Source organism: Enterocloster sp., from assembly GCF_057861365.1.
In genome coordinates this window covers 1-115,343 of the sequence record NZ_DBMACH010000010.1, presented here as the reverse complement: position 1 = coordinate 115,343, position 115,343 = coordinate 1, and the positions used below count along the sequence as shown (strand labels likewise).

The window sequence follows — 115,343 nt, the reverse complement described above, 5'->3', positions numbered from 1 at the left end:
TATTTTGTCATATTTTGCTTTAATCTGCGACAGGGATTGGAGGATGATCGTACAGGAAATTTCGTATTTCCTCATGGTTGATAACATTTTGTCAAAATCGGGAATTTCTCCGAATAGAGATAGGTAAGCCTCTGGTGTTACCACCTCGGGCTTTTCCACCGCTCCACACCGTGCGTGATAGTTTCCCATCACACGGCGTTCCACCGACTAAGATTACTTTTTAGTGCCTATATAGTCCTCGAATTGTATTTCTTCCAACTCCCGATGTTTTCGGAGTTTATTGATTTTCTCTTTCATTTCTTCGGTCAAGTCTAAGTCTGTAAGCAACTTTCTGATTTTTTCCGGATTTGTTGCTCTGACCACTTCTGATACCGCTTTTGACAGGATAATTAGATTCCTGTAGGTGTCGTTTCGCTCTCCCTTACAGGGTTTGATGTGCACACAGACCATATCTGATATTGACAGAGCATTATGCGTTACCGCACATTTACCTTTTTGTACGATATACCTCGAAAGAGCGTTTTTCACCATATACTTCATAACATCGTAACTAATACAATTTTCGATGTCGGAATATTTCCTCACATATTTATTGACTTCATGCCTTTTATATTTAGGATATTCGTATGACACATATCCTACAGGTATAATCATTTTTCCATTTATCCACCGAAACTGCTTGGATTTTCCATACTTTTCTTGAATAATTATGATTCATTCCATTGCTTTTCCCTGTTATTTCTCCCGTTGTTTCCGCTTGCGCTTTGCGGCGTTGATCCGCTTCATGCGTGCGGCACATTCCGAGCAGTATTTGGCCCGGTTGGAACGGGGGGTAAACAGCGCCGTTTCCAGTTCCCTATCCTGCGGCAATACCGCTGTCCGAAACCACCTGCACAACAGGGAGTAGGAAATAGACTGGATACAGACACATTCCTCCCCATCGTCCAGGGCGATACAGTTTTCGTCGATGTAGTTACAGCACTCATGCACCAGTTTCCGCGCTCTGTGGTACTGGCGGTAATCCATGACAGGGATAGGTTCAGTCTTGTTGTTCTTCATAGCGACAGTTCCCACACCCACCGCAGCCGTGGCAGTGTTGAGCCTCCGGGCGGCTGTCCGTATCTGCCGGTTCCGGCTGCACCAGCGGAAGGAGCAGATGGATATTTAGGTGGATCGTGACAGGTAAAGTGATTTCTTTCATAAAACAGGTAACCTCCTTGAATGAATTTATTGTTAAATATTCGTGCAAAGTATTGTTTTCTTCGTGCAAATGGCATATACTATAATTGCCAGCAGAAAGGGGTTGATCGTATGGCTGGAAATACCACAAACATCAGTATCCGCATGGACGCAGATTTGAAAGCGCAGGCGGACGCACTGTTTACTGAACTTGGCATGAACCTGACTACGGCATTTAACATCTTTGTGCGCCAGTCGCTTCGTGAAGGCGGCATTCCCTTTGAGGTAAGGCTGGAACAGCCGAACAAAGAAACGGTTGCTGCCATGCTGGAAGCGGAAAGAATTGCAAAAGACCCGTCTGTAAAGGGCTACAATGACCTTGACGAGTTGTTTGCTGACCTGAAAAGATGAAAGAAACCAAATATACTGTCAAGTACACGACCAGTTTCAAAAAGGACTACAAACGAGCCATAAAGCGTGGCTTGAAGATCGAGCTGTTGGAGCAGGTCGTAGCATTGCTGGCAATGGGCGAACCGCTGCCGGATAAGAACCGTGACCATGACCTGTCCGGCGATTGGGCAGGTCATCGGGAATGTCATATTCTCCCGGACTGGCTGCTTGTCTATCGCATAGAGGATGATGTTCTGGTGCTGACGCTGGCCCGCACCGGCACACACAGTGACTTGTTCGGCAAATAAACCGTCTGCCGCCGTATGGGGAAACCTGTACGGCGGTTTTTTCTGTATACAAAAGTATGTTGTGAAACGCGACGCACTTGGCAGGGGTACACCAAAACGCGGCAGCCTTTATCGCTCCGGCCCACGGTCGTGAGACTTGTCCATTTCCTGTCGGGACAGCTGCCCGGCGGTTTTGCGGAGCCGTTCCACTGCTTTCAAATTCTCCCTCATGGATTTCATGGCAAGCGTGTCCGTCTGCTTTCCGGCGGCCAGCTGGTCGATCTCCCGCTGCCATGCCTTCGGGGTTATCCCCTCGCCACTGTCTTTCAAGTCTTTCAGATACCGGACTGCTGCGTCATACAGGATCAGTTCCCGGCTGTGGCGCTGCTCAAACTGTTCCCGCTTTTCCGGCTTTACTTTGGCAAACTGTTTGTGGATGGACTTATACTGTTCCCACATCTCCCCGCGTTCGGTAAGAGTGGCGATCCGGCGCTCAGCCTTGGCGATCTTTCCCCGCAGGTCATAGTAACATGTAAAGGGTGGTTTCTGCCATCTAATACATATGACTGCGGCTCATTTGTGGTAAACTGAAAAGCAGTTGTAAGAATGGAGTCAAAAAGCCTTATAACCGCTGGAAATCAACACAAAAGGAGCTGAATTTTATGAAAACTATCTTTGAAGAAATGGGCGGTACATACCGTCAAGTGGGCGATTATTTCATTCCCAGCATTACTTTGCCGGATGACGGCGAATATCAGATAGGCAAATACGGGCGTATGCGCCGCAGCTACCTGAAAGAGTACCGTAAAATCCTCTACAACAACTATGTGTTGGAGGGAATACTGTTCAAGCATTTAGCTGAAATCGATCAAATCGGCAACGAGCGCATTGAAAACATCGTTTCCGCTATGGCAAAGCAGGAAGGCGTCTGTCCCGCCATGCAATCACATTTTCAAACTCCCGTTGTGTTCTGGTGGAATCCTCCAATCGTGCAAGGGCTTCTGCCCGCAGTTCTCGTTTGAGCTTCTTACGATCCGGTTCTTCCTCGTCAGTACCATCCTCAAAGGGATGTTCCTCGGCGTCGGCTTCCAGTTCTTCGATGAGCTGTTCTTCTTTTGCAATCTGGCACATGGCTTGTTCGGATAATTCGGTTTCTTCGGTATCCGTATCATTGTCAGCAAGAACAACTTGGTTCTTCCGCTTCTTTTCGGGAAGATCGTCAGCAGCTTCTTCCTCATCGTCCCAAAGGGATTTTCATCTTCTTCGTCATCGACTATGTAATCGGAATCGTCCGTTTCATATTCATCTTCATAGTCAGTATTTTCTTCATAAAAACCGTCATGTTCATATCGTTCGGGATCGTCGAACACCGCAGACCCCTCCCTTCGAAAATATTTTCAAAAAAAGCTGGTTACTTCTCTCTGCGCCAACTACGACAACGAGTACGGCTGCCTGCCATTGGACTGTGACTGTCCAGTGTTGGGGATCTGTTTTACCAACAGCGCACTATGCAGATATTTCCGCAAGTCTGTCCTGCCGGAAGATGCAGGGTTGGAAGCCGTATTCACGCAAACACCGACCACTCATTGCAAACAATGCGGCAAGCCGTTCCCAACTGACGGAAAACGGGTGTACTGCCCACAGCGCTGTGCCAAAGGCTTTTTGAGGGCATTTTTGCATTGGCAGGGTGTTAATACCTTTTCTATTAGACGAAAAAATAATGAATATTTCAACACGGAGGTAACTGCCTATGGCAAAAAACGAGAACAGTAATTTTTCTTATATGACTCGCTGCATTGACGGCACCACCTATAAAGTTAAAGTAATATTCAGCGATACAGAGAAAGAAATAATGGAGGATAAAGTTTTACGGATGATTCGCAATGAAACGGTTACAACTGGCGGAACTTGTCGTATAATAGATTCACCACAAATGAGCTGACAGTCTGAAAGGAGCGCATCATGAGCATAAAACAGACTGAAGGAAAAATCATGGAACGGGGAAAAGATAGTTATCGTTAGCCATCTTTTTCTCTTTTTTATAAAAAAATTTCAGGGCCGGTTGTGACTCGCATAAGTCACAACCGGCCCTGTTTTAGGCTATCTATTTCCCGACAACCCCTTTTCATAGAGTGATTTACATATTAAAATAATTCTTCTTCTTTTACACAGTGGTTTTTAAGTTCGCCTACCAGAGACTGAAGCGCATCAACCACATGGGGACGGATATCTCCGCCGACTAACACCAGCATGATATCGTCTCCTACCTCCAGCTGTCCTTCATTCAGCCATACACGGACATAACCGATTCCCGGCATATTCTGTGTATTCTCTACTGCCTCTTCCACCTTCTCTTTGTCATAAGAGAATACCATTCCTTTCACATCGGATGCAGAAATGTCTCCCTGTCTTACCTTTGCCCTCGCACTCTGGCGGACGATTCCATTGTGGAACAGATACATTCCACATTCAGGTGCGCTTTTATCTTCTTTTGCCTCTTTAATCCATGCATCCATGGAAGGTACTGTGGTTTTTGTATGCTCCATACGATCCATTTATTTTATCCTCTTTTCTTTATTGTATTAAACCGACATTTTAATATATTATTTTCTGTAAATGAGCAAGTTCGTGATTTTGCACAAAAGAAAGACACTGCGAAGTCAAGTAATGATTTTGATTCATTTATGAAGCTGGCAATATAATTTTGTGCAATTTTTCAAATTTGCTCATTTATAGTTATTTTTATATTATAAACGGTTTTTAAATGAATGACAACCATCTCATTGAAGCCAGAAAATCTTCATACACCATAGGCCGTCAACTCCTGCGTTTCTGTTTTTCCATGTCGATCACCGGCGAGATAAACATGATCTATCATACATATTTTTAATGCTGTTATCATCCTTCCTTTTCTGTATAATGGTGGAATGGATTTCAATGAAAGGAAGTGAAAATACGATGATTCTATATTTTACAGGAACAGGAAACAGTGAGTATACTGCCCGGAGGATAGCGAAAGAACCCGGGGGGAAAATCTGTAATCTTTTTACAAAAATGCTTGTAAACGGCAAACCCCATTGGGGAAATAAATGTACCCACTGTATGACCTGTATCTGCCGCTGTTCCCAAAAAGTGATTGAGTATGGAAAACACAGTCAGGAGCTTAACCGATACACCTGCCCGAAATAAAAAGAACCGCCCGTCTCCTTTTGAAAAGAGATCAGGCGGTTTTCGGGCTGCAGAACATGTTGGTCTGTTTGATCAGGAAAGGCCAGCGTAAACCTTCGCTGCATTCTGATACAGGATCTGTTCCCGCTCTGCATCATTTAGCCCTTCCATCTCCCGAATCCAGCGCACATAGTCGCCATACGGAGCCTCTTTCAGGGCTGAAGGCATATCTGTGCCGAACAGCAGCTTATCTGCGCCCACCAGGTCTCTTGCCAGCCGTACATAGGCTCCGGCTCTCTTCCAGGGCTCGGAAGCATCCATACAATTATGGGGTACGCTTGCCAGGTCAAACCATACATTGGGGAGGGCCAGCCCTTCCAGAGCCCGTTTCAGTTCCTCCTCCTGCTTTCCGTTGGGAGCCAGAAGGTGGCAGATCACAAAGTTTACGCCCGGATGGCGGGTAACTGCGTTTTTAAGTCCCTCTGCCTGCCAGCTTTTACTGCCGCACTTTCCGATGTCAATAACCATCACATGGCCCATACGCTCCCCATAGGAAAAGGCCTCCTCCATGCGTTCTCCGTCGATGAGGAAATCAGGATGGATTGCCATCACGCCGGAGCCGGTGCTGACCTCGAACTTTTCAATCTTAAATCCCAGTTCTTCAAACAGAAAGCGCCGGATTCCATCCCGGTCAAAGGAATAGGGATCATAGCTGGCGGCGCCGATAAAACGGTTCGGATACTTTTTTACAGCCTCCCAGGTATAATAATTCTGAAAACCGTAGAAGTTTCCCTGAAGGAGCACGGATTTTTCCACTCCGTTCTCATCCATGATTTCAAGAAGCTGTTCCGGGCTTACGCCGTCTGTATGAAACTGCTCCGGTATCATCCGGACTACCTGTCCGTTGGCATAGCGGGCCATTCCGCCGCCGATGCTGCGCAGCTCTCCGCCGGAGCCGATCCCTGCGATGTACTGGACAATATGGGCGTGGCTGTCGATTATCTTCATAGTTCCTTTTAACCTGCCTTTTCTCTGTTATTTAAAAACGGCATCCATGTTTTCTGCCGGCTTTTTCCTGTCTGTGATGGCCGCCGCAATGTTCCCTTTGCGGTCTGTGGAAGGCTTCCCGCTGTCCTGCTTCACCATAACGGTCGCAGACGCCGTCCTGATCCGCGTCCTCATAATACCTGCCGCATCCCGGCTCGGCTGCAAAGGTGCTTACTGAACCCATTGCAAACACAGCTGCCGCTGCAAAAAACGCTACAGCCGTCTTTTTTATGTTCCGTTTCATAGAGGTTCCTCCCTTCTTTTTATACCATAAATATAACACAGTCCGACGGCTAAATCCAGTGGGAGCCGGTATGTCTGCTGTGCAGTTTTGCAGTTCAATCTGAAGTTTGTTTTCCAAAAAAAATAAACAGATATGGGCATAGTGATGCTAAAAAATAGGATAAAACTCCACCAGAACCTATTCTGACAAGCAGACGTATTATGATTCTGTACCAGCCTATAGGATACAAAAATAGAACTATCCCAAGAGCGCCTAACAGGTCAGGCATTACCAGTTCCAATGCTGTTATGATTATCTGAAATATTACAGTTATACTGGCTGAATAAAACAGGATTTTTCGAGAAAAAAAAACGAAAAATAAATCTTCCAAGCAAAAGAGCGATTGCAAAGATTGCTGCTTCCAGTATGTAGTTTTCCTGTTCTGTATGAACGCTGTATGTGATATCCGCATAAAAACCAATCGTTCCTGTGATCAAACAATAGGCAGGGACAATCCAAAGACCGTGCATTTTATATTTTATATTCAATTACAGCTCTCCTTTTCATGTTATTTTAGGATATACCATATCTTAAATATACCACAAACCTGTGTTTTGCTGTCTTACTATTTTTTTACATTTTTACATGGATATAAAACAAAAAAGCGCCCCATCCGGCTTTCAGCCTCCGGACAGGACACTTTTATTTTACTTACCTATGAAACAAAACTTTCTTCCCATACCTGCCATGCCTCCCTGGCCTGGCGGTATTTTTTATTGTGCCATTTCAGCGCTTCGCTGTTTCCGGCACATTTGGCAAGGCTTTTTTCAAAGCGTTCGTCGATGGATACTTCTTTATCTCCCTGGATCATCTTATCTGCTAAATATACAACCAGGGTTTCGTCTGCCTTTGAGGGCATCCTGTCCAGCCAGTGGTGCTGCCGTACAATCTCCGCTGCCCGGCTGTAGCCGCTTTCCTTTAAAAGCGCTGCTCCTGCTGCTGCATGATCTGCGCTCCCCTTGCGGATGTCATGAAGAAGGGAAGCAGACCGAACCAGATTCAGATCCAGGAGTATCCCTTTTTCCTGCAGCTTTACAGCCATGGAAAGAGCCTTACGGCTCACTGCCTCGCTGTGGCGGCGGAGGTGATCCGGCATCTGAGAGGTTTCCAAGAGCCATTTTAAGGCTTCCCCATCAGGATATCCCTGTCCTCTGCTGCCCTCCAACTGTAACAGACGGCGGTATTCCTCTTTTGTATCTGCATCTACAAAACTGCCCTCATCAGCGACTTCTACATCCAGAATCAAATCTGAGCAGCTTTTTAAAAAGCCCTTCAGTCCCTGCTCTCCCTGATACGATAATACAGCTTCCATCATTACTGAGCTGAGTTTTACCGGATGTCCACGCCGTCCGGCACATTTTGTCCGGACAATAGGGCTGTCTGCGTCTATGATCTTTTTTACAGTTTCTTCGGTTACGGCAGGCACGTCCACGGGCATGACAAGCACCTCGCTGCATTGTCCTTTAATTGCTTCGAACCCCAGCTTTAACGAATCGAGCATTTCCGTAGAAGCATACTGCCGATTTTGGATAAATATAATATCCGTATCCTTTAACTGCTGTTTTAGCTCTTCTCCCCGGTATCCTGTAACCATTACAACAGGGGATACGCCGGTTCGCGCAAGCATCTGCGTCAGATGCCTGGCAACACATTCTTTTCCAAAGGGAAGCAGGGGTTTAAAATCTCCCATCCTGGAGGAAAGACCCGCTGCTGCAATTACAGCGCCTGTTTGCTTCATATGTTTACCTCTTTTATGCCTGTTTGCTGATCCGTTCTGCACGCTTTACAGCGTAATCCTGAAGAGTCCGTTTAAGGCCGATTTCCGCCATCTGAGCGCAGTGGATGCTCTCCTTTTCAAGTCCGCCGAAAAACTCAGACAGCTGGGCGGCATTGATCAGATATGCTTCCATTACAGGTTTGCCCAGTGCACATTCTGCGACTCTTGCGGCACATGCTTTTAACGGAGGGCAGGCGGTATCGGTAACTGTATAATGAAATTCTGTAATAACTTCCCTTTTTGTATCAATAAACATTTCCAGACAGTCGCCGCATCCCGGCTCTTTAACCTCTCCCGCTCCCAGAAAGTGCTCCGGCTTTCCCAGATTTTCTTTTTTTTCACTGTATAACAGAATTTTCTCCCTGTCCATTTTACAATATCCTTTCTTTGATGCCGGAGAGGTCTTTTGTCCTCCCGCTTTTTATTTTATCCAACTGGATGGCTTAAATCAGAATCCAAGGAATCTCCGGATCATAACCTTTGCCATTTCAATCTTATAACCGTTCATCTCCAAAGGAATTGCCTTCTTAAGGGCAATCTCTGCTGCTTCTTTTGCGGTTTCCTCTGTAAGTTCCTTACCAAGCAGATACTGCTCTGCCTCCTGTAATTTCATAGGAATCGGTGCAGCTGCTCCCAATACAAGGCTGATTTCCTTTACAATGCCTTCTTCCAGACGAAGGGTACCTGCTACTGCAAGAATAGCGAAATCAATTGATTTTCTCGTTCTGTACTTATCATAAACAGCAGTTGTGCCTTCAGAAGGCATTGGAACTACGATTTCCAGAACAATTTCTCCCGGCTTTAAGGTATCCTTTACGCGGGTAGAGCCTGCAAAGAAGGTTTCTGCGTCCAGCTCTCTCATATTTGTACGGATTTTTGCACCGTAAGCATACAGCATATTTGCCATGTCGCTTGGGTTTACAGCCAGACATCCGCAGTTGAAGCAGCGGGATGCCTCATGCTTTACAGCACTTTCATCCAGTCCGCTTAAATCCTCCTTATCCATGGCTCTGTCTTCTACAGAAAGGAGGGATGCCTTTGCTGCCTCGTGATTATGACGGCACTCATTTGTAAAGGATGCCAGTTTTTCTTTCAGGCGGGCAGCAGCTGCCTTCTCAACCTCAAGGGCGTCTGTCTGGCAGTATTTGCGGATAGCGATCGCAGTGTCCTTTCCTGCCGCAATTGCCTTGATAACGGTTGCAGGTCCGGTTGTTACATCGCCTCCGGCAAAAATGCCTTCCACGCTGGTCTTGTTTCCTTCTAATGCCTTGATGCGTCCGCGTTCAGTTTCAACCTCATAAGCGCCTTCCAGGAAGTCCAGATCAGCCTTCTGTCCGATTGCCATCATGATAACATCTGCATCTACTGTAAGCAGATTGTTTTCATCATATACAGGATTGAAACGTCCTGTTTCATCCAGAACCTGAGGACAGTTCTTGAATACGATTCCGCTGACTTTTCCGTCTGTTCTCAGAACTTCCTTGGGTCCCCAGCCGTTGACGATCTTTACGCCCTCTTCCAGTGCCCTTGTAACCTCTTCTTCATTTGCCGGCATGGAATCTCTCTGCTCAAGACAGACCATGGTTACATTGTGGGCGCCCAGACGTTTGGCAGTGATGGCAACGTCCATGGCAACGTTTCCGCCGCCGACTACAACAACATCAGAACCGGGTCTGTCAAGAATATAATTATTTACGTCAATCAGGAATTCCAGGCCGAACCGTGTGAGTTCTTCGCCTGCAAGCCCGATCAGAGGACGTTTCCATGTGCCTGTATCCAACATTACGCTGTCGCTGATTTTATAAATTTCATCCAGAGTAATGTCTGTGCCTACATTACAGCTGCAGCAGAATGTGACACCCATATTCTCAAGAACAGAAACAAATTTTCTTACGATATCCTTTGGAAGCCGGTATGCCGGAATTGCATAGGAAAGGCAGCCGCCGGGTTCCTTCTGTTTCTCATATACGGTAACTGCAAAGCCGCTCTGGCGGAGATAGAAAGCGGCGGTCAGGCCCGCAGGACCGGAACCTACGATGGAAATTTTCTTTCCGTTTTCTTCCTTCGGTCCCTGCATAAAGTCCTCGGAATGCTCCAGAACCATATCTCCAAGGTAACGCTCAATGCCGCCTACATTCAGGCTCTCATCATATGTATTGCGGTTGCAGCCTTCCATACAGAAGTGAGCGCATACGCGGCTGGTAATAGCCGGCATCGGATTTACCTCCAGGATTACGCGGGCCGCATCCTCATATCTTCCTGCACGTACCATTTCCATATATGCGGAAATGTCTGTATGAGCAGGGCAGTTTCCGGTACATGGAGTCTCACATACCTTTGCTGCGCCGAAAATGGAATGATAACGGTTTTCACCCATCATAGCGGAGCAGAGATGGCCACTCTTACGTGCACAGTCAATCTTTCCGCCCAGAATATCCGGATAGCGGTAATACCAGCAGCGAATGTCCTGACACAGGTTTCCGGCTACGGTAGCAGTATTGCGGATGTTAGGGGTGGCAACACTTGTAGCGGCAGTGCTTAAAGCGCCCCAGTGCTCTTTTACTGTTTCAGAATCAGCTACCTGACGCAGAGTTGCCTCCGCGCCAATGTGAAGTCCGTCCTCCTTTACTTCAATCTGGGACAGGCCGGGAAGCTTCTTTAAATTAACCACCTGCTCCGGATATTCCGGAAGCAGTCCGTCCTTTAATACGCCAATCAGATCCGTGCCTCCGCCCATGACAACTGTGCCGGACTGTTTCAGCAGCTCAGACGCATCCTCCACAGAAGATGGATTTATGTATGTAAAATTTTTCATTTATTTGCCTCCTTTTCCTTCAGCGCTTTCAGGACTTTTGCAGGTGAGAATGGATAAGAATCCAGCTTAATGCCGCAGGCATTGTAGATTGCCATACGGATGGCAGGACCGCCGGGAGCCAGTAAGGGCTCTCCTACTCCCACTGCGCCAAATGGATAATCATTCTCTGTATTCTTCATAGACTCCAGGACAATGTGGTCATGGGGAACTACATCATTAAAGGTTCTTGTCTTATAATCAATATTGCTTGCGTTTAATACCCGGTAATCATTGGGGTCCCATACGGTTTCTTCCATACATGCGATATCAATTCCCGCAAAGAAGGACTGCATCTGATTGCGCAGCGGAAGCGGGTTTACAATTACGCCTGCATCAGATCCGCCAAAGTGGTCTACAATCTTAAAGGTACCCATTTCCAGATCTACCTCTACTTCTACAAACTGAAGATGGAAAATGGTACTGTCATGAACACCGTCAAAATGGCCGCAGCCGGTAACGCCGTCTACTTTTCCCATCAGGTGAGGGAACAGAGAGTATTTTTCTTCCGGATTGGACAGACGGCACACATATCCGCCCTTAAATTCCAGATCATCCTCAGGAAGGCCGAGCTTTTCATGAGCCAGCTGATAAAGCTTCTTTTTCACATCCTCACAGGCGCGCTTTGCTACGATGCCTCCGCAGTAGGTAGAACGGGAACCGGTGGAACCGAAATCAGGCGGCGTCATTCCTGTATCAGAATCGGACACACGGATGGACTCCAACGGCATATCCAGCTCTTCTGCCACAACCTTGAGCATAACGTCTCTGGTACCTGCGCCAAACTCAGACATACAGGTTGACAGATAGACTGCGCCCAGTCCGGTAAGGGTAACATTGGCATTGGATGGCTTTCCGCCGGTATCTGAATGGCCTGCAGCGCCTACTCCCACGCCTCTTACCTTCTTTCCGTCAGCAGATACCCAGGTAGGAACGCCCCAGCCCTTGAATCGGTCAGACCAATGGAATGCATCTGCTGTCTTGACAACCAGATCGCTCCAGTCGGCCGTCTTGTTATACTGCCATGGATGAGGCTCTGCATTTGCATTGTGATACCGGTCGCCCTTCTTCATCGCATTTTTAACCAGATAAGTTACAGGATCAATATCCAGCTTTATACATGCCTCCATAATTGCCTGACTTACCAGAGCCGTAGACTCCATGTAGCCGTATCCGCGGAAGGAACCGGAAGGCATATGGTTGGTAACAACTACCTCTGCATCGTATTTCTTATTGTCTGTTTTACAGAGGATGGGAAGAGTATTAGTTCCCACCGCCAGCATGAATTCCTGAGTGGAAGCGCAGACGCCTGCATCTGCAACCTGATTCATAACAACCGCGCTTGCCAGACCGTCTTTCTTCATACCAAATTTAAGATGAGCCTTGGTAACCATACGGTTCTGATGGATTGCAAAATGCTCTTCTTTGCTGTAATTAAACATAACCGGACATCCGGCAGCCTTCGCCATTACTGCTGTAAATACAAGAGGCTGCACATTGCCGCTGTATAACTTGGAACCAAAGCTTCCTCCTACTGCCGGAGCGGTAAGGCGTACCTGCTCATAAGGCACATTTAAGGATGAAGCCACATTCTGATGGCAGTATGCAGGAGCGGCAGCGGATGCGATAAAGTTATATGTATCGTTTTCATACCAGCAGATGGTAACAGGAGGCTCTACCGGAAGCGGGTTCTGTCCGTTTTCGATAGAAGAATCAACCTCAACGATTACATCTGACTCCTCAAAGCCCTTTTCCACATCTCCCACCTCAAAGTTTATGTTATTTTTGTGAGGGGCAATATTTCCCGGAAATTCTGGATAAAGCTGTGGTGCATCGGGAGCCAGCGCTTCCTCGATGGTGAATACAGGCTTAAGCACCGTGTAGGTTACGTCAATCAGCTTCATTGCTTCCAGAGCAATATCCTCTGTCTCGGCAACTACCAGGGCAACTGCATCTCCGATGAAGCGGACATACTGATCCATAATATGATGATGCTTAGGAGGGGTAAAACCGTTTGTGATGTAAATATTCGGGTCCACATCCTTCCAGGTCACAACGGCAGTAACTCCGGGATAAGCCTTGGCCTTTTCAACGTCAATGGCTTCGATTTTGGCATAGGGATGGGGGCTTCTTAAAATTTTTCCATACTGCATACCAGGCACCTTAAAATCACCGGTATACTTTGCTTTTCCCGTTACAATCTGAGGACCTAACAGGCGAACCTTTTCCTTGCCTACATACTTTAATTCTTTCATTCCTGCTCCTCCTTTTTGCTTTTATTGCTTTCTACATAGGCCATAATGGATTCTACTGCCGTATAGTGGGTTCCGCAGCGGCAGTAATTTCCAGCCAGTGCTTCTCTGACCTCTTCCTCTGTGGGTTCCGGATTTTCATTTAAAAGCGCTTTTGCTGTCATGATTACACCGGGGATACAGAAACCGCACTGATATCCGCAGTTGTCCAAAAATGCCTGCTGCAGGCCGTCCAGTTCTCCTGTGGCCCGGTCAGCCAGACCTTCAATTGTGGTAATCTCTGAGCCGTCACAATCCATAGTCAATGTCATGCATGACGTAACTGCCTTTCCGTCCATAATCACGGTACAGCAGCCGCAGGCTCCCTGATCGCATCCGATCTTTAAGCCTGTAAGGCCCAGACGGTCCCTGAGGGTATGAGCCAGAGTCTCGCTTTCGGGCATATCATTTCTGCCCGTTCCCACGGTGATGTCGTAATCCTTTCCGTTTACCTTCAAGGTAATGATTTTTTGAACAAGTTCTTTCATATTGCTTTTTTCCTTTCTATAAAAGTGATCTTTGAATCAAAAGCTACCTTTTTATGGACGTTCGTCATTTTTTACCAGAAAGCTGAAGAATACCGCAACCACTGCGCATCCAACAAAGATGTACCATACAAAGGAATAACTTCCTGTTGCATCAATTACCCGTCCTACAATGATAGGCATAATCAGGCTTGCCATCTGGAATAACAGATTCTGTGTGGAGGCGGCAGTTGCTGTAAAGCGCTCTCCTGCCAGCATCATGGCAGAGGTGGTGTAATGGGTGGAAGGCAGATAGGAAACCGCACCATAGATAATTCCTACCAGAATCAGTCCGGTGTAGCTTCTCTGCATAGAGAAGATAATGGTCATCACACCCATGCCTGCAAGGGTCATCATAAGGAAATTCCGGTGGCTCATGTGAAGCTTCTGGGCAATACTTCCGGACAGGCAGGAGGCAATGATGCCCGCAATGCTGTAGCAGGTAATAATCATGCCGCCCTGGACAGGGCTGAAACCGATGCTCTGGACATATTTATTGGTCCAGGTAGCAAAGCCTACGCTGATAAACATGAACATAAATCCGCTGGCGCCCAGAAGAAGCTGCTGTTTATTGGTAAAGAAACCAACCAGTCCCTCCAGCATTCCGGCCTGTCCGGCTCCGGGAGCTTTGGCTGCCGCGGTCTGTGCTGCTGCCCTGGGAGCGGAAGCTTCCGGCGCTTTCTTTTCAACGGGCTGTACAAATACAGCTAATAAAACCACGATAACGGCTGCCACTGCGCCTACAATCATAAAGGTAGTCCGCCATCCAAAGGCCTGATTGAGAGGAGCGCCTAAAGACTGAGCCAGTGTGATGCCGAAAGGCGGGGAAGCCAGCACTACGCCCATAGCAGAAGCTCTCTCTTTTGGTGCAAATGTAAGGGCAACTACTTTTGAACACTGGGCCATAACGCAGCCGCTGCTCACACCTGTAATCACACGGATTGCCAGTCCCATTTCATAGCTGTTTATGGCTGACATAAGGGCTGTCATAGCGCCGCCTAAAACGGTACAGGCAATCAGAATATACTTGGGCTGATATTTGTCCGCCATAATTCCGCCCGGAATCTGTGTTACCAGATATCCTGCAAAAAAAGCAGACATATAAAGTCCTGCCTGTGTGGCGTTAATACCAAATTCCCCGGATACGTCTGCCATCAGAGGGCTCCAGATGTACCGGCTCAAAAAGGTAAATGAAAACGCCAGTGTGACTGCCGCCAATGACATATACTTGTTTGTTTTTTTCGTTTGAGTTCCCATGACTTCTCCTTTTTGTCATTTTTTTAACATTTGTGTTTAAAAAAAAGAATTCAGCTGACCTTTTTGTGCTATACAAACACATTTTGTATACTGTTGATTTTAACCTTTTTTATCCATATAGTCAATATAGTTTTGTAATTTAATTCAAAATTTACGTTATTAATTTATATAAATAACGCTTTTTTCGATTTTTTTCACACAATACAAAATGTTATTTGTATAGCACTATTTTTCTTGATTTTGTCAGATAATATAACAATCTTCTTTGTTCATATTTACTTGGCAAAGATTTGTCATTGAGTTATAATGGTTTGGGAAGGCCAGAGTATTTTCCTTCTGACCATCCATATCAATCTAAAGGGAGTCCAATATTTGAAAGAAACAGAATCCAGAAATTTAAAAGAAGAAATTCTGACGGTAACCGGCCGTATGTTCCTTGAATACGGATACAGCGGCACTACATTTCAGAAAATTGCAGATGAATTAAATATTACAAAAGGCGCCATCACTTATCATTTTAAGAACAAATTTATGATCATGGAAACGTTTATAGATGATCTGTTCAGTCAGATCAAAGGATATGTAGACTCGTTTCCGGAAGAATATAAAAACCGATACTGGCGTCACTGCATAATCTATATCTACGCCTACAGAAAGATAATGAGCACGCCTAAAAACATGGAATTATTTTATCATAAGGATCAGCAGCTGATCTGGCAGAATCATAAGCTGGCCATGATCGCCGGAATCTATGAAGAGATTGAAAAGGACTTCCACAAATCCTATGACCGAAAAGATCTGCAGATGAAGGCATACATGGATATGGGGGTTCGATCCAGACTGTTTGAGACCTACCAGAATCATCCCGGCGTATTTACCCTGGATCAATACTGCTACTATCATATCTATCTGTTGGGCATTTTATGCAAGCTGGATGAAATGACCATCCAGGAAAACATAAAAGACGCCTTTGCCTTTGCCGATTCCCATCCTCTCGATATACGGTCATGTATTTTTGAATAAAGCGCCCCATTCCGAAGATCCGGAAGGGACGCATTTGTTTTTATCGATCCATTTCCCCGAATCGCTTTGCAATCCGGATCAGAAGCTCTGTAATGGTTTCCATAGATTCTGCACAGATATACTCATACTTCCCATGGAAATTGTGGCCTCCGGTACACAGGTTGGGGCAGGGAAGGCCCATATAGGAAAGCCTTGCTCCGTCTGTGCCGCCGCGGATGGGTACGATCACCGGAGTGATACCCAGCTCTTCCATAGCTGCCTTTGCCTCGTCGATCAGGTACATATAGGGCTCGATCTTCTCTTTCATGTTGTAGTAGGAATCTTTTACCTGTACCTCTATAGAACCAGAGCCGTATTTTTTGTTCAGATAGGCAGCTGCTTCCTTAAACAGTTCCTTTTTATCCTCAAATTTCTGCTTATTGTGGTCACGGATAATGTATTCCAGAGAAGCCTCCTCTACACTGCCCTCCATCCGGTCCAGATGGAAGAAGCCTTCATACTCCTCTGTATACATGGGATTTTCAAAGACCGGCAGCAGGGACTGAAATTCCATTCCCATTAAAAGGGCGTTTTTCATCTTTCCCTTAGCGCTGCCGGGATGGATGCTGGCTCCATGGATCTTTACCCGCCCGGATGCCGCATTAAAATTCTCATATTCCAGTTCTCCGATCGCTCCGCCGTCTACGGTGTAGGCCACATCTGCTCCAAAGCCATTTACATCAAAGCGGTCAGCGCCCCGTCCAACCTCTTCATCCGGGGTAAAGGCGATACAGATCTTGCCATGCTTTTCCTCCGGATGGGATAAAAACCAGGCTGCCATGGTCATGATCTCTGCCACACCCGCCTTATCATCTGCCCCTAAAAGGGTGGTGCCGTCAGTGGTGATAAGCGTCTTTCCCTTATAATTTTTCATTTCCGGAAAGTCATTTGCGGAAAGCCAGATGGAGGCGTCCTTATTTAAACAGATATCCTCTCCATCGTAATTTTCAATAATCTGAGGCTTTACGTTTGTGCCTGAAAATGCAGGCGCTGTATCCATATGGGAAATAAAACCCAGAGCAGGTGCCTGATGGCCTTCCTCCAGATTTGAGGGGATCACGCCGTATACATAGCCATTTTCGTCCTCCCGCACATCCGATACGCCCAGCTCTTTCAGTTCCTCTGCCAGCATATGGCCTAAAACCCTTTGCTTTTCTGTACTTGGCATCTGCTCCATATCATCCGCAGACTGGGTGTCTACGGCTGCATAGCGCAGAAAGCGCTCTGTTACCTGTGATCGATTCTGTACCATTGTGTTTCCTCCTTAAATGTACCATTTTCACAAAGTTCAGTTTCTAAAACTGTAAATAAGTATATCACAGGAACCCTATCCTGTCCAATCCGCTTTAGCTTACGTCTCTGCATCCTCCAAACCCTCTCTCAGCTCCAGATCCCTTGCGATCATTTCCAGATAATGCACCAGCATATCCCTGTGAGCTCGGATCCGCCAGGAATGGTCAATTTCATCATAGGTAAAGCTCTTGCGCCCTCCGGCTTCCATCCGGTCCCAAAAGTGCTTTATGGTACGGAAAGGCACATAATATATCTCATCCATCCCCGTATAGTACAGAACAATAAAGGCAATCCCCCCCTGAGCCTCAAACTCCTCCATAAAACGGATCTGGTGAGCATGGATGTTCTGCAGAGGAAAAGTAGATGCACTGCATTCCTTGGCATCAAAGCATACGGGAATCCCCTGAACCGCTCCGATATAGTCCACGGTACTCTTCTGGTCAAAATAAGCCAGAGTGATGTGCCGGCTGGACTTATCAATCTGGATCGGTGTGATGGGCGTGGGTATTTTCTGTATCAGGGCAAGCTTTTTCTCCCTGTAGCTGTCATTGGTGCGGTTAATCAAATCCTCAAGGGTAGAGCCCCGAAGGCCTCTGGTGTTCCAGGTTCCCATCTTATATCATCTCCTTTATTTCCATAAGTATTGTATCATGAAACCATAAGAAACTCAACGAACCACAAAATCCCATCATTGCCATTTTCCCCCCTTTGTTTTATAATAAAAAAGGAACTGTAAACCCTTACATAAAAAGCAAATGATTACGAGGTGAACCAATGAATCCGTCAAACGTTTATTTCACAGATTTTCACACAATTGCCTTTGGCGACAGTCTTCCTACCAAGTTAAAAAAGCTGATCAAAAAGGCTGGGATTGAAAACCTGGATCTGGATGGAAAATTTGTTGCGATCAAGATGCATTTCGGAGAGCTGGGAAATATCAGCTACCTGCGTCCCAATTATGCCAGGGCCGTTGTTGATGTAGTAAAAGAGCTGGGTGGAAAGCCCTTCCTTACAGACTGTAATACCATGTATCCAGGCAGCAGAAAAAATGCCCTGGAGCATATGGAGTGCGCATGGGAAAACGGCTTTACTCCTTTGACCGTGGGATGTCCCATCATTATCGGAGACGGCCTTAAGGGAACCGATGATGTAGATGTGCCGGTAGAAGGCGGCGAATATGTAAAAGCTGCAAAGATCGGACGGGCAGTGATGGATGCGGACGTATTTATCAGCCTGACCCATTTTAAAGGCCACGAATCTACAGGATTTGGAGGCGCTATCAAAAATATCGGTATGGGCTGCGGCTCCAGAGCCGGAAAGACCGAACAGCACAGCAGCGGAAAACCCCATATTACCCCTGAGCTTTGCAGAGGCTGCCGCAAATGCCAGAAGGAATGTGCCAACAATGGCCTTATCTTCAATGAAGACACCCGCAAGATGGAGGTCAATCTGGACGGCTGCGTAGGCTGCGGACGCTGTCTGGGAGCCTGCAACTTTGACGCCATTGCCTTTAATGACAACGCGGCCAATGCCCTTCTCAACTGCCGCATGGCTGAATACACCAAAGCTGTAATCGACGGACGGCCAAACTTCCATATTTCCCTGATCGTGGATGTATCCCCCAACTGTGACTGCCATGGTGAAAATGATATCCCGATCCTTCCAAATATCGGCATGTTCGCATCCTTTGATCCTCTGGCCTTAGACCAGGCCTGCGTGGACGCCTGTCTGGCAGCCGCTCCCATGCCCGGAAGCCAGCTGGCAAGAAATATGGCAAAGAAGGATTTTGTGGATCACCATGACCATTTCCGCAATTCCACTCCTGAATCCGAGTGGAAAAGCTGCTTAGAGCATGCGGAAAAGATCGGACTGGGAAGCAGGGAATACACCTTGATCAAAATGTAATATGTGATCCGCAAGAAACAACAAAACAGGAGCATATCAGGCTTTTTGCAGCCGGATGTGCTCCTGTTTGACTGTGGTGCGCCTGACGGCACACGTTTCATTTATGCTTCTGACTCGCTCTTAAATCTGGCTGCCTGCTCTGCGATCAGTTCCTTGTCCTCAAAGTAATTGATCTTCATGGCGCGCTTCATCTCTGCCAGTGTTTCTGCTGCCTTTTTCTCAGCTTTGATGCTTCCCTCTTCCAGGATCCTGTATACAGCGGGAATATCCTTTGCAAACTCTTTTCTGCGCTCACGGATGGGGCGAAGCTCATCCTGGATCACATTGTTTAAAAATTTCTTAACTTTTACGTCTCCCAGTCCGCCTCTCATGTAATGAGCCTTTAACTCATCCAGATTTTTGTACTCCGGCAGATACTTTTCAAAGTGAGCGTCCGTACAGAAAGCATCCAGATAGATAAATACAGGATTCCCTTCCACCTGTCCCGGATCCTGAACTCTTAAGTGGTTGGGATCGGTATACATGGACATGATCTTCTTTTTAATCTCCTCCTCAGAATCAGACAGGTAAATGCAGTTTCCAAGGGACTTGCTCATTTTTGCCTTTCCGTCGATTCCCGGCAGACGCAGACATGCCTTATTGTCTGGAAGAAGAATCTCAGGCTCTACCAGACTTCCGTCATAGACGGAGTTGAATTTATGGACGATCTCTCTGGTCTGCTCGATCATGGGCGCCTGGTCCTCTCCTACCGGCACGGTCGTCGCCTTAAAGGCAGTAATGTCCGCAGCCTGGCTGATGGGATAGGTGAAAAAGCCAACCGGAATGCTTGTTTCAAAGTTGCGCATCTGAATCTCAGATTTTACCGTAGGATTTCTCTGGAGACGGGAAACCGTCACAAGATCCATATAGTAGAAGGTCATCTCACAGAGCTCAGGGATCTGGGACTGGATAAACAGAGTAGACTTCTCAGGATCCAGACCGCAGGCCAGGTAATCAAGGGCTACTTCGATGATATTCTGGCGTACTTTTTCCGGATTATCTGCATTGTCTGTCAATGCCTGAGCGTCTGCGATCATAATATATATTTCATCAAACTGACCGGAATTCTGCAGTTCCACTCTGCGTTTTAATGAGCCTACATAATGTCCAACATGAAGGCGGCCTGTAGGACGGTCGCCGGTTAATATGATTTTTCCCATTGTATTTTATCCTCTCATCTCCAGTTAAAAACCGGAGTTTATAATAAATAAGCATACCCCAAAGGTGATATTCTGTCAAGCACGGAAGAGGCTGTTTCCAGCCTTGCTTATGCCAGTCCTTCGCCTTTCATAACTCTTAAAAATGACTCGGGAAGAGGCGCTGAAAACTCCTTTTTGCCAAGATAATGAAGAGGCGCAGGAAGATCTTCAGGCATAACCAGACGGAAGGAATGAAGCATCTGGGAGGTGATTTTGTAGTTTGACCGCACACGTTCATTGACCCTTCTGTCACCATACTTAAAATCACCTAAAATAGGATGGCCGATGGAGGCTAAATGGGCCCGGATCTGATGGCTGCGCCCGGTAATCAGCGTTACCTGCAAAAGGGTCACTTTTCCGTTTGATTTAAGGGGAACATACTCCGTCATAATGGGTACGCTGTCTGCTGTCTGCTTTGAATGGATCTCTACTTTGTTGGAAGCTTCATCCTTCTTTAAAAAGCCTGTGATCAGCTGTTTTTCTTTCACCTCTCCTTTAACCAGGCACTGATAATATTTGTGGATGCTCCTGTCTTTGAATATGCGGTTCATCCCCTGGAGTCCTGCCAGTGATACGCCTGCCGCCACAAGTCCGCTGGTATTCCGGTCCAGACGGTTGCAGATAGAGGGCTTAAAGGTACGCAGCTGCTCAACCGGCAGATGGCCGGACTGGATGAGGTAGTTTAAGATATGTTCATTTAGGGAAATATCACTCTCTTTTGCTTTCTGAGAAAGCATGCCGGAGGGCTTGTTGACGATCAAAATATGACTGTCCTCATAGATGATATCCAGCTTTACTGCCTGGGCGCTGTTTTCCTTTCCCGTCTTTTTGCAGCAGACCGTGCTGCTTTCTGATACCGGCCGACCGTTCAACGTCTGCGGGGTTGTTAAAGCCTGAGGGACTTTTGATGCAGACGGGGCGAAGGATAGATCGGCTGTGATCTGGGAAAATTTAGCAATCGTCTCATCCGCCAGAAACAGGCGGATCACATCTCCTTCCTCCAGTCTCTCGACTCCCTCACACTTCTTTCCGTTCAGCGTAATGTTTTTTTTACGCATCATTTTATATAAAAAGCCTTTTCCTGCCTGATTCAGATATTTGGTTAAAAGCTTATCTAACCGCTGTCCGGCCTCATTTGCCGTGACCTTCAATTCCTGCATGGTCTTTTTCTCCTTATATCCTGATTTAGGATTCCCACCGGCTGCCCTTTGGCGCGTATTCGATCCGTTCCATTACATCCAGGATCAGGCGGTGGGGCAATAGCTTTGTAAGCAGATAGAAAGCCTTCATGGTCCAGCCATAAACAGAAAGCTCACGTCTGGATACACTATCCCGGATGGCTTTTTTTACCACCCGGTCCGGCTTTGCCATCACAAACTGCTTATAAAGGGGGATTTCACCTGTTGTCTGGGCAATATCAAAAAATTCCGTTTTCACAGGTCCGGGGCAGATGGCTGTTACAGAAATCCCCCGATCTTTTAATTCCCGGTTTAAGGCTCTGCTATAGCTTAGTACGTAGGCTTTTGTCGCCGCATAGACCGCAAAGCCCGGCTGTGGCAGAAAGGCGGCGCTGGAGGCAAACTGGAGGATCCGGCTGTTATTTGGCATAAAGGGAAGAACCATAGACGTAACTGCCGTAAGGGCCGTGCAGTTAAGCTCTGCCATTCCTGTCTGGTCTGATACAGAAAGTTCCCTTACACCGCCAATCTTTCCAAAACCGGCGGCATTTACAAGAAATTTTACCTGAGGCCCGGCCTGCGTAAGAGCTGCCTTTAATCGTTCAAGGTCTTTTTCTTCTGTAAGATCCAGCTCAAAGGTGCGTACAGGAATACCGATGAAATCCTTTAACTGCTCCAGACGCTCCTTTCTGCGTCCTATGGCCCAAATCTCATCCAGGCCTTTAAACTGCTCCCACAGTTGAATGGCGCATTCTCTCCCCATTCCTGAGGTGGCTCCTGTCACTACAGCAATCATCATAATAAGCCCTACCTTCCCTTCTTTTTATGGATATTGCGAATGGCTTTCTTCTTTCCTGACGGCTGGCCTTTGTCTGTTTTCTGGACAGGCCGGCTGTTTGTTCCCTTTCCTCCCTTTGATCCGCCGGAACTGTTTTTGCTCCTGTAGTCCTTCGTTCCACCCGGACGCACCAGACACTTCTTATCATAGCCGATCAGATCCGTCCTTCCGGCAATCCGCAGCGCCTCTGTCACAAGATCGTAGTTTTTCGGGTCGCGGTACTGGATCAGCGCCCTCTGCATGGCTTTTTCATGTGGATTGACCGGCACATAGACTTTTTCCATGGTACGGCAGTCATAGCCGGTATAGTACATACAGGTGGAAATAGTAGAGGGCGTGGGGTAAAAGTCCTGTACCTGCTCCGGCATATAGCCCAGATCCCGCAGATATTCTGCCAGCTCCACCGCTTCCTTCATGGTAGAACCGGGGTGGGAGGACATCAGATAGGGAACCAGATACTGATCCTTTCCCAGACGCTCATTCATCTCCTTATATTCCTTGACAAACCTGCGGTAGACCGCATTTTTCGGCTTTCCCATACGGTTTAACACAGCATCAGAAACGTGCTCCGGAGCTACTTTTAACTGTCCGCTTACGTGGTATTCGCACAGCTCCTTTAAAAATTTTCTGCTGGTGTCCGCTAGCAGGTAGTCAAAACGGATCCCGGAACGGATAAATACCTTTTTCACCTTCGGAATAGCCCGCAGCTTCCTCAAAAGGGCCACATAATCGGAATGATCTGCTTTCAGATTTTTACATGGCTCAGGAAACAGGCACTGCTTTGAGGGACAGGCTCCCTTCGTAAGCTGCTTTTCACAGGCCGGGAAACGGAAATTAGCCGTAGGCCCGCCTACATCATGGATATAGCCCTTAAAATCAGGCTCTTCTGTCAAACGCTTTGCCTCTTCCACTAAGGATTCATGGCTTCTGGCCTGAATGATCCGTCCCTGATGGAAGGTAAGGGCGCAGAAACTGCAGGCGCCAAAGCAGCCCCGGTTGCTGATGAGGCTGAACTTGATCTCACGGATAGCCGGAACACCGCCAAGAGCCTCATAAGAGGGGTGATAGCTTCTCATATACGGCAGAGCATAGACGTCATCCATCTCCTGCTTCGTAAGGGGCTTTGAAGGCGGATTCTGCACCACAAAAAGTTTCCCGTCATAGGGCTCCACCAGACGTTTTCCAGAAAATGGATCTGTATTGCTGTACTGGATAAAAAAGCTTTCCGCATACCTTTTTTTATCACGGACAAGCTCCTCATAATCCGGCAGAAGCTTGTAGTCATAGACATTTTCCAGCTGCTTTGTCTTATAAACCGTACCGTCAATAAAGGTAATATCCTTCACATCCAGACCGCTGTCTAAGGCATCTGCTATCTCTATGATGGAGTGCTCTCCCATTCCATAGGAAATAAGATCCGCCTGGGCGTCTAAAAGGATCGAGCGCTTTAACCGGTTGGACCAGTAGTCATAGTGGGCCAGACGGCGCAGGCTGGCTTCAATGCCTCCGGCGATAATAGGAACATCCTTGTAGACGGAGCGGATCAGGTTGCAGTAAACCACAACCGCATAATCCGGCCGTTTTCCCATGACGCCTCCCGGAGTATAGGCATCCTCTTTCCGGCGCTTTTTCGATACGGAATAATGGTTCACCATGGAGTCCATATTTCCCGCAGAAACTAAAAAGCCCAGCCTGGGGCGTCCGAATGTCTGTATACTTTCCTTTGTTTTCCAGTCCGGCTGGGAAATGATCCCCACACGGTAGCCGTGGGCCTCCAAAAGCCTTGAAATAATGGCGGTTCCAAAGGAAGGGTGATCTACATAGGCGTCACCTGTCACATAGACAAAATCACACTGATCCCAGCCTCTTGTTTCCATATCCTGCCGGGTAACCGGCAAATAATCATGTATCATACGCTCTGCTCCTTATAAAAGCTCTCTAAAATCACAGATAAAGCCGTCTGCCAGAGCTTCCTTTTCTTTCCGCATGGCTTTGGAAAATGTATCTTCCACTGCGTACACCGTCATCCCGGCTCTCTTTCCAGCCATGATTCCAGCCGGAACATCCTCAAACACCAGACAGTCCTCCTGCTTTGCTCCCAGCCGTTTCGCTACCTCCAGATAGATATCTGGAGCCGGTTTTCCAAAGGGTACCTCACAGGCCGTTACCACCTCACGGAAATATTTTTCCATATCAAGGGATTTTAATACAGCGGATACCATTTCTCTGCCGTTGCTGGTGGCAATGCCTGCGGGAATCCCTCTGGCTGCAAGCTCCTCCAGAAATTCCCGTGCTCCCGGTTTTAGAGGAACTTCCTTTTCATATTTTTCCAGAGACATGGCAATCCAGGCTTCCTTGATTTCTTCTATAGAGTCAGGAAGTCCGAAGCGCTCCTTAAAATAAACAGCCGTCTCTGTAAAGCTCATGCCTTCAATGGCTTTCTGCAGATCCTCCGGGCAGGACAGGCCGTACCGTCCCAGATATTCGATGTCAATATCCTCCCACATCCACATGGAGTCTACCAGTGTTCCATCCAGGTCGAAAATGACTGCTTTTATGTGATCCAGTATCATATTTCTGATATTTCTCCTTTCAGACCGGCCAGTTCCTTTTGGGTAAGCGGCCTGTATTCTCCCGGCAAAAGCGCCGGATCCAGACAAAGCGTTCCCATGGACAGCCGCTTTAAAAATACGACCCTGCAGCCCAGAGCTTCAAACATCCGCTTTACCTGATGGAATTTCCCCTCATGGATGGTCAGGGTCACAGGAGCCGCTTCTGCAAAGGCTGTCTCCGGCGCACGTCCCAAACGCTGTTCCCCCTCTTCTCTGCTTAAACAGATAAGCTCTGCCGGTCGGGTCTTTACTCCATCCTCTAAAATCACGCCATTCTTCATCTGTTCTGCGGCATCTTTAGGGAGAGTTCCCTCGATATAAGCCAGATAGACCTTATCCACATGTTTTTTCGGGGAAAGCAGTCCATGGGCCAATGCTCCGTCATTGGTAATCAAGAGCAGGCCTTCTGTATCCAGATCCAACCGTCCAACCGGAAAGAGATCTCCCCTGAGGGCATCCCCGATCAGGCTTACTACAGTAGGATAACGGACATCCTCTGTGGCAGATACGGTCCCCTGAGGCTTATTTAACATAAAATACTCCATCCGGGCATAGCTTACCGGCACACCGTCAAGGAAAATCTCATCCTTTTCCGGATTTACCTTTATATCTGCTGCCTTTACGGTCTGTCCATTGACCTGGATCCGGCCCTTTCTCGCAAACTCCTTTACCTGGCTGCGGCTTCCCTTTCCCATTTCTGTGAGAAATTTATCCAGACGCATCTGTCCGGTATTCTGTTTTTTCTTCTCTGCCATATGGATTTTACTCCTGTTTTTCTTATCCGCCGCTGGCAGCTTCACAGTTACTGTAAACGCCAGCCGGGATAGTATTTATTTTTCAGTGTCATATTGTTTCCCTTGGCCCAGCCTAGTGGGAAACCTCTATAGGCCACCAGGCACCAGCCTTTTATGGGGCCTTCCTCCGGCAGCAGGCTGATCGTTTCCCCTTTCAGGTAGCGCGCCACACGCTCATCTTCCTCAGAAAGATTTAAAACCACTGGATATTCCTCTATGCGCAGCGCCATTGCCAGTGCCTGTGAGGGCTCAAAACGGCCCTTCTTCAGTTCTCCGATCAGCAGGCCGGTGCGCAGAAAACGTAAAGGCAAGCCCGTTTCCAGTCCGCAGGGCAGATAGTATACATGTTCCTGATGGATGAACATACGTTCCTTTTCCCAGGAAATCCTGCATGAACGTAAAAATGCTTCCAGCTCCCGAAGGCCTGTATCCTCAGAAGCCGAAGACTTTTTGCCCTGGATCTTTCTGCTTTCGGCTCTGTTGGGATGACGTTCTCCTGGTTTGGCAGGATGACCGACCGGGGTTGGTATCTTTTTTGATCCTTCACTCTTTTTTCTTAAAAGCGCCAGAAAATGGCCTTCCCCCTTCATCCGGTGGGGAAAAAGGCGCATACAGCCGTTCAGTCCTATGCCGTCTGCGGATCCGGGTACAGAGGCAAGATTGAAAGGCACCAGCTCCATTTCCGGGTGCGATTCTAAAAGAAAGTTTACATTATCCTCATCCTCCAGCCTTGAAAAGGTGCAGGTAGAGTAAAGAAGCATACCGCCCGGTTTCAGCATAGCCACGGCCTGCTCTAAGATCCGGCGCTGGATGGGGCTGTAATATTCAGGACCTCTGCTGGTCCAGTCTTTTACCATGTCATCATCCCGCCGGAACATCCCCTCGCCGGAACAGGGAGCATCTACTAAAATTTTATCAAAAAATTCCGGCCAGACCTCTGCCAGCTTTTCCGGGTCCTCGCTGACCACTGCAATATTGGCAGCTCCTGTTAATTCCAGATTTTTAAGCAGGGCTCTTGCCCTGGAATAGCTGATATCATTTGATACCAGAAGGCCCTCTCCCTTAAGCTTTGCCGCCAGCTCCGTACTCTTTCCTCCCGGAGCCGCACATACATCCAATACCTTATCTCCCGGCTCCACTGGAAGCATGGCCGCCGGCGTCATGGCGCTGGGTTCCTGAAGGTAGTACAGCCCTGCAAAATAGGCAGGATGTCTGGATGGCCGATCCTGGCTGTCATAATAAAACCCATTTTTCGTCCAAGGGACTGGAGAAAGTTTCCAGGGAGAAAATTCTAAAAATTCCTCAGGAGAAAGCTTAAGCGTGTTCACTCTCAGTCCCGGTTTCCATTCTTCCTCATAGCTTTTTATATACTGGTCGTATTCCTTTCCCAAAAGTTCTTTCATCCCGGCAAGAAAGTCTTTTGGGAGCATTTTCACATCTGTCATCTTTTTGACCTTTCAATGTTTTTCCATATTGGTTATATTACTGTACTTCTTCCATATACTGATACAAAACTCCCACCCTCTAAGGTTCTTCATGAAACACTCCCTCGGCGGTTTGGGGGCAGTCTTCTGCCTCATCCTTCTTCTTGCCTGCCCGGCTCTGGCCCTCACAGGAGCCAGAAATGGGCTTCTTCTCTGGGCGGATGTGGTTCTTCCCACCCTTCTGCCCTTTATGATCTGCTCCGGCATGATCGTGGCCCTAAACGGCGTTCCCCTGCTCACAAAGCCCCTTTTCCCTTTTTTATCCCGTTTTATGGGCCTGTCCCAGCCGGGAAGCTTTGTCTTTATCACGGGCCTTCTATGCGGATACCCCATGGGAGCACGGATGGACAGCCGTTTCCTGGAAGAAGGACGGATTGAACTTAATGAAGCCAGAACGCTTCTTGCCGTCAGCAACCACCCCAGCCCCATGTTTATCCTGGGTTATATCTGCGTTCAGGCCGCATCCCTTTTTTCTTCTTCAAATGCCTGTCCGCCCTGGATCTTTCTCACCGCTTTGTATCTGCCCATACTTCCGGTTTCTTTTCTGGCAAAAAAATGTTATCATCTGAATCAGGAAGCGTCTCTTTGCAGACAGGATAACTATAAATCGGAGCATACACGCGTTTCCTTTGACGCCCACTTAATGGACTGTCTGGAAACCATGGAGAAAATCGGCCTTTATATTATGATTTTTTCCATTTTGGCTTTGTATCTGAGTGCACTTCCAGATTCCCTTCTCCCTCTTACGCTAAGATGCGCCCTCTTAGGCGCGGTAGAAATCACTACAGGCATCCAGGCGATCTCAGGCTCTGTTCCCGGCTTTGCTGGAGCCCTTCTTATCACAGCAGCCGGAGCTTTTGGTGGGATTTCCGGAATCTTTCAGACAAAAAGTGTACTAAAAAGTGCCGGACTGTCTATCCGGCACTATATTCTGTGGAAGTTTTTCCACAGCGTCCTTTCCTGCGCGGCCTTTGCTCTGTGCTTTTTCATAAATCAAAGCCTGCAGATCGGTATTTAATCAGCCTGTGTTTCCTGATTCTCCACAGCGGCCGCAGCCTCTGCATTCTCCTCTTTCACAATCCCTCCGGACAGCTCATTGCGGTTGGCAGAAACAATATCATAGCTGGACTGCATGGAACTCATAAATGCGTCAAAACGCCCCTTTGCGTTGTCCATGGTGTGGTTAAGAATGGTCTGCAGGCTGCGGAGCATATCATCCGTATACTGAATGGAGCCCTGTCGGATATTATTGGCGTCATTCACTGCGGCATCTACGATTGCCTGAGCCTGGATATTGGCCTGTGAAATAACCTCCTCCGCATGGCTGTAGGCCCGCTGCATGATCTCATGCTCATTGATCATCTCTGTCGTCTGCTCATTAGCCTGAGCTACCATGGAGTTTGCCTCCTCTGAAGCCTGGCTTACCATGGAATTTGCCTGCTCTGTCGCCTGGGCGATCATGGCGTCTGCCTGAGCCTTTGCCTCAGAAAGCATGGCGTCGGACTGGGATCTGGCGTCATTTAAGATGGTCTGCTGCTGACTGATGATCTTCTGATACTTTGTGATTTCATCCGGGATCCGCATACGAAGCTCTACCAAAAGCTCCTCCATCTCCTCTTTGTTCACAATGATCTTGCTTTTGGACAGCGCCTGAGACTTGCAGCTGTCAATATATTCTTCAATCTCGCTTATCAACTGTTCAATTCTGCTCATATTACGATCTCCTTCATCCCTGTACTTTTTTTATCTCTTCCAGCTTTTCTCTTACTCGTCTGGCTGTGGCCGGATGGAGAAAGCCGCTGATATCACCGTCATACTCCGCGATTTCCTTCACAATGCTGGAACTTAAATAGGAGTATTTCAGGTTGGTCGTCAAAAATATGGTATCGATCTCAGGGGCAATGACCCTGTTTGTCTGGGCCATCTGAAGCTCATATTCAAAATCCGTGATGGCGCGAAGACCTCTTACGATCACCTTGGCATCATTTTGGCGGACAAAGTCGATCAGAAGGCCATGGAACGCCTGAACTTCCACATTGGGAATATCTCCTGTCACTTCCTCTAACAACTCTACCCGCTCTCTGGCCGTAAACAGGGGCGATTTTGCCCGATTATTTAATACTCCGATAATTACCTTATCAAACATGGATGCGGTACGCTTAATAATATCCAAATGACCCAGAGTGACCGGATCGAAGCTTCCTGGATATACTGCAATTTTCATTTATTCTCCCTTGCCAGCAAAGATATGCTTGTTGGTCTTGTATATTTTTTCTTTTGTCATATGGTAACCAGCTTCCTCTAACCAGCCAAAATCCGTTTCTTTGGACGCTTCTATTATGATCTGTGTATCCTCTGTTACCATCGGTGAACTCGAAAGATACTCCAGAACCCGTTTTTCAAGTTCCATTCCATAGGGCGGATCCATAAAAATCAGGTCAAAACGATAATTTCTTCCTTCCAGCCGCTTAAGTCCTGCAATTACGTCAGATTCCAAAACAAGAGCCCCCTCTTCCAGGTGGGTACGGCTCAGATTTTCGCGGATACACTCCACCGCTTTTGGATTATTTTCAATAAAGACTGCCTTTCTGGCTCCTCTGCTTAAGGCTTCAATCCCGATGGCACCGCTTCCGGAAAAAAGATCCAGAAAAAAGCATCCGGGAATCTGGGGCTGGAGCATATTAAAAAGTGTCTCTTTGATCCGGTCTGTAGTTGGACGTGTGTCCAGACCTTCTATTGTTTTTAAAAGCAGCCTTCTGGCACTGCCTGCGATAACTCTCATGGAAAAACTCCTGTAATTAAGCAATTTTCATTCCAAACAAGTATAATATGAAATGAGCTGTAATACAAGGTTTTTTTGGAATTTTCTAAAAAGAGCAGACACAGTTTCCCATGTCCGCTCGTTTGCATCTGTTTCTTTCCTATCCTGCCCTCAAAATCAGTACCCGTAAAAGATCTGGGCAATGGGTGAAGTCTTATCAAGGATCAGCGTATTATTTCCGCTCGTAAGAGACGCCTTTGCCGCATCCAGAGAGCGGACAAAATTGTAAAAATCTGCCTTGCTGGCGTCATTATAGGCATTAGATAAAATCTGCATATACTGAGCTTCTCCTTCTGCACGGATGCGTTCCGCCTCAGCGGCCGCCTTGGATTTCATCACAGACACCTCTTTTGTGGTGTCATTTTTAATCTTCTGGGCAGAGGAATTTCCCTGAGCCGTATAGGAAGCGGCAATGTTGTTCCGCTCAGAGATCATACGGTCGTAAACAGACTGCTTATTGTCATCCGGCATATCTAAAGACTTGGTTTCTACCGCCATTACCTGAATGCCATAGCCGTCCAGAGAATCTCCAATTCCGCTGCTGATATCAAGAGCCAGCTTTCCGTCTCTGTTTTCAATGATCTCGGCCTGATCCATGTTGGAAATGACAGATTTCATGGTGGAAAAAACAGAAGCCGCAATACGGGACTGGGCCTGAGCTACCTGTCCGTTTAAATGTCTGGTAAAGAGCACCGGGTCAGAGATCTTCCACAGTACAAAAGCATCGGCGATCATGGTCTTTTTATCCTTTGTAATTACATCCGACTGGGGGATGTCATAGATCTGAAGGGACTTTGGAATGGAAGTCCCTGTCTGAAGAAAAGGCACCTTTAAGCTCACTCCCGGAGTTTCCACTACCCGGACGATCTCGCCGAACTGGCGGATCAGCTTATACTCGTTGGGATAGGTCACCACTAAGGACGCTCCCAGTAAAACCGCAGCAGCAGCCGCAGCAAAACCTGCTATGATACCGACTTTTTTCATTCCTGCGCCTCCTCTATGGTGATCTCTCCGGATGGCTGGCCGGAGGCTGCCTGCTGTTCCATGGCTTCTGCAAAACGATCCAGGGGCAGCAGCTTCTGAGTCCCGCTTTCATCTACAATATAAAGCTTCATATGAGGCAGAACCTCTTCCATAGTCTCATAAAACATACGCTGTCTTGTGATCAGAGGATATTTGGTATATTCCGCATACATCTGTTCAAATCGCGACACCTGGCCCTGGGCCTCATTGATACGGGCTTCCCGTTCTGCCTCTGCATCCTTTATAATCTGGTCGCACTGAGCTTCTGCCTGAGGAATTTTTTCATTTCGGTCCTTATTGGCATTATTGATGGCAGTTTCCTTTCCCTGCTTGGCATTTTCCACGTTTTTAAAGGCATTCAGTACCTCTGTGGTAGGAGGAAAGGCGTCCTGAATGGTAATATTTACCACTGCAAGACCGATATCCTCTTCCATCATACGGTTTGTAAGTTTTTCCTTGATTTCTGATTGGATTTCAGATTTTCCTGTGGTAATTACATCGTCTACATTGTGGGTTCCCACCGTATCGCGGATATAGGACTGGGCCAGCATTTTTAAGGTGGCAACAGGCTCTGAGGATGCGTAGAGATATTTGACCGGGTCATTTACCATATATTCCAAATAGAAATCCGTGTTTACAAAGTTAAAATCCTTGGTGATCATGATAGATTCAGATTCATCACTCGTTCCGGTCTCAGGGTCATAGCCAATCGGCATTCCCTTAATGCCCTTGGATACCCGGCGCACATTCTGGATAAATGGGATTTTAAAATGAAGCCCTGCCTGAGATACTGCCTGGGCACTTCCCAGCGTACTGACAACTGCATAATTTTCTTCATCCAGAATATAGTAGCTGTTCGTACCCAGAAGGATCAGTATAACAGCCGCAGCTGCCACCTTTCCCCCTCTGGCAAAACGGCGTCTTTTTTTCTTCTTTTTTACCGGGTTGCCGTTGGAATCAAAGCGCTCCGGCTCCGGCGTCCCGTCCTTCTCCCCCTGCCCGTCTTCCGGCTTTTTACCGCTGTACTGTCCATTCAGCTGCTGAAAAAGCTTCCGGAAATCAGGGTTTTGTCCCAATGGATGTTTTTTCATGTAACTCCTCCTTATCTGCCCGACATAGGTCACTCATCCCCCGAAAAATATATAAGAGGATTATAACAGATAGAAGGCTGGTTTTCAACCAAAATGACAGTCTTTTACAGATCCAAAGCCAGATTTCTTAGCCATTTTTTCTGACGGTACCGCCAATAGCCCAAAATCATTTTATAGATTTCCTCAGAAAGTACCAGAGCGTATACCAGATAAATCGGAAGATGCCATACAAGCGCTCCCAGAAAAGCCAGCGGAACACCGATGATCCACACGCCGCTGGTGTCCAAAAAGAGGCACATTTTCGTGTCGCCGCCGCTTCTTAAAACACCTACCACATTTACATAGTTAAACATTTTTGCAGGCATATAGAGGGCAAATACCAGCAGGCAAAGATTTACATCCATGGCTACCTGAGGGGTAATGGTATAAATCCCGATGATCTGCCACCGTCCTGCCACCATCACAAGGTCAGCTGCCATAGTTATGATAAACTGCAGGATAAAAAACTGGGTGGCATATTTTTCTGCTCTCTTTATCTTTCCCGCGCCAAGTTCATTTCCAAGAATGACGGCTGTAGCCGCGCTTAAGCCCTGGAACAGCACTACAAAAATATCCTGGATCGTGGTAGCAATGGTAATGGCCGCCACTGCGTCATCTCCCATACGGCCATATGCCAGAGAGTACAGTGTAGTCCCCAGTCCCCACATAAATTCATTTGCAATAACCGGAGCCGATGTATCTGCGAAACGGAGGATAAAATCCCTGCTCCATCCAAACAGGCCTTTAAAGCCGCAGGCCAGAGGAAGCTTTTTGCCGTAAACATATAGGAGCACAAGACTGACCTCAATGCACCGGGCGATCAAAGTCGCGCAGGCAGCGCCTGCCACGCCCATCTGCGGAGCACCGAATTTTCCAAAGATCAGCACATAGTTTAAAACAACATTGATAGCAATTGCAATACAGCTGCATACCACAGGATATACAACCTTATTTACAGCCCGCAGCATGGCGACGTACACATTTGTCATGGCAATAAAAGGGTATGTGAGCACGGCGATCCGAAGATATTTTATGCCCAGTTCAATGCTGCTCTCACTGGTTGTAAAGATCCGCATCACCTGATGGGGCCAGATCAATCCCGGGAGCACAAATACAAGTGCTCCGGCTGCGGCCAGGAGAATGGATAAGCCCAATACTTTCCGTATGCTCTTTACATCTCCATTACCCCAGTACTGGGCCGCTAAAATACCGGCTCCGCTGACAATGCCGAATACCAGCAGTGAAAATACAAAAAAATACTTATTTGCAAGTCCCACGGCGGCAATGGCGCTGGAGCCAAGGCCTCCGATCATCAGAGTATCTACCATATTTACTACTGTATTAAGCATACCCTGCAGTGCCACAGGGCATGCGATCATCAGCGCTTTTTTAAGAAATCTCCGGTCACGGAGCATTTCTCCCGTGCGGATCATCAGCTGTCTCATCGTTCGTTTCCATTCCTTCCTCGTTCATTCTGTTTTTCCTGTCTTCCAGCAGTTTTTTTGCAAGTACGCTTTCAATTTTCTTATTTCCGATCGTTAACACCTGAAAATGCCAGCCGGACTGGTCGATGGAGGGCTTTTCGCCCTCTGCCGGAATCCGGTCTAACCGGGATGTAAGAAAACCGTTTAATGTATCGTACTCCTCCTCGTCCTCTCCCAGGCTGAGTTTTAGCGCCTCTGAAACCTCATCAAAGGGAGCCAGTCCGCTGATAAGCCAGGAACCGTCCTCTCTTTCGGTCATATAGTGCTCTTCCTCGTCATATTCATCCATGATGTTCCCCACGATTTCTTCTAAAATGTCCTCCATGGTCACCAGGCCTGCGGTTTGTCCATACTCGTCTACCACGATTTCCATATGGATCTTTTCCGACTGCATTTCTTTAAAAAGAGAATCAATCTTTTTTGTCTCAGGGATAAAAGCCGCCTCTCTTAAAAGTCCCGGCACTTTACGGATTTCCTGTTCCCTGAATTCTGCTTTGCGGGCCAGCATGGCCGCATCTCTCAGATGAAGGATCCCGATAATATCATCCATATCCTCGCCATATACGGGATACCGTGTATTTATGCCCTCATCCAGCATAAAATCAAGGGCAGCCTCCAGCTTCATGGAACCGTCAAGAGCCGTGATCCCGGTTCGGTGAGTCATAATATCTTCTGCCGTTGTGTCACCAAGCTGGAAAATATTGGATATCATTTCTGTTTCATCTGCTTCCAGCACCCCCTGCTCATGGCCTTCATTGACCATGGTCATAATATCTTCTTCCGTTACATCCTCATAACCGTGTAACTTGATCCCAAAGCGCCTTAAAGCTGCAAAAAGCTTTTTTCCAGGCCCCCAGCTTCCATCCTCCATAGTAAATTCAAAAACTCCTTTCTCTCATTCCCAGCTCCAGGCTGATCCGCATAGCCTCATCTACCCGTCTCATCATTTCCCCGTCAATATGACAGATTTTTTCTCTCAGCCGCTGTTTATCAATGGTGCGTACCTGCTCCAGTAAAATGACAGAATCCCTGACCAGACTCCGGTTTCTGGCTTTCAGCTCTACATGAGTAGGCAGTTTTGCCTTATTCATACGGGAGGTGATCGCCGCACAGATTACCGTAGGACTATGTCGGTTTCCCACATCATTCTGAATGATCAGCACCGGACGCACACCTCCCTGTTCAGAGCCCACAACCGGGCGAAGATCCGCATAAAAGATATCTCCCCGTCTGATGATCATAGCTTTCCCCTCCCATGTACTGATACACTATCAGCATATGTAGGGGGACAGTCCAGGGAGCGTGTCTGTACCTCTTATAAATATCTTATGGCTCTTCAAACCCTTCGTAGCGGTCATCAAAATAATCCTTTGTTCCCGCAATCGCACCGTCTTTTATATAGACTCGGGGCACCCGCTTTCCAATATCGCAGATGATCTCATAGTGGAAACCACCTGAGCAGGCAGCCATTTCTTCTACTGTGATCTCTTCTTCCCCATCCCTTCCGATCAAAGTAACCTCATCATCCTCTTTTGCCTCAGGGATATCCGTCACATCGACCATAAACTGATCCATGCAGATCCGGCCAAGGATCCTGGCCCGCTTTCCGCGGATAAGGACAAAACCTTTATTGGACAAAGCGCGGTTGTAACCGTCCGCATATCCGGTAGGAATGGTTGCCACCCGCATAGTCTTATCTGATACAAAGGTGCTGCCGTAGCTTACTGGCGTTTTTGGTCCTATTTCCTTAATATAGGTGATAAAGCTCTTAATTTCCATTATAGGCGTCAGTCGGATCCGGCTTCGATCCACTTCATCCGATGGATAAAGACCATAAATACAGATTCCGGCACGGACCATATCCATATGGTTTGAATCCAGATCTTCTACGATCCCGGCGCTGTTGGAACAGTGGCGGATGGGAATATTGACCCCATATTCCTCCAGATAACCTAAAAAAGCCAGATATTTGTCATACTGCTCCCTGTAAAAGGTCTTGTCTGTCTCATCTGCTCTTGCAAAATGGGTAAAAAGCCCCTCGATTTCAATGCCCGGAAGGGACGCCATCCCGGCTGCCTCCTTTGCAGCATCCCTGCTGGGAGCCATGCCGATCCGGCTCATGCCTGTATCAAGGGCCAGATGGATTTTGGCCGTAAGGCCTCTTTCCTTTGCCAGACAGGATAATTCCTTGGCTTCTTTTAAACGGAACATAGCCGGGGTGATCTTGTACTGCAAAAGCTCCTCAAACCGCTGTCTGTGGGTCACACCTAAAATCAGGATCGGTTTTTGGATCCCATGGCGGCGCAGATTGATCCCTTCGTCTATATTAGATACCGCATAACCTTCCACATACGGATCCATGGCCCAGGCCACCGGAACTGCTCCATGGCCGTAGCCGTCTGCCTTTACGACACCCATAATGGCTGTAGAGGCCGGAAGGGCCTCTCTCATAGCTTTCATATTAGAAACAACGGCATCCAGATTTACCGTTGCATATACTCTGCTGTAAGGTCTCATTTTGTTTTGATTTCCTCCTTCTGCCGATCCATAAAGGCCCCGGCTGCCTCAGCAATCTCTGATGCAAGCAGGCTGTGAAGCTTATTTCCGGCTGCACGCTCTCCTGCCAGCCCATGAATATAAACGCCCAAAGCGGCTGCTTCCTCTTCCTCCATTCCCAGGGCCATCAGCCCGGCCAGGATGCCGGTAAGCACATCTCCGGATCCGGCCTTTGCCATAGCGCTGCTTCCGCTGGTATTGATATATAAAGTCCCCTCTTTTCCTGCGGTCACGGCTGCCGCATCTTTAAGAACGCAGGTAATCCCGTAGTGGGATGCATAGGAAAATGCCGCAGCCGGAAGATCGGCCTGAATTTCACTGATTTTCTGGCTTGTAAGCCGCGCCATTTCCCCCAAATGGGGAGTGATCACAATATTTTCCGTATAGTAGGAGGTCAGATAGGGGTGAGATGCAATGGTATTTAAGCCGTCCGCATCAATGATCACAGGCACAAAGGCGCTTGTAAGGATATCCTCTACCAGATATTCCACATAAGGCTCGCTTCCAAGACCAGGGCCTAAAACCACCACATCTGCCCAGTTCATCTCAGCCTCGATCCGTTCCTTAAAATCCTCTCTCCCGCCTAAAAGCTCTTCCGGACGATAAGAAGAAATAATGGCTTCCGGAAGAAGGGTCTGTAAAACCGTCCTGTTTTCTTCCACGGTCAGGATTTTTACAAGTCCCGCTCCGGCCCTGTAGGCTCCAAGAGCGCTAAGATAAGCTGCTCCGCTCATGTTTTTAGAGCCTGCTGCGATCAGCACGCGGCCAAAGGTCCCTTTATTTGAATAGGCTTTCCGCTCCGGTACCCGGTTTAAATCGCTTTCCTCGCAGGCATACGCCATAGAGATCGGATCCTCCTCTTCCGGCTCTGCCCTTAAGGCCTCCTCAGGAAAACCGATGTCTGCAACCGTAACATTTCCCGCATAGTCCCTTCCCGGATATACGGCAGTTCCAATCTTCTCCCAGCCAAAGGCTACGGTTTCATCTGCTTTCAGAGCAATCCCCATCACCGCTCCCGTACCGGAATGGATCCCGGAAGGAATATCGACAGCAATGCACCATGGCTTTGTTTTTCCATTCCCTTTAAGAATCTCTGCTGCAAGCTCCATACAGGCTCTGTATTCTCCCTGGATTTCCCGGCTTAATCCCACACCGAAAAGGCCGTCGAAAAGAATCCCGCAGTTTTCTGCTTCCTCTTTCATAAGTTCCCATTTTTTTACAGGTATCCCCAGCTTCCTGGCAATGGAAAGCTGGAGCTTTAATTCTTCTGTCGCCTTTTCCTCTGAACTGGCCAGAAAAATAACTGCAGGAAGTCCTTTTAAATAAACCATCCGGGCTGCCGCCGCTGCATCCGCTCCATTATTTCCCACACCGCACAGCGCCCAGACCGGACTGTGTGCGGCAAATGCTCGGGCTGCCTTTAATGCGCAGTCTGCGACCGCCAAAGCTGCCCGCTCCATTAAAACCAGGGAAGGAATCCCGACCTCATGGATGGTGTAATGATCCACTGCTTTCATCTTTCTACCTGTCAGAAGGGTTCTCATATCATGTTCTCCTCTCTGCGGACGTTTCCTTTTCGCCCACTGCAAATGCCATGGCAAAATCCTCTGTATTGGAGATAGACACATGGATCTGTGTCAGCCCCATTTCCTCAGATCGCTTTTTAGCGCCGCCGTAAAGATTGACATAGGGTTTTCCAAGCTCATCCCGAAGCACCTCGATATCTCCGGGCATAAATCCCCGGAACCCGGTGCCGAACATCTTTGCCACGGCCTCCTTCACAGCAAAAGAGCCGGCCAGCTTAGAGGCAGACCCCTTCGCTTGCCGGCTTTCCGTCTCCGTAAATGTGCGAGCGACAAAATGAGGCCTCCTGCAGGCCTTTTCCATGCGCTTTATTTCGATCAGATCGGTTCCAACTCCCAGTATCATCCTACTTGCTTCCTGTGCGTTCGTTTTTTTCATCCCGGTCCAGCATACTGCATACCCGGTAGGACAGCCGCATCAGACTTTCAGACAGATGCACATTTTCCACAACTACATCCTCCGGTACAACAAGATCCGTATGGGCGAAATTCCAGATTGCCTTGATTCCTGCTGCTACCAGACGATCCGCAATCTCGGGAGCCTTTGTCTTTGGTATGGTAAGAGCCGCGATCTGGATCTCATTCTCTTTTATAAAGCTTTCCAGATCGTCCACGGACCGGATTTCAATCCCGCGGATCACCAGACCGATCAGCTTGGGATTGATATCAAACATCCCTTTGATCACAAAACCTCTCCGTTCAAAATTTGTATAATTGGCGATTGCCTGTCCCAGATTTCCGGCTCCGATGATGATCAGATTGTGCTGCTGGTCGATTCCCAGAATCTTTGCAATTTCCGAGTACAGATATTTTACATTATAGCCATAGCCCTGCTGTCCGAAGCCGCCGAAATTATTCAGATCCTGGCGGATCTGAGAAGCTGTAACCTTCATGCGGTTGCTCAGTTCATTGGAAGAGATACGCTCCACTTCTTCTTCAATCAGCTCCCCCAGATAGCGGTAATAGCGGGGCAGTCTCGAAATAACCGCTTTCGATATTTCCTTGCGTTCCATCCTGTGCCACCCTCTCCTTATATGATTCAATCTAATGCTTTCTATTATAATCGGGCGTTAAAAAAATGTCAAATCACTTTCAGGATGTTCTTGAAAAAAATATGTTCCTATATTATACTGATTGGTGCATATTATGCAAAAAACATAGAATTTATGCTAAAAAAGGAGTTTTGAAATGATCCTGTCATGCAGCAACATCAGCCGGTCCTTTGGAGATAACCATATCCTCAAACGGGTCTCATTTCATATAGAGGAACATGAAAAAGCCGCTGTCGTAGGGATTAACGGCGCGGGAAAATCCACTCTTTTAAAGATCATCATCGGTGATCTGGCACCAGATGAGGGAAGTGTAACCTGGGCCAAGGGCGCTTCCATCGGATATCTGGCCCAGCATCAGGATCTGGAGGGCGCTGAGACCATTTATGACGCTCTTTTAGAGGTAAAGCGGCCTATCCTTGAAATGGAGGAGCGTCTGCGAAACCTTGAACAGTCCATGAAATCTGCCTCCGGTGAAGAACTGGAGGCTATGCTTTCCGAATACAGCCGCTTAAACCACGCGTTCGAGCTGGAAAACGGCTACGCCTGCCGCAGTGAAATTACGGGGGTATTAAAGGGTCTGGGATTTTCAGAGGATGAATTTTCAAAGCCCATCCAGGCGCTCTCCGGCGGCCAGAAAACCCGTGTATCCTTAGGCAAGCTCCTCTTAACCAAACCCGATATCCTTCTTCTGGACGAGCCTACCAACCATCTGGATATGGAGTCCATTGCATGGCTGGAAACCTATTTAAAGGGCTATTCAGGAAGCGTGATCATCGTGGCCCACGACCGGTATTTCCTGGACCGTGTGGTTACAAAGGTCATCGAGCTGGACAATGGCACCGCCACTGTGTTTTCCGGCAATTACTCCGCCTACAGCGATAAAAAAGCCATGCTCAGAGACGCACAGATCCGTGCTTACTTAAATCAGCAGCAGGAAATCCGCCATCAGGAAGCGGTCATTGCCAAATTAAAATCATTTAACCGTGAAAAATCCATCCGAAGGGCAGAAAGCCGGGAAAAGATGCTGGATAAAATCGAGCGTCTGGAAAAGCCAGTGGAAATCAACGATTCCATGGATATCCGTCTGGAACCGGACGTAGTCAGCGGAAATGATGTACTCACCGTCACAGACTTAAGCAAGTCCTTTGATACTCAGACATTATTTACACATGGCAGCTTTGAAATCAAACGTGGGGAACGGATTGCGGTTATCGGAAATAACGGTACCGGAAAGACCACGCTTCTTAAGATCATAAACGGCCTGATCCCTGCTGATGCCGGAGAAATCCGCCTGGGCGCCAAGGTTCATATCGGCTACTACGATCAGGAGCATCAGGTCCTCCACATGGATAAAACCCTGTTTCAGGAAATCCAGGATACCTATCCCAATATGAACAACACTCAGATCCGCAATACCCTTGCTTCTTTCCTCTTTACCGGTGATGATGTGTTTAAGCTGATCAAGGATTTAAGCGGCGGCGAACGGGGTCGCGTTTCACTTGCAAAGCTTATGCTTTCTGACGCCAATTTCCTGCTCCTTGACGAGCCCACCAACCATCTGGACATTACCTCAAAGGAGATTCTGGAAAGTGCATTAAACCGATATACAGGAACGGTGCTTTACGTGTCCCATGACCGCTATTTCATCAACCGCACCGCTACCCGGATTCTGGATCTGACCGGACAGTCCTTTGTAAATTATATTGGCAATTATGATTATTATCTGGAGAAAAAGGAGGATGTGGAGGCTGCATTTTTTGCAGGACGAGGCTCTGAGGCTCCAAAATCAGCTTTAGGCCGTCCGGCTGATGCCGGAACGGGAGCTTCTTCCGGTACCGCTGCCTCCTCTTCTGCTTCAGATACAGGGGCCAAGCTTGACTGGAAAGCTCAGAAGGAAGAGCAGGCCAGGATCCGCAAACGTCAGAATGAACTTAAAAAGACCGAAGACGCCATCCACCAGTTAGAAACAAGAGACAGCGAGATCAATGAGCTGCTGGCGTTGGAAGAAGTCTATACCGATGTGTCCAGACTGATGGAGCTGAACAAAGAAAAGGATTCCATCAGTGAAAAACTGGAAAAACTTTACGAATTATGGGAGGCGCTGGCAGAGGAATGAAATTAAAACGTATTCTGGCTCTTCTTGGAGTCCTTCTCCTTGCAGGGCTTGTTCTCCTGTTTTTTATTCTGGCTCTTACCGGGGCTTCCAAAAATACACTGATGGCTGTGGCTTTTTCGATCCTCTTCTTTTCCGTCCTGTTTTATGCTATGGCGCTGATGGCAAGGGTGTTAAAGCATGGAGACGATCCAGGTCAGGAAGAGGATGAACAAAAAAAAACATTGTAGGTTATTGATAAAGCGGGAACCTCCCGGGAGTATGTCTTCATAGGCTGCGGTCATGAAAATGACCGCAGTTTCCTTTTTTACGATAGGATCTGAATTTCTGCTGTCAACCTCTGCAGTTCATTCCGTGTAAATCTTACTAATTTTTTCTCTATGAAATCCCCTTAATGGCTGCTTCCCCATCGGATGAATACCATCTTCTGTTTCACAGACAGGGTATTGTCCTGCCAGCTGCTCTAAATATTTCTTTCATTTTTTCAGAAGGCTGCCGTAATATTCTTCCTGTGTCAACTATACATCCCACACATTTACTGGATTTCTTTTTTATTTTCATTATCGGTTTTTTCTCCCATTCCCGGTTTATTGTCCATTTCTCCGGGTCTTTTACCATTCTCCGCCGGTTCCCTTTCCATGGGCGCCCTCCCGCCTGTGGGAACTTCGCCGTTCTCAGGCCCCCTACCGCCTTTAGGTATCTCACTGCCAACGGGAGCCTTTCCGTTTTCAGGAATATCGGTGCCGTAAACAAGACTGTCCATAGTAATCGTTTTCTCCTCCGTACCGGCTGTTAATGAATAGCTTTCTCCCTGTCTGATATCCGGGCTGCTAATGAGGACAGATGAATATTCTTTTTCTGCTTTCCAGGATAAAAGCTCTGTGCCGTCACTGTTTTTCAGGGCGATCTGCGTTCCGGCTTCCTGCGGATTCAAAGTAACCATTATTATCCCCTGGGTAGAAGATGGATCAAAGTTTTGTGCCATACCGGATGCGCCTGATGAAGCAAAAATTCCTCCTGTGACCACTGCTTTTCCATTATAATCCAATGAACTAATCCCATCTCCTGACGCGTTGATTCTCAGGCTGCCGCCTGAAATTGAAATATAGGCTCCTTCCATAGATACAAACGGATCTTTTCCTTTTTCCATACTGCTTCCGTCTCTGCCTCCGGCAGCATTCACACCGTCGTCAGATGCTGTAATATCGATCTGTCCTCCTGTAATATCGATCGTCAAACCTTCTATTCCTTCGCAGCTTTCTGAAATCTTAATACTGCCTCCGGAAATGGCAGCTCCGTCATCTGCATGGATTCCATCATCTCTGGAAGACAGAGTGTAATCTCCTCCGGTGATAAAAACATATAAAATGTTATTCCCCGTCGCCAGTTATCCCTTAGCATAGCCGGGAAAATCCGTCAAGGGTGCCATACGGCACCCTTGACGGATTTTTCCCGGTTATGCTTTTACACAGTCAAGCGACGGGGATATAAATTCTCCAGAGCCGTCCCCCTTTCCGGGGAAAGGGGCGGAGGGGAAAGGCGAACCTTGCTGATACCCATTCTATATAAGAAGAAACGGAGGTTATTCAATGAAACGACCCTTAGCATATCTGACTGCCGCATGGAGCGGACAACCGGAAATCGACATGGAACTGGCGGCGGGCTACTGCCGCCTTGCTTATGAGGCGGGATTTTCTCCCATCTGTCCGCTGATCTACCTTCCGCTGTTTTTAGACGACAGCGTACCCGAGGAACACAAAGCCGGGATTGACATGGCCCGGGATATGCTCCGCCGTTCCCATACGCTGATTGTCTGCGGGGAAACAGTGGATGAAGATGTGAAAAACGATATTGCAGTTGCCGGAAGGCTTGGCATTGCGGCAACGACTTTAGAGGGCGTCCTGGCAGTAAAAGGACATGGCAGAAATGCCTGACATTAAGCTGGGAAGTCTGTTTGACGGGATCGGGGTCTTTCCCCTTGCTGCCTCCCGGTGCGGAATCCGCTCGGTGTGGGCCAGCGAGATTGAGAAAGCCCCGATTTCCATTACCAAACGGCACTTGCCTCTTTTGCACTTCTGTTCGGACGATAGCCATAGCTACCCTCTGCAAACAGTGGTTCATAGATTGGCACTAACTGTTGGGTTATTGCCTGTTGAAGTGTACGGTCTAGCACTGTTGGTATGCCAAGCTTTCGCACACCACCATCTGATTTGGGAATCTCAACTCGTCTTACTGGAGACGGAGTATACTTTCCACGATAAATGCGGTCGGTTATCTCTCGTTGATGTTCCTTTAAATATGGAAGAGCCTCCTCAATGGTCATGCCAGCAATTCCTGGCGCTCCCTTGTTTGCCTTAACTCTCTTATACGCTCTGTTAAAGTTGTCTTTATACAGTATCGCTTCCAAAAGTCTCGGCTGTGCACTGTCTCTTTCTTTCCATATCCGATTGAATGACCTAGACGCTTTCACATACCCTTCATGTTCCGCATTATCTCTTTGCGAACGGCCATTGTTTTCAATATTTTCTGCCATAGACGGTCATTCCTCCTTTCTCGGTCATACTCAAGACTCCTACTGATTCGGTCCTTCACCTCTCGGCTACTATGACCTCTGCTGACTTCTGTGCGTTCAGCATTGCTTTATGTAATGGTTACCTCTTTCAAGGCGTGCCGCACAGACCTCCCTAGGTACCACACGTTTCTTCCTCTCCATCCATCTGCCTCATCTATCATGCATGATTCCGTGTAGTTATTGGGCTTCGACTTGGATGGCAGCCTTACCCTCATGCATGACCTCATATGAGATTTCTGTTCATCAGACCAGAGATTTGCCCGTGAGTTAGTATGTCCCTCACATCCAGCTTCCTTCAGATCCCACCTCACGATGGACACCCTTGCCTTCGGCTATATCCTTCCCACTACCGGGCGGATTCGGGACTTTAACCCGTTAGAAACGTGCGCCGCTAGGCGCACCATCCATAAAACAGGGTGTGCAGATATAAAAACTGCACACCCGATCGCAACATCCTTCTGCACTTATATCTTCCCATATGCAGCCAATGCCTCGCCAGCCCTTACTCCCAACGCTGTCGTATGATACAAGACAACTCCATCGAATTTTGCACAAAGCTCCGTTCGTTTCCCATCCGCATAAGCTTCAAAAACCCCAAACTTTTCTCCACAGCATACCCGCTTCCCCGCTGTAATAGAGGGATACCAAAAACCGTCAGAGACTGCCTCCTCATAAACGGCTTCTTTTATATCTGCCTGCGATGTTTTTTCATATGAACCCTGTTTTATCCCAAGAAATGCCATAATGCGGTGCATATCCTCCATACACCGCTCCACTTCATTCTCCGACCACAGACCGCCTGAACCCCGTTCGATCAAAAGAGACGGAATCCCCTTCTGTACGGCCCAGCTGTATAATCCATTTTTCGCCTGAGAGCTTACCCTGTAAGGTACGGATAATACTTTGGCTGCCTGTAATGCTTTATCATTAACCGCCTTCTCTCCCTTTGTGGGATAAAAAACAAGAGGAATCAAATCTTCATTGCTGTCTCCGCTGTGAAGATCAATCAGAAAATCTGCACAGGGATATATATATTCTTCCATGGTATAAGCAATCCGTTCAGAAATCGTTCCATTCGATTTTCCAGGGAAAACCCTGTTTAAATTTTTTTCATCCTCCGGAACCACCTGCTTTCTGCCGTCAAAAAATCCGCATCTGTTTACGAGAGGGATCAATATCACGTTTCCCGCCAATTCCATGGGGTCAAGAAACTCAGCCATTCGCTTCGCTGCTTCTATCCCCACATACTCGCAGCCGTGAACTCCTGCCGTTATGACCAGAGTTTTCCCCTGATTTTTTCCACAGATACAAATTCCCTCCATTGCCTCCGCCTGTAAGACGGGAATTTTTATATGTTTCTTTTCCCCCGCCTGTATCTCGTATCCGCAAACGATCATGATGCCTCCTCTGTGTCAAAAACGATAATAGATTCTAAAAGCTTTCTGGCATAGATATCCTTTGCTTCGCTTAGCTGCTTTACCGGAAGATACTCTGTCACCCTTCCCTGGTACAAAAACAGCACATCATCACAAAGATAGGTTATAGATGTAAGATCATGGGTAATGAAAATATAGGTCAATCCAAGCTTTTCCTTTAAATCAAGCAAAAGATCCATGATCTGAACCTGGGTATGGGCATCTAGTGAGGAAATCGCCTCATCAAATAAGATCAACTCCGGATTACACGCAACCGCCCGGGCAATGCAGATCCGCTGAAGCTGGCCTCCTGACAGTTCATGGGGAAACCGACCGGCAAAGTCATAGGACAGGCCTACCAGCTCAAGCAGCCGGCGGATCTCCTTTTCCTGATTCAGCTTTTTCCTCTCTCGTCTTTGACGGACAAAGAGGCCTTCCTTCAAAATATCCGCCACTCTGAAACGGGGATTGGCTGAGGTTGTATAGTCCTGAAAAACAATACTTAACCGATCCTGCAGATTCTTACGTCCCTGTTTTGAACCGTATACGGAAACTCCATTGAGGAATACGGTTCCCGAATCCGGTTTTAAAAGTCCGCATAACACCCTGCCCATAGTAGATTTTCCACTTCCGGATTCTCCCAGAATCCCCAGGCAGGTTCCTTTTTTCACCTCCGCTGATACATCAAATAAAACCTGCTGTTTTGTATGTCCAAACAGCTTGTCCTGGCATTCCCTGCGGAAGCTGACGCATATCTTATCCAGCTTGAGCATGACTGCACTCTCCTCCTTCCAGCGCCTGTCTGTATTTTCTCATAACATCCGTCCGTTTTTCAATCAACAGCCTTGTATACGGATCTGCCGCATGGTGGATAATGTGATGGAAATCCCCCTGATCCACTACTGTTCCCTGGTTCAGAACCACAATTTTATCTGCTATCTGCGAAACAGCATTAAGGTCGTGAGAAATAAAGATCATCGCGGTCTTATGCTTTTGTTTAATGACTGCAAATTCATTTAAAATATCAAACTGTGTAATAGCATCGATTGCAGTGGTAGGCTCATCTGCAATCAGCAGAGACGGCTCCATGGACATGGCAATTCCAATCATAATACGCTGCAGCATTCCGCCGGAAAGCTGGTGTGGATATTTTTCCAGTGCCTCCTCTGGATTTCGGATCTGCATTTTATCTAACATTTCAATGGATCTCTCTTTTATTTCTCCGGCATCCCATTTTTGATGAGCTGCAAATGTTTCTGCAATCTGGTTTCCGATACGGTACAGAGGATCGAAACAGGTCATGGGATTTTGCAGTACGATTCCAACCTGCCCGCCTCTCAGCCTGCGCAGCTGCTCTGCATTTTTCCCAACCAGCTCATCTCCCTGAAATTTCGCGCTTCCGGAAACAACAAAATTCTTATCAAGAAGCCCCATGGCTGCCTTAATTGACATGGATTTTCCGCTTCCTGATTCCCCCAAAATTCCCAGGCACTCCCCCTGCTTTACCGAAAAAGAGACGTCTTTCACTAAATCCGTATTCCTTTTTTTGCCTCGCAGGGATACCTGAAGATGATTCAATTCAAATACTGGTGTCACTTTGCCACCTCCTTTGGATCAAGAACGTCCCGCATCGCATCTCCCAGCAGATTAAAGCAGCACACAAGGGCAACGATTGCAATTCCTGGCGCAAGCATCTGAGTTGGGTTGCTGGTCAGAACCTCCTTAGCCTCATTTAACATAGCGCCCCATTCTGGTGTGGGTGCCTGAACTCCCAGTCCCAGAAAAGATAATGTAGAGATGTTAATAATCGCCCATCCAATGTCCAGAGAAGCCAGAACTGCCAGATCAGAAGTGATGGACGGCAGCAAATGACGGAACAGGATAAAACGCTCTGGCATGCCTACGCACCTGGAAAACTGTACAAAATTTTTATCCCTGTACTGCATAACTCCGGTACGGATCATGCGGGCATACCAGGCCCATTTTATAAACACATTGGCAATGATCACATTCTGGACACTGATTCCCAGCAGGGCCACCACTGCAAATACCATGATCTGGCTGGGAAAGGAGAGCATCACATCTACGATCCGCATAATAATCTCCTCTGCAATCCCTCTGAAATATCCGGCTATAATGCCCAGGACTGCCCCAATCCCAATGGTTCCTGCCATAGTAAGAGCTGCCAGCCCCAAGGTGGGGCGGATTCCAAAGATCATGCGGGAAAGCACACATCTACCCAGCTGATCCGTTCCAAGGGGGTACTGGACGCTGTAGGAAGCAAACTTATTGATAATATTGGTTTCATAGGGATCGTTCGGGGCAATAACCGGAGCAAAAATCCCAATAAGAGCAATGAGCAAAACTGCAAATGTTGTAAAAACTGCCGTTCTGTTCTGAAAAAAACGCTTTACCATGTTCTCTAATCCTCCTTTCTCAGCCGTGGGTCAGACACTGTCTGCAAGATATCAAATATCAAATTAAATACTACAAAAAGAACACCGATCAGCAAAACATAGGTCTGAATAACTGGATAATCCCTGTTAAAAATAGAACTGATGCACAGGGTTCCAAGTCCCGGCCATGAAAATACATTTTCTACAACAATGGTACCTGATATCAGCTGAGGGATACTCATTCCCATTGCAACAATGCAGGTATGCATGGAATTTTTCAGAACATGCTTTACCCAGATCGATTTTGGAGATAATCCTCTGACATTGGCATAAAGGACATAATCCTGTTTCATATTCTCCAGCATATTATTGCGTATCAGCCGGATATAGGTCGATATATAGCTTAATGCCACTGTAAATGCAGGAAGGATCAAATGCTTCCATGTTCCGTTTCCATTGGTAGGCAGCCATCCAAATTTTACACCGATTGCCCACATCAGCAGCAGTCCAACCCAGTAAGGCGGCATGGCAGTGGTAACAAAGACAATGCTTCTCATCATCTTATCAAACCATCCATCCTTGTATACTGCACACAAAAATCCGATTGGAATACTCAAAAGCAATACGATCACAAAGGAAGCTCCCGCAAGCTGCAGGGTGGCCGGAAGACATCTTAAAATTTCTCCGGCTACAGTTCTTTTGGGATTCACATAGCTGATTCCAAAGTCTCCCTGCAGGCATCCTGCAAGCCAGTCAAAATACCGGATCAAAAACGGCTTATTCAGACCAAGCATTTCCTCCATCCTGGCAATGGCCTCTTCTGTTATCACAGGCATTTGCTGTACCCTTAGGGCAACCTCTGCGGGATTAGATGGAATCAGATTGATAAACAGGAAACAGATAAAGGAAATCGCAAGCAGCAATGGAACAGCCATCATCAGACGGCGAATGACATATCGTTTCACAGCTTTTCCCCTCTTTCTTATAGATTTTCAGGTCTTATCTTTTAAAAAGCCGCTTCTCAGAAGAAACGGCTTTTCCTGATTATTCAAAATACATGTCAGAAAACGGAACATCATACTGGTCTGTTCCAAAATGAACGCCTTGTAAATTCTTTGTATAAAGCGCCTTGTTGCATTCAAAAGTCAGAGGAATATATACGGCATCCTCGTGGAGACGGGTGAGAACGAACCGGTACAGTTCCTGACGTTCCTCTTCATCTGTGGTAGTCAGGATATCCGTAATTGCCTGATCAATTTCTTTCTTATCTGCCAGTCCCTGCTGTGCCGCAAAATCTCCGTAAACCGGTGCTCTCATTGCCGCCAGCGAAGACTGTGGATCGTAAGGCATACCCCAGCAGATGTTGAATACCATATCAAAATTACCTGCTTTCATATTGTCCCTGTAGGACTGCTCCTCCTCACCATGTATGTTGAGGGAAATTCCAAGCTTCAGGTATTCGCTCTGCAGATATTCAGAAATGGTTTTTTCCGTTACACTATCGCTGTTATACAATAAATCCAGTTCCAGTTTTTTTCCGCCTTTCTCCCTGATGCCACTGCTTCCCATAATCCATCCTGCTTCATCCAGCATACTGGATGCGGTTTCTGTACTATATTCGTATGGTGTCAGTTCTACATCACAGTAAGGAACCGTAGCTGCGTAAAGCGTATCTGCCGGCTGCTCCAGCCCATAAAAAATACCTTCCGAAATTGCCGTTCTGTTGGTCGCATGCTGCAGTGCCTGACGGACAGCCGTATCACTGAGAATCTCATTCGTCGTGTTTAATACAATATGTCTTGTAGAGGTAGGATTGGAAAGGGCAACTTCAAATTTATCACTGTCCACATACTGACTGATGGCATCTGCATCCAGCATATTTTTACCAAAAATCAGATCGATCTCTCCAGACTCCAGCGCCATAATACGGGTCTGGTTATCAGGAATTACTTTTACGGTAATCCTTTCAATTTCAGGCTTTTCTCCCCAGTAATTTTCATTGCGCTCAAATACGGCATATTGATCTGTCTCGAAATCAGTAAGCACATAAGGACCGGTTCCGATATACCCGCTCACTCCGTCTTTTGTACTTCCGTTAATCATGCAATTGGGAGAAATCATGGCAAAAGGACGGATACAGCCTAATTCCGTAAGCATTGGATAATAGGCTTCACTCAATTCTATTACAAATGTATGGTCATCCGGAGCCGATACCCCAACCAGCAGGTTCATCATCTCCAGCCATGTATGACGATCTTTATTCTCAATAATTGCATTAAAATTCGCTAAGATTGCATTGGCATCGCAGACGGTTCCATCCGAAAAAGTAACTCCATCGCGGATTTTAAATGTATATATTTTTCCATCCTCGCTGATGGTCCAGCTTTCTGCCAGGCATCCCTCATATCCGTCTTCTGTAATGCTCACCAGAGTATCGTACAAAATGCTCTGGGCATACATTTCTCCTGCATACAGATGTGGATTTAAATCCCGGATATCCCGATAATTTACAAAAACCAGTTCCTGGTCGGAACCGTTGACTGCAGCGGCCGGTTCCGATGCTGCTGTTGAAACCGATGATGCAGCTTCTTTCTGTCCGCATCCGCTTAAAAGACCAAGCGCCAGGATTCCTCCCAGAACCAGTGCCGGAAATCTTTTTTTCATAGTGCTTACCTCCAGTAATTTTTATAGCTTTATCTGACCTGCATTATTGTATCAGAGTTAGCTCAGCCTTACTAGATGGTAATTTGTTCTGCCACTCCATAACAGATTGTTATAGCATTTGCTGAAATTTTTCCAGAATCCATTCTGCCTGTCTGGAAAGAATGCGGGCTGGATCTTTTACATAACCGACCTGTAAAAATGGTTCACAGCCATTGATAGGAAGGGCTTTTAAATCATACTGGGAATAGGGCTCATACATAAAATCAAGTCCCAGACTGCATACATCCGTATATAAAAGAAGGTTGACAGTCAGATGGTCACTGTTTGTGTAGGCCGCATGGTTCAGGTTTTTTGTATCGATCAGACCCATGCTGACTGTTTCCAAATGGTGCTCCATAGAAAAAAAATCTCTTACTCCGCGGACAAATTTCAGCTCCTGGAGCTCAGAAAAGTCTACGCTTTGCTCATAGTACAGAGGATGGCAGGGACCCACATACAGGCAGATTTTCTTCGTCTTTAACGGTATGAATTCCAGGTTTTTATGGGACAGAATGTGCTGGAAGGTCTGAACCTGATGCTGTGCCACATAAACGATCCCTATCTCAGAAATCCCCTGATGTACCTGTTCTGTAATGTCCTCTACCGTTCCTTCATGGTGCTCTATGGAATACACATGTCCCCATTCTTTATAAAAATCTGTCAGAAGCCTTGCGATCATATTGCTTGGATAAGTGGAAATCCGGATACTGTTTTTCATATCCGGAACCGCTAGAGAGGAAATGGTCGCCGTTGCTTTCAGTATCATTTTTGCATATTCCAGAACGGTTTCTCCATAAACCGTTGGAGAAACGCCTTTTCCGCTGCGTTCAAGCAGCGGCCTTCCCAACTCACGCTCCAGAGAACGGATCGTTTTGCTCACATTTGGCTGGGAAGTATATAAACAAATGGCCGCCTGAGACAGGCTTCCCCGTTCACAGGCGGTCACAAAAAACTCCAGTTGCTTGATATCCATTTCATCTTCCTCCCACGTCGTTTATTTAAGTCTGTGGTTAGTTTACACTAATTTTTATTTACAGTCAATATCACTGTTTTAACATCTACCCCTTTACAGTATCCGAAAGGCAGTCTGCAGGTAGCATTTTCCGCTGCATACTGTTGTAGTACACAAACATTACATAGCTGCCTGCCCCAATCCATGCAAGAGGTGTGGCAATACATACTCCTGTGTATCCCCACAGGGAACAGATAAACAATGTGCTTCCAATACGCATCACCAGTTCAATCATACAGGCGATAAAAGGTGTCGCTGTATTCTGCATACTCTGAACGGCACAGCGGTAGATACTGAGCGCTCCCAGTATCAGATAGCAGGGGGCCACCCAATTCAGATAACCATTTGAATACCAGATAACCTCTTTAGGCGGATTGGCAAGAAACATTTCCACAATAGGACGGCGCAGAAGGAGGATTCCCACTCCCATCATAAGATTCAGGCACTGGGTCTGGATGAGTGCGGCATGTACTCTCTGACGAATGCGCTTCCATTTTCCCGCTCCATAATTTTGAGAAACATATGCAGACAAAGCGGACGCCGTTGCATTATTGACAAGCACAGAAACCTGATCCGCTTTCGTAGCCGCCGTATAACCGGCCACAGCCATACTTCCAAATCCGTTAACCGCACTCTGCATGGCAAGCTGGCCTATACACATAACGGACATCTGAAATCCCATAGGAAACCCGATTTTGAGTTCCCGGATACAGACCTTCCTTAGTCCGGAAAAGTCCCTTCGGGACAGTCTCAGCTCCTCATATCTCCTTACACCTGAAACGGCACATAGTAAAGAAGCCAGAAGCTGAGATAAAACAGTAGCCCATGCAGCACCTGCAACACCGCCCTTAAAAGGCACAATAAACAGGATATCCAGAACAATATTCAGCAGAGAGGAAAATACCAGATAGTACAGGGGCGTCCGGCTGTCTCCAAGAGCCCGCAGTATATTGGATATCATATTGTAAAAAAAGGTGGCTCCGCTTCCTAAAAGAACAATAAACATATATTCGTATGCCTCATTACAAGTATATACACTCATTCCCGGACAGGCGATTGTGATCAATTCCGATGTCCCTCACAGTGCAGTTCCCATAAAAAACAGTCATGTAATGATCGACACGATCATTATTCAGACAGCATTTCTTTCTGAGACACCGGGAAATGATATTGATCGAAACTGCCTCTCCCCCTTTTTCCATAATACAGATCTCCCCTGTATTCCTCTCCTTCTCGAAAATGAAATACAGAATGAAATTGTAAAAAAACTGATTCAGCTTATCCACCTGTTTGATTCTAAATCTGACTTTTTTGAATTGAAGGTCAAAAGCCTGATACTTGACTGCTTTTATCAATTGCTTTTAGAAAACAAAAATAAATTTAAAAACCATTGCCCATCCAGCCAGGAAGCCCTTCGCAGGCTCCGGATTATGCTGGACTATATCCATGAACATTTCAACCAGCCTTTTTCTCTGACCGGGCTCGCAAATCATACACTGCTGTCCAGAGAATCCTGCTGTCGGATTTTCAAACAGATGACAGGTATGACAATCAGCCAGTATATGACTGAATACAGAGTTATGCGGAGTCTGCCCTATCTGGCGGACGGAAAATACTCGATCGCAGAGGTTTCTGCTCTTTGCGGCTTCAGCAGCCAGAGCCGGTTTGCCGCTGCTTTTCGTTCCAAAATGGGGTGTAATCCAAATCAATATCTGCATTCCAATTTTGACATTATACGGAACTCCTGAAGAAAAATCTATTCATATTTACGATTTTTTCATACAGATATTGATGATGAATTAAGAAACGATGTCCAGTTGAAAAAGAAACTTCCCGTAAAAAAGCCAGTCGTATTTCCCGCCCAAAAGGCAATGCAATACCACTGGCTTTTTATTGTTTTTATCGGGCAAGCAGCTTCACAAGCCGCCCGGCTGCCTCTTTCGTATCCTCCGGCGAGCCAAAGGTAGAAAAACGGAAATATCCCTCGCCGCAGGCTCCAAAGCCTTCTCCCGGAGTTCCCACCACCTGGATTTCATGAAGCAGATAATCGAAAAATTCCCAGCTTCCCATTCCATTCGGACACTTCATCCAGATATAAGGAGCATTTTTTCCGCCGCAATACCAGATTCCCAGCTGATCAAGGGCATCCATCAATACCTTCGCATTATTTTTATAAACCTGTATTCTTTCACGGATCTGCCTCTGTCCTTCTTCCGTAAAAACAGCGGCTCCTCCCTTTTGGATAATGTAAGATACCCCGTTGGTTTTCGTTGTACGGTTGCGTATCCACATCTCATTTAAGCTCATCCCGTTTCGTTTCAGCGCTCCGGGAATCACTGTATAGCCCAATCTGGTGCCAGTGAAGCCCGCTGTTTTAGACAGGGAACATATTTCGATCGCACAGTTTTTTGCCCCCTCTATTTCAAAAATACTGTGGGGAACATCCTCATCTTCAATAAACGCCTCATATGCGGCGTCAAACAAAAGGACAGCGTCCGTGCGGTTGGCATAATCTACCCACTGCTTTAATTTGTCATAATTGAAAACGGCTCCTGTAGGGTTATTGGGGGAGCAGATGTAAATGACATCCGCTGTAACGCTTTCATTCGGCAGCGGAAGAAATCCCTCCTTCTCTCCCGATGGGATGTGAATGATTTTATTCCCTGCGATTATATTGGCGTCTACATAAGCCGGATAGGCCGGTTCCATGATCATAACCGTTTTATCCCTGCCAAACAGATCGAGAATATCTCCCAGCTCGTCACTTGCCCCGCTGGAAATAAATACTTCCTCCTGTGAAAGCCCTACGCCTCTTTTTTTATAATATTCAGCAATTATCTTTCTCAGTTCAGGGTCTCCGCACTCCGGCATATAGCCGTGAAAACGGCTCTTTTCCCCCTGATCGTCGACTGCTTTGTGAAGTGCTTTGATCACCTCGCCGCAGAGAGGAAGGGATACGTCTCCGATTCCCATACGATACAGATGCGCCTCCGGATGCTCTTCCAGATAAAGCTTTGTTTTCTGGGCAATATGATAAAACAGATAGGATTCCTTCAAATTATTGTAATTGGTATTCGGTATCATAGATTTTATTCCTTTCTACTGATTGTTTCTCTCAGACAGCTTTCTTTCAAATCGGTCTTTCCGAAGATCCGTTGGTATTTTCGTAGGATATTGTCCATGAAAACAGGCTGCGCAGTAGTCATTGCTGTCAATCAGCCTGTTCAGCTGATCCACCTGCAGATATCCCAGAGAATCGACTCCGATCAACTTCGCGATTTCCGCTGTACTGTGATGGCTGGCAATCAGATTTTCTTCTGAATCAATATCTGTTCCATAGTAGCAGGGATGCAGGAAGGGAGGCGCGGAAATCCTCATATGGATCTCCTTTGCTCCCGCTTCGCGCAAAAGCTTTACGATACGCCTGCTGGTCGTTCCTCTGACAATGGAATCATCGATCAGAACCACATTTTTCCCCTCAATCACACTTTTTACAGGAGAAAGCTTGATTTTTACCTGATCCAGACGTTCTCTCTGCCCCGGAGATATAAACGTCCGTCCAATATATTTGTTTTTAATCAGTCCTATGCCATAGGGAATGCCGGATTTTTTCGCAAAGCCCAGGGCAGCGTCCAGACCGCTGTCCGGAACTCCGATCACAATATCCGCGTCTGCCGGATAGGTCTCCGCCAGCAGTTCCCCAGCCCTTATCCGCGATTCATGGACAGATACTCCGTCTATCACAGAATCCGGTCTGGCAAAATAGATATACTCAAAAATACAGGTTTTTTTCTTCTGTTTTCCGCAATGCTCTCTTCTGGATTCCACACCATCCGGATGAAAAACCAGGATTTCTCCCGGCAGTACGTCTCTGATAAACTCTGCCCCCACTGCTGACAATGCGCAGCTTTCTGAAGCCACAACATAAGCGCCGTCCGGCATCTTTCCATAGCACAGGGGTCTGAAGCCATAGGGGTCGCGGGCGGCGATCATCTTCGTGGAAGACATAAGAACCAGGGAATAGGCCCCTTCCAGCGACTCCATCGCATTGCTTACAGCTTCTTCAATACTGGGTGTCTTCAGCCGTTCTCTGGTAATAATATATGCGATGGTTTCCGTATCGCTGGTGGTATGAAAAATAGCTCCTGACAACTCCAGCCTGTCGCGAAGCTCCAGAGCATTGCTCAGATTTCCATTGTGAGCCAGAGCCATTTTCCCCTTCTGGTGATTGACTTCAATGGGCTGGCAGTTGCTTCTCGTGTTTCCTCCTGTGGTTCCATATCTTACATGTCCCACAGCTATGGTTCCCTCCGGCAGATGGGATAGTGTATCTTTAGAAAATACTTCGCTTACAAGCCCAAGGTCTTTATAGGAAGAAAATACTCCGTCGTCATTGACAACGATCCCGCAGCTTTCCTGTCCTCTGTGCTGCAATGCATAGAGTCCGTAATAAACCAGCTCTGCCACAGGCTCCTTTTTTTTGTTCATTACTCCAAATACGCCGCATTCCTCATGAATTCCCATCCCGTTATTTCCTCCTACTGATCTTTCCTTACTCTACCGTAACCGATTTTGCCAGATTCCTCGGTTTATCAATATCACAACCGCAACGCCTGCCGAATCATATCCTCTGTATTCCAGCCGTTTTAAACCGTCCAACAGTACGGAAAACGCCTCTGTATTTCCTGCGAATCCGATAATTCCACACATATTTCTACTCCTATTTTTCTTCTGTCTGCTTTAATGCCGCAGAAATAAAGCCTTTAAACAGGGGATGAGGCTGATTGGGGCGGCTCTTAAATTCGGGATGAAACTGTACGCCTATAAAAAATGGATGCTCCGGCAGCTCTATGGTTTCAACCAGCCTGCCGTCTGGAGAAGTTCCGCTTATGACCAGTCCAGCTTTCTCCAGCTCCCCGCGATATTCATTATTAAACTCATAACGGTGGCGGTGACGCTCATGGATCTGTTCTGATCCGTAGCACTCTTCCATTTTCGTCCCGGCCTTGATGCAGCAGGGATAGCTTCCCAGACGCAGCGTGCCTCCCTTATCAATCTCCCCGCTCTGTCCCGGCATAAAATCAATTACCCTGTGGGCGCACTGCTCATCAAATTCTCCTGAATGGGCATCCGTAAGCCCCAGAACATGCCGTGCAAATTCGATAACAGCAATCTGCATTCCAAGGCAGATGCCAAAATAAGGTATCCTGTTTTCACGGGCATACTTTGCAGACAGGATCATGCCTTCAATTCCCCGGCTTCCAAAACCGCCGGGAACGATAATTCCATCCATTCCATGCAGAACATCATTTACAGTTTCCCTGGTAATCCCTTCGGAATCGATCCAGTGGATTTTTACAAATGCATTCTCTTCATATCCGGCATGATTCATTGCTTCTGCTACAGACAGATAGGCGTCGTGAAGCTTTACATACTTTCCAACCAGGCCAATGTGTACTTCTTCAGAACGATTGTGGATCCGTTCTACCATCGCCGTCCAGTCTGTCAGATCCGGCTCTGGCGCCTCAATGTGAAGCTCCCTGCACACCACATCGGAAAAACCGGATTTTTCCAGCATCAGCGGCGCTTCATAGAGATTTGGCAGCGTTATGTTTTCAATCACACAATCTTCCCTGACATTGCAGAACAGGGAAATCTTCCGAAAAACAGATTCCTCTAATGGCCTGTCAGAACGAAGGACAATAATACCGGGATTGATCCCCATTCCGCGAAGCTCCTTAACTGAGTGCTGTGTCGGCTTTGACTTATGCTCCTCTGAACCGCTCAGATAAGGAACAAGCGTCACATGGATAAACAGGCTGTTTTCCTGTCCAACCTCCAGCGAAATCTGGCGTACCGCCTCTAAAAACGGCTGGGATTCAATATCGCCGATGGTTCCGCCGATTTCCGTAATCACCACATCCGCATCCGTCTTTTTTCCTACGCGGTACACAAATTCTTTAATCTCATTGGTAATATGAGGGATCACCTGAACCGTCGATCCCAGATATTCTCCTCGCCGCTCCTTATTCAGAACGTTCCAGTACACCTTTCCTGTTGTCAGATTGGAATATTGATTCAGATCTTCATCAATGAACCGCTCATAATGTCCCAGATCCAGATCGGTTTCCGCCCCGTCTTCCGTCACATACACTTCCCCATGCTGATAAGGGCTCATCGTACCGGGATCTACGTTAATATAGGGATCCAACTTCTGGGCTGCAACCTTTAACCCCCTTGCCTTTAAAAGCCGTCCAAGAGAAGCAGCTGTAATTCCTTTTCCCAGGCCGGACACCACTCCTCCGGTCACAAAAATGTATTTTGTCATTGTCTTTCCTCCATTTTTGAACGCAAAAAGGGCAAAGAGGCCTTTAAGTTTATCTAAACTTAAAGACGCCTTTGCCTTTATGGACGCTATTCTACCTCTTAAGCCCTATCTTGTCAATCCGTTTTTTCTGAAATTCGCTCAGCCCTATCGCTTCGGATATTCTGTCCCATCAGGTCTGAAAGAGTAATATGATCAACGTAGTCATTTGCCATATGGTAAAACTCTTTCCACATATCTCCTTATCCTATTGTACTGCGTGACGCTCCAGCCACAGGGACAGGGTTTCGAATCTGTATTTTGATAATAATTACAGAACTTTAGCGATAATACAGAAAAAAGAGTGGTTATTTTATTTTCCGCTGTCTCCGTAGTTAGAAAGCACACGCGCAGATGGGTCATTTACGTTACATCCCTTCCACGTTTTGTTTGGCATCCAAAAATCAACTACCATCTCTGCCTGTCCCGGATAGAAAGTTTCAAAAATCTCCCTGTATAATAATGACTCTTTTGTAAAAGGACGGGCATACGTATAACGTTCACATCTGCTTTTAAATTCTTCATCCGTATATTGGCTTTCTGCATATTCCTTCAGATAATCAACCATGGAATGGCCTACTGCATCTGAAAAGGCAGCTTTCTCTCTCCAAAGGATTGTGTCCGGAAGATAACCGCCCTGTTCGAAGGCATGGCGGAGCAGATATTTTCCCTTTCCGTAGGTATTCAGTTTCAATTCCGGATCCAGCGCCATCACATACTTTACGAAATCAAGATCTCCAAAAGGAACCCTTGCCTCCAGGGAGTTTACGGAAATACAGCGGTCTGCACGCAGTACATCGTACATATGCAGTTCATGGATCCGTTTCTGGGATTCTTCCTGAAAAGCTTTCCCGTCCGGTGCAAAGTCCGTATATTTATAGCCGAACAGCTCGTCTGAGATCTCTCCAGTTAAAAGAACTCGGATATCTGTCTGGTTATGGATTGCCTTACACACCAGATACATTCCTATGGATGCGCGGATTGTGGTTATATCATAGGTTCCTAACAGCTGAATCACATTTTTCAGAGAGGACAGTACCTCATCCGGCGTCATGTAAACCTCTGTATGGTCGCTTCCTATATAATCCGCCACCTGCCTTGCATATTTTAAGTCGATGGCATCTTCGCTCATTCCGATGGCAAAGGTCTTGATCGGCTCGCTGCTTTTCTTTGCTGCAATCGCACACACCAAGGACGAATCCAGGCCGCCGGAAAGCAGGAATCCCACCTTTGCATCTGCTATCAGACGTTTCTCTACGCCTGCCACCAGCTTATCATGAATCTTCCCGCAGGCAGTTTCCAGATCGTCATAACAGACCCTATGGACTTTGGCTATATCGCAGTAACAGATAAACTGTCCCTTTTTATAATAATGTCCCGGAGGAAACGGCATGATCCTGTCCGTAAGCCCTGTCAGATTTTTGGGTTCACTGGCAAATATGATCGCATGATCTTTATCATATCCATAATACAGTGGGCGGATTCCAATGGGATCTCTTGCTGCGATAAACTCCCCTGCTTCCCCGTCGTAAAGGATGCAGGCAAATTCGGCATCCAGCATGGCAAACATATCTGTCCCGTATTCCCGATACATTGGCAGCAGAATTTCACAATCCGAATTGCTTTCAAACGTATATTTTACTGACAGCTCTTTTTTCAGCTTCTCAAATCCATAAATTTCTCCATTACAGACTACATAACTGTTTCCGAGCCGGAAGGGCTGCATTCCCGACGGAGTCAGGCCCATAATGGCTAATCGGTGGAATCCAAGAATTCCATCGCCCGTTTCAACCACTCTGCTGTCATCCGGCCCCCTTGATATGGTTTTTTGAAATCCTTCCATAAAACTGCTCAGAACCGCATTGCGGCTGCAATAACCCATGATGGAACACATAGGAACATACCTCCAAAATCTTAAGTTTCCTTTTTTATTCTACGTCCTGCAGGGCGTCAAAGCCCTCTTCTCCGGTTCTTACCTTTACTACATTTTCCACATCATAAACAAAAATCTTGCCGTCTCCAATATGGCCGGTATAAAGAACCTTCTTTGCCGTTTCAATCACCTTACGAACCGGAACCGCACTGACTACGATCTCCACCTGTACCTTCGGGAGCAGGCTGGCTTCTACCTGTACTCCACGGTAATACTCCGGTTTCCCTTTCTGTGCGCCGCAGCCTAATACATGGGATACGGTCATACCGGTAATACCGAGTTTCATCATTGCATTCTTCAGCGCTTCAAATTTGGATTCCCTGCATACGATCTCAATTTTCGTAAATTTAGGGGTTCCTTCTTCAAAAGACGGCACTTTTTTAACCGGAATCGCTTCTGCAGCCGGAACATCTCCGGTTACTGCAGCCGGAACAGCCTCACCCTCTGCCGCAATATCCGGCTGCATTGCAAAGCCTGCATAGGCGGTTAAAAGACCGTGTTCTGATACGTCCAGTCCGGCAATCTCATCCTCTGCGTCGGCCCGGAGCCCAATGGTATATTTGATCGCCAGAAATACAATCGTAATAACAACCGCCACATATACCGCCACAGAGACGACGCCTGCTGCCTGAACTGCCAACAGATGGACTCCGCCGCCATAAAAAAGACCTGCTTCTGTCGTTACGCCTGTTGCAAACAGACCGGTGAGTATGGTTCCTGTCGCGCCGCACACGCAGTGAACGGACACAGCGCCCACAGGGTCGTCAATTTTGGCGATCTTATCAAAAAACTCTACTGCCAGAACAATAAGGATTCCGCATATGATCCCAATAACAGCTGCCCCAACCGGACTTACCGCGTCACATCCGGCCGTAATTCCGACAAGACCTGCCAGCGCCGCGTTATACGTCATGGAAACATCCGGCTTTTTATAACGGATCCACGTGAACAGCAGGGTCGTACAGCAGGCTACGGCTGCCGCCATATTTGTATTGAAAAATACCCGTCCCGCCGTATCCATCAGCGCGTCACTGTCCATGCCTACCGTAGACGCGCCGTTAAATCCGAACCAGCAGAACCAGAGAATAAACACTCCAAGGGCTGCAAAGGAAAGATTATGTCCCAGAATTGCCTGCGGTTTTCCGTTTTTATCGTATTTTCCAATACGGGGACCAAGAATTTTGGCGCCGATCAAAGCGCAGACACCGCCTACCATATGTACTGCCGTAGAACCTGCAAAATCATGAAAGCCCATCTGCGCAATCCAGCCGCCTCCCCAGATCCAGTGACCGGAAACCGGATAGATCAGCAATGAGATCGCAGCGGAATAAATGCAGTAAGCGCTGAATTTTGTTCTCTCTGCCATTGCTCCGGAAACGATTGTGGCTGATGTGGCGCAGAATACAGTTTGAAATATCACAAACGCCCAAAGGGGGACGCCGGCGGGCAGAATGTGGCTGTAATCTCCTCCGATCAGGGGATCAAAGGTTCCTATGACGCCGGAACCTGCGCCGAACATAAGTCCAAAGCCTACCAGCCAGAAGGCAGGAGTGCCAATGCAAAAGTCCATCAGATTCTTCATCAGGATATTTCCGGTATTTTTTGCTCTGGTAAAACCTGCTTCACACATAGAAAAACCTGCCTACATGAAAAATACCATTGCTGCTCCAAACAGTACCCAGATTGTGTTAACCGCGCTGTACGTCATAAACATTCCTTCTTTCTGTTGTTGTATGATCCAGAGTTTCCGCCGAAACTTATCTTACGCTGAATAATAAATCTCCGTAAGTCGGGAAGGGCCAGAATTTCTTTGCGGTCATGGTTTCTGCACTGTCGCAGGCGATCCGCAGCTCTCCCATTTTACTTAAAACCCTGTCCCTGATCATGCAGGATTCCTCAGTGATATCCGTAATATCCTGAACCTTAAGCACTGCATCCTCCAATTCCTCTGCCTTGATCATGATCTGATCCTCCAGAATTGCCAGCTTCTTCAGCAGTCCGGTTTCATAATTGCAGGAAATCGAACTCTCTGCCGCTTTCTTTGCAGCCGCTGTTTTTGCAAGCTCCAGCACGTATTCGCTTACGGCCGGGGCAATCTCTGTTTTTGCCATATCAATCATGGTGTTTGCCTCGATCAGCACGGTCTTGCAGTAGTTATCCAGCATGATCTCGCATCTGGATTTTAATTCTGCCTCTGAAAATACTTTATGGGAGGTAAGCATCCGTACATTTTTTTCATCCAGAAGATGAGGCATGCAGTCCGGCGTGGTCCGGTAGTTGAGAAGTCCCCTCTTCTCCGTAGCTTCCTTAATCCATGTATCATCATATCCATTTCCATTAAAGATAATATGCTTATGGTCTTTGATGGTCTTTCGGATCATTTCATGTAAAGCGCTTTCAAAATCCTCTGCTTTTTCCAGTCGGTCTGCATAGATTTTCAGGCTTTCGGCTACTGCGCTGTTTAACATGATATTGGCGCAGGCAATACTGTTGGATGAGCCCAGCATACGGAACTCGAACTTATTTCCGGTAAATGCAAAGGGTGAAGTACGGTTGCGGTCCGTGGTATCCCTGTTAAATTTGGGAAGCACATTTACCCCCAGCTTCATCTGGGTTTTTTCTGTGCCCGCATATGGGGTATCGTTCTCTATTGCCTCCAAAACCCCGTTTAATTCATCTCCAAGGAAGATGGATACCACTGCGGGAGGCGCTTCATTTGCTCCAAGCCGGTGATCATTTCCTGCCGTTGCCACGGAAAGGCGGAGCAGATCCTGATAATCATCTACCGCTTTGATCACTGCACACAGGAATAATAAAAACTGTGCGTTCTCATAGGGTGTTTCACCCGGCGAAAGCAGGTTTACGCCCTTATCCGTTGCCAGGGACCAGTTGTTGTGCTTACCGCTTCCATTGACTCCTGCAAAAGGCTTTTCGTGGAGAAGGCATACCAGACCATGCTTTGCCGCTACCTTCTGCATTATTTCCATAGTAAGCTGATTGTGATCGGTTGCAATATTGGTTGTGGTATAGATGGGGGCAAGCTCGTGCTGTGCCGGAGCTACTTCGTTATGCTCTGTTTTTGCAAGAATCCCCAGCTTCCAGAGTTCTTCATTCAGCTCATTCATATAGGCGGCTACTCTCGGCTTAATTACGCCAAAATAATGATCATCCATCTCCTGCCCCTTTGGCGGCTTCGCGCCGAAAAGGGTACGCCCTGTAAAACGGATATCCTTTCTCTGCTCATACATTTCCTCTGTAATAAGGAAATACTCCTGCTCCGGACCGACCGAGGTGCGGACGCATTTCACATCCTCATTTCCAAAAAGATGGAGGATACGCATAGCCTGTCTGTTTAAGGCTTCCATGGAGCGGAGAAGGGGAGTTTTTTTATCAAGCGCCTCTCCCCCATAAGAACAGAATGCAGTGGGGATGCACAGTGACTTCCCTTTAATAAATGCGTATGAGGTAGGATCCCATGCCGTATATCCCCTTGCCTCAAAGGTAGCCCTAAGGCCGCCGGACGGAAAAGAAGATGCGTCGGGTTCTCCCTTGATCAGTTCTTTTCCTGAAAATTCCATAATCACACCGCCATCCGGCGACGGGGAAATAAAACTGTCATGCTTTTCTGCCGTTACGCCGGTAAGGGGCTGAAACCAGTGTGTATAATGTGTCGCTCCATTTTCAACCGCCCAATCTTTCATGGCTGCCGCAACGGCATTCGCCACACTGATATCAAGCTTTGCGCCTTCATCAATGGTTTTTCTCAGCGACTGATATACCTTTGATGACAGTCTTGCTTTCATTACTCTGTCGTCAAATACCTTACATCCAAAATAATCTGATACCTTTTTCATAACAATCTCCTCTCCAGCAGCATATTTTAATACAAAAAGCAAGGATGTCCTTCACAGCACCTTTCCTGTGCTGCAAAAGACATCCTTGCCTTTATGTGTGGCATAATACACCCCGAAAAATCATTTGTCAAGCACTTTTTTCTCCTGACAAACCTCTTGACAAACCCTGTTCAGAGCTGTATAAATAGTGAATATGAGCAAGGGCGTTCATTTTTAAATCAGAGAAAATTCTGCTTAAAAATGAATGTCCCTGCTTTTTTATTTATTGAAAGGAAGGTACAAAATGTATGAAGATCGAAGGTCAGGTGAGAATCCCTTCAGGCTGTGCAATCTCGGCAGTAATTTCCAAAGATGGAAATAAGATGTCCGGCGAAAGTATCACAAATTCCATGAAGCCTATGCATGACCGCTCCAACGGATTGGGCGGCGGCTTTGCAGGCTACGGCATTTATCCTGAATATAAAGAATTTTACGCACTGCATATGTTTTTTGACACCCGCGATACAAGAAAGAAATGCGAAGCTTTTTTTAAGGAACAATTTGAGATCGTTCAATCCGAGGTTATCCCTACCCGTAAGCTCCCGGCGATCACAGATGAACCTATTATATGGAGATATTTCGTCGCACCCTTAAAATCGGTTCTGGCTTCGATGCAGCTGGATGAAAAAGAATTTGTTGCCCAGACGGTTATGAAAATCAATGCGGAAATGTCCGGAGCATATGTTTTCTCCAGCGGAAAAAACATGGGTACATTTAAAGCAGTAGGATTTCCCGAGGATGTAGGCGTCTTTTATAAACTGGAAGAATATGAAGGTTACTCATGGACTGCCCATGGACGTTATCCCACAAACACCCCGGGATGGTGGGGCGGAGCGCACCCCTTTACATTACTGGATTATTCCATCGTACATAACGGTGAAATCTCCTCTTATGACGCTAACCGCCGCTTTATCGAAATGTTCGGCTATAAATGCACCCTTCAGACGGACACAGAAGTAATTACCTATATCATGGATTATCTGCTCCGCGTACAGGGACTTACCCTCGGTGAAGCCGCAAGCGTCATTGCGGCGCCTTTTTGGAGTACCATCGCTTCAAAAACAGATCTGGAGGATCAAAAAAAACATACCTATTTAAGAACCATGTTTTCCAGCCTGCTGATCACCGGCCCGTTCTCTATCGTTTTAGGCTTTAACGGCGGACTGATGGCTCTCAATGACCGCTTGAAGCTCCGCTCCATGGTAATCGGAGAAAAAGATGATAAGGTTTTTATTGCCAGTGAGGAAGCCGCGATCCGGACCATGGAACCAAATGCAGAAAATATCTGGTCTCCCGCCGGCGGAGAGCCTGTTATTGTAAAAGTAAAGGAAGGTGCGTTTTAATGGGTATCGAATTTATCTATCCAGAATTTGAAGTAATCCGAAACGAAGACCGCTGCACGGTCTGTCGTGCGTGCGAACGGCAATGTGCCAATGAGGTTCACAGCTATGATGAGGAACTGGGAGTCATGAAGTGTGACGAATCAAAATGCGTAAACTGCCAGCGGTGCGTTTCCTTCTGTCCAACCAGAGCGCTGAAGATCGTAAAAACCGACTGCTCTCTCAGGAAAAACTCCAACTGGCAGAACAATACGATTAAAGAGATCTATAAGCAGGCAAACAGCGGAGGCGTTCTTCTTTCTTCTATGGGCAATCCCAAGCCCTTCCCCGTTTACTGGGATAAAATACTGATCAATGCCTCCCAGGTAACAAATCCCTCCATTGATCCTCTGCGGGAACCAATGGAAACCAGAACCTATCTGGGAAAAAAGCCACAGAGAGTAAGCCGCAATGCAGAAGGAAAGCTGGACTGCCATCTTCCTCCCCAGCTGGATCTTTCCATGCCCGTTATGTTTTCTGCCATGAGCTATGGTTCCATCAGCTACAATGCCCATAAATCCCTTGCCCTGGCAGCCACAGAACTGGGAATCCTTTACAATACCGGCGAAGGCGGTCTCCACGAGGATTTTTACTGTTATGGTGAAAATACCATCGTCCAGGTCGCTTCCGGACGTTTCGGCGTCCATGAAAAGTATTTAAATGCCGGAGCTGGCATTGAAATCAAAATGGGACAGGGCGCAAAGCCCGGGATCGGAGGCCATCTTCCCGGGGCAAAAATTGTGGGAGACGTCTCACGCACGCGAATGATCCCGGAAGGCTCTGACGCCATCTCTCCGGCCCCCCATCACGATATCTATTCCATCGAGGATTTGCGTCAGCTTGTTTTCTCCCTGAAAGAAGCTTCGGAATACAAAAAACCGGTTATCGTTAAAGTTGCCGCAGTACATAATATCGCAGCAATCGCAAGCGGAATCGCAAGAAGCGGCGCCGACATCATTGCCATCGACGGTTTCCGCGGCGGCACAGGCGCTGCTCCCACCAGGATCAGGGACAATGTGGGAATTCCCATAGAGCTTGCCCTGGCGGCTGTTGATCAGCGTCTGCGTGACGAAGGCATCCGCAACGATGTATCTCTGGTAGTCGGAGGAAGCATCCGGAGCGCTTCCGATGTTATAAAGGCCGTTGCGCTGGGGGCAGACGCCTGCTATGTGGGTACTGCCGCACTGCTGGCTCTTGGATGCCACCTGTGCCAGAGCTGTCAGACCGGTAAGTGCAACTGGGGCATCGCCACTCAGCGTCCGGAGCTGGTAAAACGGCTGAACCCGGAAACAGGAAAAAAGCGGCTGGTCAACCTGATGACTGCGTGGAATCATGAAATAAAAGAACTGATGGGAGGAATGGGGATCAACTCCATCGAGGTACTGCGCGGAAACCGTCTGATGCTGAGGGGAATAGGGCTTACGGCAAAAGAACTTGAAATACTGGGAATCTCTCATGCAGGAGAATAATATTTCTGCAAAAAAACGTAAACATTTTTTTGGAGGTATGGTACAATATGCTAATCATCGATGCTGCAAATTCAGATTATAAAGCTGTAAATGAAAAGCTCCGCAATACGGATGAGGACTGTACGATCGAGGGCTGCTGCGGACAGCGTTTTATCGCCGCCGGTATGTCTGGAAAAAACGTCACGATCCACGGAATCCCCGGAAATGCACTGGGCGCATACTTAAATGATTCTCATATTACTGTAAACGGAAATGCCCAGGACGCCGTAGGCGATACCATGAATGAAGGGAAAATACTGATTTATGGAAACATCGGAGACGCTGCCGGTTATGCCATGAGGGGCGGAAAAATCTATGTACAGGGCAATGCCGGATACCGCGCCGGAATCCATATGAAGGCTTACAAAGAAAAAATCCCCGTTATGATCATCGGCGGATGCGCAGGAAGCTTTCTGGGAGAATACCAGGCCGGCGGTATTATCATAGTTCTTGGACTTCACAAAAACGGCAAAAGCATTGTGGGAAATTTTCCATGTACCGGTATGCACGGCGGAAAAATGTTTCTGCGCGGAGACTGCGGAAACATACGCTTTTCAGAGCAGGTAACTGCAAAAACAGCCGGGGATGAGGATCTGGAGGAAATCCGTGAATATCTGTCGGAATATTGCGCGGACTTTGGGTATTCTCTTGACGGGATTTTATCTGAACCCTTTACAGTTATCACGCCAGACAGCAAAAATCCGTACAAACAGATGTACGTGGCAAATTAAAACAGAAAGCAGGTAAGGTTATGAAATATTCAAAAGAAGAGGTGCTCCAGTATATGCAGGAAGAGGATGTGAAATTTATCCGCCTGGCATTTTGCGATGTGTTCGGCAAACAAAAAAATATTTCCATTATGCCCCAGGAGCTTTGCCGGGCGTTTGAACATGGCATTGCCATTGATGCATCCGCTGTCGCCGGTTTTGGGGACGAAAGCCATTCTGATCTCTTCCTGCATCCGGATCCGGATACGCTGATGCCTCTTCCCTGGAGACCGGAGCACGGGAGGGTGGTAAGGATGTTCTGCAGTATTACCTATCCCGACGGAACCATATTTGAATGTGATACGCGCTCTCTTTTAAAGAAAGCGGTTCATGAGGCAGAGCAGGCCGGATATCAGTTCTTCTTTGGCGCAGAGCAGGAATTTTATCTGTTCCATCTAGATGAAAATGGAAACCCCACAAAAATCCCCTATGATCATGCAAGCTACATGGATATGGCTCCTGAAGATAAGGGTGAAAATATCCGCCGGGAAGTCTGCCTGACCCTGGAACAGATGGGGATTTTTCCAGAAAGCTCACATCATGAGGAAGGACCGGGACAGAATGAAATTGATTTTCGTTATTCCGATCCTCTGGCAGCCGCGGACAATTCCATGACCTTTCAGACCGTAGTAAAGACCATCGCCGGACTGAATGGGATTTTTGCGGATTTCAGTCCTAAGCCACTGGAAAATGAAGCGGGAAATGGCTTCCACATCAATATGTCTGTGAAATCCTCTGACGGCACAGACCATATGGACAGCATGATTGCCGGTATTCTGGATAAAATTTCTGATATGACTGTATTTTTAAACCCCACCGCTGATTCCTACAGGCGCTTCGGCTGCAATAAGGCTCCCAAATATATTTCCTGGTCCAGTGAGAACCGTTCCCAGCTGATCCGTGTTCCGGCGGCAATCGGAAGGTACCGGCGTGTGGAACTGCGTTCGCCTGACCCATCTGCAAATACATATCTGGCATTTGCTCTTATGATCTATGCTGTTCTGGAAGGCGTACAAAACAATCTGGCACTTCCGCCTGCTGCAGACATCAATTTATACCGGGCAGAAGCTTCTGTCCTTTCAGGCTTTGGTCAGCTTCCAAAAAACTTTGAAGCTGCCTGTGATGCTGCGGCGCACAGTGATTTCATTCTGAAATATATACCAAAGACCATATTGGATATCTACTGCGGACAATAGATTTTTAACAGGAGGGGTGAAAATGAGTTTAAAAGAGCGAACCTACAGTATCCTCATTGTGTCGGCAACGGATGTACTCACCTCTGCCTTTGCCGGCCTGATTCCTGAAACCAGATATTCTCCTGTTCATGCTGTTTCAAGTATCAATGCCGCCAGACGTACGCTTACAGAAAAGACGTATGATTTTATTATCATTAATGCTCCTTTGCACGATGATATGGGCGTTCGTCTTGCTATTGATATTTCCAGCAGCAAGCAGTCAGTTGTCCTTCTTCTGGTAAAAAGCGATATTCATAACGAAATCCATGACCAGGCCGCAGAATATGGTGTATTTACCCTGTCAAAGCCAATCTCAAAGGCAACGATGACCTATGCCTTCAGCTGGCTGGAAAGCGCCAGGGAGCGCCTGAGGCAATTTGAAAAAAAATCTTTGTCCATTGAAGAAAAAATGGCCGAAATCCGCCTTGTCAATAAGGCAAAGTGGATTCTGATCAGCCAGCTTTCCATGAGTGAACCAGAATCCCACCGCTACATAGAAAAACAGGCAATGGACCGCTGTGTTACCAGGCGATCCATTGCCGAAGAAATCATCAGAACCTATTCTTAAACTTTTATTTTCTGAAAATAATATCCTCACGCCCGGGACCATTGGAAACCATGGTAATGGGCGTTTCAATTTCTTTTTCGATAAATTCAATATACCTGCGGCAGTTTTCGGGAAGCTCTTCGTAGTTTTTAATACCGCGGATGTCGCATTTCCAGCCCGGAAGCCTGGTAAACACCGGTTTTGCCTTCTCCAGCTTTGCAGTGGTCGGGAACTCTCTTGTGACCTCTCCATCGATTTCATAACCGATGCATACGGGAATCTCATCCAAATATCCCAATACGTCCAGTACGGTAAATGCAGCCTCTGTGGTGCCCTGAATGCGGCAGCCGTATCTTGTCGCCACTGCGTCAAACCAGCCTACTCTTCTTGGGCGTCCCGTAGTGGCTCCGTATTCGCCGCCATCGCCGCCCCGATGCCGTAACTCTTCCGCTTCCTCTCCAAAGATTTCGCTGACAAAGGCGCCTGCGCCTACTGCGCTGGAATATGCCTTCACAACGGTTGTGATATTTTTAATCTCATAGGGTGCAATGCCTGCACCGATCGCGCCATAGGCAGCTAGGGTTGAGGAAGAGGTAACCATGGGGTAAATTCCATGATCCGGATCCTTTAAGGAACCAAGCTGTCCCTCTAACAGAATGTTTTTTCCTTCTTTGATGGCATGATACAAATAGGAGGATACGTCGCATACATAGGGGCGGATCATCTCCCGGTAGCTGATCAGCTCATCAAACAGTTCATCCGCATTCAGGAGGGGTTTATGGTAAAGATGCTCCAGAAGCACGTTTTTGATCTCACACACTCTCTGGCATTTTTCTCTTAACAGTTCCTCATCGAACAGCTCGCTGACCTGAAAGCCAATCTTTGCATATTTATCCGAATAAAAGGGAGCAATGCCGGACTTAGTGGAACCAAAGGATTTTCCAGCCAGGCGGGCCTCCTCATAAGTATCAAACAGCACATGGTAGGGCATCAGGATCTGTGCACGGTCTGAAACCAGGATATGGGGCTTCGGCACTCCCCGGTCTACAAGGGACTGGATTTCCTTGATCAGATACGGAATATTTAATGCTACTCCGTTTCCGATGATACTTGTAGTATGCTGGTAAAACACGCCGGAAGGAAGCAGGTGAAGGGCAAATTTTCCATATTCATTGATAATGGTATGACCTGCATTGCTTCCGCCCTGAAAGCGTATGATAATGTCAGACTCTTTCGCCAGCATATCCGTTATTTTTCCTTTTCCCTCGTCTCCCCAGTTAGCTCCTACGATTGCTCTAACCATTGCTTCAATCCTCCTTGGGCTGCTGCCCTGATTTAAATATCCCGCAGCATAGCGGGATCTCACATAAGTTCTCTTTTACTCTACTACAAGCTTTCACATAAGTAAAATGATTATTTATTATGTGCGGCATAAGTAAACCTTATACCATTTAGGAAGATTCTGCCATTTCGTCAAACAGATTTAAAAGCTTCCTGCCTGCCAGAGAAATCAGGCTGTTCTCACCCGTAACAACACAGATGTGGCGCAGAGGCATTTTCTCCTTAAAATCCAGCTCAAACACTTCTCCTTTTGCTATGGCATCCTTTGCAAATCCGTCCATGACGCAGCCTACGCCCATATTCCGCTTTGCAAACTGAACGATCATATCGCTGGTAGCAAGCTCAAACTCTGGCGTCAGTTCCATTCCTTTTGCAGAAAGAAACGCGTCCATAAAGGCTCTGGTACTCGTGTTTTTTTCCAGAAAAATACAGGGCATACTTCCAAGAATACTGTAATCCAGCTTTTTTCCTTTCAGTTCGCCAAAGCTGTCTCCTGCAATAAAAACCGTTCCAATCGGTTTTACCATCATCGAATGAATGGTACTTTTGCAGGAAAAAGGCGTTGTCACTACGCCAAAGTCAATTTTTCCTTCCTCCAGGCTGCAGATGGTTTCTGGTGTGGGGGCATTGGTTACGGTAACTTTGATCCGTGGATACTCTTTGTGAAACTGCTCCAAAAAAGGCAGAAGAAAAAACTGAAGTGTCATATCGCTGGCTCCGATCCGAACCTCTCCCATATCCATATCCAGCATTCTCTCCAGCATCCTGCCGCCTTCCAGAAGCTGTTCCACGCCCGTTTTCACATAACGGAATAAAAGCTCTCCTTCCCTTGTCAGCCGGATGCCCTTGGAGGTACGCAAAAAAAGCCGTGTGCCGGCCTCTTTTTCCAGCTGGCGCACGGCCTGGCTTACCGCAGGCTGGGAAATACACAGCTTTTGGGCAGCCGCTGTCAGGCTGCCCTCTGTGCATACATAATAAAATACTTTGTAATATTCCAGATTGATATTCATGGTCTTTGAAGCATTTTTATACATTGATCTCCGCAGTCATACCAAGTGCTTCTTTATTGGCCTCCAGTACAGGACGGATCACTTCCTCAAGGAATTCTTCCACCTGTCTTGGTGCACGGCCTACATACCGGGAAGGTTCCATGGCCTTTTTAAGATCCTCTAAGGACAATCCGAATGCAGGATCTGCTGCAATCAACTCTAACAGGTTGTTGTCCCCGCCCTGCTCTTTTACATTCTTTCCTGCCTCCATGGAAAGCTGACGGATGCGCTCATGGAGCTCCTGTCGGTCTCCTCCTGCCTTTACAGCGTCCATCATAATGTTTTCCGTAGCCATAAAGGGCAGCTCTGCCATCAGATGCTTTTCGATGACCTTAGGATATACCACCAGTCCATCCACTACATTTAAGTACAGATCCAGGATTCCGTCCACCGCCAGAAAGCCCTCTGGAATGGACAGACGCTTATTGGCAGAATCGTCCAGCGTACGCTCAAACCACTGGGTAGAAGCTACCAGCATAGGATTCATCATATCGCTCATTACATAGTTTGCAAGAGAAGCAATCCGTTCGCTGCGCATGGGATTCCTCTTATAAGCCATGGCGGAGGAACCAATCTGATTCTTCTCAAAGGGCTCTTCCACTTCTTTTAAGTGCTGCAGCAGACGGATATCATTGGAAAACTTGTGGGCGCTCTGGGCAATGCCGGCCAGTACGCTTAAGACACGGCTGTCTACCTTTCTGGAATAAGTCTGTCCGGATACGGGATAGCAGCCCTCAAAGCCCATCTTTTCCGCGATCCGCTGATCCAGTCTGCGGCAGCGCTCATGATCGCCGTCAAAGAGTTCCAGAAAACTGGCCTGTGTGCCTGTAGTTCCCTTGGAGCCTAACAGGCGCATGGATCCGATAAGATAATCCAGATCGTCCAGATCCAGCTTTAACTCCATCATCCAGAGGGCTGCCCTTTTTCCTACAGTAGTAGGCTGAGCCGGCTGGAAATGGGTAAATGCCAGAGTGGGCAGATTCTTATATTTATCCGCAAACGCTGCCAGCTCCGCCAGTACATTCAGCAGCTTTCTGCGGACCAGCTTTAATGCCTCTGTCATAATGATCACATCGGTATTATCTCCTACATAGCAGGAGGTAGCTCCCAGATGGATGATGCCCTTTGCCTTCGGGCACTGGGTGCCATATGCGTACACATGGCTCATCACATCATGGCGCACTTCTTTCTCACGGGCCTTTGCCACATCATAGTTGATTTCATCTGCATGGGCCTTCAGCTCATCAATCTGCTCCTGGGTAATATTAAGGCCTAGCTCCTTTTCTGTCTCAGCCAGAGCAATCCACAAGCGTCTCCATGTCTTAAATTTCATATCCGGTGAAAAAATATACTGCATCTCCCTGCTGGCATAACGCTCTGAAAGCGGGCTTACATACGTATCATGATTGCTCATGTCTTATCCTCCATCTGTTTGTTATAAGTTTTATATATAAATATGCTATGATTCAGAAGAAATTATAATACTTTCTTATTTTGAACACAAGACAGACAGTCATTAAAATTCCTAATAAATCATCTCTGCCCTTCTAATCATCACAGGCTTCCTCGTGAATCCGAAAAAATACTATGCGCCCTTCTTTTAAAAACAGGGAAATCCCCTGCTCTGTCCGGCTGGCGTTCTCTTTCTCCCTGCGAAATTCTTCTTCATAAAAGGGATGGATTTCTATGAATGCGGGCAGGCTGTCTATACGGATTTCTGCTGTGCGGTTTCCAGACTGCCAGTCCTTTGCCGAGGCCGTCTCCAGACAGATACAGACAAATATAAGCATCCGAACCCCCAAACGCCCTTTTTTGTCTTTTTCCTGCCGCTTTTCGCGCTGCCTGTTTTTTCTTACAGCTTTCCATCTGTATACGGCCTTTTTACGTCTTCTTTTTAAACAGCGGTTCCGTTCTCTTTTGTTCATGGTTTCCTTTCCCACGCACTCCTGACTGCATTATAGACGTAAATCCGCCTGACTGCAACAAAAAAATCTCCCTGAAGCTTCGAAAGCTGTATCTGTTCTCCAAATGCTCAGGGAGATTTTCCGTCTGTCCTCCGGTTTTAAATGATTTTATTTACCGGTTTTGTGTCTCGGCTGTGGACTCAGATTCAGTTGTATCCATTATATCCCTTTTTATGTCCTCTACGCCTTTTCTCACATCATCTGCAATCCCGTCCATGACCCCTTCCCCGGTGGTATCTGTTTCAGACCGGGATGTGGCGTCCGTATTTTCAGTTTCATTTGCGGCTGCGCCCTGGTCTGTCTCTGTGCTGTAGGAGGCAGAGGTTCCCGGTGTTCCCGAAGAAGCTGTAGGCTGCTTGGAATCTCTGCTGCCGCATGCTGTAAGGGATGATGCAAGCACGGCAATCAACAGTACCATCATAACAGGTCGGATCTTTTTCATCATACATTCTCCTTTCGTGCTCCAGGCATCGTTTTCTGTCCGGTGCCCTATTAAAAAAGTGTATCCAAACCTTACGTTCAGATACACTTAGTATAAGCTCCCAAAAAAGTTTTATTCCTGTTTACAGACCGATCACATCTGTCATGGTATAAAGTCCCGGCTGTTTTCCGGCCAGAAACTTTGCCGCCTCTAAAGCTCCTTTTGCAAAAATGGCTTTTGAATAGGCCGTATGGCTGATCGTAATAACTTCATCCTTTCCGGCATAGATCATATCATGTTCTCCTACGATCGAGCCTCCCCGTACAGAGGAAATACCGATTTCTTTTCCATCTCTTTTTTCGTGGATACTGCTTCTGTCTGTTACGAAATGATACAGACCGCCCATGGCTTCATTCACCGCTTCTGCCATCGCAAGAGCAGTTCCGCTGGGAGCATCCTTTTTCTGGTTATGGTGCTTCTCTACGATTTCCATATCAAAGCCCGCATTTCCCAATACCTTTGCCGCGTCCTGAATCAGCTTTAAAAGCAGATTTACACCAAGAGACATATTGGCAGAGCGAAGAACCGGAATCCTTTTGCTGGCATCCTCTGCCCTTTTTAACTGTTCTTCTGTAAGTCCTGTGGTACACAGCACCAGAGGAAGCTCTTTTTCCAGACAGTAATCCAAAAGTTCGTCCACTGCCTTTGCAGAAGCAAAATCCACCACTGCGTCCGCAGCCTCTGTACACTCTCCCAAAGAGGCATATACCGGATAATCATAATTTTTTTCCGTATTCAGATCAACGCCCGCAGCGATCCGGATTCCGTCCATTTCCTGTGCCATGGCGGAAATCACCCGTCCCATAGCGCCGTTGCAGCCGTGCATGATAAGATTGATCATTTTCTGTGGTATCCTTTCTTTACTGAGTCTTCTTTTGGCAAGGCCCAGGGCTCTTTTCAAACGTTTTATGCCAGAATGCCGTATTCCTTCATGGCCTTTTTAAGAATTTCCTGATGCTCCGGCTCCATCTCGGTCAGAGGCATGCGCAGCGGTCCTACTTCTTTTCCCATCAGGTTCATGGCGGCCTTTACGGGGATAGGATTTACCTCACAGAACAGGGCGTTAATTAAAGGAATCGCCTCTAACTGCATCCGGGCGCTCTTTTTTACATCTCCTGCAAAATAGGAGGCACAGATTTCATGAGCCTGTGAAGGAGCCACATTGGAGAGAACAGAGATAACGCCCTTTCCGCCTAAAGATAAAAGAGGCACGATCTGATCGTCATTTCCTGAATATACGTCGCAGTTTCCATCGGTCAGGTTCATCAGCTGGGCAATACCGGAAAAATTGCCGGTAGCTTCCTTTACACCCACTATATTGTCTACTTCACGGCAAAGAGAAGCAATGGTCTCAGGCTGGATATTTACACCGGTTCTTCCGGGAATATTGTAAAGGATCATGGGTATTTTTACTGCATCTGCCACAGCAGTAAAATGAGCCTTGAGTCCCTTCTGGGTCGCCTTGTTGTAATAGGGAGATACAACCAGGATACCGTCTGCCCCCCTTTCCTCGGCCTCCTTTGACAGGTAAATGGCGGTCTGTGTACAGTTTGAGCCTGTTCCTGCCACAACCGGAATTCTCTTTTTGGTCACATCACAGATAAAGCCGATCACATCCAGATGCTCTTCATGGGTCATGGTAGATGCCTCTCCTGTAGTTCCGCAGGCAATGATCGCATCGGTACCGCCTGCGATCTGCTCCTCTACGATCTCCTCCAGCTTATCGTAATTTACTTCTCCGTTTTCCTTAAAAGGCGTAATCAGCGCAACGCCAGCTCCTTCAAAAACAGCCATGCTTATCTTCTCCTTTTTTACAGTCTTATTTACCATCAGTAAATGCGCATGATAAACAAAGTGTACATATCCCGCACCGGTTTTCGCCCCCGTACCAGCGAAAAAAGAAGGGCTGAGGTAAATGTTTCAGCCCTTCCCATACAAACCCGTTCTTACTGCGGATACATATCTTCTGGTAGCTCTCCATCCACCTGGATGACAGTCACAGGATTCTTCATCCTGCACCCAGAAACGATCCTGCAGGATAACCGCTCCTTCGGCGCTTTTCCCTTTCACGGCTTTTCTTCTGTGCCTGCCACATCCAAACCGATATTCATGATCAGCGCAGCCTCTACTCTGTCTATAGTCTTATCCTATCATCATTAAAAATAGATGTCAACAGGGAACTTACTCAAATCGCGTCTGAAGCTTCGTCACCTCATCCACCCATTCATCCAAAGCCGCCGGATAAACGGTTCCTGTCATGATCAGCTCGGCCTCCGACTGTCTTGCCTGGCCGATCAGGGCGCACAGCTCCTCCAGGGTGAGAATCCCTTCATCCAGGATCCCCAGGATCTCATCCAGGATCAGGATATCGCATTCTCCGGTTACAAGAACCTTTTTTGAAAAATTCAGCCCATTGCGGATATTGATCCTGGCTTCCTCTTTTTCCTCTTCAGAAAGCTGATCAAAAACCACAGGAGATTTTTCAAAACGGAACAGTTTAAATTCCGGTTCCAGACGTTTTAATACTTCCATGTTGTCGGAATCCATAGAACCCTTTAAAAACTGAACCATGATCACATTTTTTCCATGGATCAGGGCGCTGATCCCTCTTCCCAGAGCGCTGGCCGTTTTCCCCTTACCCGGTCCGCAGATCACCTGTATCGTACTGTCTTTCATCATCATGCACCTCATACTGCCTTCCGGACACCTTCCCTATGTGTGTCTGGAACATCAATTCACAACACACACTCTAGCACAATATAAGAAATAATGCAAATATTTCTTATATTTTCCGTAAGGAAATCGTAAGAGAATTTATTGATCCGACTCCTCGCCGCATTCCAGCTTGCTGATAGAAACCTCGTATGCCACCCTCTTTTCACACTCTGTCTCGCTGAGCTTTTTTGTATATTCCCTGCTCTGGACTCTTCCCCAGATACGGACTCGGGTGCCTACCGTAAAGCCGGAGGCAAAGCGGGCATTTCTTCCCCAGCTGATACAAGGTATGTAATCTGATTTTCCATAAGGACGGTTAACTGCCAGCAGAAGATCTGCAATCTCTCGTCCAAGAGGGGTTTTTCGGTAGATCGGAGGCTTGCATATGTAACCGTCCAGGAAGATCTGGTTGGTTCTGGTGTAATCCGTAAATTCATCCAGAAAACGAATCTCTCTGGCAAAAACAGACAGCATCAGGCGGTTTTTTACACCCTCATGGCGGTTATAGGACCGGAACTGCCCCACTGCCTCGATGGTGCTCCCCCGCAGATCCTTATGGACATCCATAAGACGTTCCGACACCATAAGCGGAATTACATCGGCCTGTTCGCTGAGACGGTTTACCGACAGATCCACCATGTAAAACCCTTCGCCAAATACCTCGTGGCTGAAGGAGAACTCCGATACGATTTCTCCGATCACGCTCACCCTATTGTTTTCAATCATTTTTTCTGCCATTGTACTTCTCCTCTTATTTTCCAATTTCACTCCGGGTTACAATTTTCCCGTATGCACATAATCAATCTATGCAATTATAACCAGAAATAGACGGAAAACAAAGGTCAATTCATCGCATCGATTCGACAACTCAGGAAAATAACGTCGATTTTAGCAAAAAAATCTGTAAAACGCAAAAAATCTCCCGGACTTTGGAAGAATATTCCAAAAATTCCGGGAGAACTGTCATATTTTATTTAAAAAATAAATTTTATTTTTTGAAGGAGGCTCTCTTTCGTAAAAGAGGATCCAGGATCTTTTTACGGATACGCAGGCTCTCCGGGGTTACCTCCAAAAGCTCGTCTGTATCAATAAAGTCCAGGCTCTGCTCTAAACTCATGATCTTTGGCGGAGTCAGCTTTAAGGCCTCATCTGCACTGGAGGAACGAGTATTGGTCAGCTTCTTTGTCTTGCAGACATTGATCTCAATATCCTCTGCCTTGGGGCTCTGTCCCACAACCATACCGGAATATACCTTTACGCCCGGCCCGATAAAGAGGGTTCCTCTCTCCTGAGCATTAAACAGGCCGTAGGTAATGGCCTCACCGGCCTCAAAGGCGATCAGAGAGCCGGTAGGACGGTAGGATAAGTCGCCCTTGTACTCTGCATAGCCGTCAAAAATTGTATTTAAGATACCATTTCCCTTGGTATCCGTCATAAAGTCGCCGCGGTAACCGATCAGGCCTCTGGACGGGATAGAAAATTCCAGTCTGGAATAGCCTCCGGCTGCCTGGCTCATGCCCTGCAGGGCGCCCTTTCTGGCTGTCAGCTTCTGGATCACCACGCCGGTATACTCCTCAGGAACATCAATATAAGCAAGCTCCATGGGCTCTAATCTGCGGTTGCGCTCATCATAGTGATAAAGCACCTCTGCTTTACTTACCGCAAATTCATAGCCCTCGCGGCGCATATTTTCGATCAGGACCGACAGATGAAGTTCACCGCGTCCTGATACCTTAAAGCAGTCTGCAGAGTCTGTTTCCTCTACACGGAGGCTCACGTCTGTATTCAGCTCGCGGAACAGACGGTCTCTTAAATGACGGGAGGTGATATACTTTCCTTCCTGTCCGGCAAGGGGACTGTCATTTACCATGAAGTACATAGCAATAGTAGGCTCAGAAATCTTCTGGAAGGGGATTGCCTCCGGGTTCTGTGGAGAGCAGATGGTATCCCCGATATGGATATCCGCAATACCGGAAATGGCAACGATGGAGCCGATTTTTGCCTCCTGAACCTCCACACGCTTTAAGCCGTCAAATTCATAAAGCTTACCGATCTTGATTTTTTTAAATTTGTCAGGATCGTGATGGTTTACCAGCACACACTCCTGATTCACCTTAAGGCCGCCGTTTTCCACCTTGCCGATACCGATACGGCCTACAAACTCATTATAGTCAATGGTACTGATCAATACCTGGGTGTCCGCATCCGGGTCGCCTTCCGGTGCGGGAATGTGGTTTACAATGGTCTCAAAGAGAGGTCCCATATCCACCTCTGGATCGTCAATATTAAATTTTGCAAAACCGGCTCTTGCAGAAGCATAGATAAAGGGGCAGTCCAGCTGTTCATCGGAAGCATCCAGATCCATCATAAGCTCCAGCGTTTCGTCGATCACCTCTTCCGGACGTGCTTCCGGACGGTCGATCTTATTGATGCACACGATTACGGACAGATTTAACTCCAATGCTTTCTGAAGCACAAACTTGGTCTGGGGCATGGGGCCTTCGTAGGCATCCACAACCAGAACAACGCCGTTTACCATCTTAAGCACACGTTCTACCTCGCCGCCGAAATCGGCATGTCCGGGAGTGTCGATAATATTGATCTTTGTATCCTTATAAAATACAGCTGTATTTTTTGACAGAATGGTGATGCCTCGCTCACGCTCAATGTCATTGGAGTCCATGACGCGCTCCTGAACCTCCTGATTGGCTCTGAATACGCCGCTCTGCTTTAACAGCTGATCCACCAGAGTGGTTTTGCCATGGTCTACATGGGCGATAATGGCAATATTTCTTACATCTTCTCTTTTCATCTTCATAGTGATCATTCTTCCTTATTTATGCAGAAAACTTATAGATTTAGTCACGGTTTTATAGTATAGCATTGGTATCTTAAGATTGCAAGACCCAAATCCAGGTGCATTTTAAAATACGATCAGCTCTCCCCGGTTCATGCCGTAGTACAGTTCTTTTCCGGTGCGTATCCTCGCCCGGCCGTTGGTCCCTTCTGTGATCTTGGCCTGGAAGCAGTCCTTTACGGCAACCGGTACCAGAAAATCAAACTCTGCCTTATCGGAATACCTGCTTTCCAGAGTATCGATCCCCTCCTGGGCCGCAATATACTGGATCTTTCCCACGCTGTTGTAGTCGGCTGTGACCTCCAGCTGCACTCCCAGCTTTTTTTCTACAACCGAACAGTTTAAAAGCGCTTCTTTTACAGCACCGGAATAAGCTCTTACAAGGCCCCCTGTCCCTAAAAGTGTACCTCCGAAATACCGGGTAACTACTGCACATACATCGTGGAGTCCCTCTCCTGCCAGCACATCCATCATGGGCTTTCCCGCCGTCTGGGAGGGCTCGCCGTCATCGCTGCACCGAGCCGTCTGAGCCCGTTCTCCTATAATATAGGCGTAGCAGTGGTGCCTTGCATCCCAGTATTTCTTACGGACCTCCTCAATAAAGGCAAAGGCTTCTTCCTCCGAAGCCACGGGACGGATCTGGGCAATAAACCGGGACTTTTTTTCCACCAGCTCCCCATCTGCGCCCTCATATACGATCTTGTAGCTTTCTACCACTTTTCTCTCTCCTTTTCCCTTTTTTTCAGAAACTGCACCCACATTTTCCTTATTTTTCTTCTGTTTTTTATCATAATATAGTTAGGCTTTCATGGCAAGCCATATTTATGCCTTTTCAATTCCATAAAACTGTTGTATAATTTAATCGTCTGCCAAATGCCTCAGGGCTTTGTCATACGGGGGGAACTTGTTGTAAAGGAGAAACTATGAATTACGGAACACATGAGTCTGAGCGCAGGCTTAGGGCTCTCCAGTCAAAATCGGCCAAATATACCTCAAAGCTGTTTTTTAACATCTTTAAGGCTTTTTTTGTATTGTTTCTTTTTCTGGCCATCGCAGGCACTGCCATCGGTTTCGGCATGGTAAAGGGGATTATCGACAGCGCCCCTTCCGTAGACCTTATGAACATCCAGCCGGATCGCTTTGCCACTACCGTTTATGACATAGGCGGCAATCTCACCGACACAATTGTAACCAGCGGTTCCAACCGTGAATCTGCTGCCTATGAGGAACTGCCCCAGGATCTGATCAATGCCTTTGTAGCCATTGAGGATTCCCGTTTCTGGTCCCATAACGGTATCGATATCCGTTCCATCGCCAGAGCGGTCAACGGCCTGATCAGCGACGACTATGCCGGTGGCGGAAGCACCATCACACAGCAGCTTATCAAAAACAATATCTTTGCCGGCGGTATGGAAACCAGCTGGGGAGCCCGTATTGAACGAAAGCTCCAGGAGCAGTATCTTGCCGTACATCTGGAAAAAAATTCCGGCATGTCCAAGGAAGAAACAAAAAAAGTCATTATTACCAATTATCTCAACACCATTAACCTGGGCTATAATACTCTGGGTGTAAAGGTGGCCGCACGGCGGTATTTTAATAAAGAAGTATCTGATCTTACCCTTTCCGAATGTGCGGTTCTCGCCTCCATCACGAAAAATCCCTCCCGTCTCAATCCGATCTCCGGCGCCGAGGCTAATGCCGAACGCCGCAGCATTGTCCTTCAATATATGTATGATCAGGATTATATCGACAAACAGGAGCTGGAAGAGGCGCTGGCAGACAATGTGTATGAGCGGATCCAAAACGTAAATACAGCCGCACAGGAAACAAACTCCCATTTCAGTTATTTTACCGATGAGCTGGTCGAACAGGTCATTGCCGCTCTTATGGGGGAGCTTGGATATTCGGAAAGCCAGGCGAGAAATCTTCTTTATGCGGGAGGACTTAAAATTTATACCACACAGGATCCCAAGCTTCAGGCCATTGTGGATGAGGAGATCAACAATCCGGAAAATTATACTGCTGCCAAGTATTCCGTAGAATACCGTCTTTCCATCACACATACGGATGGGACAACCGAGCATTTTTCAGAAGAAAATTTAAAATCCTACCACAAGTCTGTATTGGGAGATACGGGCTATGATGGCCTTTATCCAAGCAAAGAAGCAGTCCAGGAGGATATCGAACGCTACAAAGCATGGCTGATCAAGGATGGCGACACCATTATCGGAGAACGCCAGAACCTGATTTTACAGCCTCAGGCGTCCTTTGTACTGATGGATCAGCGTACCGGTGAGGTACGGGCCCTTTCCGGAGGACGCGGTGAAAAGACCGCCAGCCTGACCTTGAACCGTGCCAGCAATGTATACCGCCAGCCCGGTTCTGCATTTAAGGTAATCACTGCCTTCGCTCCAGCTCTTGACACCTGCGGAGCCACCCTGGGAACGGTTTATTATGACGCTCCTTATACGATTGGAACAAAAACCTTCCGTAACTGGTGGGGTTCCGGGAAAGGCTTTGTAGGCTATTCTAATATCCGTGAAGGCATCATTTACTCCATGAATATCATAGCAGTGCGGGCCCTGATGGAAACCGTAACGCCCCAGCTTGGCATGGAATACGCTGAAAAAATGGGAATTACTTCCATGACAAAAAATGATCTCGGCGCTGCCCAGGCTCTGGGCGGACTCACAAAGGGCGTTTCCAACTTAGAGCTCACTGCCGCCTATGCCTCCATCGCAAACGGCGGTGTGTATACAAAACCCCGGTTCTTTACAAAGATCCTGGATCATGACGGGAATGTGCTCATCAACAATGAGCCTGAAACACGGCAGGTATTAAAGGATTCCACTGCCTTTCTGCTTACAGATGCCATGGCGGATTCCATGAAAGCAAACCGGAAATTTGCGCGTTCCGGCGTATCCATCAATTCCACCAGTACCAGAGCAGCCCTGTCTGGAATGTCTGCAGCCGGCAAGAGCGGCACTACCACCGGAAATAATGATATCTGGTTTGTAGGTTTTACTCCCTACTATACAGCCGGTGTCTGGGGCGGCTGTGACAGCAACCAGAAACTCTCTGCCGAAAACGGAGGTACCTCTTTCCATAAGGATATCTGGCGCAATATCATGAACCGTGTCCATGAGGGGCTTTCTGATCCCGGATTTCCCGTTCCAGACAGCGTGGAAACGGCCGAAATCTGCCGCAAATCCGGCAAACGGGCAGTACCCGGCGTCTGCGATCACGACCCAAGAGGCAGCGCCGTATATACGGAATACTTTGCTAAAGGAACCGCTCCGTCCGAGGTCTGCGACAAGCATGTGGCTGTAACCGTCTGCGCCCAGTCCGGCCTGCGCCCCACTCCGTACTGCACGGAAAAGACAACAAAGGTATGCATGGTACTGCCTGAGGGAGAGGAAAATCTGGCAACGGATGATTCCGTATTTTCCATACCAGGTACCTGCACCATTCATTCCGGCAATTCTACCATTATCGCACCTTCCTTTGGCTCGGATGAGACTGGTGGCTCCGGCGAAAATGTAACCATCTCTCCCATCGGCCCCGGTTATGAGCCTCAAACCCGGCCGCAGTGGGAAAATTCGGGGCCCGGCGTCCGACAGAACTGATATTTAAAGAGAATAAAAAGAATCTGTGAATACAGCTGTATTTTACATACTGTTTCACAGATTCTTTTTTTGCAGCGTCAAGCTGGCCCTATAGGATCTTCCGCCGTCTTACTCTGCAATATAATATCCGTCCCGCCCCTGTTCCTTCGCCTTATAAAGCGCCCGGTCCGCTCTTTCATAAAGATTTCTAAAACCCATCCCCTTTTCTGCTTCTGTAATTCCCACAGAGGCACCATGATCATGATCTGGCTGGTATCCTGCCGGCCGCTGGTAAACACATCAGAAACATAAGCTCTCCCCTTTTCCATAGCAGCCAAAAGCTCACTGTCATCTATCTGCCAGCGGTTTCCCGTATCGTCTATGGTATTCCCTTCCTGATCCATAATGCCTATCTGTGCAAATCCCGCCCTGCTCCTGATTTCCTGAAGTTGTTTTACGATTTCCGCGGAAGTCATTTTCTCTGGTACGCTGAAATTTTCCTCACCTATATTTAAAATCTCTGTACAATGCCTCATCTCACTTCGTATAATCTTTACAATATAGTCAGATAAAAGGGAAATCTGCTCCATATTACGGTTAAGAATTTCATTATGTATACGGTTGGAATAGTGAAAAAACAGCGAAAAAATATTGATAACGGAAAAAGAAACAATACCAGCGATCAAAAGAATCCAGGCTGCAGTTTTATAGCGGTTTGATCTCTTGTCTTTCATATATCTGCCTCATATAATATTTTAAAAATACGTTTTTCTAAAAAGAACCCGCCAGTTCTCTCCCGGCGGGATTTTTTCCAATTATACCAGATTGCCAGGGACATATGCAATAGTTTTAAAGTATTAAACTTCCCCTCACTTCATCTTGGGCTTAAAAAGTACGGAAGCTGAATACCCGAATATGAGAGCCCCGGTGATTCCGGCAGATGCGGCGGTCAGCCCACCTTTAAATAATCCCAATACTCCTTCCTCTGCCAGCGCAGTTTTTACCCCCTTAAAAAGCGTATTTCCAAAGCCCAGAAGGGGAATGCTGGCTCCGGCTCCGGCCCAGGAAAGAAAGGGCTCATAAATCCCTACCGCCCCCAGAATGGCTCCTGAAACGACTAACAGTACCATGATCCGTCCCGGCATCAGTTTCGTCTTTTCCATCAGGATCTGAACCAGAGCACAGATAATGCCTCCTGTAACAAATGCTTTTATATAATCCATATATCTGCTCCTTATTTATGCTGGATCCGGCCTTTAGGGCCTCCCCCATTATTCCAAATGCTCTATTACCACCCCATGGGCAATTCCCGGGATGGTCTGTCCTTCGTTGTAACTTACCGTAGAAAGAAGAGCGCCTGTAGGCACAAAAAGAACACGTTTCCAGATTCCCTCCCGGATTTTTGGAAGGATCGCCGCGCACAGCGTAACCGCAGAACAGCCGCAGCCGCTTCCTCCTGCATGGGTATCCTGGGTTTCTTTGCTGTAAATCTCAACGCCGCAGTCCATATGGCGTTCCTTCAGGCTGCGCCCCTTTTTCTCCATCAGATCCAACAGGATCTGCGTTCCTACCTCTCCCAGGTCTCCGGTGATGATCCTGTCATACCAGGTCTCATCCGTTCCAAGATCCTCCAGATTCTGTTCGATTGTATGAAATGCCGCCGGAGCCATGGCAGCTCCCATATTCATAGAATCTCTGGCTCCAATATCGATCGCTTTTCCGGCAGTAAATGCCGTGATCTTTGCCAGTCCCGGCTGCCCCTCTTTCCCAATGACGACTGCCCCGCACCCAGTCACCGTCCAGGTAGAAGACATAGGGCGCTGGTTCCCGTAGGCAAGAGGAAAACGGAACTGTTTTTCTGCGGTGGCAAAATGGCTGGACGCCATGGATAGCACATGATCCGCATAGCCTGCATTTACCATCATTGCTCCCAGGCTCATGGCCTCTCCCATGGTGGAACAGGCCCCGTAAAGCCCAAAGAGGGGAATTTCCAGATCTACGGTTCCAAAAGAGGTGGCAATCAGCTGTCCCAGCAGATCTCCTGCAAAAAGATAACGGATATCATCCCGTTTCAGTCCGGCTTTTGTAATGGACAGATCTGCAGCCGCCTTCTGCATGGAGCTCTCTGCCTGCTCCCAGTTTTCCATCCCCTTTCCATCATCCATGATATGACGGTCAAAAAACGGTCCTAAGGGCCCTTCACTTTCCTTCTTTCCAACTATACTGGCTGCTCCGCAGATAACCGGAGGCCGTGCAAACGCTACCGTCGCTTTTCCTTTCTTCTGTTCCATCTGCTATGTGCTCCTTTCCCATATCAGACCGTATTTTCCATTGAAAACATCCGGCGATTGGAAATATTATGCGTAAACAGATGTGATTTTATGCAAATGACAGAAAAAGCATCCTGTTAAAAAATACCTTCATTGACAGATCACAGTCTCGACTTTATACTAAAAACAGCATAGGGAGGTGCTATACTTATGGATCTTAGTAATAATTTTTCAGTCTGGAACCACCTGACCCCGGCCCAGCAGGAGCTTATATCCACCCATCTTATCTGCCGGGATGTGAAAAAAGGCACTGTTTTGTATAATGGAAGCTCTGACTGCCTGGGACTCGTACTTATAAAAAAAGGCCAGCTGCGGGTCTATATGATTTCCGAGGAAGGACGTGAGGTCACGCTGTACCGGCTTTTGGAGCGGGATATCTGTCTTTTTTCTGCTTCCTGCATTATGAAAAATATCCAGTTTGACATTACGATCGAGGCGGAAAAGGATTCTAACATCTGCATCATACCAGCAGTGATCTACAAACGTCTCATGGAGGAATCTGCTGCTGTCTCCAATTATACAAATGAGATCATGGCAGCCCGCTTTTCTGAGGTGATGTGGCTCATTGAACAGATCATGTGGAAAACCTTTGACCGGAGACTGGCCTCCTTTCTTTTAGAGGAAATGGCTCTGGAAGGAAGTTCCGGATTAAAAATCACCCATGAAACCATTGCAGGCCATCTGGGTACTGCCAGAGAGGTAGTAACTCGGATGCTGCGTTACTTCCAGGAGGAAGGCATGGTAAAACTCAGCCGGGGGATGATTAACATTACCGATGAAAAACGACTTAGAAAACTGGCCGAATCATAAAATAAGCCAGACGCAGGTAATACGAACGCGTCTGGCTTTTCGATCACAGATATCTATTTTTTACCATTTTTCCCTTTGCAGATCAGCTGGGTCATGGTTCCCATGGGACAGTATACGCACCAGCTGCGGGGCTTAAACAGCACCATGGTAATGAGTCCTAATATGGTAGAGGTCAGCATCACGCTGTAAAATCCAAAGGCAAACTGGGCTGTGCCGGGATGGAACAGGGTTCCGTGGTAGGCCCAGTGCCATGGAAGCTTAAATATCCACAAGAGCGTCACAACCTGCTTTAAATCAGAAGCTCCTGTAAATACCAGAACCGTATTCCACAGCATCTGGCAGAACATAATGAGGAAGAACACCAGAAAGCCGTATCGAAACGCCCTGCTTTTCATCCATCCCGGAATGTCCTTTTTCCTGGAAAGCCCCAGCCGGCCGCCTAACAGCCCAAAAAGCTGCCCCCTGCCACAGTAGCGGTTACAGTAGCCTTTATTCCCCTGCACCAATGCAATGATCAGGGGGATAAAAAAGCATAAAAGTCCCAGCCATGCAAACATAATATTGAAAAATCCCAGGATCAGATAGGTCAGGGACAAAATCCACATATAATCATACCAGTGTTTTTTCATCATCCCACCTCCCTGATCTCAATCACGGAAGCCGGGCATTCTTTTGCACATTTTCCGCAGCCTACGCATTTTTCCAAATTCACCTGAGCCCACATTCCATCTGCCACATAGATTGCCCCTAAGGGACAAACCTTTACGCAGCAGCCGCAGGCCACGCACAGGCGGCTGTCTACGGATGCTTTCCTTTTCTTTCTAACTCCCGTTGCCATATTCTTCCTCCGCTCTCAGTTTCTATCGGCCGCCGGCCAATACCGAAACGGCTTAATTTTATATCGAGTATAGCGGATTGCGGGAAATATGTCTGTAATTAAGTCACATATAACACACCCCCAGCTCAGACACCAGGATTTTATTTAACTTTCTTCTGTTTCGTGGCTATTTCCATTCTTTCCATATATCCGGTTCATAGCCTATGGCTGCCTGTTTTCCATTACGGACGATCGGCACCTTAAGGATCTTCTGATTTTCCAGAATCTTTTCTGCTCTGTCTTCCTCTGCAATATACCGGATCAGAGCCAACAGATCCTTATCCCTGCAGTCCGGATCAATAAGCTTTTCATAACCTCCCACAGCCTGGCATACAGCGTTAAATTCTCCTTTGCTGAGCCCTTTTTCCTTCATATCTATAAATTGGTATTTAATCCCCCGCTCCTTAAAATACCGCTCTGCTTTTTTACTGTCAAAGCTCTTTTTCGTTCCAAAAATCTGTATATTCATGCGTATCCTTTCACCTTTTTATCTTCTCCCAAACCGTTCTGCGATCCGGCCGTCACGGTAGGCCTTTAACAGCTGTTCCAGATCTGCGATTTTTTCCTTCAGCTGCTGTCCCGTGTCCGTATCTCCTACCAGCTTCCGGCTGGCTGTCCGTTTTACAACAATATCCTCCGAATAGATATCGCTTTCCTGTTCAATGGCGGCTGCCCTGGACTCAAAGGGTTCATGAGCTGCCAGGATCAGGCCGTAGGAATTATAAATCAGGGTATATCCGGCGATTCCCGTCTCTTTCTGGTAAGCTCTGGAAAAGCCGCCGTCAATTACCAGAACCTTTCCGCCGCATTTAACCGGATTTTCCCCATTTTTCGACTTGACAGGAACATGGCCATTGATGATATGGCTCTCCTCTCCGCCCAGCCCAAATTCTCCCAGGATCATATCTACGGTTTTTTCATTTTCAAGCATCCGGTAATAGGGATTTTTCTTTTCTTTATGGCTTTCCTCATCTTCCAGAAAATACCGTTCAAAGGTAGCCATCTTATCCTTTCCAAAAAGCGGGGAATTTTCTCCCAGCCATATGTACCACATGATGTCCCGGCCCCTTTTTCGTTCCGTCTCATCCTCCGCCATAAAGCCTCTGCGGATATAGCTTTCCAGCACATCATAAAGTCCCCTGCCTTTATAGCGCTTTCCGTAAACAGACGTTTCCTTTAATCTTCCGTCCTCACAAAGGGGAACGCAGCCGTGATAGAGGAGGTTTTGATTATATACCTTATACAGGCTTCCCTTTGCCAGAAGAAACCGCATATGCTGCTGAAGCTTTTCACAGTTTAAAAATGCCTTTTCCAGCCGTTCCATAATGGACTCTTCCTCAGGAGAAAGCCGGTAGGGATCTGCATGATCCACCGTAGGGAAATGCATATCCTTCATGGGCAGACGTCTTCCATCCAGAACAATGGTGCCATTTTCATAATTGATCCGGTGAAGAAGGAGGCGGCGTTCCAGACCAAACTCCGGATACTCCTTGATCAGCTGGCCTTCTACCTTAAACTGGATAATGGAAATGGCCTTGTGCATACGCAGATTCAGTTCCTTTTCTCCGGGACTGCATGGATGGCTTCCCTTTAAGGCAAAGCAGATGCAGGGATCATCCCCATAGGTTTCCAGGGCAAAGGTAGCAAGAGGAAGCAGATTGATGCCATAACCGTCTTCTAAAATATCCAGATTCCCATATCTGGCGCAGATACGGATCACATTTGCTATACAGCCCCTCTGCCCTGCAGCCGCTCCCATCCAGAGCACATCATGGTTGCCCCACTGGATATCCAGAGAGTGATACTGCATCAGCTTATCCATGATCAGGTGCGGACCGGGGCCGCGGTCATAAATATCCCCCAATATGTGCAGATGGTCAACGACCAGGCGCTGGATCAGCTCACAGAGAGCTCTTATAAACTCCTCCGCCCGGCCCACCCGTATAATCGTGGCGATAATGGCGGTGTAATAGGATTCTTTGTCTCGGATATCTGCCTTTTCCGTCATCAGCTCTTCAATGACATAGGCAAATTCCGGCGGCAGCGCCTTGCGCACCTTAGAACGGGTGTATTTGCTGCCGGAACGCTTGCTGACCTCTATAAGACGGTAAAGAGTAATCTTATACCAGTCCTCCTTATTTGCCGTGTGCTCTAAAATCTGCGCCATTTTCTCTCTGGGATAATAGATCAGCGTTGCCAGACTGCGCTTATCTTCTCTGCACAGCGTATTCCCAAACACGTCATTTACCTTGCGCCGCACTGCGCCGGAACCATTTTTCAGCACATGGGAAAATGCCTCTGCTTCCCCGTGGATATCCGTAAGGAAATGCTCCGTTCCCTTAGGAAGATTTAAAATGGCCTCAAGGTTAATAACTTCCGTAGAAGCCGCAGCTACTGTAGGATAAAGCTCTGCAAGCCGTTCCAGATATCGGGTTTGAAGATCTGCCATGAATACCCTCCTTTTGATGGATCCGTTATTTTTCCGTATGCTCTATAAATGTTCCCTCTATGGGATCTATATGGTCTAATTCCCTGTAATCATCTGTACGGGCAGAAAGCTTTTTTCTTCTGAGCATCCCGCAGATATATTCAGAGATCAAACGATAAAATACTGCAAATACCGGTACCGCTATGATCATTCCGACAAAGCCGAAGAGTCCTCCGAACAGCAGGATGGAAAACAGCACCCAGAAACTGGGAAGGCCGGTGGAATCTCCCAGGATCTTCGGCCCTAAAATATTTCCGTCAAACTGCTGCAGCACCAGAATAAAGATCAGGAAATACAGACATTTTAAAGGGCTTACAAGCAGGATCAGAAATGCGCTGGGAATGGCTCCGATAAACGGACCGAAAAAGGGGATCACATTTGTAAAACCAATAATAACGCTGATCAAAAGCACATAGGGCATTTTTAGAAACCGCATTCCGAAAAAGCACATAATGCCGATGATCAGAGAATCCAGAAGCTTTCCTGTAATGAAACCGCCAAACACATGGTGGGCAAAGCGGATCTCATTAATCAGCCGGTTTGCCATGCGAACACTGAACAGGCCATAGATTATTTTCTTAAACTGAGCGCAAAGTGTCCACTTTAAATTCAGCAGATAGATCATTACGATCAGACCGATCAAAATATTTTTCACCACTGTAACCGCATTGATCACTCCGGCAGATACATGATCCAGGATCAAATAAATACTTGGCACCAGATCTGTCGTCATCCAGTGCTGAAATTCCATGGCCGCCTCATTAAAATGAGGCATCACGATTTCTTCCAGTTCCGAATTATCTTCAAGAAGCTGTGACAGCCATAATGTGAGGTTATTGATATATTCGGCCAGGCTTTCCTGAAATCCGAGAATGCTCTCCATGATCTGTGGGATAATCATCCAGACCAAGCCGCAGACCAATATAAGCAGAAACAGCAGACTGGCAATTGTAGCTGCTGTTTTTCCCGCTCTGCTTCTGACTTTTTCTGTGGTAAACAGCTTTTTCGTATTACGGCAGACAAAGAAATAGACCGAATTATAGACAGGAAGCATCAAGTATGCGAGAACGCCTCCATAAATAATAGGCATCAGAATCTGAATGATCTCTCCGATCACTCCAAAAATAGTCTGAACTTTCATCAGGGAAAAAGCCAGAAAAACACTGCAGGCAATAACAGCCAATGCTGTAAGCCCCCAGTTGATATACAGCCGGAATCTTTGGTTTTTCATAATCGTATACTCCTGTAATAAAATTTAAACGGTTCCTGCTGGAAAATGCAGGAACTCCATTCAAATTTAGTATACCATGGTTCCCAGGTTCCCACAATGCAGCGGGAAACTTTCTTGAAAATTTAGCAGAATTTTTATATTTCTGAAACGAAAGGCGGCTTTCCATGATATAATGGAGCAAAAAAGGAAGGAACTGAATATGTCATACATCATAAAAATGGCCCTGGATATCAAGGCCGGCTTTGAGCCCCCGGCTCAGATGTCCTCTCCCATCGAGGCCTACTGCGCCATAGGGACCGTTGCAAAGGCCATGAGGCTTGACCTCCCGGCGCGAAGAGACACACTCTTTGAAATGCGTGAAGATTTAAAGAATGAGATAGATGGCAAGGACTTTCCGGAACCCCGGATTGAAAAAATCTGCCATATTCTTATGAGCTTTATCCGTAATGAGACCACTACGGACCGGATGATGGAGTATATGGTGTACGGGTATGAGAATGAACCGATATAAATGCGGCATTCCGCCATGGGGAATCTATCCTTAGAGGGTATCAGCCTCACCGTGGAAAACAATTCCCGTCTGACGTCTTACCTCTTCAATAATACCTATCTGGACCGCTGTCTGCTTCTGATACCATTCCGCTCTCTGGAAATCTCTGTTTTCCAGAATGGAGGCCAACACTTTTGCCTCCTCATAAAGGGGATTCGGATCCTTCGTCAATCTGAATACCTGCTCCTTTTGATTCCTGAGCTTCAGAGTGATCCTGGAAGGTTCTGATATCATATCCACAAGGATATTTCCTTTCTCTCCCTGGATCTGGCTTTCCCCTATGGTATCCGTAATCTTGGAATAAAGGATCTCACTGATCATACCCGGATAACGGGCAAGAATGGTACCGATCCCCTCCATTCCGTTGGACAGTTTTACATTGAGTCCTCTGATCTCTTCCGGCTTTCCGAACAGACGTACCAGCCCGTACACTGCGTACACCCCAATATCCATCACAGCCGCATTGGCCAAAGAAGGATTGAATGCGTTAAGAATCTCTCCATTTAAAAACGCATCATAACGTGAGGAATACTTTCCATATTCCAAAGTTGCCCTGCGCACCGGTCCGATCAGAGGGATCAACTCCTCCAGTTTTTTCAGGCCGGGATCAAATGCAGTACGCATAGCCTCCATCAGGATCACCTGATGCTTTTTTGCCTCTTCCAACAGCTCCTGAAGTTCTCTCACGGAAGGAACCACCGGCTTCTCACAGATCACATGCTTTCCTCCCCTGAGCATCATCATAGACTGGCTGAAATGGCAGCTATTGGGACTGGCAATGTATACCGCATCCACATCCTTCATTTCTGCCAGCTCCTCAAGAGACACTGTCACCTGAGAAATTCCGTACTCTTTTGCAAATGCCTTTCCTCTCTCTTTATCTCTGGAACAGACAGCTTCCAGACGATAATTTCCGCTCTTTAAAGCCGCCTGGGCAAACATATGAACAATTTTGCCGGTTCCGATCATTCCTAAGCGAATCATGTATGTTCTCCTCCTAATACCTGAAATACTTCCATACCCTTCATCCTGACAGGCAGCCCGTACGTCATTATCCATAAGAGCACAGTAGTAAATAAATGAAAAACAGACCACCGAAAACCGATCGTCTGCTTTACAAGCTTCCAGCCGGACTCGAACCGGCGACCCCTTCATTACGAGTGAAGTGCGCTACCAACTGCGCTATGGAAGCATACAACTATTAAATTTTAGATGTAAATCAATATCCATAAAGATGAAAAATGGCTGTTGCAATGCAACAACCATCCCATCAGTGACCTGACCGGGAATCGAACCCGGGTTTACGCCGTGAGAGGGCGTCGTCTTGACCGCTTGACCATCAGGCCTTAAAAAATCGAGGCGACGTGATTCGAACACGCGGCCTCTGCGTCCCGAACGCAGCGCTCTACCAAACTGAGCCACGCCTCGATTACGTACGTTAGTATAATACACTTTTCAGGAAATGTCAACCATAAATTTTCATAATTTTTAAAATAATTTAAACAACTGGAAACATTGCCATTTTAGAGATTAAAACAGGCCTGTGCATCTGTCTGCACAGGCCTTAAATGCCAGAGGATGTTTTCCTCTACGAATTATCCAATATAACCTTCAATCAAAATAAACAGCACAATCAGAGGAAGGATATAGGACACATAGACTCTGGCCCAGGTCGGGAAAGCAATCCCCTCTCCTTCATTTGCCTCATTTACAAAGTTTTTAAAGCCCCATCCATACCGGCTGGTACAGAACAGCAGATACAGCACACTTCCGATGGGGAGAAGGTTATTGCTGACAATAAAGTCTTCCAGATCCTGAATGGTGGTTCCCGGTCCCAGAGGCTGAATACCGCTCAGGACGTTAAAGCCCAGAACACACGGCATGGACAGCAGGATGATTACGATCACATTCCAGAACACAGCCTTTTTAACGGAACAGCCGGTCAGGTCTGTGGCAAAGGAAATGATATTCTGGAACACGGCGATTACCGTAGACAGGGCCGCAAAGGTCATAAATACAAAGAACAGAGCGCCCCACAGCTGTCCCCCTGCCATATGGTTAAATACATTTGGAAGGGTAATGAAGATAAGGGACGGACCGGATGTAGGCTCGATCCCATAAGCAAAGCAGGCTGGGAAAATGATAAGACCGGACATAAAAGCAACTGAGGTATCTAACAGAGTAATGCTGATGGCCTCTCCGGTAAGTCTCTTTTCCTTGCCGATATAGCTTCCGAAAATCGCAAGAGCGCCGATTCCGATACTTAAGGTAAAGAAGGACTGGCCCATAGCTGCAAAGATCGCTTCTCCCAGTCCGGCCTCCTTCATCTTTCCGAAATCCGGCTTTAAATAAAACTCAAGACCCGGAGCACCGCCCTCTAACAGTACCGAATGAACGGCCAATACCACCATTAAAAGGAACAAAAGGAGCATCATGATCTTTGTGATACGCTCTACGCCGGATACAAGTCCCTGCGCGCAGATGGTAAAGCATACCAGAACAATGACAACCATAAATACTGTCATGATCACCGGATCAGCCAGCATTTTGCTGAATTCCTCTGCCGTACCGGCAGAATCAAGTCCATTAAAGTCGCCCCGGAGCATTTTAAAAAAGTACAGAAGCATCCAGCCGGCTACTGTCGTGTAAAACATCATCAGCATATAGTTTCCGGCCATTGCTATATATTTTGTCAGGTGCCATTTGCTTCCCTTGGGTTCCAGCAGATCAAAGGACAGAGCCGCACTCTTTTTGCTGGCCCGGCCCACGGCAAACTCCATCACTACAATAGGAAGTCCCAGGACCAGAAGAAAAGCAAGGTAGATCAGCACAAAGGCGGCTCCACCGTATTTTCCCACAATATAGGGAAAACGCCATACATTGCCCAGACCGATGGCGCATCCTGCTGAAATCAGGATAAAGCCCAGCCTGGAAGAAAACTTTTCACGTTCCATTTCTCATATCTCCCGTAATTTTTTTGTATTCCGGCCCTTATGCATTCCCCCGCAAAGCCGGAAAAGAGCTTTTTATAAAAAAAGCTCTTCCGTATCATAACACAGATTAAATAAAATGGCAACGGCTGTCTTTTTTACAGATCAAACAGAGAAAGCTGATTGGACTGGGGCAGATCCTTTAAAAGTCCCAGATCCGACATCAGGGCACAGATCGTTCCGTTTACGCGGGTACGGCTTGAAAAATCCTCCACAGACAGGAATGGGCCGTCCTTTACCGCATCAACGACCGCATCCGCTGCCTTTTCTCCCAGACCGTCAATACTGCTTAAAGAAGGCATCAGCTTACCATCAATGATCTGGAAATCCCTTGCCTTTGCCCTGTAGATATCAAGAGGCATAAAATCAAAGCCTCTGGCGTACATTTCCTGAACAATCCTCATATCTCTTAATGTATCCTGTTCCTTTTTTGACAGGGTATCTGCCCGTTTTTTATAATCTGCCAGATAGTACTCCAGCTTGTCCCGGCCCTGGCACATGATTTCATAGGAAAATGCATTAGCGCGGATACTGAAAAAGGCTGCATAGTAGGCTAACGGATAAAAAATCTTGCAGTAGGCGATCCGCCACGCCATCATAACGTAAGCTGCCGCATGGGCCTTGGGGAACATGTATTTAATCTTTTTACAGGACCAGATATACCAGTCAGGCACCCCGTGGGCTTTCATTTCCTCTTCCCATTCAGGTTTTAATCCCTTTCCCTTCCGCACACTCTCCATGATCGTAAAGGAAAGCCCCTGCTCCATCCCTCTGGCGATCAGATAAACCATAATATCATCTCGGGTACAGATGGCGGTCTGAATGGTTGCCTTCCCCTCCTGGATTAACGTCTGGGCATTTCCCAGCCATACATCCGTACCGTGAGCCAGTCCTGCGATCCGGACCAGGTCGGAAAAGTACTTCGGCTTTGTATCAAGGAGCATCTGCATGGCAAAATCCGTACCAAACTCAGGTACGCCCAATGCTCCCAGCGGACAGCCGCCGATATCGTCCGGAGTGATCCCCAGCGCCTCAGTGCTCTGAAACAGGCTCATAACCTCCGGACTGTCCAGAGGGATATCCTTAACCGGGTCAAGACCAGTCAGATCCTGGAGCATTCGTATCATGGTGGGATCATCGTGTCCCAGAATATCCAGCTTTAACAGGTTGTGGTCAATGGAATGATAGTCAAAGTGGGTCGTTATGGTGGAGGTCGTCATATCGTTGGCCGGGTGCTGCACCGGAGTAAAGGAATAAATCTCCTCTCCCAGCGGAAGCACGATAATGCCTCCGGGATGCTGGCCTGTGGTACGGCGCACGCCTACGCAGCCCTGGACGATCCGGTTGATCTCACAGTTGCGCTTTCTGGTTCCCCTTTCCTCATAATATTTTTTTACATAGCCAAAGGCCGTCTTATCTGCCAGAGTACCGATGGTACCTGCCCGGAAGGTCTGACCTTTTCCAAAAATAACCTCTGTGTAATCATGAGCCTTACTCTGGTACTCACCGGAAAAGTTTAAGTCAATATCAGGCTCCTTATCGCCCTTAAAACCAAGGAATGTCTCAAAGGGAATATCAAATCCGTCCTTTTCAAGAGGCGTACCGCAGACCGGGCAGGCCTTATCGGGCATATCGCAGCCCGCCATACCGGAAAATGACTTTACCTCCTCTGAATCAAAATCATAGTAACGGCACTTGGGACAGTGGTAATGGGGGCTTAGCGGGTTTACCTCCGTAATACCGGACATGGTTGCCACAAAGGAGGAGCCGACAGAACCTCGCGAACCTACCAGATATCCGTCCTCATTGGATTTCCATACCAGCTTCTGTGCAATAATATACATTACCGCAAAGCCGTTTGTAATAATAGAATGAAGTTCCCGCTCCAGACGGTCTACTACGATCTGAGGCAGATCATCCCCATACATTTCATGGGCTCTGTCATAGCAGATCTTTGTCAGCGTCTTATCGGAATCCGGGATGACCGGAGGACATTTATCCGGCCGCACCGGAGCGATCTTTTCACACATCTGTGAGATTTTGCGTGTATTTGTCACCACTACCTCATAGGCCTTATCTGGCCCCAGATAGGCAAATTCTTCCAGCATTTCCTCTGTGGTCCTTAAATACAGAGGCGCCTGATCGTCTGAGTCCTTAAAGCCCTGCCCCGCCATGATGATCCGGCGGTATACCTCATCCTGAGGGTCCAGAAAATGCACATCGCAGGTAGCGCAGACCAGCTTGCCAAACTGTGCGCCCAAATCTACGATCCGTTTGTTGATCTCGATCAGATCGTCCCTCGTCTTTACTGTGCTTTTTTCGTCCCGGAGCATAAACGCATTATTTCCAAGAGGCTGGATTTCCAGATAATCATAAAAATTTACCAGCCTGGCAATCTCTGCATCCGGCGCTCCTCTCAAAAGAGCCTGGTACAGCTCTCCTGCCTCACAGGCAGAGCCGATAATAAGTCCTTCTCTGTGTGCGTTTAAAACGCTTTTGGGGATTCTGGGACGTCTGGAAAAATAATCCAGATGCGACCAGCTCACCAGACGATACAGGTTAATGCGGCCGATATCATTTTTTGCCAGAATGATCACGTGGTTGGTGGGAAGCTTCATAATGGTATGGGCATCCATGGCGCTCAGGCGGTTGAGCTGATCCAGATTTTCGATATCACGATCCCGGAGCATCTTTACAAAGGCCGCAAAGATCTCTGCCGTGGCTTCTGCATCATCCACGGCCCGGTGATGATTTTCCAGTGAAATGTTCAGAGCTTTTGCCACTGTATCCAGCTTAAAACGGTTCAGATTCGGCAGAAGCAGTCTGGCTAAGGATACCGTATCCAGAACCGTTGGCTGAAAGGGAAGTCCCTGTTCCTCCGCATAATGGCTGATAAAGCCCACGTCAAAGCCTGCATTGTGAGCTACCAGGGCGGAATCTCCTACAAATTCCAGAAACTGGGGTAGGATAACGTCAATGGGCGGATAGGGGAGCACCATTGCGTCATTGATGCCTGTGAGCTTTTCTATATCAAAGGGAATGGGAACATCCGGGTTTACAAAGGTGGAAAAGCGCTCTGTGATAGCTCCGTCCACTACCTTTACCGCCCCGATCTCAATGATCTTATTTTTCAGCGGGCTGAAGCCGGTGGTTTCTATGTCAAAAACCACATAGGAATCCTTAAAGCTCTGTCCTTTTGAATTTTCCACCAGCTGCTTTGTATCGTCTACCAGATACCCCTCTACCCCGTAGATGACCTTAAAGGGATCTCCCTTATCCAACGCATGGTTTGCATCCGGAAAGGCCTGGACACAGCCGTGATCCGTCACCGCGATTGAGGTCATTCCCCATTTCTTAGCTCTCTTAATGATATCCTTTACCTCAGAGACACCGTCCATATCGCTCATCTTGGTATGGCAGTGAAGCTCCACACGCTTTTCAATGCTGGTATCCATACGCTTGCTGGTAAAGTCCTCGCCCTTTTTGATTCCCACGATCGAACCTAAGGTCAGTTCGCCGTCAAATTTATCAATGGTGGTTACGCCTTTGATCTTAAGGAACATTCCCTTCTGTATTACATTTTTTACCTCGTCAAAAATCTCCGGACGGATGAACATTTTAGCTGTAATGGTATCTGTAAAATCCGTAATATCAAAGGTCAGGATAAATTTGCCGCTTCGAAGCTCCCGGCTTTCGCAGGTAAGCACCTGCCCTCTTAAGGTAACCTCTCCAATCTCACCGTCAATCGTCTCAATTTCCAGAAATTCATCTTCAAAATCACGGCCATAGAGCACATCGGGATTATTCGAACGCTTGACAGAAAACTTTTTATCCTCTCCAAAGCCATTATCCCGGCCCCAGCCCTTTCTCCCTTTATTTAACTGGGGACGCTTTTCCTTTCCGGGAGAGTTGTTTCCGGTTCCGGTACTTCCAGACCCGGCATTTCCTGCTGGAACAGCCTGAAGGGACGCTTCCTCTCCGCTTCCCACCTCTCCTGAAGCCGCCTGTGCCATAAGCATATCCCAGGGGGCGCCGTCCTGAGGAGCTTCCATCAGAGCATCCTGAGGGCCGGCCGTCTGCTTTAAAAGCTCTTTTCCCTCCAGACCCTCTGCCGAAAAGCCTCCCATGGCTTCCAGCTCTTCCCTGTGGTTGCGCCAGTAGATAGCCTGTGCCTCCTTTTCAATCTTTCGCTCAAGCTGTTTTCTGCGCTCTCCGCCGGAAGGGGGAATATAGGCAAAGCGCACCTCTACCGGAAGGCCGCAGCGCTCTGCAAAAACCTTTTCCAGTACCCGTTTTAACTCCCCGGTCCGCTCCCGGTTCACCATGGTATCCTCTACGGTCAGTACCATCAGATCCTCCTGTTCAAACCGGATCTGTGATTTTCTGAACATGGAGTATTCGATGATGCTGTAATGCTTCAGTTCCAAAAGCAGGCTGTCCTTATAGATCTTTAACAGCTTTTCCGGCGTATACTGACCGGAAAGACGGTATCTTTCCTGGATTTTTACTGTTACCTGCTTGTCAGGAAAAAGCTGATCCTTTATTCCCTTTTCCAGATCGTAAATATTCTGTTTGTGTATGAGCCGCGGGCTTTTCACATAAACGCGAATAGAGCTTCTATCTCTGGTAGAGGTAACCTTTTCTACCTCTGTCAGAGCTAAAAGCTCTCTAAGCGGCTCTGCAATATTCAGTGAAGGAAATACCTCCAGAAAATTCTTCGCCATAAAATTACTTCTTTCTTTCCACTGCCATTGCTGTTAATTCCTCTTTCAGCACATTTAACAGCTGTTCCTCCGGCACCTTTCGGACAATTTCGCCTTTTTTGATCAAAAGCCCCTCTCCGATTCCGCCTGCAATCCCGATATCTGCTTCTTTTGCCTCGCCCGGTCCGTTTACCACACAGCCCATAACAGCAACCTTTACGCCATCCAGTCCCTCAAGACCGGTGACCATGGTTTCTACCCGGTTGGCCAGTCCGATCAGATCAATGCGCGTGCGGCCGCAGGTGGGGCAGGAAACAACCTCTACTCCGCCTTTTCTTAAGCCCAGAGTCTTTAAAATCCGCCTGGCAGACTTGATTTCCTCCACCGGATCGCCTGTAAGAGATACCCGGATCGTGTCTCCGATTCCCTGGTACAGAATAATCCCCAGACCTACCGCGGACTTAATATTTCCGGACATAAGAGTACCGGATTCTGTGATGCCTACATGAAGCGGATAATCGGTCTTTTTGGCAATCTCCTCATGGGCTTTCACGCACATCATTACGTCTGAGGATTTAATGCTGATCACCAGATGATCGTAATCCATGTCTTCTATCATTTTCACCTTATCCAGCGCACTTTCTACAATCCCCTGTGCAGTCACACCCCCGTACTTTGCAATCAGATCCTTTTCCAGAGAACCGCTGTTTACGCCTACACGGATGGGAATCCGGCGCGCCTTTGCAGCATCTACCACAGCCTTCACGCGTTCCCTGCTTCCGATATTTCCGGGATTGATACGGATCTTATCCACTCCGTTTTCTATGGCTGCCACCGCAAGGCGATAATCAAAATGGATATCTGCCACCAGGGGAATATGGATCTCCTTTTTTATCTGTTTCAGGGCCTCTGCCGCCTCCATCGTTGGCACAGCCACCCGGATGATCTCGCATCCGGCCTCCTCCAGTTTAAGGATCTGAGCCACTGTAGCCGCCACATCCTCTGTTTTTGTATTGCACATGGACTGGATCAGTACCGGATTTCCTCCTCCGATCACCCGGTCTCCGATCCTGACCACCCGTGTATCGTTTCTTGTCATCTTAACGTTTCCTCCTGTTAAAACAGCTTTCTCACATCGTTAAACAGAATAAATACCATAAACGCCAGTAAAAGCGCCATTCCCGCTGTATGGATCATGGCTTCCTTTTCCTGGTCAACAGGCTTTCCTCGAAGAGCCTCCAAAAACAGGAAAAACAGCCTTCCGCCATCCAGGGCCGGAAAAGGGATCAGGTTCATCACACCCAGATTGGCGCTTAAAAGAACGCCGAAATTTACCAGAGTCATCGCCACAGCCCCGGCTCCCGCCTGTGACGCCTCATCCACGGTCTGATCGATGGTGCTTACGATTCCAACCGGGCCGCTGATATCATCAACCGATACGGCTCCATGAAACATCATATAAAAGGTATCAAATACATATCGGATCCAGAACTGTACCTCATATACCGACTGGCGCATCAGCTCCAAAAGTGTATCTGCCGGTTCAATCCCAGGCTGAAACTGTACGCCAATGAGCTGCTGTCCATTTTCTGTAAGCACAGGCGTCACAGAAGCGCTCAGTTTTTCCTTTTTTCCATCTTCTCCTTCCCTTTTCCAGGTGAGCTTAAGCTCCTTTCCCGGATGGGTAAACACATAGGTTGTAAAATCCCGGTAGGAATGGATGGAACGGCCATTGACATGGGTAATCACATCTCCTGGTAAAAGACCGGCCTCCTTTGCAGGAAAGCCCTCCTCTACTCCCAAAACCTCAGGAACCGTATAGCCGCCGGAAACGCCCACCAAGATCATTGCCAGAAAAAATGCCAGTATAAAATTAAATACAGGGCCTCCGGCCACAACGGCAATTCTGGCCCAGACCGATTTATTTCCAAAGGCGCTCTCCTCATCCGCTTCCTCATCTTCTCCCAACATGGCACAGGAACCGCCAAAAGGAAAGGCCTTGATGGAATACCTGGTTTCCCCCATCTCCACACTGAACAATCTGGGCCCCATACCCAGAGAAAACTCCACTACCCCGATTCCACAAACCTTTGCCATCAGAAAATGGCCCAGTTCATGGATCAGAATAATGGCCCCCAGGATCAGTATTGATAAAATGATATTCATCTGGCTAAATGCGTTCCTTTCTTAATGTCTCTCTGATAAAGTCATATGCCTCCTGCTCCGCTGCCAGAATCTGATCCACATTCGGAGCCGCTTTTCTCTTATGGTTTTCCATCGCGCCCTGGATCAGATCTGTGATTGCTAGATAGGGGATTTTTTTCTCCAGAAACAATGAAACCGCCAGTTCATTGGCCGCGTTAAACACGGTAGGCAGGGAGCCTCCGGCTTTTCCGGCCTCGTAAGCCAGCTTTAAGCCCCGGAAGGTTTCCATATCCGGCTCATCAAACGTAATCTCTTTTAACTTTGTAAAATCCAGACGGTCTCCCGGAAGGAAACGGCGCTCCGGATAGTAAAGAGCGTACTGAATGGGCAGCTTCATATCCGGTGTGCCAAGCTGTGCGATCACGGCTCCATCCTCATATTCGATCATGGAGTGGATCACGCTGGCAGGCTGGATCACTACCTGAACCTGATCCATATCCACATCAAAGAGCCAGTGGGCCTCCATAACCTCCAGTCCCTTATTTACCATAGTAGAAGAATCAATGGTAATCTTGCGCCCCATGGACCAGTTGGGATGCTTTAAGGCATCCTCCGGCTGTACACCGGCCAGCTGTTCTCTGGAGCGGCCTCTGAATGGGCCTCCTGAAGCCGTCAGAAGAATCTTGTGGATCCGGTTCTCTCCCGCTCCCTGAAGGCATTGGAAAATAGCAGAATGTTCCGAATCTACAGGAAGAATCTTTACTCCCTTTTCCTTTGCCAGAGGCATAATGATATGGCCTGCCGTCACAAGGGTTTCCTTATTTGCCAGGGCAATATCCTTTCCCGCCTCCATGGCCGCTATGGTAGGGCGGATACCGATCATGCCTACTACAGCAGTCACCACAATCTGAGCCTCCGGCTCACAGGCTGCCTCCATCAAGCCTTCCATCCCGCTTACCACCTTCACATCCAGATCCCTGATCCGGCGTTTAAGCTCTCTGGCCGCCTCTTCTTTCCAGAGGCAGGCGATTTTGGGATGAAATTCCCGTACCTGCTTTTCCAAAAGCTCCACATTGGAACCTGCCGCCAGCGCAGTGATCCCAATGTCCTGATTGTATCTTGCAATTTCCAGTGTCTGAGTACCGATGGAACCCGTAGAACCCAGAACTGAGATCTTCTTTATCATAACTTATATTCTCCTCATTTTACGAAAATACACATTTTTCACAAAATCGTTTATCCTAAAAAGGTAAGAACAAAATAAATCGCCGGAGCGGTAAAGATCATACTGTCAAACCGGTCGAGAATCCCTCCGTGCCCCGGTATGATATGACCGTAGTCTTTTACTTTGTGATTACGTTTAATGGCAGATGCCGCCAGATCTCCGATCTGGGAAATAACAGCCGCAATGGCACAGGCTACGGTACAAGCAATCACGGGTTCTTCAATCCCGTGCATTCTGGAACCAAAGATCCATGCATAAATGAGACCTAAAATCGCAGAACCAAGAGTACCGCCTATTGCTCCCTCTATGGATTTTTTAGGGCTTAACACAGGAGCCAGCTTATGTTTTCCAAGAAGCATCCCACTGCAGTAAGCGCAGGTATCACAGCCCCAGGAACTTAAAAAGATCAGCCACACCAGATAAACTCCGTCCTGCATTTCCCTGGTCTGATACAAAAAGGAAAGCATCACCGGAACATAGCATACACCGAAAAAAGCCCCTGTAATCTCTTCTGTCTTGTACTTTGGAAAGGTAAATACATAAAGACCCATTAACACCATCAGACAGAGGATAATCATAAGGTTCAGATACTCATGGCCTTCCCACCACAAAATCCCATAGTAAGAAAGGGCTGTAATATAACCCACCGCACCTACCGAACGATTTTCAATCCCCAAAACACGATACAACTCAAAAAGGCCCACAAGTGAAATAAGGGCTGTGACTCCAAACAGGATCAGTCCTCCCTTTCCCACAAAAAGGACTGCCAGAAGCACCAGTATAATTCCGCTTATCAGTCGTGTGGTAAACATGGACTTCTGTCTCCTTTCCTACTTTACTCCGCCGAACCGCCGGTCTCTTTTATTATACTGCAGGATTGCCTTTTCCAGCTCTTCCTGGCTGAAATCAGGCCACAGACAGTCTGTTACATAAAGCTCTGTATAAGCCAGCTGCCATAAAAGGTAATTAGACAGGCGCAGTTCACCGCTGGTACGGATCAAAAGATCCGGATCCGGGATTCCCGCCGTATCCAGATAAGAGGCAAATACATCCTCTGTTACAGCATCCGGATCCAGCGCTCCTCTGGCGGCGTCAGTTGCCAGTTTTGCAGCTGCCCTGCGGATCTCATCCCTGCCGCCGTAATTTACCGCGATCACAAACGTAAGGCCTGTATTGTCCTTTGTCTCATTTTCCAGACGGTTGATGCCTGCAATGATATCCTTTGCAAAGCGGGACCGGTCTCCGATCATCTTCACCCGGACATTATTTGCAGAAGCAATTTTTAACAGGCGCACCATGTAGTAGCGGAACAGCTGCATCAGAGCTCCTACCTCATCCTCGGAGCGCTTCCAGTTTTCCGTGGAAAATCCATAAACCGTCAGATAACGGATGCCCATTCTGGCTGCAATTTCCACCGTTTTCTCTACTGTAACGCAGCCCTCCTTATGTCCCATGGTTCTGGGAAGCCCTCTTTTTTTAGCCCACCGTCCGTTTCCGTCTAAGATCAGGGCCACATGGGCCGGTATTACTGCATTTGTATCTAAAGCCATTCTTTCTCCGCCTTTCTCTCCAGGAATATTTCTGAATAGATGAAAAGGCAGGAGTCGCTCCTGCCTCCACATATGGGAAGTATCCCTTTCACGGCCTTAAACGGTCATGATTTCCTTTGTCTTTTCTTCTACCAGCTTATCTACGCGCTCAACCATCTTATCGGTAAGCTTCTGCATCTTCTCTGTAGTCTCTGCCAGTTCGTCCTCTGACATATCTCCTGCTTTTTCTGCCTTTTTAAATGCGTCATTTGCATCCCGGCGGATGTTGCGGATGGCAACCTTGGCTCCATCTCCCTTTTTCTTTACATCCTTGGCAACCTCTTTTCTGCGGTCCTCTGTCATCTCAGGGAAGACTAAGCGGATGCAGTTTCCGTCATTGGTTGGGTTAATGCCCAGCTCAGAGGTAAGGATTGCCTTTTCGATGGCCTTTAACAGGCTCTTCTCCCATGGCTGGATTACGATCATGCGGGCCTCGGGAACAGATACATTGCCCACCTGCTGAATCGGGGTCGGAGTGCCGTAATAGTCAACTCTGATCTTATCAAGAACATGGGGATTGGCACGGCCTGCGCGGATGGCAGCGTAATCAGATACCAGTACGTCCAGTGTCTTGTTCATCTTATCCTCATAAAACTTTAAATCTTCCATATGTCCTCCTGTAATGCGGGCCTGTCGGCCTGATTTTATAAAATTCATACCCGGCGGCGCCTGCGTCCTGCCGGAAACTATGCGGTAACGATGGTTCCGTTGATCCGGCCCTGCATAGCGTTTGCAATGCCGTCTGGTTCATTTAAGCTGAATACAGCCATGGGCATCTTATGCTCCATGCACATGATGGAAGCAGTCAGATCTACCACTGCCAGCTGCTTATCGATAACCTCCTGAATGGAAATGGTATCATACTTTTTCGCTTCAGGATTCAGCTTAGGATCGCTGTCGTATACGCCGTCAATTGCCTTTGCCAGCAGAATGCAGTCTGCATCCATCTCAATGGCCCGAAGCGCAATTCCCGTATCCGTAGAGAAGTACGGATGACCGGTTCCGCCTGCAAAAAATACCACCATTCCCTGTTCAAAGCACTTATTTGCACGGTCTTTTGAAAACAGCTTTGTCATAGAGCCGCACTCAAAGGGGGTTAAAATCTGGGTTTTCATCCCTGCATTGCGGAAAATCTCAGATACATAAATGCAGTTCATAATCGTAGCCAGCATGCCGATCTGATCCGCTTTTGTACGGTCAATAGCCTCACTGGTGCGGCCTCTCCAGAAATTCCCGCCTCCGATCACGATACCTACCTGGACACCTGCATCCACAGAAAGCTTTACCTGTCTGGCAACTTCTTTTACCGTATCCTCATCAAACCCGGTCTTTTTCGGTCCGGCAAGTGCCTCGCCGCTTAATTTTAAAAATACTCGATTCATTTTCATGGGTGAATCTCTCCTTTGTTCACTTATCACCTGACAGCCGAACATGGCGGCAGCTGATACTCTCATTACAGTATACCATACTCCGGTCCATTTGCAAAGAAAAAGGAAACAACTTTTATATTTTTCAGCATTTTTGAATTAAATTTGAGATTTTGCCTGTATTGTACTATAATGGAATATATTGGTACGTTGCAGGATTTTAAATATCGCACATTTTTAGGGAGATTCATATCCCAAATCGGCATCTGCTCCTGTCCTGCCTATGAAGCGGATATGACCTCGGTCCTGAAAAATCTCGACGCTGCCGTATCTGCCGCTGAGGAATACGGTCCAAACCAGTACGCTGTCTTTGACTCCAAACTTCACGAGCAGGTTCTGCGCCGCCAGGCCATTGCCCGATATCTGCAGACTGCTCTGGAGAAAAATGAAATCGAGGTCCGCTACCGCCCCATTGCCGAGGACTCCGGGCAGATACGGGCCGTTGGCTACTATGCCCTGGAGGATGCGGGCCGTTTGATCGCACGTCTGATGGAAGAAGGAAAAGAGTTTGAATCCATCTGTATTCCTGTATCTCCTCTCCTGCTGACCCAGGAGGACTTTATAGACAAGGTAGAGGATGTAATTACCCGTTTCCATATCCCATCCGGAAAACTTGCTTTAGAGCTGGATGATACAGCTTTATCCTCCGTTTACTTAAACGTAAATATTACCATGCAGGAGCTGGCACACCTTGGCGTGGAGCTGGTACTGAACCATTTCGGTTCCGGCTGTGTCCCGGTTACAGGCATCCTTGACCTTCCGGTAAACACAGTAAAGCTGGAGCGTATGTTTGTATGGCAGCTGGAAACAAATCCTTCCTGCGCAGCCATCGCCGGGGGCCTGATCCAGATTGCAAAGAATTTAAACATCCATATCATCGCTGAAGGCGTGGAAACAGAAAATCAGCTCAATACCTTAAACGGCTATGAATGTGAGTACCAGCAGGGCTTCTACTACGCTCCTACCATGGAAAAGGAAACTCTCATTAAGGTTCTCGGCTGTACGCTGGAGGAATCACGGATCACTGTGGAAGAGGAAAAGAAAAAGATGGCGCGCTAAGGCGCATTTATAAAAGGAAGAGACCTGGTTTCAGATCCCTTCCTTTAATTTTGCCAGAATCCGGTGGGCGTCGGAGGTTTCCTCCATCCCGCACAGATCGTAAATTTTTGCTGTAAGCTCTGGGTCATTTCCTGTATTTTTAACAACCCAGGCTCTGGAAGCATCTGCCTGATAAAGACGCAGGATCTTTGCGATCAAAAACAGCATTTCCTTATCCTTTTTCTCCTGCATATGACGCTTCTGCTGACGCTCATACCTGTTTTTCTTCGGTTTTTCCCGTTTTGCGATGGCATCTTCGGGCGTTCCGTAGCCCTTTTCCAGCCATATGGTTTCCAGCGTATAGGCTCCGTTTTCTATGGTCATCACCGCCATGGAAAGGGGCAGGGTACCACGTTTATAGCCGCAGCTTCCTGGATTGAGCCAGAGCCGTCCATTTATCTCCTGCTGCTGGTACATATGGGAATGGCCAAAAACAACCACCTGAGCGTCTCCCAGGCTGCCCGGAATCTGTGTCCTTTCGTGAGCCATGATGAATTTTACGCCTTCGATCTCAAAACGCTTAATCCCCGGAAGGCCTCCGGACCAGCCGCGGTCATTGTTTCCCCTCACCGCAAAAAGGGGCTGGTTTACCTCCAACTTGTGATAAAGCATCTGCGTATCAAAATCTCCTGCATGTACGATCACATCGCAGGTCTCTAAAATCCGTTCCACCTCCGGCCTTAAAACGCCGTGGGTATCTGATATAATAGCCGCCCGTATGGGTCCCCGTTCCATTTGTCTCCTCCTTTAGGGCTGTGTCGTCCCACGATTTATGATTATAAAGGAAAGCTTCCATTTTTTCAATGAAAGGATAACAAAAAACAGCACATTTTCTGACAATTTTGTGAACTTTATTGTGTGGAACTTTTCTATATGATACAATAGACCTGTAAATTTCAAAAAATTACCAGAAGGAGAACCTTTGATCATGAAAAAATACAAGTCATTCATTCCTACCCTCGGAGCAGCCCTGCTTCTCTCTTTGGGTTCTGCATTCTGCGCTCAGGCCGCGGATATCGGCTGGGTCACGGAGGACGGCACCTGGCGTTATAAGGATGCTTCCGGAAACTATGTGACAAATACCTGGAAAACCTCCGGCGACTCTTCCTTTTATCTGGGAAGCGACGGAAAGATGACTGTGAACCAGTGGATCGACGATGAATACTATGTAAATGATTCCGGCGCCATGGTCAAGAATTCCTGGATCCACATCACCGAGGAGGGCGGCTCAAAGCCTGCGGGCTGGTACTATACGGATTCTAAGGGAAAGCTTGAGCGTGACGGCTGGGAAACCATTGGAACGTATAAATATGCCTTTGACAGCGACGGCCGGATGCGTACGGGCTGGTTTTTTGACGGGGATGATATCTACTATCTGGGCGGCGAGAACCAGGGCTATGCCAAAACCGGCTGGCAGTGTCTGGATTACGATGAAGAGGACAAGCCCGAAGACGGCGACATTTCCGAAGCACGCAGCTCTGCCTCCGATTCCTCCAAATGGTTTTACTTTCAGTCCAACGGCAAGGCAAAAAGGGCAGATGACCGTACCTACGCAGTCGAAACCATCAATGACCGGAAATATTATTTTAATGAGGACGGCGTTATGATGACAGGCTGGATCGCTGCTGAGGAGGAGGCCGAGGCAGGAGACACGACAGGGATCAGCCGCTTTGTCTATCTGGGCGATGAAAATGACGGTACTATGGCAAGAGATACCTGGCTGGAGCTGACGGAGCATCCTGCAAGCTGTGATGACAAGGATGAGCTTGCAGAGGGAGACACGGACGAAATGCCAGAAGACGGAGATTCCAACTGGTACTATTTTGAAAGCGACGGAACGCCGGCCTATTTAAATGCAAAAGCCTCCAGCATGAGCCGGGCTACTACAAAGGTGAATGGGGATTCCTATTTCTTTAACCCTTACGGCGTGCGCCAGACCGGTATGATCCGCATGGTAAACCAGTCCGGGGAAGAAATGGTAGGCTATTTCGGAGACAGTAACTCCGACGGAAAAATGGTGACCGGAAAGAAGACCAATCTGAATGTAGACGGAGACAGCGGCACCTATTACTTTGCAGACTCCGGTTCTGATAAGGGAGCCGGTCTAAACGGCACCAAGGACGGCTATCTTTACTATCAGGGACGGCTGGTAGAGGCCGAAGACGGCTCTGATTTTGAAGTCTTTGAGGTAAAAAACCGCCTGTACCTTGTAAATGAATCGGGAAAGGTTCAGACGGACAGCAAAAATTATAAGGTAGACGGTTCCTATATGTATAAAATTTCCGGCGGCACTATCTACTATATTGATGATGATAAGAATGTAGAAGGAAAGGTAGAAGCATCTGATGCCTCTACCCTTCCAGAAGTCATTTATGATAAGGAATACGTTTTAAACGGAAACTAATACCAGTATACCTTCCAGTCGGCGGTCAGACGGGTGAGGGCTTCCATGAAGAAATAATCTCCCCAGGTATTGCACTCATCCACCCCCCGGTTGGTACAGGGATTTCCCTTGCTGGCTCTGGCATAGGTTCCGTGAAGAAGAAGGCCGTTTGACTCACTGTGATCCTTTACGGCGCAGTGATCGCAAAGGGCCTTTATCAGTTTTTCTGCCAGGGCTGTATATTTTTCTGCCTCCTCAGGCTCCAGATATTTTGCCATCTCCAGCATACCGCAGGCTGCGATTGCTGCGGAGGAGGAATCTCTGGGTTCTGTACTGCCGTCATCAAAATCAAAATCCCAGTAGGGGATCAGATCGGAAGGCAGATGCGTTACAAAATAATCTGTAACTTTTCTGAAAATATCAATATATGCAGGATCCTTTAAGAAATGATAGCTTAAAGCACTGCCGTAAATTCCCCAGGCCTGTCCTCTGCTCCATGCGGAACCGTCGCGGTTGCCCTGATGCGTCACACCCTTTACAGGCTCTCCCGTCTCAGGATCAAAGAAATAGGTATGGTAGGTGGAATGATCCGGGCGGATCACACAGTTCATGGCTGTGAGAATGTGAGCCGTCGCCTTTTCTCTGTACTTTGGATCTCCTGTCACCTCACTGGCCCAAAACAGCAAAGGCATATTTAAAAGACAGTCAATGATAAGACGGTAATTGTCCTTTGCTCCCAGTTCACCCCAGGCCTGAAAGAACCTTCCCTTTTCCTGAAACCGTTCCATCAGATTATCCGCTGCCATAAGGGCGGCTTTTTTTGCAGTTTCATCACCGGTAAGCCGGTAAGCCGCCACACAGGACGGAGTATAAAGAAATCCCATATCGTGGTTATCTACGTCCACACGCTCTGTAATCCTCTTTAAAAAAGACTTTGCCTGAAGCAGCCCCGCTTTTTTCAGGTTCTCATCCTTTGTTCGCTCATAAGCCAGCCAGATCTCTCCGGTCCAAAAGCCGGTGGTCCATTCTCTGTTTTCCGTCTGCGGATAAAAATTTTCCTCGCTGTTGGAATCGGGAAAATATTCTGTAAATTCCGGCAGGTTTTCCTGTACCAGTTTCACTGCCCTGGCCAGAAAATCTTCTGCTTCCCGGCCTGTAATTCTTTCATATTGTTCTAAGCGTTCCGCTGTCTGCATAATTTTTCTCCATTTGTTATATGATTCTGCTCCCAATCGGGCAGTTTTACCAGGAAAGAACCGTCATTTCAGGTTCCGGCTGGTTTTCCTCACAGATCATCACCCGGCCCAGGCCGTAATGTCCGTCTGCTCCGATATATTCCATATCGGCGCCTGTCTCCCGATGATTGAATACGGCTAGATAGGAATGGTCTCCCATTCTGATACGCAGGGCCTGAGCATCCTGATCCTTTAACACTTCTCCTGTTACTGGAACGGTCACCGGAACCAGGCTGGCGTCTGCTGTATTGTCATTAAAAATGACTGTAATCAGAGTGCCTGGAAGAGCCATCTTTTTTCGGATGCAGATCCAGGGACATTCCGTAAGCTGGTTATAGTGGAAGGATACCGGCCCCTGCTCCATAGAGATTTCTGCTCCCGGCGTCAGAACAAACGCCTTTGCTCCTGTTTTGATTCCCTGATAGGAAAATCCCAAACCAGATGCCTGGTCTTCCTTTGTAAGCGTTGTCTGTCCGGCTGGATTTAAGTGGAAGTGCTGACTGCACACATGCTCCCCAAAACCGTAAAAACTGTCTGCGATTATCTGAATCTTTGTACCGATCGACAGAACTTTTCGGCATACATAGACTCCCGCATCCATATATCCCAGATGGGCTCCCTCAAACAGTGTATACTGCCCTTTCTGCACCACTCTCATTCCGGCATAAGCTGCGGCATTTCTTACATTCCAGGAGCCAGTACACTCTGTATATTCTCTGTCATCTGCCATAGGGACATTGTGAGCCTTTGCAGACTTTAATGTCCTGCGCAGAGTTCCATCCACATAGGTATAACGTCCTGTATCGATCAACACGTCCTCTCCCTCATAAGACAGATCCAGATGGAGCTTGTCAAAGTGGCCGTGGCCGCCTCCCAGGCTTCCGCACATGAAATGAAGGTAATCTGCCTTCTGATCCCATCCGGAACGCAGAACGGCCTGTCCGCTGGCCTCCAGAGAAACCAGCTCATTTTGGGGAGTTTCCTTCGTCATCTGTTCATAGCCGATCACAGCCTCCATTCCCATTTCCCAGGCACTTTCAAAATCCAGACAGTCATAACCTCCAAAGCGAAGAAGCGGATCCTTAAGCAGCCATGCGGCCGGTGTAAGCACATCCCGAAGATCTGTCCGGTCGCTGTCCCCGTTTGCAGGCTGGGTATGATCCGGCTTGCTCCACAAAAGATCTGCCATGGCCATCGCTCTGGCCGCCTTTTCAATATCCTCCGCCACCGGAATCTCATACAGCTCTGCGACCCTTAAAACCTCCAGAATACAACGTAGAACCTCATTATGGTACATGGGAGACTGTTCCCAGTGGACTCCGTCGTCCATTACCTGGATTGCCAGCTCCCGCTTAAGCCTTTTTAAAGCCTCTTCGATATAAAGAGCGCCCTTTTTCCGGCTGCTTTCCTCAATCGCCCATTCCTTTTTTGAAAGGAAGGCTCCGATACAGAAAAGTCCGTGATTTTCCAAAACGCCCCAGTTGCTCTTATCGCTGAACGGAACCCGGCAGTTAAAAAGATATTCCCCATGAAGGAGCAGACCCTTTATAAAGGCCTGTTTCTCCTCATCTCCCATATGGGGACTGGATTCAAAATACTCAATGGCTTTGCACCAGTTTTCTCCGCGGATACCGGCTTCAATGGTTCTCCAGGTAGTCTTTTTTGTAGACTCTGTAATCGGATTTTCCGAAATCCAGGATAAAAGCTGCTCTTTAAAGCAGGCCGCATAGGCTTCATTTCCTGTAAGCGCATAGGCCTGACCCATACAGATCCAATAGCGGTGACGGTTAAACTGATAGATAAACTCAGGATCGCCTCCGGGCATATACTGCCAGTCAATCTGATCTGTAAAAATCACAGGCTCCGTGGTCTGCTCCATATCCCAGGGCAGATCAAAGAGGAATTTCCGATTTAAAACATCCTCTGCAGTCTGTATACTGTGGCTGCACTGATCAGCCCAGCGGCTCTTACAGTATCCGGCCTGCTCCTTCATCACTTCTCCTGTCATAGGATCACCCCTTTACGCCGCCGGCTGTGATGCCTTCCACGAACCACTTCTGGCATACCATAAATACGATGAGCACAGGGATCAGAGAGCAGACTGAAGCAGCCATGATCAGTGCATAATCTGCGCCGTACTGGGAAATAAACATACGGATACCTAACTGGATGGTCTTTAACTCTGTACTGTTTAAATAGATCAAGGGCCCCATAAAGTCATTCCAGATATTTACAAATGTAAAAATAACCAGGGTTGCAATTCCAGGCTTTACCAGAGGAAGCGCCACTCTTGCAAAAATTCCGTATTCGTTTAAGCCATCAATTCTGGCTGCCTCCAAAAGTTCATTTGGTACACCGATCATAAACTGACGGATCAGGAATACGCCAAAACCGGAGAATGCCTGCATCAGGATCAATCCCAGATGGGAGTCGGTCAGATGCATACGGGAAATCAGTGCAAACTGCGTTACCATGTATGCCTGCCAGGGTACTGCAAAGGTGGTAACAGAAATTAAAAACAGGGTATCTCTTCCCTTAAACTGAACCTTTGAAAAGCCGTAGGCTGCAAAACAGCTGGTGAGAACCTGAACGGCTGTGGTGCAGATGGCAATTTTAAATGTATTTTTAAAGAAGGTAAGAAGCGGGATCTTCTCCCAGATGGTCTGATAGTTGACCCACTGAAATTCCTTGGGGAGCAGACGCATGGGGATGCTGAACACCTCGTTGCTGGTCTTTACAGATGCAAGGAGCATCCATCCGAACGGTATTACCACTAAAATGGCAAGTACAGTCAGAAGACCATAGATAAATATGCGGTTAACGTTTTTTCTTGTTTCCATGATCCTTCCTCCTTATACATAATCGGTGAATTTCTTTTCACCCTGGAACTGTACCAGCGTAACCACCAGAACAACAGCAAACAGCACAAGAGCGCTGGCGCTGGCATAACCGAACTTAAAGTCAACAAAGGCTGCATTGTAAATATGGTTTACAAGCACATTGGTTGCGCGTCCAGGGCCTCCGCCTGTCATAACATAGATCAGGTCAAATACCTTAAAGCACTGGATCGTCATCATAATGATAACAAAGAAAGTCGTTGGCTTTAACATGGGAAGGGTAATATAGCGGAACTTCTTAAAGCCGGTTGCTCCGTCAATGCTGGCTGCCTCATAAAGATCTCCGGAAATACCCTGAAGTGCGGCCAGATAAACGACCATGTAATAGCCCATGTATTTCCACACGCTGACGATAATAATAACGGACATGGCCCAGTCGGTAGAAGCGCACCATTTCGGCGGGTTGGCGATCCCGATCCATTTTAGAAATTCATTGATCGGTCCAAACTCCGGCTGGAACAGCATATTCCAGACCGCACCTACAGCCACCAAAGATGCCACATAAGGGAAAAAGAAAGCGGTACGGTAAATCACAATTCCCTTGATCTTGGAATTTAACAGAATTGCAATGAGAAGAGCCGCCACCATAGTAAGGGGCACGGTAAATACGGCGTAATAAATCGTATTTTTAAACGAAATAATAAAACTGCTGTCATGAAACAGTTTTACAAAGTTTTGAAGTCCTACAAATTCCATGGGAGCAGAAGAACCGTCCCATTTCATCACACAGAGAACGAATGTAAAGATCACCGGAAGGAAAATAAAGAGAAAATATCCGATAAAATTGGGGAGGATAAAAGAGTATCCGATCAGGTTCCTCTTTAATATTTTTTTCTGTTTTTGTGTCATTTTTTCTCACCTGTCCTTATATAAGGGTACAAAAAGAGCGTCCAACTTTCGCTGAAGACTGAAATCAGACGCTCTTACGTTTTGTATTATGGCTTTGGATCCAAAATGAGGATTAGTCCTCTCTTGCTTCCTTTGCTCTCTGGTTCATGTTTGCAATACCTGTATCAATATCCTCTTCACCGATCATGATCAGGTCATGCTCTTCCTCAAGAACCTTTCTTACTGCTGCCATCTTGGCATCGATCGGACGGTCAAGTACCCAGCTTGTGATATTTAAAGCGTCGGTTCCATCCTCAGGGAAACCGGGAATTGCTGCCAGCTTCTCATTGATCGCATCGGTAGATGCAGCCGGGAAGATACCGTTGTCAGCCAGAGCCATTGCGCCCTCCTCACCGGTTGCAAATTTTACAAACTCCCATGCAAGATCCGGATCATCTGACTTTGCGTTGATAGCAACGGGTGTAGTAGATCCTACGGTAGCTCCTGCCTCTACGCCTTCCGGATGAGGAATGGTGGTTACGCCCCAGTTAAAGCCGAACTTTCCTGCCTCTTTATCCTGGATCAGAGTACCGATAAACCAGGAACCCATAGGAAGCATTGCGCACTGCTGCTGCTCAAATACGCTGATATAATGGATGCTTCCTGTCTTTAAGTTCGCATAAGACTGCATAATGCCTTCATCCTGCATCCGTACGGCCTGCTCATAAGCCGGCTTCATAAAGCTGTAATCCTCGCTCATCAGGGTGTTCTTTCCATCCTGTACGGCCCAGTTAGAAACAAGTGCCTGCCAGGTATGGTTATGAGTTCCGTATACCTTGCTGCTGCCCTCGCCGCTTGTCATCTGCTTTGCCAGTTCTTCATACTCATCCCAGGTCATATCAGCGGATGGATACGCAACGCCTGCCTTATCAAAAAGATCCTTGTTGTAGAACAGCATATACCAGTCTTTGCGGAATGGAAGGGTGTAATTGCTTCCGTCCATCTGAAGCTGCTCTGCTACGCCCTGGTACATTCCAAGATCAATGGCATCTTTCTTAATGTACTCATCCAGATTTAAGATCTGTCCCTTTTCCTTCATGGATACCTGATTCTCTGTATCCTTTACAAAGATAACATCCGGCTCGGAATCGCCGCCTGCCAGCATAACCGTTACCTTGTTGTTATACTCACTTGACGGAGCATCGATAAACTCGATGGTCACATCCGGATTGGCTGCCATAAATGCCTCTGCCACTGCGGTAAACTGAGGAGTTGCATCATTATCCCATACGGAAATGCTTAAGGTCTTCTTCCCATCGGAAGCTCCCTCTTCTTTTTTCTCCTCCGTGCTCTCTCCTGCCGCTGTGGTATCTTCCGCCTTGGAATCAGCTGTGGATGAGCTGCTGCCGCATCCTGCTGCCATAGAAGCTGTCATAGCGGTTACCAGTGTAAGCGCTGCTGCCTTTTTTAATCTCATTGTAAAGCCCTCCTTAAAATAATACCTCTTTGCTTTCTGTGTATACTATAACAAAAACAGCTTCCAAAGCCCATTCAACAAATAAAGACTTTTTATAAAAATTT

The 115,343-nt window shown here is 47.4% G+C and carries 105 protein-coding genes, 3 tRNA genes, 5 pseudogenes and 1 riboswitch (1 of these 114 running past the window's edge); of the genes and pseudogenes, 23 read left to right on the top strand and 90 right to left on the bottom strand.

Going from position 1 to position 115,343, the window contains the following annotated elements; genetic code table 11:
• From ACZM6M_RS12065 to ACZM6M_RS12055, 3 genes are all read right to left on the bottom strand, one after another.
• Positions 1-189, bottom strand: partial view of a TraM recognition domain-containing protein gene (locus ACZM6M_RS12065; RefSeq protein ID WP_337934282.1) — the 5' portion only. The gene continues 54 nt to the left of window position 1, outside the view; only the first 189 of its 243 coding nucleotides appear in the window; its start codon is at positions 187-189; its stop codon lies off the left edge, out of view.
• Positions 190-735: 546 nt separating this feature from the next.
• Entirely contained in the window at positions 736-1,059 is a 324-nt protein-coding gene (locus ACZM6M_RS12060) for a cysteine-rich VLP domain-containing protein (RefSeq protein WP_340276314.1), read from the bottom strand.
• Positions 1,040-1,201 carry a hypothetical protein gene (locus ACZM6M_RS12055; RefSeq protein ID WP_340276316.1) on the bottom strand — a complete coding sequence of 54 codons (162 nt, stop codon included), beginning with the start codon at positions 1,199-1,201 and terminating at the stop codon, positions 1,040-1,042. The genes ACZM6M_RS12060 and ACZM6M_RS12055 overlap by 20 nt, the downstream gene beginning before the upstream one ends.
• Before the next feature lie 110 nt (positions 1,202-1,311).
• Here ACZM6M_RS12055 and ACZM6M_RS12050 point away from each other — a divergent pair, with 110 nt between their 5' ends.
• Complete coding sequence (locus tag ACZM6M_RS12050) at positions 1,312-1,590, top strand: type II toxin-antitoxin system RelB/DinJ family antitoxin (RefSeq protein ID WP_005924829.1); 279 nt, start codon at positions 1,312-1,314, stop codon at positions 1,588-1,590.
• Positions 1,587-1,877, top strand: coding sequence for a type II toxin-antitoxin system YafQ family toxin (locus ACZM6M_RS12045; RefSeq protein ID WP_002596328.1), 291 nt, complete (start codon positions 1,587-1,589; stop codon positions 1,875-1,877). The genes ACZM6M_RS12050 and ACZM6M_RS12045 overlap by 4 nt, the downstream gene beginning before the upstream one ends.
• A gap of 108 nt (positions 1,878-1,985) precedes the next feature.
• Here ACZM6M_RS12045 and ACZM6M_RS12040 read toward each other — a convergent pair whose 3' ends face one another.
• Positions 1,986-2,315 carry a hypothetical protein gene (locus tag ACZM6M_RS12040; RefSeq protein ID WP_484078092.1) on the bottom strand — a complete coding sequence of 110 codons (330 nt, stop codon included), beginning with the start codon at positions 2,313-2,315 and terminating at the stop codon, positions 1,986-1,988.
• A 203-nt stretch (positions 2,316-2,518) separates the two neighbouring features.
• Here ACZM6M_RS12040 and ACZM6M_RS12035 point away from each other — a divergent pair, with 203 nt between their 5' ends.
• The 3 genes from ACZM6M_RS12035 to ACZM6M_RS12025 all read left to right on the top strand — a co-directional run bounded on the left by ACZM6M_RS12035 (position 2,519) and on the right by ACZM6M_RS12025 (position 3,798).
• Positions 2,519-2,878 (top strand): TnpV protein, encoded by a 360-nt coding sequence (locus tag ACZM6M_RS12035; RefSeq protein ID WP_418762325.1) that lies wholly within the window; start codon positions 2,519-2,521, stop codon positions 2,876-2,878.
• 385 nt (positions 2,879-3,263) lie between these two features.
• Positions 3,264-3,629 (top strand): cysteine-rich VLP protein, encoded by a 366-nt coding sequence (locus ACZM6M_RS12030; RefSeq protein ID WP_337434529.1) that lies wholly within the window; start codon positions 3,264-3,266, stop codon positions 3,627-3,629.
• A complete protein-coding gene (locus ACZM6M_RS12025; protein ID WP_337434517.1) occupies positions 3,607-3,798 on the top strand; it encodes a transposon-encoded TnpW family protein in 192 nt (63 codons plus the stop codon). The genes ACZM6M_RS12030 and ACZM6M_RS12025 overlap by 23 nt, the downstream gene beginning before the upstream one ends.
• A 202-nt stretch (positions 3,799-4,000) precedes the next feature.
• On the opposite strand, the gene ACZM6M_RS12020 is transcribed toward ACZM6M_RS12025, so the two are convergent.
• The 10 genes from ACZM6M_RS12020 to ACZM6M_RS11975 form a co-directional block, all read right to left on the bottom strand.
• Positions 4,001-4,411: a molybdenum cofactor biosynthesis protein MoaE gene (locus ACZM6M_RS12020; RefSeq protein ID WP_337434518.1), complete on the bottom strand. Its 411-nt coding sequence runs from the start codon at positions 4,409-4,411 to the stop codon at positions 4,001-4,003.
• Between the two features lie 706 nt (positions 4,412-5,117).
• On the bottom strand, positions 5,118-6,032 hold the full coding sequence (locus ACZM6M_RS12015) for an amidohydrolase family protein (protein ID WP_178275766.1): 915 nt from the start codon (positions 6,030-6,032) through the stop codon (positions 5,118-5,120).
• A 31-nt stretch (positions 6,033-6,063) separates the two neighbouring features.
• Positions 6,064-6,315, bottom strand: coding sequence for a hypothetical protein (locus ACZM6M_RS12010; protein ID WP_066548388.1), 252 nt, complete (start codon positions 6,313-6,315; stop codon positions 6,064-6,066).
• A 260-nt stretch (positions 6,316-6,575) separates the two neighbouring features.
• Entirely contained in the window at positions 6,576-6,842 is a 267-nt protein-coding gene (locus ACZM6M_RS12005; RefSeq protein WP_066548386.1) for a hypothetical protein, read from the bottom strand.
• 167 nt (positions 6,843-7,009) lie between these two features.
• Positions 7,010-8,092, bottom strand: coding sequence for a DVU_1551 family NTP transferase (locus ACZM6M_RS12000; protein ID WP_337434519.1), 1,083 nt, complete (start codon positions 8,090-8,092; stop codon positions 7,010-7,012).
• A gap of 13 nt (positions 8,093-8,105) precedes the next feature.
• Positions 8,106-8,501 carry an iron-sulfur cluster assembly scaffold protein gene (locus ACZM6M_RS11995; RefSeq protein ID WP_066548382.1) on the bottom strand — a complete coding sequence of 132 codons (396 nt, stop codon included), beginning with the start codon at positions 8,499-8,501 and terminating at the stop codon, positions 8,106-8,108.
• 78 nt (positions 8,502-8,579) lie between these two features.
• Complete coding sequence (locus ACZM6M_RS11990) at positions 8,580-10,946, bottom strand: FAD-dependent oxidoreductase (RefSeq protein WP_337434520.1); 2,367 nt, start codon at positions 10,944-10,946, stop codon at positions 8,580-8,582.
• Positions 10,943-13,237 (bottom strand): xanthine dehydrogenase family protein molybdopterin-binding subunit, encoded by a 2,295-nt coding sequence (locus tag ACZM6M_RS11985; RefSeq protein ID WP_337434521.1) that lies wholly within the window; start codon positions 13,235-13,237, stop codon positions 10,943-10,945. The genes ACZM6M_RS11990 and ACZM6M_RS11985 overlap by 4 nt, the downstream gene beginning before the upstream one ends.
• The gene (locus tag ACZM6M_RS11980) at positions 13,234-13,761 is read right to left on the bottom strand and encodes a (2Fe-2S)-binding protein (RefSeq protein WP_066548376.1); all 528 of its coding nucleotides are present in this window, start codon (positions 13,759-13,761) and stop codon (positions 13,234-13,236) included. The genes ACZM6M_RS11985 and ACZM6M_RS11980 overlap by 4 nt, the downstream gene beginning before the upstream one ends.
• A gap of 51 nt (positions 13,762-13,812) precedes the next feature.
• Positions 13,813-15,054: an MFS transporter gene (locus tag ACZM6M_RS11975; RefSeq protein WP_337434522.1), complete on the bottom strand. Its 1,242-nt coding sequence runs from the start codon at positions 15,052-15,054 to the stop codon at positions 13,813-13,815.
• A 372-nt stretch (positions 15,055-15,426) separates the two neighbouring features.
• On the opposite strand from ACZM6M_RS11975, the gene ACZM6M_RS11970 reads away from it, so the two are divergent.
• Positions 15,427-16,077: a TetR/AcrR family transcriptional regulator gene (locus tag ACZM6M_RS11970; RefSeq protein ID WP_296038955.1), complete on the top strand. Its 651-nt coding sequence runs from the start codon at positions 15,427-15,429 to the stop codon at positions 16,075-16,077.
• Positions 16,078-16,117: 40 nt separating this feature from the next.
• On the opposite strand, the gene pepT is transcribed toward ACZM6M_RS11970, so the two are convergent.
• Both pepT and ACZM6M_RS11960 read right to left on the bottom strand, forming a co-directional pair.
• Positions 16,118-17,368 carry a peptidase T gene (pepT, locus tag ACZM6M_RS11965; protein WP_337434523.1) on the bottom strand — a complete coding sequence of 417 codons (1,251 nt, stop codon included), beginning with the start codon at positions 17,366-17,368 and terminating at the stop codon, positions 16,118-16,120.
• A 99-nt stretch (positions 17,369-17,467) separates the two neighbouring features.
• Positions 17,468-18,022, bottom strand: coding sequence for a Holliday junction resolvase RecU (locus ACZM6M_RS11960; RefSeq protein ID WP_337434524.1), 555 nt, complete (start codon positions 18,020-18,022; stop codon positions 17,468-17,470).
• Positions 18,023-18,183: 161 nt separating this feature from the next.
• Here ACZM6M_RS11960 and ACZM6M_RS11955 point away from each other — a divergent pair, with 161 nt between their 5' ends.
• A complete protein-coding gene (locus ACZM6M_RS11955) occupies positions 18,184-19,314 on the top strand; it encodes a DUF362 domain-containing protein (RefSeq protein ID WP_066548337.1) in 1,131 nt (376 codons plus the stop codon).
• A gap of 101 nt (positions 19,315-19,415) precedes the next feature.
• Here ACZM6M_RS11955 and trpS read toward each other — a convergent pair whose 3' ends face one another.
• The 7 genes from trpS to ACZM6M_RS11920 all read right to left on the bottom strand — a co-directional run bounded on the left by trpS (position 19,416) and on the right by ACZM6M_RS11920 (position 27,419).
• Positions 19,416-20,513 (bottom strand): tryptophan--tRNA ligase, encoded by a 1,098-nt coding sequence (gene trpS, locus ACZM6M_RS11950; protein WP_066548335.1) that lies wholly within the window; start codon positions 20,511-20,513, stop codon positions 19,416-19,418.
• Between the two features lie 107 nt (positions 20,514-20,620).
• Positions 20,621-21,712 (bottom strand): RluA family pseudouridine synthase, encoded by a 1,092-nt coding sequence (locus ACZM6M_RS11945; RefSeq protein WP_418494264.1) that lies wholly within the window; start codon positions 21,710-21,712, stop codon positions 20,621-20,623.
• Positions 21,713-21,737: 25 nt separating this feature from the next.
• Complete coding sequence (locus ACZM6M_RS11940; protein ID WP_418494265.1) at positions 21,738-22,529, bottom strand: SDR family NAD(P)-dependent oxidoreductase; 792 nt, start codon at positions 22,527-22,529, stop codon at positions 21,738-21,740.
• An 8-nt stretch (positions 22,530-22,537) separates the two neighbouring features.
• Positions 22,538-24,481 (bottom strand): YgiQ family radical SAM protein, encoded by a 1,944-nt coding sequence (locus ACZM6M_RS11935; RefSeq protein ID WP_337434053.1) that lies wholly within the window; start codon positions 24,479-24,481, stop codon positions 22,538-22,540.
• Positions 24,482-24,493: 12 nt separating this feature from the next.
• Positions 24,494-25,141 (bottom strand): HAD family hydrolase, encoded by a 648-nt coding sequence (locus ACZM6M_RS11930; protein WP_066548319.1) that lies wholly within the window; start codon positions 25,139-25,141, stop codon positions 24,494-24,496.
• Positions 25,138-25,935, bottom strand: coding sequence for a pseudouridine synthase (locus ACZM6M_RS11925; protein WP_418494266.1), 798 nt, complete (start codon positions 25,933-25,935; stop codon positions 25,138-25,140). Before ACZM6M_RS11925 ends, ACZM6M_RS11930 begins: the two co-directional genes overlap by 4 nt.
• A 47-nt stretch (positions 25,936-25,982) precedes the next feature.
• Complete coding sequence (locus ACZM6M_RS11920) at positions 25,983-27,419, bottom strand: RsmB/NOP family class I SAM-dependent RNA methyltransferase (protein WP_337933582.1); 1,437 nt, start codon at positions 27,417-27,419, stop codon at positions 25,983-25,985.
• A gap of 91 nt (positions 27,420-27,510) precedes the next feature.
• Here ACZM6M_RS11920 and ACZM6M_RS11915 point away from each other — a divergent pair, with 91 nt between their 5' ends.
• Positions 27,511-28,476 carry a nucleoside recognition protein gene (locus tag ACZM6M_RS11915; RefSeq protein ID WP_066548307.1) on the top strand — a complete coding sequence of 322 codons (966 nt, stop codon included), beginning with the start codon at positions 27,511-27,513 and terminating at the stop codon, positions 28,474-28,476.
• Here ACZM6M_RS11915 and ACZM6M_RS11910 read toward each other — a convergent pair.
• The 12 genes and pseudogenes from ACZM6M_RS11910 to ACZM6M_RS11855 form a co-directional block, all read right to left on the bottom strand.
• Positions 28,473-29,171, bottom strand: a complete 699-nt coding sequence (locus ACZM6M_RS11910) for a vacuolar family H+-ATPase subunit H (RefSeq protein WP_066548303.1) — start codon at positions 29,169-29,171, stop codon at positions 28,473-28,475. The two genes, ACZM6M_RS11915 and ACZM6M_RS11910, sit on opposite strands and share 4 nt — an antisense overlap.
• A 13-nt stretch (positions 29,172-29,184) precedes the next feature.
• Positions 29,185-29,682 (bottom strand): pantetheine-phosphate adenylyltransferase, encoded by a 498-nt coding sequence (gene coaD, locus ACZM6M_RS11905; RefSeq protein WP_066548300.1) that lies wholly within the window; start codon positions 29,680-29,682, stop codon positions 29,185-29,187.
• Positions 29,683-30,240, bottom strand: coding sequence for a 16S rRNA (guanine(966)-N(2))-methyltransferase RsmD (gene rsmD, locus ACZM6M_RS11900; protein ID WP_418496218.1), 558 nt, complete (start codon positions 30,238-30,240; stop codon positions 29,683-29,685).
• Between the two features lie 156 nt (positions 30,241-30,396).
• Positions 30,397-31,263 carry a protease modulator HflC gene (hflC, locus tag ACZM6M_RS11895; RefSeq protein WP_066548293.1) on the bottom strand — a complete coding sequence of 289 codons (867 nt, stop codon included), beginning with the start codon at positions 31,261-31,263 and terminating at the stop codon, positions 30,397-30,399.
• Positions 31,260-32,393: an FtsH protease activity modulator HflK gene (gene hflK, locus ACZM6M_RS11890; protein WP_418496216.1), complete on the bottom strand. Its 1,134-nt coding sequence runs from the start codon at positions 32,391-32,393 to the stop codon at positions 31,260-31,262. Before hflK ends, hflC begins: the two co-directional genes overlap by 4 nt.
• 104 nt (positions 32,394-32,497) lie before the next feature.
• Positions 32,498-33,877 (bottom strand): MATE family efflux transporter, encoded by a 1,380-nt coding sequence (locus ACZM6M_RS11885; RefSeq protein ID WP_066548291.1) that lies wholly within the window; start codon positions 33,875-33,877, stop codon positions 32,498-32,500.
• A pseudogene (locus ACZM6M_RS11880) lies at positions 33,837-34,742 on the bottom strand (hemolysin family protein); the annotation flags it as partial. The pseudogene ACZM6M_RS11880 and the gene ACZM6M_RS11885, both read right to left, overlap by 41 nt.
• A 52-nt stretch (positions 34,743-34,794) precedes the next feature.
• Positions 34,795-35,157 carry a type II toxin-antitoxin system PemK/MazF family toxin gene (locus tag ACZM6M_RS11875; RefSeq protein ID WP_337434061.1) on the bottom strand — a complete coding sequence of 121 codons (363 nt, stop codon included), beginning with the start codon at positions 35,155-35,157 and terminating at the stop codon, positions 34,795-34,797.
• Between the two features lie 85 nt (positions 35,158-35,242).
• Positions 35,243-36,433, bottom strand: a complete 1,191-nt coding sequence (gene alr, locus ACZM6M_RS11870) for an alanine racemase (protein ID WP_296038974.1) — start codon at positions 36,431-36,433, stop codon at positions 35,243-35,245.
• Positions 36,430-38,016 (bottom strand): NAD(P)H-hydrate dehydratase, encoded by a 1,587-nt coding sequence (locus tag ACZM6M_RS11865; protein ID WP_296038976.1) that lies wholly within the window; start codon positions 38,014-38,016, stop codon positions 36,430-36,432. Before ACZM6M_RS11865 ends, alr begins: the two co-directional genes overlap by 4 nt.
• Before the next feature lies 1 nt (position 38,017).
• Positions 38,018-38,401 (bottom strand): holo-ACP synthase, encoded by a 384-nt coding sequence (gene acpS / locus ACZM6M_RS11860; RefSeq protein ID WP_066548279.1) that lies wholly within the window; start codon positions 38,399-38,401, stop codon positions 38,018-38,020.
• 1 nt (position 38,402) lies between these two features.
• On the bottom strand, positions 38,403-39,068 hold the full coding sequence (locus ACZM6M_RS11855; RefSeq protein WP_337933572.1) for a redox-sensing transcriptional repressor Rex: 666 nt from the start codon (positions 39,066-39,068) through the stop codon (positions 38,403-38,405).
• A gap of 175 nt (positions 39,069-39,243) precedes the next feature.
• Between ACZM6M_RS11855 and abc-f the strand changes: the two genes are divergently transcribed.
• Together abc-f and ACZM6M_RS11845 are read left to right on the top strand one after the other, a co-directional pair.
• Positions 39,244-41,223: a ribosomal protection-like ABC-F family protein gene (abc-f, locus tag ACZM6M_RS11850; protein WP_417046058.1), complete on the top strand. Its 1,980-nt coding sequence runs from the start codon at positions 39,244-39,246 to the stop codon at positions 41,221-41,223.
• Positions 41,220-41,450: a hypothetical protein gene (locus ACZM6M_RS11845; RefSeq protein WP_418926452.1), complete on the top strand. Its 231-nt coding sequence runs from the start codon at positions 41,220-41,222 to the stop codon at positions 41,448-41,450. Before abc-f ends, ACZM6M_RS11845 begins: the two co-directional genes overlap by 4 nt.
• A 305-nt stretch (positions 41,451-41,755) precedes the next feature.
• Here ACZM6M_RS11845 and ACZM6M_RS11840 read toward each other — a convergent pair whose 3' ends face one another.
• Positions 41,756-42,574 carry a hypothetical protein gene (locus tag ACZM6M_RS11840; RefSeq protein WP_489490446.1) on the bottom strand — a complete coding sequence of 273 codons (819 nt, stop codon included), beginning with the start codon at positions 42,572-42,574 and terminating at the stop codon, positions 41,756-41,758.
• 235 nt (positions 42,575-42,809) lie between these two features.
• On the opposite strand from ACZM6M_RS11840, the gene ACZM6M_RS11835 reads away from it, so the two are divergent.
• Both ACZM6M_RS11835 and ACZM6M_RS11830 read left to right on the top strand, forming a co-directional pair.
• On the top strand, positions 42,810-43,154 hold the full coding sequence (locus ACZM6M_RS11835; protein ID WP_337933566.1) for a DUF7768 domain-containing protein: 345 nt from the start codon (positions 42,810-42,812) through the stop codon (positions 43,152-43,154).
• Positions 43,147-43,284: pseudogene (locus tag ACZM6M_RS11830) on the top strand (DNA cytosine methyltransferase); the annotation flags it as partial. The gene ACZM6M_RS11835 and the pseudogene ACZM6M_RS11830, both read left to right, overlap by 8 nt.
• On the opposite strand, the pseudogene ACZM6M_RS11825 reads toward ACZM6M_RS11830, so the two are convergent.
• From ACZM6M_RS11825 to ACZM6M_RS11785, 9 genes and pseudogenes are all read right to left on the bottom strand, one after another.
• A pseudogene (locus ACZM6M_RS11825) lies at positions 43,280-43,753 on the bottom strand (group II intron reverse transcriptase/maturase); the annotation flags it as partial. The pseudogenes ACZM6M_RS11830 and ACZM6M_RS11825 sit on opposite strands and share 5 nt — an antisense overlap.
• 503 nt (positions 43,754-44,256) lie before the next feature.
• Positions 44,257-45,189 (bottom strand): M14 family metallopeptidase, encoded by a 933-nt coding sequence (locus tag ACZM6M_RS11820; RefSeq protein WP_418496645.1) that lies wholly within the window; start codon positions 45,187-45,189, stop codon positions 44,257-44,259.
• A complete protein-coding gene (locus tag ACZM6M_RS11815; protein WP_340276359.1) occupies positions 45,186-45,980 on the bottom strand; it encodes an ABC transporter ATP-binding protein in 795 nt (264 codons plus the stop codon). Before ACZM6M_RS11815 ends, ACZM6M_RS11820 begins: the two co-directional genes overlap by 4 nt.
• Positions 45,964-46,803: an ABC transporter ATP-binding protein gene (locus ACZM6M_RS11810; RefSeq protein WP_417045375.1), complete on the bottom strand. Its 840-nt coding sequence runs from the start codon at positions 46,801-46,803 to the stop codon at positions 45,964-45,966. Before ACZM6M_RS11810 ends, ACZM6M_RS11815 begins: the two co-directional genes overlap by 17 nt.
• Positions 46,800-47,624, bottom strand: a complete 825-nt coding sequence (opp1C, locus tag ACZM6M_RS11805) for a nickel/cobalt ABC transporter permease (RefSeq protein ID WP_066548252.1) — start codon at positions 47,622-47,624, stop codon at positions 46,800-46,802. Before opp1C ends, ACZM6M_RS11810 begins: the two co-directional genes overlap by 4 nt.
• A gap of 5 nt (positions 47,625-47,629) precedes the next feature.
• Positions 47,630-48,568 carry a nickel/cobalt ABC transporter permease gene (gene opp1B / locus ACZM6M_RS11800; protein WP_066548235.1) on the bottom strand — a complete coding sequence of 313 codons (939 nt, stop codon included), beginning with the start codon at positions 48,566-48,568 and terminating at the stop codon, positions 47,630-47,632.
• Positions 48,569-48,647: 79 nt separating this feature from the next.
• Positions 48,648-50,267: a nickel ABC transporter substrate-binding protein gene (gene nikA / locus ACZM6M_RS11795; protein ID WP_417045916.1), complete on the bottom strand. Its 1,620-nt coding sequence runs from the start codon at positions 50,265-50,267 to the stop codon at positions 48,648-48,650.
• A gap of 109 nt (positions 50,268-50,376) precedes the next feature.
• Positions 50,377-51,279, bottom strand: a complete 903-nt coding sequence (locus ACZM6M_RS11790; RefSeq protein WP_177968165.1) for a LysR family transcriptional regulator — start codon at positions 51,277-51,279, stop codon at positions 50,377-50,379.
• Positions 51,280-51,364: 85 nt separating this feature from the next.
• Positions 51,365-52,360 carry an MATE family efflux transporter gene (locus tag ACZM6M_RS11785; protein WP_482441896.1) on the bottom strand — a complete coding sequence of 332 codons (996 nt, stop codon included), beginning with the start codon at positions 52,358-52,360 and terminating at the stop codon, positions 51,365-51,367.
• 16 nt (positions 52,361-52,376) lie between these two features.
• On the opposite strand from ACZM6M_RS11785, the gene ACZM6M_RS11780 reads away from it, so the two are divergent.
• Positions 52,377-53,066: a helix-turn-helix transcriptional regulator gene (locus tag ACZM6M_RS11780; RefSeq protein WP_418762387.1), complete on the top strand. Its 690-nt coding sequence runs from the start codon at positions 52,377-52,379 to the stop codon at positions 53,064-53,066.
• Positions 53,067-53,217: 151 nt separating this feature from the next.
• Here the strand turns inward: ACZM6M_RS11780 and ACZM6M_RS11775 are convergent, their stop codons facing one another.
• From ACZM6M_RS11775 to ACZM6M_RS11745, 7 genes and pseudogenes are all read right to left on the bottom strand, one after another.
• A complete protein-coding gene (locus ACZM6M_RS11775) occupies positions 53,218-54,402 on the bottom strand; it encodes an LL-diaminopimelate aminotransferase (RefSeq protein WP_418926706.1) in 1,185 nt (394 codons plus the stop codon).
• A 15-nt stretch (positions 54,403-54,417) separates the two neighbouring features.
• Positions 54,418-55,842, bottom strand: coding sequence for an amidophosphoribosyltransferase (gene purF, locus ACZM6M_RS11770; protein ID WP_418926707.1), 1,425 nt, complete (start codon positions 55,840-55,842; stop codon positions 54,418-54,420).
• Positions 55,843-55,920: 78 nt separating this feature from the next.
• Positions 55,921-56,028: pseudogene (locus tag ACZM6M_RS11765) on the bottom strand (glucosamine--fructose-6-phosphate aminotransferase); the annotation flags it as partial.
• Positions 56,029-56,038: 10 nt separating this feature from the next.
• Positions 56,039-57,646, bottom strand: coding sequence for a CTP synthase (gene pyrG, locus ACZM6M_RS11760; RefSeq protein ID WP_489490445.1), 1,608 nt, complete (start codon positions 57,644-57,646; stop codon positions 56,039-56,041).
• Positions 57,647-57,995: 349 nt separating this feature from the next.
• Entirely contained in the window at positions 57,996-59,576 is a 1,581-nt protein-coding gene (asnB, locus tag ACZM6M_RS11755) for an asparagine synthase B (protein ID WP_417045714.1), read from the bottom strand.
• Between the two features lie 34 nt (positions 59,577-59,610).
• Positions 59,611-61,323: pseudogene (locus tag ACZM6M_RS11750) on the bottom strand (ammonium transporter).
• A 49-nt stretch (positions 61,324-61,372) separates the two neighbouring features.
• Positions 61,373-63,469: a glutamine synthetase III family protein gene (locus ACZM6M_RS11745; RefSeq protein WP_482441901.1), complete on the bottom strand. Its 2,097-nt coding sequence runs from the start codon at positions 63,467-63,469 to the stop codon at positions 61,373-61,375.
• Between the two features lie 287 nt (positions 63,470-63,756).
• Between ACZM6M_RS11745 and ACZM6M_RS11740 the strand changes: the two genes are divergently transcribed.
• From ACZM6M_RS11740 to ACZM6M_RS11720, 5 genes are read left to right on the top strand one after another with little or no spacing between them, the layout of a single operon-like run.
• Positions 63,757-64,851: a class II glutamine amidotransferase gene (locus tag ACZM6M_RS11740; protein ID WP_317439173.1), complete on the top strand. Its 1,095-nt coding sequence runs from the start codon at positions 63,757-63,759 to the stop codon at positions 64,849-64,851.
• Positions 64,851-66,356, top strand: coding sequence for a glutamate synthase-related protein (locus tag ACZM6M_RS11735; RefSeq protein ID WP_489490444.1), 1,506 nt, complete (start codon positions 64,851-64,853; stop codon positions 66,354-66,356). The genes ACZM6M_RS11740 and ACZM6M_RS11735 overlap by 1 nt, the downstream gene beginning before the upstream one ends.
• 47 nt (positions 66,357-66,403) lie before the next feature.
• Positions 66,404-67,126: a GltB/FmdC/FwdC-like GXGXG domain-containing protein gene (locus tag ACZM6M_RS11730; protein ID WP_337434079.1), complete on the top strand. Its 723-nt coding sequence runs from the start codon at positions 66,404-66,406 to the stop codon at positions 67,124-67,126.
• Positions 67,127-67,146: 20 nt separating this feature from the next.
• Complete coding sequence (locus ACZM6M_RS11725) at positions 67,147-68,358, top strand: glutamine synthetase family protein (RefSeq protein WP_066548207.1); 1,212 nt, start codon at positions 67,147-67,149, stop codon at positions 68,356-68,358.
• A gap of 22 nt (positions 68,359-68,380) precedes the next feature.
• Positions 68,381-68,965, top strand: coding sequence for an ANTAR domain-containing response regulator (locus ACZM6M_RS11720; RefSeq protein ID WP_489490443.1), 585 nt, complete (start codon positions 68,381-68,383; stop codon positions 68,963-68,965).
• Between the two features lie 4 nt (positions 68,966-68,969).
• On the opposite strand, the gene ACZM6M_RS11715 is transcribed toward ACZM6M_RS11720, so the two are convergent.
• The 11 genes from ACZM6M_RS11715 to ACZM6M_RS11665 form a co-directional block, all read right to left on the bottom strand.
• Positions 68,970-70,247 (bottom strand): adenylosuccinate synthase, encoded by a 1,278-nt coding sequence (locus ACZM6M_RS11715; protein WP_066550763.1) that lies wholly within the window; start codon positions 70,245-70,247, stop codon positions 68,970-68,972.
• Positions 70,248-70,395: 148 nt separating this feature from the next.
• A complete protein-coding gene (locus tag ACZM6M_RS11710; protein WP_337434111.1) occupies positions 70,396-71,295 on the bottom strand; it encodes a LysR family transcriptional regulator in 900 nt (299 codons plus the stop codon).
• 16 nt (positions 71,296-71,311) lie between these two features.
• Complete coding sequence (gene purB / locus ACZM6M_RS11705) at positions 71,312-72,748, bottom strand: adenylosuccinate lyase (protein ID WP_066548204.1); 1,437 nt, start codon at positions 72,746-72,748, stop codon at positions 71,312-71,314.
• A gap of 133 nt (positions 72,749-72,881) precedes the next feature.
• Complete coding sequence (locus ACZM6M_RS11700) at positions 72,882-73,259, bottom strand: hypothetical protein (protein ID WP_337434080.1); 378 nt, start codon at positions 73,257-73,259, stop codon at positions 72,882-72,884.
• 151 nt (positions 73,260-73,410) lie between these two features.
• Positions 73,411-73,743 (bottom strand): hypothetical protein, encoded by a 333-nt coding sequence (locus ACZM6M_RS11695; protein WP_143331351.1) that lies wholly within the window; start codon positions 73,741-73,743, stop codon positions 73,411-73,413.
• Positions 73,744-73,861: 118 nt separating this feature from the next.
• The gene (dapB, locus tag ACZM6M_RS11690; protein ID WP_296038780.1) at positions 73,862-74,620 is read right to left on the bottom strand and encodes a 4-hydroxy-tetrahydrodipicolinate reductase; all 759 of its coding nucleotides are present in this window, start codon (positions 74,618-74,620) and stop codon (positions 73,862-73,864) included.
• 65 nt (positions 74,621-74,685) lie between these two features.
• The gene (gene dapA, locus ACZM6M_RS11685) at positions 74,686-75,573 is read right to left on the bottom strand and encodes a 4-hydroxy-tetrahydrodipicolinate synthase (RefSeq protein ID WP_066548188.1); all 888 of its coding nucleotides are present in this window, start codon (positions 75,571-75,573) and stop codon (positions 74,686-74,688) included.
• Between the two features lie 168 nt (positions 75,574-75,741).
• A riboswitch (Lysine riboswitch) is annotated at positions 75,742-75,915 on the bottom strand.
• A gap of 45 nt (positions 75,916-75,960) precedes the next feature.
• Positions 75,961-76,458 (bottom strand): cob(I)yrinic acid a,c-diamide adenosyltransferase, encoded by a 498-nt coding sequence (locus ACZM6M_RS11680; RefSeq protein WP_081422941.1) that lies wholly within the window; start codon positions 76,456-76,458, stop codon positions 75,961-75,963.
• 135 nt (positions 76,459-76,593) lie between these two features.
• Positions 76,594-77,232 (bottom strand): single-stranded DNA-binding protein, encoded by a 639-nt coding sequence (locus tag ACZM6M_RS11675; RefSeq protein WP_066548185.1) that lies wholly within the window; start codon positions 77,230-77,232, stop codon positions 76,594-76,596.
• Positions 77,233-77,482: 250 nt separating this feature from the next.
• Positions 77,483-79,312, bottom strand: a complete 1,830-nt coding sequence (gene typA / locus ACZM6M_RS11670) for a translational GTPase TypA (RefSeq protein ID WP_066548183.1) — start codon at positions 79,310-79,312, stop codon at positions 77,483-77,485.
• Positions 79,313-79,417: 105 nt separating this feature from the next.
• The gene (locus ACZM6M_RS11665; protein ID WP_337434081.1) at positions 79,418-80,068 is read right to left on the bottom strand and encodes a YigZ family protein; all 651 of its coding nucleotides are present in this window, start codon (positions 80,066-80,068) and stop codon (positions 79,418-79,420) included.
• Between the two features lie 206 nt (positions 80,069-80,274).
• Here ACZM6M_RS11665 and ACZM6M_RS11660 point away from each other — a divergent pair, with 206 nt between their 5' ends.
• Positions 80,275-82,977, top strand: coding sequence for a transglycosylase domain-containing protein (locus ACZM6M_RS11660; protein WP_489490442.1), 2,703 nt, complete (start codon positions 80,275-80,277; stop codon positions 82,975-82,977).
• Between the two features lie 77 nt (positions 82,978-83,054).
• Here the strand turns inward: ACZM6M_RS11660 and ACZM6M_RS11655 are convergent, their stop codons facing one another.
• The 3 genes from ACZM6M_RS11655 to ACZM6M_RS11645 form a co-directional block, all read right to left on the bottom strand.
• Positions 83,055-83,690, bottom strand: coding sequence for a hypothetical protein (locus ACZM6M_RS11655; protein WP_066548178.1), 636 nt, complete (start codon positions 83,688-83,690; stop codon positions 83,055-83,057).
• A 135-nt stretch (positions 83,691-83,825) separates the two neighbouring features.
• The gene (locus tag ACZM6M_RS11650; protein ID WP_066548175.1) at positions 83,826-84,179 is read right to left on the bottom strand and encodes a SpoVA/SpoVAEb family sporulation membrane protein; all 354 of its coding nucleotides are present in this window, start codon (positions 84,177-84,179) and stop codon (positions 83,826-83,828) included.
• Positions 84,180-84,227: 48 nt separating this feature from the next.
• Positions 84,228-85,247 carry a stage V sporulation protein AD gene (locus tag ACZM6M_RS11645; protein WP_337933200.1) on the bottom strand — a complete coding sequence of 340 codons (1,020 nt, stop codon included), beginning with the start codon at positions 85,245-85,247 and terminating at the stop codon, positions 84,228-84,230.
• Between the two features lie 189 nt (positions 85,248-85,436).
• Between ACZM6M_RS11645 and ACZM6M_RS11640 the strand changes: the two genes are divergently transcribed.
• On the top strand, positions 85,437-86,096 hold the full coding sequence (locus ACZM6M_RS11640; RefSeq protein ID WP_337434086.1) for a Crp/Fnr family transcriptional regulator: 660 nt from the start codon (positions 85,437-85,439) through the stop codon (positions 86,094-86,096).
• 53 nt (positions 86,097-86,149) lie between these two features.
• Here ACZM6M_RS11640 and ACZM6M_RS11635 read toward each other — a convergent pair whose 3' ends face one another.
• The 5 genes from ACZM6M_RS11635 to ACZM6M_RS11615 all read right to left on the bottom strand — a co-directional run bounded on the left by ACZM6M_RS11635 (position 86,150) and on the right by ACZM6M_RS11615 (position 90,692).
• Positions 86,150-86,725, bottom strand: coding sequence for a 4Fe-4S binding protein (locus tag ACZM6M_RS11635; protein WP_296039121.1), 576 nt, complete (start codon positions 86,723-86,725; stop codon positions 86,150-86,152).
• Entirely contained in the window at positions 86,725-86,934 is a 210-nt protein-coding gene (locus ACZM6M_RS11630) for a 4Fe-4S binding protein (RefSeq protein WP_296039100.1), read from the bottom strand. The genes ACZM6M_RS11635 and ACZM6M_RS11630 overlap by 1 nt, the downstream gene beginning before the upstream one ends.
• Positions 86,935-87,100: 166 nt before the next feature.
• Positions 87,101-87,442: an arsenate reductase family protein gene (locus ACZM6M_RS11625; RefSeq protein WP_337434088.1), complete on the bottom strand. Its 342-nt coding sequence runs from the start codon at positions 87,440-87,442 to the stop codon at positions 87,101-87,103.
• Positions 87,443-87,460: 18 nt separating this feature from the next.
• Positions 87,461-89,422 carry a fructose-1,6-bisphosphatase gene (locus ACZM6M_RS11620; RefSeq protein ID WP_484078057.1) on the bottom strand — a complete coding sequence of 654 codons (1,962 nt, stop codon included), beginning with the start codon at positions 89,420-89,422 and terminating at the stop codon, positions 87,461-87,463.
• A 25-nt stretch (positions 89,423-89,447) separates the two neighbouring features.
• Positions 89,448-90,692 carry an AI-2E family transporter gene (locus ACZM6M_RS11615; protein WP_418926468.1) on the bottom strand — a complete coding sequence of 415 codons (1,245 nt, stop codon included), beginning with the start codon at positions 90,690-90,692 and terminating at the stop codon, positions 89,448-89,450.
• 199 nt (positions 90,693-90,891) lie between these two features.
• On the opposite strand from ACZM6M_RS11615, the gene ACZM6M_RS11610 reads away from it, so the two are divergent.
• On the top strand, positions 90,892-91,203 hold the full coding sequence (locus tag ACZM6M_RS11610; protein WP_066548148.1) for a DUF3837 family protein: 312 nt from the start codon (positions 90,892-90,894) through the stop codon (positions 91,201-91,203).
• 30 nt (positions 91,204-91,233) lie between these two features.
• Here the strand turns inward: ACZM6M_RS11610 and ACZM6M_RS11605 are convergent, their stop codons facing one another.
• The 13 genes from ACZM6M_RS11605 to pyrH form a co-directional block, all read right to left on the bottom strand.
• A complete protein-coding gene (locus ACZM6M_RS11605) occupies positions 91,234-92,226 on the bottom strand; it encodes a Gfo/Idh/MocA family protein (protein ID WP_337434090.1) in 993 nt (330 codons plus the stop codon).
• 135 nt (positions 92,227-92,361) lie between these two features.
• Positions 92,362-92,434, bottom strand: a tRNA-Thr gene (locus ACZM6M_RS11600).
• A gap of 82 nt (positions 92,435-92,516) precedes the next feature.
• Positions 92,517-92,588, bottom strand: a tRNA-Glu gene (locus ACZM6M_RS11595).
• Between the two features lie 8 nt (positions 92,589-92,596).
• A tRNA-Pro gene (locus tag ACZM6M_RS11590) sits at positions 92,597-92,670 on the bottom strand.
• A gap of 167 nt (positions 92,671-92,837) precedes the next feature.
• Positions 92,838-94,196: a sodium-dependent transporter gene (locus ACZM6M_RS11585; RefSeq protein ID WP_296039116.1), complete on the bottom strand. Its 1,359-nt coding sequence runs from the start codon at positions 94,194-94,196 to the stop codon at positions 92,838-92,840.
• 134 nt (positions 94,197-94,330) lie between these two features.
• The gene (locus ACZM6M_RS11580; RefSeq protein ID WP_337933192.1) at positions 94,331-98,956 is read right to left on the bottom strand and encodes a PolC-type DNA polymerase III; all 4,626 of its coding nucleotides are present in this window, start codon (positions 98,954-98,956) and stop codon (positions 94,331-94,333) included.
• A gap of 4 nt (positions 98,957-98,960) precedes the next feature.
• A complete protein-coding gene (gene ispG, locus ACZM6M_RS11575; RefSeq protein WP_337933190.1) occupies positions 98,961-100,034 on the bottom strand; it encodes a flavodoxin-dependent (E)-4-hydroxy-3-methylbut-2-enyl-diphosphate synthase in 1,074 nt (357 codons plus the stop codon).
• Positions 100,035-100,051: 17 nt separating this feature from the next.
• Positions 100,052-101,101: an RIP metalloprotease RseP gene (gene rseP / locus ACZM6M_RS11570; RefSeq protein WP_296039093.1), complete on the bottom strand. Its 1,050-nt coding sequence runs from the start codon at positions 101,099-101,101 to the stop codon at positions 100,052-100,054.
• Between the two features lie 4 nt (positions 101,102-101,105).
• Positions 101,106-102,266: a 1-deoxy-D-xylulose-5-phosphate reductoisomerase gene (locus tag ACZM6M_RS11565; protein ID WP_066548093.1), complete on the bottom strand. Its 1,161-nt coding sequence runs from the start codon at positions 102,264-102,266 to the stop codon at positions 101,106-101,108.
• Positions 102,267-102,316: 50 nt separating this feature from the next.
• Positions 102,317-103,117, bottom strand: coding sequence for a phosphatidate cytidylyltransferase (locus ACZM6M_RS11560; protein WP_066548082.1), 801 nt, complete (start codon positions 103,115-103,117; stop codon positions 102,317-102,319).
• 18 nt (positions 103,118-103,135) lie between these two features.
• The gene (gene uppS / locus ACZM6M_RS11555; RefSeq protein ID WP_066550752.1) at positions 103,136-103,855 is read right to left on the bottom strand and encodes an undecaprenyl pyrophosphate synthase; all 720 of its coding nucleotides are present in this window, start codon (positions 103,853-103,855) and stop codon (positions 103,136-103,138) included.
• Between the two features lie 96 nt (positions 103,856-103,951).
• Positions 103,952-104,503 (bottom strand): ribosome recycling factor, encoded by a 552-nt coding sequence (gene frr / locus ACZM6M_RS11550; protein ID WP_066548080.1) that lies wholly within the window; start codon positions 104,501-104,503, stop codon positions 103,952-103,954.
• A 77-nt stretch (positions 104,504-104,580) separates the two neighbouring features.
• The gene (pyrH, locus tag ACZM6M_RS11545) at positions 104,581-105,282 is read right to left on the bottom strand and encodes a UMP kinase (RefSeq protein ID WP_066548077.1); all 702 of its coding nucleotides are present in this window, start codon (positions 105,280-105,282) and stop codon (positions 104,581-104,583) included.
• 273 nt (positions 105,283-105,555) lie between these two features.
• Between pyrH and ACZM6M_RS11540 the strand changes: the two genes are divergently transcribed.
• Positions 105,556-106,380, top strand: coding sequence for an EAL domain-containing protein (locus ACZM6M_RS11540; protein WP_337434093.1), 825 nt, complete (start codon positions 105,556-105,558; stop codon positions 106,378-106,380).
• Between the two features lie 30 nt (positions 106,381-106,410).
• Here the strand turns inward: ACZM6M_RS11540 and ACZM6M_RS11535 are convergent, their stop codons facing one another.
• Positions 106,411-107,154 carry a metallophosphoesterase family protein gene (locus ACZM6M_RS11535; protein ID WP_066548075.1) on the bottom strand — a complete coding sequence of 248 codons (744 nt, stop codon included), beginning with the start codon at positions 107,152-107,154 and terminating at the stop codon, positions 106,411-106,413.
• A 193-nt stretch (positions 107,155-107,347) separates the two neighbouring features.
• On the opposite strand from ACZM6M_RS11535, the gene ACZM6M_RS11530 reads away from it, so the two are divergent.
• Entirely contained in the window at positions 107,348-108,823 is a 1,476-nt protein-coding gene (locus tag ACZM6M_RS11530; protein ID WP_066548073.1) for a hypothetical protein, read from the top strand.
• On the opposite strand, the gene ACZM6M_RS11525 is transcribed toward ACZM6M_RS11530, so the two are convergent.
• The 5 genes from ACZM6M_RS11525 to ACZM6M_RS11505 form a co-directional block, all read right to left on the bottom strand.
• On the bottom strand, positions 108,820-109,998 hold the full coding sequence (locus ACZM6M_RS11525) for a glycoside hydrolase family 88 protein (RefSeq protein WP_066548067.1): 1,179 nt from the start codon (positions 109,996-109,998) through the stop codon (positions 108,820-108,822). The genes ACZM6M_RS11530 and ACZM6M_RS11525 overlap by 4 nt on opposite strands.
• Before the next feature lie 46 nt (positions 109,999-110,044).
• Positions 110,045-112,045 carry an alginate lyase family protein gene (locus tag ACZM6M_RS11520; RefSeq protein ID WP_489490441.1) on the bottom strand — a complete coding sequence of 667 codons (2,001 nt, stop codon included), beginning with the start codon at positions 112,043-112,045 and terminating at the stop codon, positions 110,045-110,047.
• 4 nt (positions 112,046-112,049) lie between these two features.
• Complete coding sequence (locus ACZM6M_RS11515; RefSeq protein ID WP_066548062.1) at positions 112,050-112,877, bottom strand: carbohydrate ABC transporter permease; 828 nt, start codon at positions 112,875-112,877, stop codon at positions 112,050-112,052.
• A 12-nt stretch (positions 112,878-112,889) separates the two neighbouring features.
• Positions 112,890-113,783: a carbohydrate ABC transporter permease gene (locus tag ACZM6M_RS11510; protein WP_066548059.1), complete on the bottom strand. Its 894-nt coding sequence runs from the start codon at positions 113,781-113,783 to the stop codon at positions 112,890-112,892.
• Between the two features lie 112 nt (positions 113,784-113,895).
• Positions 113,896-115,239 (bottom strand): ABC transporter substrate-binding protein, encoded by a 1,344-nt coding sequence (locus tag ACZM6M_RS11505; protein WP_066548057.1) that lies wholly within the window; start codon positions 115,237-115,239, stop codon positions 113,896-113,898.
• Between the last annotated feature and the right edge of the window lie 104 nt (positions 115,240-115,343).

Excerpts from the sequence above, each read along its gene's own strand:
- ACZM6M_RS11745 (WP_482441901.1), bottom strand. The coding sequence starts at position 63,469 with ATGAAAAAGGTATCAGATTATTTTGGATGTAAGGTATTTGACGACAGA.
- dapB (WP_296038780.1), bottom strand. The coding sequence starts at position 74,620 with ATGATCAATCTTATCATGCACGGCTGCAACGGCGCTATGGGACGGGTG.
- ACZM6M_RS11935 (WP_337434053.1), bottom strand. The coding sequence starts at position 24,481 with ATGATACATGATTATTTGCCGGTTACCCGGCAGGATATGGAAACAAGA.
- ACZM6M_RS12000 (WP_337434519.1), bottom strand. The coding sequence starts at position 8,092 with ATGAAGCAAACAGGCGCTGTAATTGCAGCAGCGGGTCTTTCCTCCAGG.
- ACZM6M_RS11680 (WP_081422941.1), bottom strand. The coding sequence starts at position 76,458 with ATGATGAAAGACAGTACGATACAGGTGATCTGCGGACCGGGTAAGGGG.
- ACZM6M_RS11625 (WP_337434088.1), bottom strand. The coding sequence starts at position 87,442 with ATGAATATACAGATTTTTGGAACGAAAAAGAGCTTTGACAGTAAAAAA.
- ACZM6M_RS11630 (WP_296039100.1), bottom strand. The coding sequence starts at position 86,934 with ATGGCAACGGGAGTTAGAAAGAAAAGGAAAGCATCCGTAGACAGCCGC.
- ACZM6M_RS11980 (WP_066548376.1), bottom strand. The coding sequence starts at position 13,761 with ATGAAAGAACTTGTTCAAAAAATCATTACCTTGAAGGTAAACGGAAAG.
- ACZM6M_RS11610 (WP_066548148.1), top strand. The coding sequence starts at position 90,892 with ATGTCATACATCATAAAAATGGCCCTGGATATCAAGGCCGGCTTTGAG.
- acpS (WP_066548279.1), bottom strand. The coding sequence starts at position 38,401 with ATGATACTGGGAGTTGGAACCGATCTGATCGAAATAAAGCGCATGGAA.
- ACZM6M_RS12055 (WP_340276316.1), bottom strand. The coding sequence starts at position 1,201 with ATGAAAGAAATCACTTTACCTGTCACGATCCACCTAAATATCCATCTG.
- ACZM6M_RS11710 (WP_337434111.1), bottom strand. The coding sequence starts at position 71,295 with ATGAATATCAATCTGGAATATTACAAAGTATTTTATTATGTATGCACA.
- ACZM6M_RS11580 (WP_337933192.1), bottom strand. The coding sequence starts at position 98,956 with ATGGCGAAGAATTTTCTGGAGGTATTTCCTTCACTGAATATTGCAGAG.
- ACZM6M_RS11660 (WP_489490442.1), top strand. The coding sequence starts at position 80,275 with ATGAATTACGGAACACATGAGTCTGAGCGCAGGCTTAGGGCTCTCCAG.
- frr (WP_066548080.1), bottom strand. The coding sequence starts at position 104,503 with ATGGAAGATTTAAAGTTTTATGAGGATAAGATGAACAAGACACTGGAC.
- ACZM6M_RS11700 (WP_337434080.1), bottom strand. The coding sequence starts at position 73,259 with ATGAACAAAAGAGAACGGAACCGCTGTTTAAAAAGAAGACGTAAAAAG.
- pyrH (WP_066548077.1), bottom strand. The coding sequence starts at position 105,282 with ATGAAAATGAATCGAGTATTTTTAAAATTAAGCGGCGAGGCACTTGCC.
- ACZM6M_RS11910 (WP_066548303.1), bottom strand. The coding sequence starts at position 29,171 with ATGAGCAGAATTGAACAGTTGATAAGCGAGATTGAAGAATATATTGAC.
- ispG (WP_337933190.1), bottom strand. The coding sequence starts at position 100,034 with ATGACAAGAAACGATACACGGGTGGTCAGGATCGGAGACCGGGTGATC.
- ACZM6M_RS11565 (WP_066548093.1), bottom strand. The coding sequence starts at position 102,266 with ATGATAAAGAAGATCTCAGTTCTGGGTTCTACGGGTTCCATCGGTACT.
- ACZM6M_RS11540 (WP_337434093.1), top strand. The coding sequence starts at position 105,556 with ATGACCTCGGTCCTGAAAAATCTCGACGCTGCCGTATCTGCCGCTGAG.
- rsmD (WP_418496218.1), bottom strand. The coding sequence starts at position 30,240 with ATGAGAGTTATCGCAGGCAGTGCCAGAAGGCTGCTTTTAAAAACAATA.
- hflK (WP_418496216.1), bottom strand. The coding sequence starts at position 32,393 with ATGAAAAAACATCCATTGGGACAAAACCCTGATTTCCGGAAGCTTTTT.
- alr (WP_296038974.1), bottom strand. The coding sequence starts at position 36,433 with ATGAGACCTTACAGCAGAGTATATGCAACGGTAAATCTGGATGCCGTT.
- ACZM6M_RS12040 (WP_484078092.1), bottom strand. The coding sequence starts at position 2,315 with ATGTGGGAACAGTATAAGTCCATCCACAAACAGTTTGCCAAAGTAAAG.
- ACZM6M_RS11865 (WP_296038976.1), bottom strand. The coding sequence starts at position 38,016 with ATGAGAACCCTTCTGACAGGTAGAAAGATGAAAGCAGTGGATCATTAC.
- ACZM6M_RS11675 (WP_066548185.1), bottom strand. The coding sequence starts at position 77,232 with ATGGCAGAAAAAATGATTGAAAACAATAGGGTGAGCGTGATCGGAGAA.
- ACZM6M_RS11875 (WP_337434061.1), bottom strand. The coding sequence starts at position 35,157 with ATGATCATCAGACGGGGAGATATCTTTTATGCGGATCTTCGCCCGGTT.
- ACZM6M_RS12015 (WP_178275766.1), bottom strand. The coding sequence starts at position 6,032 with ATGAAGATAATCGACAGCCACGCCCATATTGTCCAGTACATCGCAGGG.
- asnB (WP_417045714.1), bottom strand. The coding sequence starts at position 59,576 with ATGTGTTCCATCATGGGTTATTGCAGCCGCAATGCGGTTCTGAGCAGT.
- trpS (WP_066548335.1), bottom strand. The coding sequence starts at position 20,513 with ATGGGAAAAATCATATTAACCGGCGACCGTCCTACAGGCCGCCTTCAT.
- ACZM6M_RS11650 (WP_066548175.1), bottom strand. The coding sequence starts at position 84,179 with ATGGATTATATAAAAGCATTTGTTACAGGAGGCATTATCTGTGCTCTG.
- ACZM6M_RS11775 (WP_418926706.1), bottom strand. The coding sequence starts at position 54,402 with ATGATACCGAATACCAATTACAATAATTTGAAGGAATCCTATCTGTTT.
- ACZM6M_RS12010 (WP_066548388.1), bottom strand. The coding sequence starts at position 6,315 with ATGAAACGGAACATAAAAAAGACGGCTGTAGCGTTTTTTGCAGCGGCA.
- ACZM6M_RS11505 (WP_066548057.1), bottom strand. The coding sequence starts at position 115,239 with ATGAGATTAAAAAAGGCAGCAGCGCTTACACTGGTAACCGCTATGACA.
- nikA (WP_417045916.1), bottom strand. The coding sequence starts at position 50,267 with ATGAAAAAAAGATTTCCGGCACTGGTTCTGGGAGGAATCCTGGCGCTT.
- ACZM6M_RS11885 (WP_066548291.1), bottom strand. The coding sequence starts at position 33,877 with ATGAGACAGCTGATGATCCGCACGGGAGAAATGCTCCGTGACCGGAGA.
- ACZM6M_RS11520 (WP_489490441.1), bottom strand. The coding sequence starts at position 112,045 with ATGACAGGAGAAGTGATGAAGGAGCAGGCCGGATACTGTAAGAGCCGC.
- ACZM6M_RS12060 (WP_340276314.1), bottom strand. The coding sequence starts at position 1,059 with ATGAAGAACAACAAGACTGAACCTATCCCTGTCATGGATTACCGCCAG.
- ACZM6M_RS12045 (WP_002596328.1), top strand. The coding sequence starts at position 1,587 with ATGAAAGAAACCAAATATACTGTCAAGTACACGACCAGTTTCAAAAAG.
- ACZM6M_RS11975 (WP_337434522.1), bottom strand. The coding sequence starts at position 15,054 with ATGGGAACTCAAACGAAAAAAACAAACAAGTATATGTCATTGGCGGCA.
- ACZM6M_RS11510 (WP_066548059.1), bottom strand. The coding sequence starts at position 113,783 with ATGACACAAAAACAGAAAAAAATATTAAAGAGGAACCTGATCGGATAC.
- ACZM6M_RS11525 (WP_066548067.1), bottom strand. The coding sequence starts at position 109,998 with ATGCAGACAGCGGAACGCTTAGAACAATATGAAAGAATTACAGGCCGG.
- ACZM6M_RS11730 (WP_337434079.1), top strand. The coding sequence starts at position 66,404 with ATGCTAATCATCGATGCTGCAAATTCAGATTATAAAGCTGTAAATGAA.
- ACZM6M_RS11790 (WP_177968165.1), bottom strand. The coding sequence starts at position 51,279 with ATGGATATCAAGCAACTGGAGTTTTTTGTGACCGCCTGTGAACGGGGA.
- ACZM6M_RS11640 (WP_337434086.1), top strand. The coding sequence starts at position 85,437 with ATGGATCTTAGTAATAATTTTTCAGTCTGGAACCACCTGACCCCGGCC.
- ACZM6M_RS12025 (WP_337434517.1), top strand. The coding sequence starts at position 3,607 with ATGGCAAAAAACGAGAACAGTAATTTTTCTTATATGACTCGCTGCATT.
- purB (WP_066548204.1), bottom strand. The coding sequence starts at position 72,748 with ATGAGCAATCATGATACGTATGTAAGCCCGCTTTCAGAGCGTTATGCC.
- pepT (WP_337434523.1), bottom strand. The coding sequence starts at position 17,368 with ATGGTACAGAATCGATCACAGGTAACAGAGCGCTTTCTGCGCTATGCA.
- ACZM6M_RS11560 (WP_066548082.1), bottom strand. The coding sequence starts at position 103,117 with ATGTTTACCACACGACTGATAAGCGGAATTATACTGGTGCTTCTGGCA.
- ACZM6M_RS12035 (WP_418762325.1), top strand. The coding sequence starts at position 2,519 with ATGAAAACTATCTTTGAAGAAATGGGCGGTACATACCGTCAAGTGGGC.
- hflC (WP_066548293.1), bottom strand. The coding sequence starts at position 31,263 with ATGAAAAAAGTCGGTATCATAGCAGGTTTTGCTGCGGCTGCTGCTGCG.
- ACZM6M_RS11835 (WP_337933566.1), top strand. The coding sequence starts at position 42,810 with ATGAAACGACCCTTAGCATATCTGACTGCCGCATGGAGCGGACAACCG.
- ACZM6M_RS11585 (WP_296039116.1), bottom strand. The coding sequence starts at position 94,196 with ATGGAACGTGAAAAGTTTTCTTCCAGGCTGGGCTTTATCCTGATTTCA.
- ACZM6M_RS11945 (WP_418494264.1), bottom strand. The coding sequence starts at position 21,712 with ATGCAGGAATTGAAGGTCACGGCAAATGAGGCCGGACAGCGGTTAGAT.
- ACZM6M_RS11605 (WP_337434090.1), bottom strand. The coding sequence starts at position 92,226 with ATGATTCGCTTAGGAATGATCGGAACCGGCAAAATTGTTCATATGTTT.
- ACZM6M_RS11645 (WP_337933200.1), bottom strand. The coding sequence starts at position 85,247 with ATGGAACAGAAGAAAGGAAAAGCGACGGTAGCGTTTGCACGGCCTCCG.
- ACZM6M_RS11820 (WP_418496645.1), bottom strand. The coding sequence starts at position 45,189 with ATGATCGTTTGCGGATACGAGATACAGGCGGGGGAAAAGAAACATATA.
- ACZM6M_RS11735 (WP_489490444.1), top strand. The coding sequence starts at position 64,851 with ATGGGTATCGAATTTATCTATCCAGAATTTGAAGTAATCCGAAACGAA.
- ACZM6M_RS11740 (WP_317439173.1), top strand. The coding sequence starts at position 63,757 with ATGAAGATCGAAGGTCAGGTGAGAATCCCTTCAGGCTGTGCAATCTCG.
- ACZM6M_RS11960 (WP_337434524.1), bottom strand. The coding sequence starts at position 18,022 with ATGGGAACCTGGAACACCAGAGGCCTTCGGGGCTCTACCCTTGAGGAT.
- ACZM6M_RS11715 (WP_066550763.1), bottom strand. The coding sequence starts at position 70,247 with ATGGTTAGAGCAATCGTAGGAGCTAACTGGGGAGACGAGGGAAAAGGA.
- dapA (WP_066548188.1), bottom strand. The coding sequence starts at position 75,573 with ATGGCTGTTTTTGAAGGAGCTGGCGTTGCGCTGATTACGCCTTTTAAG.
- ACZM6M_RS11655 (WP_066548178.1), bottom strand. The coding sequence starts at position 83,690 with ATGAAAGACAAGAGATCAAACCGCTATAAAACTGCAGCCTGGATTCTT.
- typA (WP_066548183.1), bottom strand. The coding sequence starts at position 79,312 with ATGAAGATGAAAAGAGAAGATGTAAGAAATATTGCCATTATCGCCCAT.
- ACZM6M_RS11620 (WP_484078057.1), bottom strand. The coding sequence starts at position 89,422 with ATGGCAGATCTTCAAACCCGATATCTGGAACGGCTTGCAGAGCTTTAT.
- purF (WP_418926707.1), bottom strand. The coding sequence starts at position 55,842 with ATGGGAATTCATGAGGAATGCGGCGTATTTGGAGTAATGAACAAAAAA.
- ACZM6M_RS11995 (WP_066548382.1), bottom strand. The coding sequence starts at position 8,501 with ATGGACAGGGAGAAAATTCTGTTATACAGTGAAAAAAAAGAAAATCTG.
- opp1C (WP_066548252.1), bottom strand. The coding sequence starts at position 47,624 with ATGGTAAAGCGTTTTTTTCAGAACAGAACGGCAGTTTTTACAACATTT.
- ACZM6M_RS11815 (WP_340276359.1), bottom strand. The coding sequence starts at position 45,980 with ATGCTCAAGCTGGATAAGATATGCGTCAGCTTCCGCAGGGAATGCCAG.
- ACZM6M_RS11615 (WP_418926468.1), bottom strand. The coding sequence starts at position 90,692 with ATGAAAAACCAAAGATTCCGGCTGTATATCAACTGGGGGCTTACAGCA.
- ACZM6M_RS11635 (WP_296039121.1), bottom strand. The coding sequence starts at position 86,725 with ATGAAAAAACACTGGTATGATTATATGTGGATTTTGTCCCTGACCTAT.
- pyrG (WP_489490445.1), bottom strand. The coding sequence starts at position 57,646 with ATGACAAAATACATTTTTGTGACCGGAGGAGTGGTGTCCGGCCTGGGA.
- uppS (WP_066550752.1), bottom strand. The coding sequence starts at position 103,855 with ATGGCTTTAGATACAAATGCAGTAATACCGGCCCATGTGGCCCTGATC.
- ACZM6M_RS11535 (WP_066548075.1), bottom strand. The coding sequence starts at position 107,154 with ATGGAACGGGGACCCATACGGGCGGCTATTATATCAGATACCCACGGC.
- ACZM6M_RS12020 (WP_337434518.1), bottom strand. The coding sequence starts at position 4,411 with ATGGATCGTATGGAGCATACAAAAACCACAGTACCTTCCATGGATGCA.
- ACZM6M_RS11855 (WP_337933572.1), bottom strand. The coding sequence starts at position 39,068 with ATGGAACGCAAGGAAATATCGAAAGCGGTTATTTCGAGACTGCCCCGC.
- coaD (WP_066548300.1), bottom strand. The coding sequence starts at position 29,682 with ATGAAAATTGCAGTATATCCAGGAAGCTTCGATCCGGTCACTCTGGGT.
- ACZM6M_RS11955 (WP_066548337.1), top strand. The coding sequence starts at position 18,184 with ATGAATCCGTCAAACGTTTATTTCACAGATTTTCACACAATTGCCTTT.
- ACZM6M_RS11725 (WP_066548207.1), top strand. The coding sequence starts at position 67,147 with ATGAAATATTCAAAAGAAGAGGTGCTCCAGTATATGCAGGAAGAGGAT.
- ACZM6M_RS11930 (WP_066548319.1), bottom strand. The coding sequence starts at position 25,141 with ATGATACTGGATCACATAAAAGCAGTCATTTTCGACCTGGATGGAACA.
- ACZM6M_RS11940 (WP_418494265.1), bottom strand. The coding sequence starts at position 22,529 with ATGATGATTGCTGTAGTGACAGGAGCCACCTCAGGAATGGGGAGAGAA.
- ACZM6M_RS11720 (WP_489490443.1), top strand. The coding sequence starts at position 68,381 with ATGAGTTTAAAAGAGCGAACCTACAGTATCCTCATTGTGTCGGCAACG.
- ACZM6M_RS11785 (WP_482441896.1), bottom strand. The coding sequence starts at position 52,360 with ATGAGTGTATATACTTGTAATGAGGCATACGAATATATGTTTATTGTT.
- ACZM6M_RS11920 (WP_337933582.1), bottom strand. The coding sequence starts at position 27,419 with ATGACAGATGTGAAAATGCTCCCAAAAGACTTTCTTGCCGGGATGAAA.
- ACZM6M_RS11515 (WP_066548062.1), bottom strand. The coding sequence starts at position 112,877 with ATGGAAACAAGAAAAAACGTTAACCGCATATTTATCTATGGTCTTCTG.
- ACZM6M_RS11915 (WP_066548307.1), top strand. The coding sequence starts at position 27,511 with ATGAAACACTCCCTCGGCGGTTTGGGGGCAGTCTTCTGCCTCATCCTT.
- ACZM6M_RS11990 (WP_337434520.1), bottom strand. The coding sequence starts at position 10,946 with ATGAAAAATTTTACATACATAAATCCATCTTCTGTGGAGGATGCGTCT.
- rseP (WP_296039093.1), bottom strand. The coding sequence starts at position 101,101 with ATGAATATCATTTTATCAATACTGATCCTGGGGGCCATTATTCTGATC.
- abc-f (WP_417046058.1), top strand. The coding sequence starts at position 39,244 with ATGATCCTGTCATGCAGCAACATCAGCCGGTCCTTTGGAGATAACCAT.
- ACZM6M_RS12050 (WP_005924829.1), top strand. The coding sequence starts at position 1,312 with ATGGCTGGAAATACCACAAACATCAGTATCCGCATGGACGCAGATTTG.
- ACZM6M_RS11845 (WP_418926452.1), top strand. The coding sequence starts at position 41,220 with ATGAAATTAAAACGTATTCTGGCTCTTCTTGGAGTCCTTCTCCTTGCA.
- ACZM6M_RS11695 (WP_143331351.1), bottom strand. The coding sequence starts at position 73,743 with ATGATGAAAAAGATCCGACCTGTTATGATGGTACTGTTGATTGCCGTG.
- ACZM6M_RS11985 (WP_337434521.1), bottom strand. The coding sequence starts at position 13,237 with ATGAAAGAATTAAAGTATGTAGGCAAGGAAAAGGTTCGCCTGTTAGGT.
- ACZM6M_RS11925 (WP_418494266.1), bottom strand. The coding sequence starts at position 25,935 with ATGGCAGAGAAGAAAAAACAGAATACCGGACAGATGCGTCTGGATAAA.
- ACZM6M_RS11530 (WP_066548073.1), top strand. The coding sequence starts at position 107,348 with ATGAAAAAATACAAGTCATTCATTCCTACCCTCGGAGCAGCCCTGCTT.